This window comes from Mucilaginibacter pedocola, assembly GCF_002013915.1.
In the GTDB taxonomy this organism is placed as follows: Bacteria; Bacteroidota; Bacteroidia; order Sphingobacteriales; family Sphingobacteriaceae; genus Mucilaginibacter; species Mucilaginibacter pedocola.
In genome coordinates, this window is record NZ_MBTF01000023.1 from 343,654 (window position 1) to 458,996 (window position 115,343).

Here is a 115,343-nt window from a genome sequence, read left to right on the forward strand (position 1 = left end):
ATTGAGCAAAAAACGAAAAATATCCCTAACCGAAGACGAGCTGGTATCGGCATTGCGTAACCGTGAGAAAATTGCGGTAGAAGCTTTGTACGATATGTACTCGGCTTCTTTGTTCGGTGTTATCTCCCGTATCATCCCTGATACTACGGCTGCCGAAGATGTTTTGCAGGAAACTTTTGTAAAAATTTGGAATTCTTTTTCGGGCTATAGTTCAGAAAAAGGGCGGTTATTTACCTGGATGGTGAATATTGCCCGCAACTTGGCCATTGATAAAGTACGTTCGAAAGATTTTAAGAATCAGGCCAAAAACCATGAGCTCGAAAATAACGTAACTTTCATTGACGAACAAAGGAATACAGTTTACAAACCTGAGCTGCTCGGAATAAAGGAGTTAGTGTCTACCCTAAAGCCCGATCAAAAGTCGATTCTTGATCTGGTGTATTTTAAAGGTTATACCCATGTGGAAGCCGCCGAAGAACTTGGCGTTCCGTTGGGCACCATAAAAACAAGGTTAAGGATGGCCATTCTGCAGCTCAGAAAACATTTTAATTGAAAGTGGAAAACATCGAGGAGTATATTGAATCGGGGATATTGGAACTTTATGTTCTTGGGCAATTAAGCCCGGAAGAAAAGTTGCAGGTGGAGGAGATGGCCGCTAAACACACTGCCGTGAGGGCTGAAATCACCGAAATTGAGCAGGCGATGGAGTTTTACGCCGCAGCACACGCTGTAGAACCCGCAGCATTGCTGGAGCAAAAAATTAACGGCACACTGGTAACTAACCTGGCCGACGACCGTATTTTTACTAACGGGCATACCCGTACCGAAGAAATATTTGAAGATGATGAGCTGGTAACCGATAACGTGGTGCAAATGAATGCTAAATCATCGGGCTTTTATAAGTATGCCTTTGCAGCTTGCCTGGCTTTGCTGCTTGTAAGTATATACGCTTTGGTAAACCTTTATAACAAACTGCAGGAAAGCAATACACAGTTAACCGCAATGCAGTTGGATAAGCAGAAAATTGCCAACCAGGTTATACTGAAAGATAACGAGCTGGATATTTACCGCGACCCAAGCTATAAAGTATTTAAACTGAAAGGCACTACCAAATCGCCGGAGGCATTGTTAACCCTTGCATGGAGCGCCGATAAACAACGCGTGGTGCTTGATATGAAGAGCATGAAGTTGCCGGAGCATGATAAACAGCACCAATACCAGCTTTGGGCCATTGTAGGCGGCAAACCTGTAGATTTGGGTGTGTTCGATAAACCGGGCGAAGCAGATACCGCCGGCGTTAAAGAAATGAAATCGGTAGCCAATGCAGAGATGTTTGCGGTAACCGTAGAGCCGATGGGTGGTAGCGTTAACCCAACTCTTACCGAAATGGTTGTTGCAGGCGCAACAAAATAATAGTAAGGCTTTTATGAAAAACAGCAAAGCCCCGGTTCGTGAAAACGGACCGGGGCTTTTTTTATACTTATTAAAAACTAAAAATAATTTATGCTGTTAGAGTAACTATTATATATCTCATACGTCATATATATACAAAACAACATAGAAGTATTTAGTTCTTTATAAGATCAGTTAATAGTTAATAAGAAAAAAGGGGATGTTTGATACTTACGTCCCCTTTTTTTATGCCTTTAATTTTGCCATGGTAATAGGTAACTCCTGTATGATCTTGCCAGGGAGGGTAACATTCATGCGGTTAGGTAAAGCCAATTCGTCTCCGGCTTTACCGTGTATATAAATACCTAATATACAGGCATCCTGTGGCGAATATTTTTGCGCTAATAAGGCCGAAATAATACCCGTCAATACATCGCCCATGCCACCGGTTGCCATTGCCGGGTTGCCTGTGCTGTTAAAATACAACTTTCCTTCAGGCGTAGCAGTTATGGTATAGTCGTTTTTCAGTACAATAATAATGTTCAACTCGGCCGCCTTATCCTTTGCAGTTTGTATACGCTGCCACCAACTAGTATGCGTACCAAAAAGCCGGTCGAACTCTTTCATATGCGGCGTAAGAACGCTTCCTGCCGGAAGTTTTTTCAATAGCGTTTTATTTTCCGAGAGCAGATTTAGTGCATCAGCATCAACCACAATTGGCTTCTTATAATTTTTAAGAATAGCTTTTAGTAATTTCAGGGCTTCAGTATCTTTACCCAAGCCGGGGCCAATAGCTATGGTGCTGAATTTATCCCACTCGATATCCGGTAGTTTTCCATCCTTGCGGATAATGGCCATCAGCTCGGGCATGTAGCTGTTCAGCGCTACCAATCCACTTTGCGGAATACAAGCAGTTGTAAGCCCGGCCCCTGCATGCGCGCTGGCGGATGCTGAAAGCAGGGCTGCTCCCATAGTTTCGTCTTTACCGGCCACAACAAGGGCATGCCCGTAGATGCCCTTATTGCTGAAACGGTGGCGGGCCTTAAAGCGCTGGCGGATGTCGGCCTCCTGCACGTGTTGGTAAGGTGTATCAACAGAATTAATAAACTCTTCGCTAAGGCCTATCTTTACTACCTCGCAGCAACCAATGTATGGCCCGGCCTCGGGTAACAGAAAGTTTATCTTAGGCTGCTGAAAGGTTATAGTGATATCTGATCTGAGAATGGTAGCATCCTTGGGTATCTCGCCGTCTGTAAAAAATCCCGTAGGTACGTCCACTGCTACCACAATTTTGTTGAGGCTGTTCAGGTGGTCAACCAGTTTTTTATAGTCGCCCGCCAATGGTTTATTTAACCCGCTGCCCAACACGGCATCTATCAGTATATTTGCTTTTTCTTCGGGGAAATTATCGGTCGGCTTTATCTCTAACTGTTTTATTGTGCCGAGGCGTTTCAGATTTGTATTAAAATCATCGCTTGCCTTGTCGCTGAAACGGATAATCTTAACGTTAATGAAGGTGTACCCATGCTCATCCAGCAAACGCGTAATGGCCAGCCCGTCGCCGCCGTTGTTACCTGTGCCGCAGTACACCGATATACTCTGGCTTTTATCCTGAAAATGGTTAATGAACCAACCCACAAAAGCCTTCGATGCCCGCTCCATCAAATCGATAGACGAGATAGGCTCATGCGCAATGGTATAAGCATCTGCTTCGCGTATTTGGGGGGCAGTTAAAAGAGGTAGCATATAATGCTAAGGTATTAGTTTGGGGAATTGTTTGGTATGCCAAAATCAATAATGATATCTGCATTGCAAAATGACAATAGAGTCATTTTCGATCTTATATACTATTCGATGTTCTAAATTAATTCGCCGGGACCACCAACCCGCGAGATTGTGTTTTAACGGCTCAGGTTTGCCGCTACCTTCAAATGGAGTTCGATCAATTTCCTTTACCAAAGCATTGATCTTTCTCAGGGTTGTCTTATCGGTACTTTGCCAGTATAGATAATCCTCCCACCCTTGGTCAAGAAAGACTATCTTCATTCTTCTATCAGGTTTCTTTCTTTAGCTAAGCCTTTTTCATAATCCTCAATTCCTTGTAGTAAACGAAGTGCGTTTTTCGGGCTTTTTAAGAGGTAGAAAGTTTCCTCCATACTTTCATAATCTGATTTTGAAAGAACGACCACATCTTCACCATTTGCGCTGGTGACAAAAAGCGGCGTATGATTATTCCGAACTTTATCTAAGTACGACTTAAGCTGTTGCCTAAATGAAGTGAAAGTTGTTACCTGCATGTTTTTTGATTTTATATAAAATTAGATATAATTAAATACATGTACAAGTTTGTGTACATGTATTTGGCGGAATGAAATACTCACACGCAAGTTTACTTCCTCGCCACTCCAATCATCACTCCAAACTCACCATCCAATTGCACCCAATTCTTCCCCGGCAAATAAGCGCGTGATACAAAGCCATCCAAATACAAAGCGTTTTTACAGCCTTGCTGCTTAAAGTAATTGGCCAGATCGTAGAAATTAACAGGTTGTTTAGATAGCACGAATAAAACGCTGCCATCGGGTAATATCCCCACACCGTTGCGGATATTCTTGTTGGGAGAGCTCTCTTTTAGCGCCGGATGTATCTCGCCATTAATAACCAGCATGGGCCCCGATTGTGTGGCGTATTTGATTTGCCCGTTATCTTTAAAGTTGGGCGTTGTGCAAACAGCAGCGGTGTTGTTTTTGGTGATATAGAAAACACCGTTCGGTTTGAGGTAAAAGTTACCGTTTGCAGTTCCGGTATCTAATGGTGATAGCGTTTTGCCATTCTCAATATACAAGCCCACCGGCGTGTCATCCGGCTTATACATACCACCATTCATGGCGAATAGTAATTGTTGCTTATTACTTTCTACTGCTGTTTTCAGGTTTTGAAGGCTGCCGAAGTTTTGCCCCTTTGTATTGCGCCAATAGAGCTTTAACTCTTGTTTCTTCGGATCAACGCGGTAAGTGAGTAAGGTATCATTATCTTGCGCGAATGCAGAAGAGCTGTACGCTACGAGGAGTGATATAATTGCGGATAGAAAAACTCTGCTGTGCTTCATTTCTATCCGCAATATACTTTATTGTTTATTTGATGTTCATCTCCTTTTTCAGGAAACGGCCGGTAAAGCTGTCTTTCACTTTGCACAAACCTTCGGGTGTGCCGCTGTACAATATCTTACCACCGCCCGATCCGCCTTCGGGCCCAAGGTCTATCACGTGGTCAACTACTTTTATTACATCCAGGTTATGCTCAATCACTAATACGGTATTGCCTTTATCAACCAATTGGTTTATTACGCCCAGCAATACGTTAATATCCTCGAAGTGCAAGCCTGTTGTAGGCTCATCCAGTATGTAGAAGGTGTTACCCGTGTCTTTTTTAGAAAGCTCGGTAGCCAGTTTTACGCGTTGCGCTTCCCCGCCCGATAGGGTGGTTGATGCCTGCCCGAGGGTGATATAACCCAAACCTACATCGTTTAGGGTTTTTACTTTACGGTAGATAGCCGGGATATGCTCAAAGAATGGCGTAGCATCTTCGATACTCATATCCAGCACATCGCTTATGGATTTGCCACGATAGCGTACTTCCAGCGTTTCGCGGTTGTAGCGGCGGCCTCCGCATTCTTCGCAAGGCACTTGCACATCGGGCAGGAAGTTCATTTCAATTACCTTTTGCCCTGCGCCCTGGCAGGTTTCGCAACGCCCGCCTTTTACGTTGAACGAGAAACGCCCCGGCTTGTAACCGCGTATGCGCGACTCGGGCAACGCCACGAATAGGTTACGAATATCCGAGAAAACACCGGTGTAAGTAGCCGGATTACTCCTTGGCGTACGGCCAATAGGTGTTTGGTCTATCTCGATAACTTTATCAATATTATCCAACCCTTCTATCGCCTCATAAGGCAGCGGATGCTTTTTGGCGCGGAAGAAATGGTGGTTAAGGATAGGGTAAAGCGTCTCGGTTATCAAGCTTGATTTGCCACTACCCGACACCCCGGTAATACCAATGAGTTTCCCCAACGGAAAATCTACCGATACCTTCTTCAGGTTATGCCCAGTTGCTTTCTTCAGGCTCAGTGTTTTGCCATTGCCTTCGCGGCGTTTTTGGGGGATGGCTATTTCCTTTTCGCCATTGATGTATGATGTAGTAAGCGTATGCTTGGCCATCAGCTGTGCGGGAGTGCCTTCGGCTACTACAGTGCCCCCGTGTACACCGGCTGCCGGTCCCATGTCTATCACGTGGTCGGCCTCCAGTATCATATCTTTATCGTGCTCTACCACCAACACGGTATTGCCCAGGTCGCGCAGGTTTTTGAGGGCATTTATCAGTCGCTCGTTATCGCGCTGGTGCAGGCCTATGCTTGGCTCATCCAAAATGTACATCACATTCATCAGTTGAGAGCCTATTTGTGTAGCCAGCCTGATACGCTGCGCCTCGCCACCTGATAATGTTTTGGCGGTACGGTCGAGTGTTAAATAACTCAAGCCCACATCCAGTAAAAAGCCAATGCGGGCGCGTATCTCTTTCAGTATTTCTTTGGCAATTACATTCTGGCGTTCGGTGAGGCGGTCTTCCAAACCATCGTACCACTTGCTCAGCGTGGTAATATCCATAGTAGCCAGTTCGAAGATGTTCTTCTCGTCAACCTTAAAGTGCAGCGATTCCTTTTTCAATCTTGCGCCTTCGCAGGTAGGGCAGGTGCGGAGTACGCGGTAATTCTCCATATCATCCATCCCTTCGTCGCTGCGGCGTTCCTGCTGCTCTTCCAGCATGCGCACTATACCGTCGAAAGTTATCTGGTAGTTCTGCACGTTCCATTTATTGTACTCCACCGCTACCGATATCATATCCGGCGAACCATTCAGTATGATATCCAATTGCTCGCGGGTAAGTTTTTCTATAGGTGTGCTCAGGCTGAACTCGTATTTTTTGGCAAGGGCCTTTAGTACCTGGAATATCCAGGTTTCGCGGTATTCGCCAATGGGTGCAAGCCCGCCGTTCATGATGCTCAATTTGGGGTTCGGTACTACCGAAGCTTCATCCACCTCGAAAATATACCCTAAACCATTACACTTTTCGCAGGCGCCATAGGGTGAGTTGAACGAGAAGGTATTGGGTTGCGGCTCATCATACGAGATGCCCGAAACCGGGTCCATCAAATACTTGCTGAAGTAAGCTACATTATTGTCCCTATCGGCGATGCGGATGATGCCCTTAGCGATCTTTAATGCTTGCTGCACGCTTTGGTAAAGGCGCTTGCTGTCGGCTTCGCTGATCACCAAACGATCCACAACAATATCAATATCGTGAATTTTGTAGCGGTCTACCTGCATTTTGGGCTCTACGTCCATTATTTCGCCGTCTACATACACCTTTAAAAAGCCCTGCTTGCGTATACTCTCAAACAGTTCGCGGTAGTGGCCTTTACGCGCTTTTACTACAGGTGCCAGGATGTTCACCGGTTGCCCGTCGAATTTTTCGGCAATGGTACGCAGTATCTGGTCTTCGCTCATGCGCTCCATTTTTTCGCCGGTGGTGTAGCTGTAGGCATCACCTGCGCGGGCAAAAAGCAGGCGCATAAAATCGTATATCTCGGTAATGGTACCCACGGTACTGCGCGGGTTTTTGCTGGTAGTTTTTTGCTCGATGGCAATAACAGGGCTTAAGCCTGAAACTTTATCCACATCGGGCCGCTCCATACCGCCCATAAACTGGCGCGAGTAGGCCGAAAATGTTTCCATATAACGTCGCTGCCCCTCGGCATAAATAGTATCAAATGCCAGCGACGATTTACCGCTACCGCTCAACCCGGTAATAACCACCAGCTTGTTTCGCGGGAACGATACATCAATATTTTTAAGGTTATGCACCCGGGCACCATACACTTCCACTTCGCTTTGTTCGCCCAGGTCTATAGTTTGTTCGCTCATATATGCTTTGGAAAACGTATAAAGCACAGGCTGGTTTGCATATCGGTACTCTATACTAAAAATTTTGGCAAATATACTTAAAAACAGCGGTGTTTCATAGGGTTAGCTATGAAGCGAATGGTGGTTTAATGTAAAATTTTGGCAGGAAAATGCTACTAAAAGGTTTATGCGCCTTTGGGAGGTACCGGGATAGATTTGGCAACTATCAAAAAGTTGTCAAATCTTAGCAAGGTGTTAAACCTTTCCTATTGTCCTTAGTCAAAACTCCGAAAACCACAACGCCCTCACATGAAAAACATCTACTCGCTTTGGCAATTGCCGCTTTGCCCTGCATGGCACTTGCCCAAACCGATTCTACAAAAACAAACATCATCGCCCCTGCATCTGCCCATAACCTTGCCACCGAAGAATACGCCTCCATTTCGCCGGTAACTAAATTCATGAGTGATAATATTACCTTGCTTATTGAAGGTATGCCCGATCTTTACACATACGATAAAGAATTGCTGAACGAAAAACGCAAACCTATGGTATTTGCCAATATGGTAGAAGCTCTTAACTATATGGCCCGGCTGGGCGGCTGGCAATTTGTTAACACCTATAACGACGGTAAAGGCTTGCATTATTTGCTGAAAAGGCCTGTCGCTAAATAACAAAATATTATTTTCTGAACCCGGGCTTAATTGAAACCAAGGAGAGGCAGGATATTACCTAAACCTTATCCAATAAATTCTGCTTGTCCGGTGGTACTTTTAACGTTCGGGTTCAGAAAATTTCCTCTTTCTTGATCGCTGCCGCGAGTTTAGCGAAGCGTAACTCGTGGTTGGGCACAAAGCAAGCATCCTGCTTGCGAATAGCGCTTTCTTCTGGACTCGAATTAAACGAATTTTTAGAATGGGTAGAATAAAGGCTGCCGGAATCGTTCTGCTAAAATTCGATCAATTCCCCAAATTCGAGTTCAGACAAAAAAAATCTTCATCCTTTCGCCGACGCATTTTCGCCGTTCACCGACATATTCCCGCCATACGTCTAATACAGCCAAAACTGCTGTAACGTTTCTTTCTGCCACTCGTCATATTGATGTATTTAAAAACGAAAGAAAATAACAATAACACTCACTATCAAAATATTATAACCATGAAAACTCAAATATTAACCATCGCCACCATAGTTACTTTAGCCTTAGGTACCGTAACGACTACTTTCGCTAAAACACAAAATAACAACGAAGAAGTAGCCACCGTTTTAAACAACGTGAGCCAGATAAACAAGATCGAAGTTCGCGGTAACGTGGAGTTGTTCGTAAGCGATGGCAGCGCCGACCAGGTAAAAGTTTACAACCGCTACTATGCCGAAAGCGCCATGGTGCAAAATGAGAACGGCGTATTACGCATTGCATCATACACCAACAAACCATTGGTAGTTTGGGTAACCGCTGCCGACTTGCGCAACATTGCTGCTTATGATAATGCTCAAGTAAAATCATTCGGTAACCTGTCAAAGATCGACCTGAATGTTGCCTTGTACAACAACGCTTCAGCTAAACTTGACTTAGATGCCTACAAAGCCAGCATCACTGTGAACGACCGCGCTAAAGCCGATGTTGCCGGTACCGTAACCGAGTACAGCGTAACCCGCGACCAAAGCGCCACCATCAACAGTAGCAACGTGGTAGCCACAAACAAAACCGATAACGTTACTAACAAATTCGCGGTAGCAAAAACAGATGTAGCCGTATTGTAAGCACTACTTTTGCAAAAGTTCAACATATATTCCAACGGAGAGCCATCGTGTAAACGGTGGCTTTTTTTGTGCCCCCATGTCATCCCGAACGAGCTGTGTTGGGTTGGCGCGTAAGAGCGAGGAGGGAACTTAGACGCTACGCAAATCCACAATGCAAATACGCTCATGCAAAGATTTCATGCTTTTCGTCAAAGATCTCTCACCCTCTCTCGCTCGAGCCCCGCGCTTCAGGGATTCGAGATGACATCGGGGACAGGGCGACGCAAAGAGAAATCCTGCTTAAATCCTTCCATCCCTTAATCCTGTTCTTTTTGCTAGCTTAGGCATTTAACCCAACCCACCGAATCATGTTTAAACCACGCCCCATTCTCGCGTTTGCGTTTGCCGCATTATCCGTAACTACCGCCAAGGCCCAAATGGCTCCTGCCAAAATAGACAGCCTGGCTCAATTGGCACTAAAAACATTTGATGTACCGGGCATTGCCGTGGCTGTGGTAAAGGACGGAAAACTGGTGTACTCCAATGGCTACGGTGTGGCATCGCTGCGCACACAGAAGAAGGTAGACGGCAACACCCTGTTTGGCATTGCATCTAACAGTAAAGCTTTTACTACAGCTGCCATAGGTATGCTGGTTGATGAGGGCAAACTGCAACTGGATGATAAGGTTACCGACTACATCCCCGAGTTTAAAATGTTCGACCCGTATGTTACCGCGGAGTTTACCATTCGCGACTTGCTTACCCACCGCAGCGGGCTTGGCTTAGGTGCGGGCGACTTAATGATATTCCCGGATTCGACGGACTTTACGATTAAAGACATTATCCATAACCTGCGTTACCTGAAACCCGTGAGCAGTTTCCGCAGCAAGTTCGATTACGATAACCAGCTTTATATTGTAGCCGGCGAAGTTATTAAACGCGTAAGCGGCATGAGCTGGGAGGATTTTATAGAGAACCGCATCATGAAGCCCCTTCAAATGACGGGCAGCTTTGCATCATACAGTCGCATGAAGAATACAAAGAATTATATTGATGCTCATGCTCCTGTGGATGGCAAAGTAGTGGTAATTCCGCGCAACACCAGCGAACCCACCAACGCAGCCGGCGGCATTTACAGCAGCGTAAACGACTTGGCCAAGTGGGCTATTATGCAAATGAACGACGGTAAATATGGCGACGGGCTAAGCAAAACTTTATTCAGCAGCGCCATACACCGCCAGATGTGGACAGTACAAACACCGTTGCCCGTGGGTGGCCCCGGCCCTTACAACGCTCATTTTGCGGGCTACGGGTTGGGTTGGTTTTTGAACGATGCTAAGGGCTACCTGAGGGCAAGCCATACTGGCGGGCTGGATGGTATGGTAACGCAGGTCACGCTGTTCCCCGAAATAAAGCTGGGTATTATTGTGCTTACCAACCAGCAGTCGGGCGGGGCGTTCAGCGCGGTTACCAACGAGATATTGGATACTTACATTGGCCATACCGGTAAAGACTGGGTGAAACTATACAGCGATAGGGAAAAAGAAGCATCGGCAGGAGCAGGTACGGTGGTGGCCGACGTTTGGAAACAAGTAGAAAGCCAAAAGAAAACTGCAATTGTGGATAGCTTATACATCGGAACCTACCATGATAACTGGCTTGGCGATGCCACCATAAGCCAAAAGAATGGCCAGCTTTGGTTCGCGGCCAAACGCTCGCCGCATTTAACCGGGCAAATGTTCTTTTACAAAGGCAACACGTTTGTAGTAAAATGGAACAAACGAAGCATGGATGCAGACGCCTTTGCCATGTTCACAACCGACGAGAACGGCAAACCAACAGGCTTAAAAATGAAAGCCATAAGCCCCGCTACAGATTTTAGCTATGATTTTCAGGATTTGGATTTCACCAAAACGAAGTAATATACTGACGATGAAAAAGCTGCTTTTCGGTATTCTATTTTTACTCGTATTTTCAAACACCTACGCCCAACCAGAGATAGCAAGGAAAGATTGGAGCCGCCTTGTGGACATGATTGTTGCGGAAGACTGGGTGCCCGCCAATAAATTATCTTTATCTTTTTTAAGCAGTATTCCTTTCACAGAAGTAAACAGCCGGGAGGCGTCGAAGTTGCGGTATATGTACATACTTTCCGAAGCTGGCCTGCTAAGTACCGGTAAGGTTACCAAATCTGAAGTATTAAGTAGCGTAACGGGTTTTGTTGGTAAGCCTGTTTGGCTTCCCGCGTATCCGATATCCCAAAAACGCGAGTCAGACTCGTATACAGCAGACCTAAATGCCCCCGATACTTTAACGCTGACGGAGGGCAATACAGAGGACGATGTGGTGTTTACGTTATATCGCATAGTATTGAAAAACAAGTGGACCGTTGCGGACGTACAAGCAAATACCGGTAAAACATGGCGATTTGGCGGGAATGTTAAGTCTGTTGCTGTAAAAAGCAAACGATTAGAAATCATTATTGAAGATGCCATAGCAGAAGAGCCGCGGAAATAAATTCATTTAGGAATGGCTTTTTCTTCCGGAGTTAAGTCAGCTTAATTCTACACATTTAATGATGTGGTGCTTCACCAACCCCTGCATCAGCGCCTCGGTATCAAAACCTTTCCCAAAGTCGAAACAAATGCTGCCATTACAAGTGCTCACATTGCAAACACCCATTTCAAAAGCAAAAGTAAGGCCGTTAAACTCTCCTGATGTTACCGCAAGGGTTTCATCATCGCGCAGCTCAACCGTATTGCTTAAGCTGTTGAAGAAACGGCATAACACTTTAATGTGCGGGTAGTTGTTTATCGATCGTACTATCATCAGCTTTTTAGTATGAGTTTTAAACGGTTCCTGATAATGCTCTCTTTAACAACGCCCGGGAGCATGCTGTTTAGTAAAACCAAAAAGCGATTAGCCAGCCCGGGGATGATCTCTTTTTTACCCTTCAGCAGCCCGTCGATAGCTATGCGCGCTACGTCTTCCGCTTCCATAATGGTGGCTTTGCCTATGCCTTTCAGCTTGTTGTTCATCACCAGCAATTCGGGCTTGGTGTTGATGCCGCCGGGGCTGAGCAGGCTGATGCGCACCTTACTGCCCGACAGTTCCAGTTGCAGGCACTTGGTAAAATAACGGATGAACGATTTGGTGGCACCATAAACCTGTTTCTTGGGTACCACAAACAAGCCGCCCAGGCTGCCTACATTCAGGATGTATGATGTTTCTGCCTTATCGCATTGCTCTAAAAACAACCGCGTGAGCAAAACAGGCGTTATTACGTTCAGCTCTATCTGTTTTTTGTAGAAGAGGATGTTCTTATCCTCGAACCAGGCCCAGTTGCCCAGCCCGGCATTGTTAATAAGCATGTGCGCGGTAATGCCCGTTAGGTGCAGGTAATTGAAGATGCCGGGGTAGGCATCGGCATCAGTAAGGTCCATTTCCAGTTCGTCTACCCGGATGTTGAAGTTTTTGCGGATGTAAGAAGCCAGTTGCGGCAAACTCGAACCGGGGAGGGCAACCAGTACTAAATTAAAATTGCGCTGCGCCAGTTCAATGGCGAACGATTTACCAAGCCCCTCGCTGGCACCGGTAATAATGGCAGTTAATTGTGGCATATATTTCAGGCTTGTTTCAGGTAATTAACGGTGCGTTGCATGGCATCTGCAAACGGGGTAATGCGGTAGCCCAATTGCGTGGTGGCTTTTTGACTGCTGTATTTTTGATCGAATTTGAGGCGGTCGGCAAACTCGGGCAGAAAGAAAGGCGGTAGGCCGGTTAGCTGTGTTTTAACACGCTCGATATGGCTATAAAATTTAATAACCTTTTGCGGTACACGCACGAGGTTATGTTTAATTCCCGAAACATTCTTTACAGTATCGAAAAACTGGTTGAAACTAATATCCTCTCCGCCCAGAATATAGCGGTTGCCTTTTATGCCCTTGTCCATAGCGGCTATGTGGCCAGCAACCACATCGGGCAGGTAGGCGTAATTAGCCACCTGTTCGCCGCTGCCCGGTATTACGCGCCATTTGCCTTTTAAATAGCCGCCAACCATTTTGCTTACAGTATTGCTATCGGTAACAGGTCCCTCGCCAAAAACGCGCGACGGATTTACGGTAACTGCATCCAGTCCACGGTTTACAAATTGTTGCACCTCCAGCTCGGCCAGGTATTTGGTGCGCTCGTACGCAATGGGGAAACCCACAATGCGCGGTTCATCCTCGCTTAGCGGGAAGTTGAGGGTTGGCCCCCAAACGCCGCAGGTACTGGTGTAAACCACGCGCTTTACATCCGCATCGGCTGCGGCTTGCAGCACATTGCGTGTGCCGGTAACATTGGTCTCGTAAAAGTCATCCGGGTTTCGGCACCACATTTTGGCAAGTGCGGCCGTGTGGTAAACTTCGGTAACGCCCTGCATAGCTTTCTTCAGGCTTGCCGGATAAAGAATATCGCCCTGAACGGGAGTAATATTAGGGTGTTTAATAAGCAGGGGATGCCCGGTATTGCGGCAAAGCGCCTTTACACGGTTACCTTGTTCGGCCAAAGCGAGGCAAAGTTGGCGGCCAATGAAGCCCGTTGCGCCGGTTACTAAAATTGTTCTCATAGATAGATTACAAGACAGGATGGGTTTACCCCTATGCAACACGAATTTATTTGCGGAGTTAGTTAACAGGATTAAGGGAAGGATACGATTAGGCAGGATTTTTTTGGGCACCGATTCCAACGATTAGATTTGATTTCACTGATTTGTCTGAACCTTGATTCGCTTGATTTTGGGATTCTCTGATTAGTTGGTTTTGTAATCTGCCATATTGGATCATGATCGGCATCCATCGGATAATCCTTAAATCAAGCGAATCAGGGTTCAGAACATTAGCGATCAAAAGATGTTCCTATTTCATGAACGCCATCACCCTCATCTTTCCGCACCAGTTATTCGAAAAGCATCCGGCGGTGCATGCCTCACGGGCGATTTATTTGGTGGAAGAGTGGTTGTTTTTTAATCAGTATAGCTTCCACAAAAAGAAACTTATACTACACCGCGCATCTATGAAGTGTTATGCGGACTATTTACTCGGTAAGGGTTTAGATATTACTTACATAGAAGCCACCGATCCGCTTGCCGATGTGTGCGAATTAGTGCCGCATTTAGCGGGGTTGGGCGTTAAAACCATCCACTACGCCCATGTGGCGGATGATTGGCTGGAGAAACGCCTCGATAGTTGTTGTGCCGGGCACGGTATACAACTTGCCGAATACCGCAGCCCCAACTGGCTCAATAGTACAGATGATGTTGCGGAGTTCTTCGACGGGCGTAAAACTTATTTTCAAACCGATTTTTACATAGCGCAGCGTAAACAGCGGAATATTTTGCTCGAGATAAACGGCACTCCCATTGGCGGCAAGTGGACCTACGATACAGAGAACCGCCTCAAATTCCCGAAGAACGAGGTAGTTCCTTTGCTGAATGTACCTTCGCCAAATAAGTATATTGATGAGGCCGCTGTCTGGGTAGATAAAAATTACCCCGATAATTACGGCAGCACCGCATCGCCTTTTGGTAACCTCGGTGGCTTTTACCCCATTAATTTTAAAGAGGCCGAACGATGGCTGGATGATTTTTTGAAACAGCGCTTTGGCAATTTTGGTGTTTATGAAGATGCCATGGTGGCAGGCGAAAGTTTCCTGTACCATTCGGTGCTAACGCCTATGCTGAATATCGGGCTGCTTAACCCTCAGCAAATTATTGATAGGGTATTGGAGTTTGCAGGTGAAAACGATGTGCCGCTAAATTCGCTCGAGGGTTTCATCAGGCAGGTAATGGGCTGGCGCGAATTTATCCATATCGTTTACGAGCGCGAGCATGTGAAGCAGCGAACCAAAAACTATTGGGGCTTTAAGCGTAAAATACCCGCATCTTTTTGGAAGGGCGAAACGGGGATATTGCCCGTTGATACCGTTATTAGAAAAGTACTGCGGACAGGCTATTCGCACCATATCGAACGGCTGATGGTGATGGGGAACTTCATGCTGCTCTGCGAATTTGACCCTCACCAGGTTTACCGCTGGTTTATGGAGATGTATGTAGATGCCTATGATTGGGTGATGGTACCCAACACCTACGGCATGACGCAGTTTGCCGACGGCGGGCTGATGATGACCAAACCCTACATCAGCAGCAGCAATTACTTAATGAAAATGGGCGACTGGCAAAAAGGACCCTGGCAGGAAATATGGGACGGCTTGTTTTGGCGCTTTATGCACGTGCACCGCAACTTCTTCCTCCAAAACCCAAGGCTGGGCATGCTGATAAAAACTTTCGATAAAATGCCGGGGGAGAAAAGGAAGGGGCATTTGGAGGTTGCGGAGAGGTTTTTATCTTCATTGGGTAAGTAGTCGAATTTAACCACAGAGTTCTACACAGAGGTTCGCAGAGAGCTTTGCAAGAACACTAAGAGTTTTACGCGCTTTGTAAATATTTTTTTCTTTACGGCTTTGCGGCTTGGCGCCTTTGCGTGAAAAAAGTAGCGACGAAACAGGCTCTGTGAACCTCTGCGTTTTTTCCCTCCGTGACCTCCGTGGTTAAATAGCCATCATTTATTAAAAATAAACTTTCAAATTATTTTGAAAGTTAGAAAACTTATTTATATTTGTACATGCAATTACCTGAAGCAAAGAGTAAGTTTATTGAGGCCTGGGGCAAGTTGGGATCGGAGTGGGGGATAAACCGCACCATGGCGCAGGTGCATGCTTTGCTGATGGTGAGCCCAGAGGCGCTTACCACAGAGGAGATAATGGAGGAGTTGAAAATATCGCGCGGTAACGCTAATATGACTCTGCGCGACCTCATCAGCTGGGGCCTGGTAGAAAAACAACACAAGGCCGGAGAACGCAAAGAATACTTTTTTGCCGATAAAGATACCTGGAACATTGCCCGCCAGGTGGCCAAAGAACGCCGCAAACGCGAGCTGGACCCCATCATTAAAATATTGGATGAACTGAGCAAAGTAGAGGGCGATAAAAAAGACGAAGCCTTTAAAACCTTCAATAAATCGGTAAACGATATTAATAAGCTGGCTAAAAACGTGGATAAAACTTTGGAGACCATGCTGAAGGCAGAAGAGAACTGGTTTTGGGGCTCTATTTTTAAAATGTTCAAGTAACATTTTTTTGTGACTATAAATTTCAAATTATACTGAAAATACGATATTAACTAAACCTTATCACAATTATGAAAAAAGTGCTCACTCCTTTATTCAACGGGTATTTGGTATCAAACCTGGTTGGCTTACTTATTATAGGCCTCACTAAATACCTTACCGCGAAAACCTATGATTTTTTAGGCGGAACGTATACGCTCGCTGAGTTTTTGATAGTGCCTTTTTTGATGGGCATTATTGCTGTATGGTTTTGGAGGCACGAGCCTTTGCCGGGTAGCAGGTTAGTAAGCCGGGCATGGTATAACTCATTTATAGCCATTGCGCTTAGTTTTGGTTTTTTGCGCGAAGGGGTTATCTGCCTGGTGATATTGTCGCCATTGTTATGGTCGTTTATGCTGGCAGGTTGTTACGCGGGCCGCTATATGTTCAAAAGGGATAACCAAACATTGAACGTGAGTGTAGTAGCGCTACTGGCCATATTCTTCTTCGTAGATGTGATGTCGGAACATCATTACGAAAATATGGTGGCCGACGAAATGGTGGTCAATGCCCCGGTAAGCACCGTTTGGAAGAACGTGGTGGCCTATAAACGCAACACCTCGCCCGATAAATACTGGCTTTTCAAAATTGGGATGCCCAGCCCGGTGGAATCTACCGCCGAAGGTTATTATTTAGGTGCCAAGCGCAAGTGTATTTTTAGTAATGGTTACGTGTTCGATGAAAAGATAACCACCTATGAAGAAAATAAAAACCTCATTTTCGATATCACCAACCAACCGCGCGACCCGGAGATAATGGGGCACATCGATATCCTGCGCGGGCAATTCCTTTTGAAGGATAACGGTAACGGCACCACAACCGTAACCGGCAACAGCTGGTACCGCCTTTACGTTTTCCCGGCCTGGTATTACGGTATTTGGGCCAAAAGCATTACCCGTAATGTACATATCCGCGTAATGGAACATATTAAAGAGATAAGCGAGGCGCGGTAAATGTTCTTGTTCGTTATTAAATATCTCGGCTTCCTAAAATTCATTCCCGGGCTGGGGGTGGTGTTTGATGCATGGTTAAAAATATGGGAGGTGATTAATGGCAGAAAAACGCTTGACTATATCGATAATATTGAAGCCGAAGTTGAGAAATGGACAGGAATTACTACAAGCATTCATAAATATGGTGGGCTTCAATTTAACCTCGGCCGGCGTGAATTAGGGCACATTCATAGCAACGGACTTTTAGATATGTTGCTGAGCCGGAAAATAAAACAACAGTTGATGGAAGAGGACGGACGGGTGCAACATCATCATAGCTTTAAAAACTCGGGCTGGATAAGTTTTTATATTAAAGATGAGGCGGATATGGATTTTGCTATCAGCTTATTGCGGATGGCCTACGAGCATCACAAAAAATAATTTGCAACATTTTATGTAAACATAACGTTAATTGTATGTAAATTTAAAGCACCAATTATAAACTTAAATTGTTTCGTGTTGTAAGGATAGGTGTGGCCTGCTTGTTTGGGCTTGTTTTTGCGTTCACCAGTGCCAGGGCCGATGAGCAAAGGATATGCTTTGAGTTTTACAACGGAACTTTCAACAGCAAAATAGATAAGGCACTCATCCTTAGTGTGCCGCTAAAACTATCGCAAACCACCGTTAAAGATTTTTACAGGCAAATGAATGCGGGCAATTATGCGCCTGTAGTTGATTCGCTTACGGCCTACAAAGACCGCTACCAGCTTAATGATTGGCTCTATTACCAACTCATCCGTAAGACCGCGCAGCAGATAAGCCCCAAAGCAGATAACTACGGTCGCTATACTTTATACAAATGGTTTTTGCTGGCCAAAAGCGGTTACGATGCCCGGCTGGCCATTACCGGCGATGATAAGGTAATATTTTATGTGCTGAACGATGAGGACATTACGGATATCCCGTCTTTTAATGTGGAAGGGCAGAAGTACATGTGCCTCAATTACCACGATTATGCCAGGGCAAACCTCAACCAAAACCCGCCCATACCGGTAAACATCAACATAGCCGAAGCTACAAAGGCATTCTCTTACAAAGTGACCCGCATGCCCAATTTTAAGGCATCCGATTACCAGGAGAAGGAACTACAGTTCACCTATCATCATAAAGCCTATTACTTCAACATCAAATTAAACCCCGAGGTAGAAACCATTTTTATGAACTATCCCGGCGTTGATTTTGAAAGTTATTTCAACATCCCGTTGAGTAAAGAAACATACAGCTCGCTGATACCTTTGCTGAAGCAGAACATGAAAGGCATGAGCCAAAAGAAAGGGGTTGATTACCTGATGCACTTTACCCGTTATGCCTTTTTGTACGAGAACGATGAAGAAAACTACGGCAAAGAAAAACGCCTTTCGCCCGAAGAAACCCTCTTTGCCAAATACAGCGATTGCGACGACCGCGCGGCTTTGTTCTTTTACCTGGTAAAGGAAATTTACAACCTGCCTATGATAGCACTGCTGTACCCAACCCATATTACCATGGCAGTACAATTCAGCAAACCGGCAGGCGGCAAACCCATTATGTACAAAGGGCAGCCCTACACCGTTTGCGAACCCACCCCGCAACGCGAAGACCTGCGCATCGGCGAGCTATCGTCGAAACTGAAGAATGTGCCTTATGAGGTGGTTTATCAATATGTACCTGAGGGGAGGTAATTAGCTGATTTGGCTCAATAGCCTAAGGCTTGCTTGAACTGATGTATGTCCATTATTGGAATACGTGGAAATTCAACATTTTTCACAACATTGAAATGGTGGTCCTGGGTGACGATATAGTCTGCGTTTGCTGCAAATGCACAGTCAACAAATTTATTATCATCTAAATCAGCGGTGATTAAATTTAAGTTATAATAGACGTTTATAAGTAAAACGTTATGAAGTTCAGTAAGTGAGCGGCTGACATTCAACGCAACATCGTTATTCCAATGCTCACTGATTTTCTCCTCATACTCCAATAAAATCTCCGGGCTAATAGCTATTTGAAATTCGTTATTTAACAAGGCTTGGTAAAGCCAATGATACTTTGAACGACTTGAAATAGAAACTAATAAAATGTTCGTGTCGAGAACAACGATCAGCTTATTAACTTTCTGCATTTAACAACTTATCCATGTCGTCATCGGTTAACCCTTTTTTATCCCATATGGCGTCAGCGGTTACTATGGCGCGTTCCGCAAAAAAGCGAGCCAGTAGGTTCTTCAAATCATAAAGATCACTGTCAGACAAATTGGTACCATAGAGCTTCATCAACTCTATCTGTATGTTGCTTAAAGGATAATTTAATGTAGTCATCGTTTTGATTCCCTGTCTTAAACAAATTTACAATTTATTTATCAATACAAAAGTGATGCACGCCTCCTTACTCATCCAAAAACTCTTCCACAAGCGCCGCGGCCAACTCCGGCACCTTGCTGCCTTTTTTGCCCGCTACCAATTCACCCAAGTATTCGCCGTGCCCGCCGGGGAAAACGGCCAATTTGGAGCCTTTTATCAATTGGGTAATTTCTACGGCGTGGGCTGTCGGGGCTACGTCGGCATCTCCGGTCATAATAAGGGCGGGGACTTTTATTTGCGCTATTTCGCTATCGGCCCAGCCGGTAAAATGCTGCATACGGTGGAGCGATTTATCGTGCATGGCCTGTAGCGCTTTCGGGTCGGGGTTAATGGAGCGGAATTCGTCCTTGTATTGCTGCGGCATATCTTTAAAACTTGCCTTGCTCATAAAATCCCAAAACCAGGGCTGCGCACCTTCCTTTTTGGTGAACGATGATGCAACCACAATTTTACGTGTAAGCTGCGGATAGCTCATGGCTATCTGTAAGGTAGTTTGCCCGCCGTTACTGAAGCCCATAAAATCGGCTTTTTGAATATTTAACTGTTTAAGCAATTCGGCAACATCGTCGGCATCCTGTTTGAACGAGTAGGGGGCATCGCGGTCGCTGGTGTGGCCGTTACCCTGTAGGTCTACCGCTATTACCTTGCGATGCTGTGCAAACAGGGGCAGCGTGCGGCCAAAACTGGTGCGTATGGTGGAGCCTCCGCCGTGTATCAATACCAGTGGCATACCATCGCCATACATTTCGTAGTACATTTTTATACCGTTCACATTTTTGTACCCGGTGTTGCTGTCGGTTTTCATATTGGTATTGTTTTGCATGGTTTTTTTATGAGCCGAGTGGGCGCAGGCAGCCGCGAGGACCGCCATACAAACAAGGCAAAGCGCCTGCCATATTTTTTTATTCATATCAATAATGTTATGCAATTATCTTATCCAAATTACCGAACATTTGCAGCCAGCTTTGGTAAGCGCCGGTTTGCCTGGCCAATTCTTCGGCTACGGTTTGGTGCAGGGTAAAGCTGCATTGGTTACCTATAGCTTTAAACGTAACGGTGGTGATGATAGTGCCCGGCCATTTTTCGTCTTTGCCGCTATCTTCCAATCGGTTACCCTTAGGATCCGTAATGTAAATAGAGAACATCAATTTCTCCGGCTCCGCAACCTCCAAATACTCGCCCTTGCACCAGCAATCGCCATAAACGGGGTTGTGTATGCAAGTTTGGAAGGTGCCGCCCGGGCGTACGTCCATGTGCAATATATCAATAGTGCAGCCATCTGGCGCGTACCATTGTTTCAGTTGTTCGGGATTAGTCCATGCTTTAAATACTACCTCGCGCGGCGCATCGCACAGGTGGCTTATCCAAACCTCTTTTGTAGCAGTTGCTTTATTTTGTTCCATCGTCTGTGGGTTTTGCTTGTATCTGTACTAAAAATTTATCCAAAGCATTAAAACGGCCGGCCCATAGTTTTTTCGATTCTTCTACCCAATCGGCCACTTCGTTCAGTTGTTCCAGCCGCGCTTCACAAAAACGTTCGCGGCCTTGTTGGCGAATGGTCACCAAGCCGCACTCGGTTAAAATTTTAATATGGTTTGATACCGCCTGCCTGCTGATATCAAAAGCATCGGCCACGGCATTTAAATTCATGCTTTCGGCAGCAATGCGGCTGATGATTTGGCGGCGGGTAGGGTCGGCTATGGCCTGGAAAACGTCTCTGCGAACTATCATTATGCAAACATATGATTGCAGAATTAAATACGCAAGTATTTAATTGCATATTTTTATTTTTTTAATACATCGTAATAGCGCTGGTTCAAAAAATACCCTGAAGCGGGTATATGGCAGTCGGGATGCCTTTGCTAAATTGGCAAATGATATATACCCTTCCTATATGAAAAACGTAGCCTTCTTTTTAGCCGCCTTGTTTATTTCCGCAAGCCTGTTAGCACAAAACAAAGGCAAAGCCGAATTTGACAAAGGGCTGGCCGCCTACACTAAGCAGGATTATGCCGCAGCCCAGGAACCCTTCAAGCAGGCGGCCGCTAAGGGCGATAGCGCTGCAATGGGATACCTGGGCTTTATGTACGAGTATGGGCAGGGTGTGGCTAAAGATTACCAAACGGCTGTTAGTTGGTATCAAAAAAGTTCGGCAAAGGAAGAACGAAGAGCGCAATTTCAATTAGCAGGGCTTTATGCTAAAGGGTTGGGTGTTGATATTGATACCGTTAAGGCGCTTGAACTTTATAAACGTGCAGCCAATAATGGTGCCCAGGGGGCAATGATGATTGTTGGTAACGCTTACGAAACGGGTTTGGGTGCACCGCAGAACTACGCAGAAGCAAGGTTATGGTACAATAAAATTGGTGCCGAATATGCCGAAAGGGCAGATAAACGCATAGGGTTTATGCAGGCTGCAAAAGCCTCGGGCAAGCCTTTAAAGTTTAGTTCGGTACATAATTTTAAGGCGGCCTTTCTGCCGGGCTATAACCAGGTGGTGTTGCACGCAGCGCAGTCATACGAGGCTTATGCAAACAGAGTGTATTATACAGATGTAGATTATCGTATCATCGACCTTAAAACAATGGCGTATCGTTCCATTATCAAAAAACCATATAGCTGGATAACCGATTATAATGCCATTACCCGCAGCAAAATAGCGTTTAGCGATATGGTTTATCGCGCAGCCTTTGAAGTGGGGGCGGCCCCAGATTCGTTACGGGCGCGGCAATATGCTTTGGTAAAGCCTTACTTAATGCTCAACAATAGTAAGTACATGAAACCAGAGTGGGATTTTCTGTCGAGGTTGAACGATGGCAGCCTGATATACGCTGTTGTGAATAAAAAATGGAGTTCGCGCAAGGCGGATATTATATTGTACCGGCAGCAAAATGCGATGAGCGATGTGCTGGAAAAATATTTTGTTATACCCGGTATCGAATATCCGGAATTGAACCTCATCATCAGTGAGAACGGTAAGCGTTTAGTTTATCGCGATGATATCCACACCAGCAAATGCCCGGTTTATGATATCCCGTCGGGAAAGAAGGTTGGCACTGTAGACCTGCGTTCTGATTGGGTGTATATGTACAATGGTATTGTGAAATTTACCCCGGGCGGCGATTCGTTGGTTACCGTTAGCCACAGGGATCTGATGAGTATTGCGGTGGTTGATATCAAAACGGGCAAAGCCACAGTTGATATAAAGGTACCCACCAACGAGCTTGATGAGAACAGCGAAGAATACGGCTTTGAGGAGCACGAGAAGTACGCCAACATTTTGCGCGATAAGGCACCTTATATAATGGATATTACCGCCGATGGCAAGCAGGTGCTGGTAGCTACTACCAACAAATTGGCCATTATAAATATGGATGGAAGCCCTGCTAAATTCATCACATCGCCGGGCCTTTCGCTTTACGATGCCATTGTGCAACGTGTGTATGAAGATAGGGCGCATAAAAAATTGTCGGCCGACCGTACAGCTATGTTCTCCAAGATCGATGCAGAGGTAGAGCGCCGGTACTCGCGCGAATATGCCGAACGTAACGCCGCAGGCGCTGCCCGTCGTGAAGCAAATGAAGCAGCTATTGCCGAGTACCGGCGCACACATCCTTACGGCAACACCACCGATAGCAAGCCGGCGGGTAGCTCTAATGCATCTGCACAGACAGAAGCCGAGCGCCACCGCAAAGCCATGGATCAAATATACCGCGACACCGAAAAAATGAACAAACGCTTTGCGCAATGGAAGGATTAACGCTATCAGGCAAATAAAAAAAGCAAACCCCGCTAAGCATACGCTTAACGGGGTTTTAAATGGCTACCCCATACCCGGGGAGCAGCCGGCGGTTTTTTATTTATTGCGATATGCCCCCTTTAACCACAATGCCGCCAATTGGCTGTCCCGGGCTTGTAACTGCGGCATCAGGTGTTCTTTTGATGCCTTTTTCGCTGATGCTTTTATCTGATCTGATGATGGATATGTTTTGGTTTGTTGCGCTCTCCTCGTTACGGCGGCCGCCGGTGTAGGTGCGGTGCTCGTCGGCTGCGGTAACTGCTGGCGTAGCCGGGTTACCGGGCGCAGCATTAAGCGAAGCACCGCTGGCCAATGCAGAAGCGCCGCTTTGTAAGCCCTGCGCTACCTTTTCGCCAAAGTTGCTGCCTTGTGTTTGTTTGGCGGTAGTAACATTCATGGAGATGCGGTTGGGCATGCTGTTATTTATATTATTGATGCCTCTTTCGGCAGGTGCCTGGGCAAATGTTGCTGCTGTGATGATAACTAATGCGAGGGTGATGATGTGCTTTTTCATGACGTTTATGTTTTGGTTTTTATACCTCTATATAAAGCCCGCTGAATATTTGTTACCCCCTGTTTTCAATATTTTTTATTTTTAATGCAAAATGGTGCATTTAGGCACCTCAATATGTCGCATTTGTACCTTGGCGATGTGGTTTTATGCAGGTAATTTTATACCAACAAAAATTAAAACTCATGACTCAAACGCAATCACCATCAAAAGCAGCCAAAATTACCGGCTGGGTTTTCACCGGCTTAATGATCGCCTTTTACCTTTTCGATGCCGGCGGCAAGATCGCTATGGAACAGCACCACGTAGCCGGCAGCACAGCATTGGGTTGGCCGGCCGATAAAATACAAACCATTGGTTATATATTACTGGTTTGCACCATTCTGTATGCCATCCCCCGTACAACGGTGCTTGGCGCAGTTTTAATTACCGGTTATTTGGGCGGTGCCGTAGCGGTGATGATGCGCACTCCGGGTCAGCAGTTCTACTTCCCTTTCATATTTGGAGCGTTAACCTGGGCCGGCGTTTATTTCCGTAATACTAAATTGCAGGCATTAGTGAAAGGTTTATAAGATACTCTTAGCTCACAGCTAAAAAATACAAAGCCGCGAATGATGAGTTCGCGGCTTTTTTGTGATAGAAAATTTGGGTTGGTAAGTTCGTATGTGTTACTTCATAAATGCTGCTTTAGATTCATTTTCCTCCAGATCAACAGCCTTAACGGTCAGCTTTCCTTTTGGCCAGAATGTGCTTGTTAATGGCTGCCAATGCGTTAGCGGTGTGTAAGCAAAGCGTTGCCCGTTGAGGTAAATATTGTAACCTGCCAGTACGATGTTATCGCGCGATGCTTTCCAGCTTAGCTGCTTTTGCATGCCTTTGCCTGTTAGCTTTAATTGCAGAGGTGCTGATGGTGGCTGCTTATCGGGATGCAGGCGGTTGGTGCAATTGATAAAGGCGCGCAGGGTGTGGTAGGTGCCTTTCCAAATTTGCCCTTTAAGCGCCAGTTTATATTTGGGCTGTTTATCAATGCCGCCCTGGTACCAATCGCCATGCTCGTGGTCTATCAGGTAAGTTTGCACGTAGTCCCAAAGTTTATAAAACTTTTGCCCGTACTGCAGGCTGTCCTTGGGGAACATATCATCAAACATTAGCAGTGTGTTCAAGCCTTCCGCCTGCGCCCACCAGTTTTTGGTATCGGCAATAATGGTAATGCCGGGCTTATCTTTAAAGTAATAGCCTTCATCATAAAAGCCGCCGGTATTGGCGTCCCAACCGTTCTTCAGGGCATGGTCTACCATGCGTTTGGCGATGGTTAGGGTGGTAGTATCGTGTTTCAGGCCCAGCAGGTGCGATGCTTCCAGCATCAGGTAGGCGGTTTCCACATCGTGCCCGAAAGACACATGGTCCAATCCGCGGTGGCTTAGGATGTAGGCCTCGGTAGAGTCGCGATGGTCTACGGCCGTCCAGTCGGGTTGGAAGAATAGCGTGAGGTTGCCTTTGGGTGTTACAATTTTATCGCGGATGAGAAACAGCATCTCCTGCAGGCGTTCTTTCAATAGTTTATCGGGCCAAACGCGGTAAAGCTCGGTAAAGGCTTCCAGCAAGTGTATGGAAGTGTTTTGGTCCTTATATCCCGTTTCGGCTTTGGAGGGTGTTTCGGCGGTGCGTTTTATCGGCGTGCCGTCCAGTTCCATGTGCTGATAGTAGCCTTTGTAGATCGGATCGTGCGCATGTTTTTCCAGCCAGCCGAATTGTTTTATGGCGAGGCTTAGCGCAGCGGTATCTCCGGTTTGGTGGTAATACGCCGCCATAGCGTATAGCGCAAAGGAATTACCGTAGGCCTCCTTTGGTGCAAAGCCACCCGGTTTGGGTTTTCCGCTTTGGTCGGTATAGGTATAAAAGCCGCCGTTCTGCTTATCCCACAACACGTCTTTCAGGAATCGGAAGCCCTGCGCTGCACCTTCCGCATAATATTTTACAGAAGGGTAAAGCTCTGCCGCACGCGCATTGCTCCATACATGCCTGCTTTGAGTAACGATCATTTTATCCTGCGAGCCGGTGGGTTTAAAATCGTAACTGAACGAACTTAAGAAACCACCATAAACGGTATCGATAGCCGCCGGGTACCAGGGTTTCAGCAATTCATCTACCATCGATCTTTTCATTTCGGCATACACCTGCGGACGGGTATTTGCGGTTGTTTGTGCATTGCTGTTACTGCTTACAGCCAACAGCGCCGGTATAGCGAAGCAAAACTTTTTTAAAATAGATGCCATGCTACCGGTTATTTCTTGTTCAACAAACGATCTGCCGCCAATACCAGGAACAGGTAATCAGATGTGCCCCCGCCTAAAACATATTCCCCTTGTTGCCATAGGTAGGGCCATTTCAGTAACTCCGGGAAATCGGGCCTGATCAATGCCGTACCAGATGCGCTGCCTCCCGGTATGTACGACCAGTCGGCCCTGTTGGCGCCATAAGCCGTCGTCATGGACTTGGCGCCCACGCCCGATACGAATGACGAAGTATTAGATCCCGGGTGGCAGCCCAAAATAAAGTTGATGGAGTTGAGCATGTACTTATCGCTGAATATCTGCGGGAATTTGGCGCACAGGAAGTATTGCTTATACCCAAAGTTTTGAATGCCCCAACCTGCGCCCCAAATGTTGGGTTCGTAAGGCACACCGTAAGGTGTTTTTAAACCTTGTTTTTGAATATCGGAATAAACTCCTTTTACGGCTGTGGTAACAGCTTCTGTAAATGCTGCATTGTTCACGGCTTTCAAAGCACGACCCACCATCCAGCCGGTGTTTTGAATTTGCTGAACAATGAGTGCCTGGTTCTTCACTAAAAAGTCGGCGTATTTTTTATCATCGGTAGTGATTAACAATTCAACCGCCAGCGGGACAAAACGGCCAATGTTCTTGTCCTCGGTTTTATTCCAAACCTCGGTAGCTATTTGCAGGCATTGTTTAGATAAGGTATCGTTATAACCCTTCATCACCCTGCTGGCGGCAGCTAATGCCACGGCGGTATGCAGCGTGCGGCCGGTATTTTCTTCGGTGAATAGCCAACGGTCATCCGGCGGGGCGGGTTTATTTAAAATGGGGTCGATGGTGCTGCCATCGGTTTTATAAGGTAGGTTGTCGGTAAGGTTAGCGGCATCGCCTAATAGAACATACTGGCGCAAAGTAGGCTCAATGATGCCTCGATAGAACCTGCCCATGGCCTGGTAGCCGCCGGTAATGGTAAGCAAACCATGCTCTATCTGTTGCAGCATATCTGGTTTGCCATCAGGCTGTTGTATCTCTACGATGTGGTTTTGCTGATCGATGGTGGTGTTATCGTATTTCACATCAAAAGCTTCGTAAGCTAATGTTAACCCGTGCACGGTTTCCGCCTGCGATTCAACACGGATGTCGAAATCGCCTGCATCGTGCCAGGCGCCGCGGTTAAGGTAGGGTACATTATCGCCGGGCTTAAACTTCGTGAGGGTAGAGTGCCCCTGTATATAGCCGTCGAAATGGTTAGAGTCGATAGGCGCCATGCGGGCATCATCCATGTGGCACAGCCCGTGCCAAACGCGGTATTTATCGTTCACGCGCATGTGGCACATTTGCGCAGGCAGAAAGTATTCCAACGTGGGCTGCCAAACGTCATTGCTGAAAACCTTATCGCTTATCTGGAAAGTTTCGGTTTGCGAGTTGCCGTATTTCACTATATACATCCCAGGTTTTTTTACCGAAGAGAAATCGAAATGCAGGTAGTGGTAGCGCAGAAAGTTGCCCCAATCGGCAGGTGTTTGTTTCAGTACCGCTTCCAGTCCGCCCGTCTCTTTTACGCGGTAAAGCGTGGCGGGGAGTTTTTGTTTATCGTGTTTGTCCAACTCGATCACCGCAATTTTTTGCTGCGACGGATGATACCCCACCTGCGACACCTGCACCACCGGCGCCGACCGCCAGCCCGGTATGGCGTTTGGCGTAACCAACCACTCAATAGCACCTTTTGCTGCGCCTTTAGCAATAAGCGACCGAACCACAAACCAGCCGTTATTGTGTTTGCTACGGCCATCCAATAGTTGCAATTTATCGCCCTTTAGGTTCTCTATCACCAGGCGCTGCTCGGGCAGTTCGGGTGCTACGGTAATTTTTTTGCCTGCGGCGATAGGGATAGTTTGGTACTCGTTCTCCTTGTCTGCAACCATCTGGCTATTGCTTTGCAGCGGGAAAATGCCGAACTGCTCATCCGCATAAAACGACTTGCCGAACAATATGCCCGGGAAGAGCTCAATGTTAAAACCCACTTTGCCTATCCATGCATCGGGTAGGGGTTTATCCAGGTCTACAATTATTTTGAAGGCTTTACCCACCGGCAACACGCGGATGTTGTAAGCAAAATTGAGGTCAGGGTAAATAATGGGGTTAAAGCCCTTGCGGTTTATTTCGGGATTAGGGTATTCCATGCGCACGCTTATTTCGTGCGTGGCTTTATTGATAACCCGCTTGCCCACCTTGGGTATGGGCGACCATTGCCCCGGCGTAGGCTCCAGCCTTAGATCGCCATTGGTTGCCGTACGCAAGCCGTTCTGAATAATACCTACACCGCCCTGGTGCCCTTCGGGGTAAAAATCGTGTGCCAGCATTACGTTCACGCTGCCGTATTCCAGGTATTCGAGGTTGTTGAGCACCATGCCTGGTTTGGGACTGGCGGTTTTGGTTTGCGCCTGAAGATTGTTAATGCCTGCAAAGCACAGCATACCCGCAGCAATAAGGCTAAATTTTATACTCATAGTAATTTTAGGTGGGCCGTGGTTAGATGTTTTGTGGCCGATGGTAAAATTACCCCGCAGCAAAAAGGGGCAGCAACACTATTGGTGTATTTAATACAAATTATGTTAACGTGCACGGTGCATCGTGCCGTGGGTTTCAATCCACGGCTATAATACGCCACGAGGCTACGCCTCTCAGGGAATTATCAGATTCAATATACAGTCGTTGTTGTTTCTAAAGTCGCGTAGCGACGATCTATGTCGTAGCCGTGGGTTTCAACCCACGGGGAGTTACGGAAGAACAATGAGAGAGGCGTAGCCTCGGCAAATGTTGTAGCCGTGGGTTTCAACCCACGGCGGATTTGGTTCCCGGTTGAAACCCACGACGGTTTGATAATCTCCCGCCAATTTCCAATTTTTGAAAGATAATAGCCCCTTTATGAAAATTGCCGTTTTAATATCCCGCATCATCCTTGGCCTGCTGTACCTTATTTTCGGGCTGGATTATTTTTTGCATTTCATCCCTTACCAACCGGCGCACACCGGGGTTACCGGCGCTTTTGTAGCAGGGTTAAAGGGCGTGGGCTACTTTTACCCCATGATAAAAACCATACAAATATTGGCGGGGCTGTCGTTACTGTTCAACCGCTATGCACCTTTAGCTGCCGTGGCAGTTTTCCCTATCAGTTTAAATGTACTGCTGTTCCATACTATTTTGGTGCCTTCGGGATGGTTGATGGGCGTATTTTTATTTGTGCCGAATGTACTGCTGGGTTTCGGCTGGAAGAAATATTATGCGGGTTTGTTTACCGCAAAGGCGGTTGTTGATTAGCTAGGTTTTCCCAGCAAACTGCCCGGCGTAGCACCGAATAGTTTTTTGAAAGCGAAAGAGAAATGCGACAGGTCCTCAAAACCTATGTCCAAATAAATATCAGACGGTTTTTTGCCTTTTTTGCTGATGAGGAAATAAGCTTCGCGCAGGCGTTTTTGGATAAGCCAACGGCTCGGTGTATCATTAAATATCTGCCTGAAATCGCGCTTAAAGCTGGAAATGCTGCGCCCGGTAAGGTAGGCAAAACGCTCGATGCTTACGTTGAACTTATAGTTCTTGTTCATAAAGGCCTCCAGGTCTATCTTCTCGGGGATACCGAAATCGAATAGTATGCCGGCCCAGTCGGGGTGTATCTGTAATAATATCAACAGCAATTCTTCGCGCTTCAAATCGGCAAAAGGTTCGTCGAGTTGTCCGTTGCCGCGGTAATAAGGTTCCAGCGATTGCACAAAGTTTTGCACCCGTCCGCTTTTTTCACCCGGTAAAAACGAGCCACCTATCGTGGGCGATGCTGCCGCGATTTTATGCCGCTGTTGAAACCCCTTCAAAAAAGCCTCATCAAAAATTACTACCACTTTGGCAAATTCGCCTGCATCGGGTTGTTTGCTGTAGCGGGCCAAATGGTTTTTACGGGCAATGCAGTACTCGCCCGGGCGCATTACGGAGTTTCGGTGCCCGTCGTACCCTACAATGCTGCCACGCAAAAGGTATATAAAAAAGTGCTCGGGGATGAATTGCTCCGGCGAAATGGCCGGGCCAATGTAGCACGATGTTATGCCCTCTATCTTCATGGCTTAAATTTTGGCGAGCGCTTTAATGTCTTTTATCTCTAATACCTGTTTGCTGTAGCCTTTGGTTGCTGCGTTCACCATGGCGTTGGCCAGTTCGGCTAAAGTAACCACTGCTTTGGGGAAAAGAAAACCTATAATGCTCACAAGTGCCTTATAAAGCGCTTTGGTATTCCGCTGACCTTCAACTGCCTTCATGCCGCCCGGGCGGAAATTGTACTGCGCTTTAAAAGGCATGCGCATCAAAGCGTTCTCGGTTTTACCCTTTACCCGCGCCCACATCACCTTACCCTTTTCGCTACTATCGGTATGGCTGCCTGAGATGAAGTTGAACACGATCTCAGGATTCAGCGATAGCACTTTATTGGCAAATACCAGCGTAGTATCATAGGTGATATGCGTATACTTTTCCTCATTCATGCCTACCGAGCTTATGCCTGCGCAATAAAAGCAGGCATCGTAACCGCTTAGTTGCGCCTCGTAACCATCTAATGCCATAAAAGCGGGCACTATCAATTCCTTCAGTTTGGGGTGCTGCAAGGGGTAGGGGCGGCGGTTCACCATCAGCACCTCTGTAACCTGCGGGTGTTGCAGGCAGCTAAGCATAACACCTTCACCAACAAAACCCGTGGCGCCGGTTATCATTATTTTTATTCCCTTACTCATCTTTTATCATATTATACTTAAACAAACTTTCGGCGGTTGCCAGCACGGCTTCCTCGTTGCTGCGGGGCCGCCAGCCTAATAACGTTTTTGCCTTTGCATTGCTTGCATTACGGGTGCGCCCCAGCAAAGGTACAATGGTTTTTGCCTGTTTGCTGAACAATGCAGCAAGGCGTATTTGCCAGTCGGGTAATTCTTTGTGGGTAACCTGCTTTGCCCTATCGCCAAATTTTTCACGGAAAAGCATAGCGATCTGGTGCAACGACATTACCCCGCCGGATAAAGCCAGGAACCTTTCGCCTGCTGCGGCAGGGTTTACCATGGCCAGCAGGTGCAGCTCGGCAAGGTCGCGCACGTCAACAATTCCCAATTCAATTTTGGGCGTGCCTTTCATGCTGCCATCCAATATTTTCTTCAGCAGTTCGAACCCGCTCGACATATCCGGCCCTAACGATGTCCCTAAAATAGCCATCGGGTTTATCACGGCCAGTTCTAATTCGCTGCCCTCACGCGCCATAAAATCCCAGGCAGCGCGCTCGGCCAATGTTTTCGACTTTAGATATGCAGAGAGCGTTTTGTCGTTCGGGTTGGTCCATTCCTCCTCGGTGATGAGTGTATTGGGGTCGGTATGGCTGTAGCCTACTGCACCAAAGGATGAGGTGACAACTACGCGTTTTACGCCTGCATCGCGCGCTGCCTTCAGCACACGGATGGTGCCGTCAACCGCGGGGCGTATCATTTCATCCTCGTTTTTGGGCAGCCTCAAAAATATCGGCGAAGCCACATGCAACACATAAGTGCAACCGGTCACGGCCTCTGCCCAGTTTTTATCGTCGCCAAGGTCGGCCTCTATAAATTGCAGGTTATCAAAGTTGGTAAGCCCGCCTGTTTTTAGCGAGGCCAATACTTTATTCTTTTTGCTTAGCGAGCGCAGGGTGGTTTTTACCCGATAGCCGTTTTGCAGCAATTGCAAAATGCAATGCCCGCCAACAAAGCCGCTGCCGCCGGTTACCAGTACAGTTATATCGTTATTTGCGGTTTCCATTTTCTTTAAATTGACGGGGCAAATTTCGGAAGGAAAACGCGCGCGCGTTTTGTTGTAAGGTCCAAGTTTTATTTGTTGGGAGGTTCAAATACCGTTATTGCCGGGTGTCAATATCCGTAAGCGGTTTTCACGGCAGAAAATTTTACCTTTAACACCATCATGAAAAAGTTTTCTGCCTCTTTTTTAATACTGTTAGCAACAGTATGGTTAAACGCATCTGCCCAAACCACCCAACCCGCTCCCGGCGTGCAAAAGCTGAGCAAGGGCCAGCCCGATAAGTTTACGCCCTACACTTTTTGCAACGAGCAGCCTATGGTTACCGCAATGGCCGCATTACCTGCGGGCAAGTTGCCATTTGATGTAAACGACATCGGCATCAGCATTAACGACCGTGGCGTAATAGTAGAAGTGCCTTTGGCCGATAAAGAGCAGTTGTATGGCTTTGGCTTGCAGATAGGCTCGTTCAACCAAACAGGGTTGAAGAAGCAGCCTATTGTGAACGATAACCCGCTTAACAATTTAGGGTACACGCATGGCCCGGCTACATTTTATGTTTCCAGCAAGGGTTACGGAATCCTCATCAACACCGCCCGCTATACTACCTTTTACTGCGGCAATATTGCCAAATTGAATAAACAACAGGTATCTGCCGATAGTAAAAAGCCCGCCGATTCGGTAGAAGGGCTATACCAAACCAATGGTAAGGCATCCAACGTGGTAACTGTCGATATAAAAGGGGCAAAGGGAATAGAGGTTTTTGTTTTTAGCGGGCCAAGCCTGATGAACGCCTTGCAGCGTTACAACCTTTTTTCGGGCGGGGGCGCGTTGCCTGCTATTTGGGGGCTTGGCGTAAAGTACCGCGTAAAAGCCGATTTTAGCGAACACCAGGTAGGGCAAATGGCGGCGTACTTCCGCAATAACCATATACCCTGCGATGTATTGGGATTGGAACCTCGATGGCAAACCGCCGCTTATTCCTGCTCTTATGTGTGGAACAAAAGTTTATTCCCAACCCCCGAGGCCTTTACCGATACCATGATGCGCAAGGGCTTTCACCTCAATTTATGGGAACATGCTTTTACGCACCCGAGCTCTCCCATTTACGAGGCGCTGAAAACCAAAGCAGGCAATTACCAGGTTTGGGGCGGTTTGGTGCCCGATTTTGCCGATACTACCGCTGCCAATATTTTTGCCAATTACCATAACGAAACCTTTGTGAAGAAGGGCATCTCGGGTTTTAAAATGGACGAGTGCGATAACTCCAACATCGCCTACGGCAGCGGCGTTTGGAGCTTCCCGGAGTTAAGTACTTTCCCTTCGGGGATGGATGGCGAGCAGGTGCACCAGCTTTTCGGTTTACTGTATCAGAAGACCATCTACAGCATCTACAAGAAAAGCAACCTGCGTACCTACCTGGATGTGCGTGCTTCAAACGCCTTCGCCTCATCGTACCCGGCTGCCTTGTATAGCGATACCTACGAGCACGATGAGTATATCCGCATGATACCTAATTCGGGTTTTTCGGGAATGATATGGTCGCCCGAGGTGCGGGAATCTAATACCATAAAAGATCTTATGCGCCGCAGCCAAACGGCTGTACTATCGGCCCAAACTTTATACAATAGCTGGTACCTGCAAAGCCCGCCATGGTTGCAGATAAACAAAGAGAAGAACAACAAGGTCGAGCTGATGGATAATGCAAAAGAGGTTGAGGCGGATATCCGTAAGCTACTCAACTTCCGAATGAGCCTTATCCCGTACCTATATAGCGCCTTTGCCGATTATCATTTCAAGGGCATCCCGCCATTCCGTGCGTTAGTAACCGATTACCCCGAAGATGTTAACGTTTGGGATATATCCGACGAATACATGATAGGCAGCGGCATCCTTGCGGCACCGCTCACCGAGAAAGCCGACGAACGCAGCGTGTACCTACCCGCCGGTACCTGGTACGATTTTAATACCAACCAAAAATACGAGGGCGGTAAAAAGTACACCATTAAACCAAGCCTCAACCAACTACCCATCTTCATAAAAGCCGGCACTATTTTACCATTGGCCGCGCCTGTGGAGTATGTATCGCCTTCTACTAAATTCGATATCACCTGCTACGTTTACGGCGAGGGCGATGCACAGACCGCCTTGTTTGAAGATGATGGCATCACCTTTAACTACGATAAAGGCGGCTACAATAACATCGTCCTGAATTGGAATAAAGGTAAAGGGAGTGTAAAGCGGAGCGGCGGGTTTAAAGGTGTACGTTTTACAATAAAAAAATGGCAGCTGATAAAGTAACTCGATACACGATGCCTGTTTTTTGATATTGATAACTAAAATGGGTATCTGTAAGAAATGTTGATTTGCTAAATCGATATTTTGAGTCAAAATGTATACATATTGGCACAATTAGGCAAATAAAATGTCGCTTACGTTCAATATCTTCGCGCTGCTGAATATTGAAAAATTATATTAAACAATTACACTAAAGCATAATGGATCTAAACTTATCAAAAGCGGGGCTTACGGCCACGCTTTGGCTTTGCGGGAGCCTGCTGGCCTTTGGGCAGCGAATTGACCTGAAGGACCTGTCCGCCTTTAAAAATCCGGGCAGCTCGTGGTCGATAGCCGGGAATGTGGTGGCCGACCTGAACACCCCCAACGCATTTAAAACAAGCAAAGGCGAAGGCATTTTGGTAAACCAAAGCACCGAGAAAAAAGCCGGTACCGACCTGTATACCACCCAAGAGTACGGCAACGCCATTGTAGAGATGGATTACCTAACCTCTAAAGGCACCAACTCAGGCATTTACCTGCAAGGCAATTACGAAATTCAGATAGATGATGCATGGGGTTTACGTAACGCCACATCGCATAACAACGGCGGTATTTACCAGCGCTGGGACGATAGCAAACCTGAAGCCGAAAAAGGCTACGGTGGTGTTGCCCCACGCCAGAATGCCAGCAAAGCACCGGGACTTTGGCAGCACATTAAGATCGTTTTCCAGGCACCAAAATTTGATGCTTCTGGTGCTAAAACGGCTAACGCGAAAATTGTAAGAATTGAACTGAACGGCGTAAGCATCCACGAAAAAGTAGAGCTGTTTGGCCCAACCCGTGGTGCTGCAGGTGCCGAAAAAGCAACAGGCCCGCTTCGTCTGCAAGGCGACCATGGCTCGGTAGCGTTCAGGAATATCTCAATAACTCCTTACACCGAAACACCTCAATTGAAAGAGGAGGACGAGTCGGACCCGATCTACATTAATGCCAACAGCAATAATATGCTACGTAGCTTTGTTGATGTAATGCCGGGGGTACGTTCGGTGCATGCTATATCGGTAGGCGGACCTGAGAAAACAGCCTATAGCTACGATCTGGATAATGGCACCCTACTGCAGGGCTGGCACGGCGGCTTTGTTAATGCTACCCCGATGTTCGATGGCCGCGGCAACGGTACCTCGCTTCCGCTGGGCAGCGTAACCCGCTTTACCGCTAAACCTGTTTTGGCTATTGCCAAACTGGCCAAGGCCGATGATAAATGGGTTGCCGATACTGCCGGCACAGGCTTCTTCACCAAAGGTTATGTGCTGGATGCACAAGAGCGCCCTGCGTTTAAATACCTTATTTACGGCGCTACTGTTACCGATGATGTAAAAATAATGGAGAACGGGCAAGGCATTAGCCGTACGGTATCTGTTGATGGCACTGCTAAAGATCTGTACTTCCTGCTGGCTAACGCATCAACTATAGAAGAAGTGAGCAAAGGCCTGTACCTTGTAAATGATAAAGGCTACTACATTCAACTTGCCGAAGGTACGCCTGCACCAACCATACGCGATGTTGACGGTAAAAAGCAAATGATCGTTCCGGTTGGCAACAAGTTAAGTTACACCCTTTTATTTTAAGCAGAAGCCATGAAATATACATTTAAAACATTATTGACACTGGCGATCAGCTTAAGTTTTTCAGCTGCATTTGCACAGGAAACCCCTAAAGAAGAAGATTTCTTCAAGGTAAATAAAGTACGCGTACCCGAAGGCCCCATTTTAGAAGTGGGTGGTTTGGTTACCTTGCCGAACGGTAACCTTGCCCTGAGCACCCGCCGCGGTGAAGTATACATTGTAGAAAACCCTACAAGCGCAACGCCCTACTGGCGCAGGTTTGCTTACGGTTTGCACGAGATATTAGGTGTTGCCTATAAAGATGGCGCCCTGTACGTAGCACAACGCGGCGAGCTAACCAAACTGATAGACAATGACCAGGACGGCAAAGCCGAAATTTACCAAACCATTTACGCCTGGCCATTGAGCGGGCACTACCACGAATATAGCTTCGGCCCTAAAATTATGAAGGATGGTACCTTTATGGTTACCGGCAACGTTGCCTTTGGCGATGAAGAATGGTGGCGTGCCGAAAGCCGCGTGCCTATGCGTGGTTGGGCCATGAACATTACCGAAAGCGGTAAAATGACCCCTTACGCAGCTGGTTTCCGTTCGCCTGCAGGTATCAGCGCTATCGACAGCGAATTGTACTACACCGAAAACCAGGGCGACTGGGTAGGCTCGGGCGGTTTATGGAAAGTGAACAAAGGCGATTTTATGGGCCACCCCGCCAGCTTAAGGTGGACAAGCCTGCCAAACTCGCCGGTTAAACTACAGTCGGATTTCTTTTACTCGCAGATGGACGAGCGCCGCATCAAAAATGAGCAGGGCCGTTACATAAAACCGGAGAACAGGGTGAACGAAACCTTCAAAACCTTGTTCGAGATGAAGAAGACCTTCCCCGAATTGAAATTGCCATCAGTTTGGTTGCCTTACGGTATTTTGGGTATATCATCATCAGAAGCTGTTAAAATTCCTGCTAATACTTTCGGCCCGTTCGCAGGGCAAATATTGGCCGGCGACCAGGGTATGAGCATTATCTCGAGGATATTCCTGGAAACTGTTAAAGGCCAGGAGCAGGGTGCTGCATTCTTGTTCCGCAAAGGTTTCCGCTCGGGCGTGCTGCGTTTAGAGTGGGGTACCGATGGTAGCCTGTTCGTAGGCGAAACCAACCGTGGCTGGGGGTCGGCAGGTGATGCCAACGAAGGTTTAGAGCGTGTGGTTTACAACGGCAAAACACCTTTCGAGATGAAAGCTGTAAGGGCAATGCCTGATGGTTTTGAGGCTGAGTTTACTATGCCTGTTGACCGTAAGTCGGCCGAAGACCTGGCATCGTACAGTGCCGAAAGCTTTATTTACAAATACCACCCTGTTTATGGGTCGCCGGCGGTAAATACCGAAAAGTTGAAAATTACCGGTGTTAAAGTTTCGGCAGACGGTTTAAAAGCAAGGTTTATTGTTAACGGGCTTCGCCAGTATTACATCCATACCTTAACACTGGATGGTATACGCTCGGCAGAGGGTTTCTACTCGCTGATACATCCAACAGCTTATTACACGCTGAACCAAATACCTGATGGCGCTAAATTATCAATGAGCGAAGTAAGCACCAAAAACTCGGCCGCTGCCCCTGCTGCAGCTCCTGCAAAAAAAGGTGCAGCCCCGGCAAAAGCTACCGCTACACCGGCTAAGGCCGCAGCCAGTACAAAAGCACCAACTTTTAAAGAGATAGAGCCGTTGTTGACCAAAAACACATGCTTATCGTGCCATAACCCAACCAAAAGGCAAATAGGCCCTCCGTTCGCTGAGGTTGCTAAACGCAAGTATTCGCCGGAGAAGATATTGTCGCTGATACATAACCCGCAGCCGCAAAACTGGCCGGGCTACTCAACCGAGATGCCGCCAATGCCGCAGGTTACCAAAGCAGAAGCATTTAGAATAGCTGCCTATATTAACTCGTTACGTTAATAGATTTTTTCTATACAAAAAAGGGTTGGCAATTTTGCCAACCCTTTTTTGTTGAATTTGAACGGTGTTACTTGATTACCGTCCCTTCCTGTATATCATCGCTGGCTTTGGTTAGGATATGGTCTTTGTTAGATAGCGCGCCGAATATCTCGGTAGAATCGCGCCCCGCCATGCCTTCTTTTATATCGATGATCTTGGCCTTACCATCGCGCACGGCCACCACGTATTCGCGCTCGGTAGAGCGAACGATAGCCGTATTGGGCACCAGCAGCGATTTTGCTCCAGAGCGCATCGGTATCTTCACTTCCGCATACATGCCCGGCTTAAATTTACTATCGGGGTTGGTAACATCTATCTCAATAGCTTCAGATCGCATGCTGCCCAATGCATTGGCCGATCGGCTTATTTTTGCTGTATGGCTGTCGCCGGGCATAGCGTTAAAGGTAAAGTTTACCGCTTTGTTCAGGTCCACCTTGTCTACATAATCTTCAGGGATAGATACCTCGAGGCGTAGTTTTTTGGTATCCTGTAAGATGAGCATGGGCTGGTCGGTTGCCTTCCCCGGCGATACCAATGCCCCCGGCGAAATATTACGCTGGATGATCATGCCATCGAAGGGGGCGTAAATGCTGAGGTAGCCCTGCATGGTTTTTACCGATGCCATGTTCGAGCGTTCCGACGCAGCCACGGCTTCATCGGCCTTCATTTTTGATACGGCGTTATCCAGCTCCAACGGCGATACCGAACCCGGCTCTGCGGCGGCTTGTTTTAAGCGGTTGTATTTATCTTTACTGGCCAACGCAGTTTCTTGTGCCTGCAGGTAGCGCGAGTTAGCGGCCTGCAACTGCGATTCCATTTCAGGCGCTTCCAGGGTTATCAGCAATTGCCCTTTTTTAACCATGGTGCCACGGTCGGCAAACACTTCTTTTACAAAGCCATTCACCTTGGGAAACAGGTTCACTTCGTTATAGGCTTTTAACTGCCCGGGCAGGCGTACGTAGTTTGATAAGGCCCGCTCGGTAATGGGGCCGGTTTCGTAAACCTTGTCGGATTTCTTTGCGTCGGTGGTAAGGTCTACCGGTTTTTCGCCTCCCGAGCAGGCGGCGAACAGGCTGGTTATGGCGGCAAGCGTTATTAATTTCGTTTTCATGGTTTTAAATAGTTGAGGGTGATAAGGATGTGTTTTCTTCGGGCATTAATGATGGCGATATATAGCTGCTTTTGCGCTGCACCCATGCAAATACCAACGGTAAGATGAATAAGGCAGCCAGCGTAGAGGCAAACAAGCCGCCAATTACGGCGCGGCCCAGCGGTGCGGTTTGTTCGCCCGCCTCGCCCATGCCCGATGCCATAGGTATCATACCCGCCATCATGGCAAAGCTGGTCATCAGGATCGGTCGCAAGCGGATGGCCGCGCTGGTTATGGAAGCGCGCTCCGCATCCCGATACTCCAGCCGCAGCTTTTCGGCATTAGTAACAATTAGGATAGCGTTGGCCACCGATACCCCGGTAGACATGATCATGCCCATGTACGATTGCAGGTTGAGCGTTGAACCCGTAAGCAGCAATGCCGCCAGCGAGCCCAAGATTACCGCAGGCACGGTGGATAACACCGTAAGCGATAACTTGAACGATTGGTAATTAGCCGCCAGCAACAGCAGGATAACCAAAATGGCAAAAGCCAAACCACTCTGCAGGCTGCCCATGGTTTCGGTAAGCAGGCTGCTCATACCTTTCAGTTCGGCTATCAGCCCTTTAGGTGGCGCGCTTATTTCTGCCATGGCTTTTTGTATATCGGTAGTGGCGGTGCCCAGGTCCTGTTTGTAGATATTGGCGCTCACGGTTAAAAAGCGGCGCGGGCCGGTGCGGTCGTACTCGCCGGGCAAGTATTTAATGCTAAAGTCGGCCACATCGGCAAGGGTCGGTGTGTTTTGCCCTTTCAGCAGCGGTATCTCTTTCAACTCATCCATCGAATTCATTACATATTCGGGTATCTGCACCTGTACCTGGTAGGTGTACGCTGCCTTCTCGTCAAGCCACTGGTTCTTCTCCGTAAATCGGCTCGACGAGGTACTTGCTGTTACAGAGCGCGCTATATCGGTAACATTCAAACCAAATTGTGCCACTTTAAGGCGGTTGAGCGCAATGGATATTACCGGCACTTTTAACGGTTGTGCAATTTGTACATCGCGCAGGTAGGGGATGCGTTTCAGTTTACCCACCACCTTGTTGGCGTAGGTTTCTATTTGCCCCATATCCTTACCCGCCACACGTACTTCAATAGGCGTTGCGGCACCCTGGCTCATGATCTTCTCGGTCATATCAATCGGTTCGAAGGTGATGCGCAGGTCGGGCAGTTGGTAGGCAATGTTTTTGCGCAGGGCATCCTTTAATTCATCCATATTCACCTTGTATTCTTTATCAAGGTTTACCTGCAGCACGGCCTCATGCGTACCGGTATTAAAAATGTAAAGATTACTGGTGCCGTAGCTGCTGGGTACTATACCCACGTAGCCCGAAGATATGGCTACTTTGTTATCCACCGTTTTGTTGATGATAGATAACACCTGCTTAAATTTATCTTCGGTACGCTCCAGCCGGGTACCATCGGGCGCTTTGATGCGGATGAGGAATTGCCCGTTGTTCAGCTTTGGCATCATATCCTTACCAATGATCACGAAGCCTACACCTGCAAGTACAATTACGGCGACAAGGTAAATGGGTACAATGAGTTTCTTCCCCGGCATCATGCGGGTAATAATGTTCATGAAACGCATCTTCACCCGCTCAAAAAAGTCGTTCTTTTCGGGTTCGTGATTTTCGGCGGCGAGGTGTTTATCTACCTGCTCTTTTTCAGGGTTGTCCAATGCTTCGCCGGCATGGGCATGCACCTCGCCATGGGTATAGTGCTGGTAGCGCTCGGCTTTTATCATCCAGTTGCTGAGGATAGGTACCAGGGTTTGCGCCAGGATGTACGATACGATCATAGTTAACCCGATCGACATCGACAGCGGCAGGAACATCGCTTTAGGCACACCATTCATCAAAAATGATGGGGCGAATACCGCGAGGATACAAAGCAATATCAGCAGCAAGGGGAAAGCTATCTCCTCACAGGCATCATAAATGGCCAGCTTTTTGGGTTTGCCCATCTCCAAATGCTGGTGTATATTTTCGATAGTTACGGTGGCTTGGTCAACCAAAATACCTATAGCAAGTGCAAGCCCGCTCAGCGTCATGATATTAATGGTTTGGCCGAACATACCCAGCAGCATTACGCCTAAAAGGATAGATACCGGGATGGTTATCACCACAATTAAGCTACTCCTCAGGTCGCGCAGGAAGAGGAGTACCATCAGCCCTGTAAGTATTGCGCCAAGGCCGCCTTCGGTTATCAGACTCTCTACGGCATTTATCACGAAAACCGATTGATCGAACTCATAGGATATCTTTACATCATCGGGCAGCAGGCTTTGCATTTCGGGTAGTTTGCTTTTCAGGGTTTGTACCACCGCCCAGGTAGATGCATCGGCCGTTTTTACCACGGGGATATAAACCGAACGTTTGCCGTTTATCAAAGCATAATCAACCGTTACGTCGGCAGCATCGGCCACGCGGGCCACATCCTTCACCATTACCGAAACGCCATCTTTTGTTTTGATGGGGATATCGGCAAACTCTTCCGATTTCTTCACCAGCGAGTTGATGGTGGTGGTGTACATGGTATTATTCAATCGCAAGTTACCCGAGGGCGACATGGCATTGAACTTGGCCAGTGCCTCTACCACCTGGTCGGGCGTGAGGTCGTAACTGCGGAGTTTTGCCGGGTCGATATTTACGGTGATGGAGCGCGAGTTGGCACCAAATGGCGGCGGGGCCGATAACCCGGGCACCGAGGCGAACATGGGCCTGATGCGTGTGGCGGCCATATCGTATATCTCCTTAAGGCTTCGCCCCGGTGCCGATAGTACTAACTGCCCTACGGGCAGCGAGGAAGCATCGTACCGTACCACTTGCGGCGGTAGGGCACCGGGTGGGAAAAACTTCATGGCGCGGTTTACCTGCAGGGCTACTTGTGCCTGCGCTTCGGCCATGTTCACGTTTTCGTAAAAGCTCAGCTTTATCATGGTGAGCCCCTGTATATTTTTACTGGTGATGGTTTTTACGCCGTTAACGTACAGAAACTGGTCTTGCAAACGGGTACTGAAAAAGCCCTCCATTTGCTGGGGCGACATACCGCCGTACGATTCTATCACATAAATAGTAGGCAGGTTAAGCTGCGGGAAAATATCTACAGGTATTTTTATTGCACTAAGTACCGCGAATATTAAAAGGCTGAGCGTGATAACCACGGTGGTTATGGGCCTTTTTAGCGCGGATGTTACCATTGACATATTGTTTAGTTTAAAAGGTTTAAAACAGTATTTACCCGGTTGCCCGTAACCGCTTTTTGGAATAGCGCGCTGGTGTAGGCGTATTTTGCCTGGGCGTAATCGGTTTCGGCGCGGTAGAGGATGTTGAGGGCAGCATTCAGTTCAATGATATCGGTAAGCCCGCTTTTGTAGAGCGATAACTTTTGCCGGTAACCCGCAGTTGCCGCTTTGAGCTGATTGGGTATCTCCTGCAAGCGGCGGCGGGCGGTATTCAACTCTACATCGGCCTGGCTTAAGCCGAGAGCTACCAAATTTTTTTCCTCGTCCAACTTTTTGCGGGCATAGGTGGTGGCCGCCCTTTGCGTGTTTCGTTTGAGGTTTTTGCGGCGGATATCGAACAGGTTGTAGGATATGCCTACGCCCACCAAATAGTTGCCGCGGCTAAAACCCCAACCGGTAGATAGTGCGTTGAAATTATCATTAGCATCAACACTGCTGCCGCGCCCCCAGTAAGCACCTTCGAGGAATATTTTGGGGTTATACTGCTTTTTTACCAGTGCTTCCTTCTGCAGGCTGGCATTCAATAACGACTGGTAATAGCCAATTGCAGGGTGCCCGGCCGTATCGGCATCAAGCTGCGCCGGTGCGGCCATTTGGGCAATAAGCGCCTGCTCAACGGTAGTATCGGGCACAATGCCTTCATAAGCCAAACCGCTAATAGCAGATAACTTTAGCTGTACTTGTTTTAGTTGATTATCCAGTTCGATGTAGTTGAGCCTCGATTTAGATAGCTCGGCTTCGGCAAGGCTGGTATCAACCCCGGGGCGTACACCGCTTTTGGCCAGCGACTGGATAGACCGCCGTATTTGCTCGTTGCGCTTGATGTTGTGTGCTTGAATATCAAGGTAATCCTGCAAACGCAGCAGTTGCAGGTAGTAACCAATAGTATAGGCCTGCAAATTGTATTTGGCCTGCGCGAATTTCTTTTCTTCGGAATCTACCTCGGCCGTTGCTACGCGGTTTTGGGCAGCATATGCGCCGAAGTTATATACCTCCCACTCCAGCGCAGCAATGCCCAGGTTGGTTAATACAGCACTGTTGTTGCTTTGGGTACGTACCCCGCGCGAGTTGGAGGGCACAATACCAAAACCAAAGTAGGGACCGGCGGTATTGTTATTGGTACCCACATCGGCCTGGTAATTAAGGCGCAGGTTGGGCAGCCAGTTGTTATGCGTTTCGGTGGACTGGGCTTGCTTAATGCCTATCAGTGCCGAATCGGCGACGAGGGAGGGGGCGTTTTGGTTTACTTTTTCAAGAAGGGTTTTTAAAGAAATAGCCGGTGGTGCCTGTTGTGCATATACGCCGGTAACGCTGAGCAGCATAAAGCATAGGCAACACCATCTTTTGAGAGCGTGCATCTGATGATGTATTTAAGAATGAACGGGAAATAGTTGACAGAGCCTACCCTGAACGGGCGGCCTTAGGCTGCTTATGCAGCAGGAAAGAGAAATATCAAATGCTTAGTTTACCACCAAGGAGGTAAAGTTGTTCGGGCGGTACAAGGCCGTAGCGGATATCGCTGAGCACCCTGCCGGTAATGGCTTTTACGGGAGCGAAAACGCGGGCAAAAAAGCCGCTTAAAAAGAATGATAATGCAAGAAAAGCAGCGAACAGAGGTTCGGCAATGCGTTTTTGAACGGCAATAACGTCGAAGTCGCTGTCTTCAACAAATTCTTGTTTGCGTTTGGTGAATGCTTTTGCCAGTATGGTGGCTTGTGTATCGTTCGCTGCCCAATAGCTTGTGCTAAAGCCAATAAACGGCTTAGCGGCAAACATTGCCACAGCAAAAAATAGTAAAACCTGTATCCGGATGGCTTGCATTAGATTATATAACGCAATAATCGTGACAAATTTTATAAGAAATTGAAAATGGCGGCTTTGTAACTATAATGTTTCAAAGCCCGCCATTTCGGTCCGCACTCACAATCCCTGGCTCATATCAAAACCTTACTAAACCCATCAGGCAGCACCATTAGCGGTATTTTTGTTTTAACGGCCAGTTTTTGTGTATAACTGGCATCGAAAATTCCGTGGGGGCGGTGTATCATCACCAGCATATCTATCTGCCCATTTTCGGTTAACCATTTAAGGCCCGCTGTAACGCCTTCATTTTGCATTCCGCGGTAATAAATGTGCGGATAGTTTATTTTGCAGCCAACCTCGCTTAAAAAGTCTTCGGCACGGCGATGTTCTTCCGGCGATTCCATAACATGGCTCACCACTATTTCGGCATTAAAATAGCGGGCAAAATTGGCAACCGAATTTAATGCGTCGATATCGGCACTGCTTAGGTCGGTAGCAAAACCTATACGCTTTATAGACTGGTACTCGTGTTGTTTCGGGATCAGCAATAAGGGGAAGTCAGCCTTGTCTATAAGGCTTCGGCTATTGCTGCCCAATAAGAATTTTGAGAACATATTAGCGCCCGACATACCCATCACCACCAGGTTCACGTCATCGTCTTCTACCAGGTTCCTTACATAATCGGTAACATTGCCTACGCCCGTAGAGTAGCACACGCGCGGATGATAACCCTCACCAATACTGTCTTCCAGCAGGCCTGCCTGGTATATAAGTTCCGAGTCGGCGCTTTCTTTAAGAGCGGTGTAGTCGTCCATTGGCCAGGCAACCTGCGCAGCGTATACCGATTCGGCCGGTACCGTTACAGCATTACACAGCTTAATTTCGGCTTTTACGTTAATAGCAATATTTAGCGCGTATTTGGCAGCATTTGTGGCCGCGGGCGAAAAATCTGTAGGCACAAGTATGGTTTTCATGTTCTTATTGTTTTGCTATACAAAGGTTATTTAATAAGGGGGCTTAAATAATGACGGCTGCGAGCGGTTAAAACTGATCTTCGTCACATTCGCGTTCAGTTTTGGCCAATGTTAAGTGTAGGGTCGTCTTTTTTATACATCAGCATATCCAGGTTTTTATCCAGGCCGTACGGGTCGGGGTAATTTATAACAGCACCACCAACAACCTCGCAGGTAATGTAGGTAACCGCAATTGGCACAGGTGTTTTTAGCCTGAAGTCTTTTTTGATGCCTTTTGCTATATCGCGTTCCATTACGGTGATCGCGTTTTCGGCCTTGTCGTTTTTCAGTAACAGCCCGGCCAATACCGCAGCGTGTTGTACGCGGAGGCAGCCGTGGCTAAACACCCTGTTGTTTTTAAAGAATAAGCTCTGATCAGGCGTGTCATGTATATAAATTTCGTAAAGGTTAGGGAACTTGAATATCAACTGCCCCAACGCATTATCGCACCCGGAGGTTTGTGTTGCATAATACCTTTTTGGCGTTTTAAGTATAGCTTTAAGGTAATCCCTGTCGGGCGTTATAAGCATGCCGGCATTATTGTAAATGTTGTAGCGGTTGCTTCTTAAGTAGCCCGTATCGCGGATAGCTTTCGGCAGCAGTTCTTTTGTAAAGATGCTTTGCGGCACCCGCCATTCGGGCGAGCTTGTAAAATGTGTAATAGCGCTATTTAAGGTAGGGGTTGGTGTGCCCGGCTTGCCAATTATTACCCTAAAGCTATCAACAGCACCGTTGTGGTAGAAGCTCAGCATGGCCGATGGAATGTTAACGTGTATAAAGTTATCGGTATCTAACGCAGCCCACCGCAGCCTTTCCATATTAAGGGCTATTTTGCGCACCTCGGCCTCCGGGAATTCATAGCAATCGCCGGTTTGCACACCTGCTATCACATGCAGGCGTGCCTGCATGTTTTGATACGCCTTGCTGCGGGGTTGCACATTCAGCACGGCACGCATCAGGTCCTTACTTTGCATAGCGTTATTTATTACATCAATGGCGTTAAAGGCCAAATTACCTTTATCGATCTTGGCGCCGGCGAATAATGGGTTGTATTTTCCATAATGCAGGTTGTTGGTAAAAGATAGCATGGCATCGGTAAGCATGATATCGAAGCGTGCCTGCTCTGCCAGGGGTACCTGGTTGGGGCGCTCCAAAATATCGTGAAGCTTGCTGTACAGTAATTCTGTGGGGTGGTAATCGGCATGGTTTAAGCCGAATTGCAAAACACAATCTATCATAAGCATAGCTGACCATGTTTTGTCGGCATCGGCCGGGTTGGCTACCCAATTGGCATTGTATTGCCTTTGTGCATAAAAGCGGCGCACGCTTAGCGGAAAGTTCAAAGGCAGCTTGCTTTGGCTAATTTGCTTGCTTATCTCGGCACTTAGTGCATTGTCGAGCTTCGACGGTTGGTATGTCATCGCCGAACTCGCTTTTAGGAAGGCAAGTATTAAAGTAATTATAAGCAGGGCCGTTAGTAGTATATTACCCGCTTTGCCGGCATAGCCGTAACTTAGCGGTTGTGGTTGCTTTTTCATGTGGTTGCGTTTAATACTGTAAAGGTGAGTGGTTTACAGCGGCGAAATAATGACGGTGGTCAGTAAAAGAACTGATGCACAGCAGGACTACGGCATGCGGTCGAGTTTATCGGTGCTCGAACAGCCAACGGAATGGCCGGTATGCGCGCCTTGGTTTTAGCCCGAATTGTTTAATGCTTTTTTCTTTGATGAGCGCTACAGCTTCCTCAATATCATCTGTTACCAGGAAGTATTGTTCATCGGTTGCGCCAATGGTGCCGTTTTGCTTCATTACAGTTATGTGCTCCATCAGTTCCTCATGGTATTCCCGGCCGAATATCACAATAGGGAAATCCTTTATTTTATGCGTTTGTATCAGCGTAAGGGCCTCGAAGTACTCGTCGAGCGTACCATAGCCACCGGGCATTACTACAAAAGCAAAAGAGTATTTTACCAGCAATACTTTACGCAGAAAGAAATGGCGCATATAAACCCATTTATCCAGATAGGGGTTGGGCCTCTGTTCAACCGGCAACTGGATATTGCAGCCCACCGAGTATCCTCCGGCATCTTTGGCGCCGCGGTTGGCCGCTTCCATCAAGCCGGGGCCTCCTCCGGTTATAATGGTTAAGCCTAATTTTGCCATGGCGGCCGCTGCGCTACGGGTTTGCTGATAATAAGGGTGCTCTTCGGTAAACCGTGCGGAGCCAAAGAAAGTAATACATGGGCCAATAAAATGCAAAGCGCGCAGCCCTCTAATAAGGTCGGTAATGGTTTGTATGGCAAATTTCAGTTCTTTTAACCGCGAATGCGGCCCATCCAGAAATTGTATTTCGGTGTTAATACTTGCCATAGTAAAGTTAATTGGGGGCAGGCAGCACCTGCCTTGGTTTACAAACTGCCGCCGGGATCTTTATAATAATGGCGGCGATCAAAAATATGCATGGCCCTTTGGCATAAAAGTGACACGCGTCATTATCGGGGCTGAATGTCATTACATTTTTTGCCTCCCGGAGTCACGATATTTGCGCCATGTTGCTTTAAGGGCTAACTTAGTTTTATGGAAAGTGCTGCTTTATTAAATGCTATTATTCAAAACGCCATTGATGGTATTATTACCATTGATGAGCGCGGGTCGATAGAAACCATCAATCCGGCAGCATGTGCATTGTTCAGGTATAGCCCTGAAGAAGTTATAGGTAAAAATGTATCTTTTTTAATGCCCCCGCCCGACCGCAACCAGCACGACGAGTATATTAAACGTTACCAGCATACCCGCGTACCCCACATTATTGGTATAGGCCGCGAAGTTACCGGCCTGCGTAAGGATGGAACGGTATTCCCTTTCAGGCTGGCGGTGAGCGAAGTGGCTTATTCGGGCCGCAAAATATACACCGGTTTTATCCACGACCTGAGCAAGCAAAAAGAAGCCGAAGAACAACTGAGGGAATACGCCGCAGGATTGGAGGGGTTGGTTGAGGAGCGCACCCAATCGTTAAAAGAAACTGTGCTGGCCCTGCAGAACGCTAAAGAGGAAGTAAGCATTTCCCTCGAAAAAGAAAAAGAACTGGGGCAGTTGAAAAGCCGCTTCGTGTCTATGGCCTCGCACGAGTTCCGTACGCCCTTGAGTGCTATACAGCTTTCCGCTTCGCTGATAGATAAATATGCCCAACAGTTCGATAGTGAGCATATTAACAAGCACGTAGGTAAAATAAAGAATGCGGTGGGCAATCTTACCGGTATATTGAACGATTTTCTGTCGCTGGAAAAATTGGAGGCGGGTAAAGTAGAGCCCAATTTCAGCAGCTTCGACCTGGTGAAACTGTCCGAAGAAATTACCGAAGAAATGCAGTTGGTGGCCAAACAAAACCAGCATATTATTTACCAGCATACGGGGAAAGAGAGCATGGTTAGCCTTGATCAAAATCTGTTGAAGAATTGCATTTTTAACCTGATAGCTAACGCCATCAAATACTCGGGCGAGAATACTTTTATTGAATACAATACCGAAATAAACGAGCAGGGCTGCACCGTTATCATTAAAGACAATGGCATCGGCATCCCGGAGAAAGACCAGAAGCATTTGTTCGAACCTTTCTTTAGGGCGCACAATACCGGGAATATCCCGGGCACGGGCCTTGGGCTTAACATTGTTGCGCGCTATACTTATTTAATGAACGGACGAGTTGATTTTACCAGCATCGTTAACCAGGGCACATCATTCACCATCACCTTTACCAAAGCATGAGCAAGCAGGTTTTAATTATTGAAGATAACGACGATATACGCGAGAATGTAGTTGAGATACTGGAACTGGCAGACTTTAAAGTGCTGCAGGCCGCCAACGGCAAAATTGGTGTCGACCTGGCGCTGAAAAATAAGCCCGACATTATCCTCTGCGATATTATGATGCCCGACCTTGATGGTTATGGTGTGCTTTATATGTTGAATAAAAACCCCGAAACTGCCACCATCCCCTTTATTTTCCTGACGGCCAAAGCCGAGCGGGTAGACCTGCGCAAAGGCATGGATATGGGGGCGGATGATTACCTTACGAAGCCCTTTGATGATATAGAGCTGCTGAACGCGATAGAAACCCGGCTGAAAAAGAAAACCGCACAGGAAGAGTTTTACAGCAAGCCGCTGGATAAGATAGGCGGCTTACTGGCACGCAACAACGGCCTTGCTGAACTAAAAAACATTATTGCCGAGCGCAAAACCCGCCAGTTTAAAAAGAACCAGGTGGTGTATTACGAGGGCGATAAAGGCAACGGCTTATACATTGTATTGAGCGGTAAAGTAAAGGCCATGAAACTGGCCGAAGACGGCCGCGAGTTGATGACCGGTATCTTCGGCCCCGAGGAATACCTCGGCGTTAACGCATCATTATCGGGCGAGGCCTATGCCGATACCGCTACCGCGCTGGAAGATTCGCAGCTTTGCCTCATCCCCAAAGAACAGCTTGACGAACTGATAAACCATTACCCCGATGTGGCACGCAGCTTTATTGCCATACTGGCCAACGATGTGCGCGATAAGGAAGAACAACTGCTGCATTTGGCCTATAACTCGGTGCGCAAACGCATGGCGGGTTCGCTGCTGCGTTTGTATAAACAGAATGAAGCTGCCGAAAGCTTTAAGATAAGCAGGGAGGACCTTGCCGCCCTTGCCGGCATGGCAACGGAAACGGTGAGCCGCACCCTTACCGATTTTAAGGACGAAGGGCTGATAGAGAAAAAAGGCAGCCTGATCACCATCCTCGACGAAAAACGCCTCGCTAAAATGAAAAACTGACGAAGATCACTTTTCGGGCTGACGGCGCGCAACTACCAAAATACCTGTCCGCGATATTTTTGAATAAATATTTATTGCGGATGAAAGTAGTAGCGTACAGCATAAAACCCTTCGAAAAGGAATTTTTATCAAAAGCCAATCAAAAAAAGCACGATATAACCCTGATATCTAACCCCCTGAGCGTGGAAACTGCGGTTTTTGCCGAGGGGAAGGATGCCGTGGTGGTGTTCACCAATGATGATGTATCGGCCCCGGTAATAGCCAGGCTCGGCGCATTGGGCATTAAATACATTGCAACCCGCTCGGCCGGCACCGACCATATCGACCGCGATGCTGCCGCCATCTACGGCATCAAAATAGCCAATGTACCACACTACTCGCCAGAAGCCATTGCCGAACACGCTGTTGCTATGGCCTTTGCCCTCAACCGCAAATTAATAAAAGCCGACGGGCACAGCCACCACTTTAATTTTAGTAACGATGGGCTGATGGGTTTCAACTTTAATGGCAAAACCGTAGGGCTGATAGGTTTGGGTAATACAGGCTTAGCCGTAGCGGCTATTTTCAAAGGGCTCGGCTGCAGAGTTATTGGTTACGACCTGAAGTTCCCTGAAGATAGCATGGGTATTGAGCAGGTAACCCTGCCATACCTGTATGCCAATGCCGATATTATTTCGCTGCATGCGCCGCTTACGCCGGCTACCAAACACCTCATCAATAGCAACACTATACAGCAAATGAAAGATGGGGTAATGCTCATCAATACTTCACGCGGTGCTTTGCTCAATACTGCTGACGCGATACAGGGTTTGCGTAACGGAAAGATAGGTTACTTAGGGTTGGATGTTTATGAGTTTGAAAAAGGGCTATTTTTTGAAGACCACCACGGCGATGCTGTTAAAGATAACCTGTTGGAGCAATTGATGCAATTCGATAATGTGTTGGTAACGCCGCACCAGGCTTATTTAACGCGCGAGGCCATGCAAGGCATCGCTACCCAAACTATTAAAAACCTCGACCAGTGGCAGGAAAACAAATGCGTAGGCAACGCCTGTGTATGCGCCAAAGCCTGCCGCGCAACCCAAACGGCTAACCTAATTATACAGCAAAATGGACAAGCACCTCACAGCCAAATATAATGTAGCCGCACCACGGTACACCAGCTACCCTACTATGCCCTATTGGGATACCGATGCGTTTACTGCGGGGAAGTGGCTGCGGTCGGTACAATTATCATTCAACCAAACTAACTATGCCGATGGGCTGAGCCTTTACGTGCACTTGCCCTTTTGCGAAAGCCTGTGCACTTATTGTGGCTGCAATACGCGCATCACCAAAAACCATAGCGTAGAGATACCCTACATTAACGCTGTATTGAAAGAGTGGGAGATGTATAAGAATATGCTTGGAGGCCGGCCAGTTGTGCGCGAGCTGCATTTAGGCGGCGGTACGCCCACCTTCTTCAGTGCCGATAATTTGCATAAGCTAATAGCGGGCTTATTAGATAATGTAGATATACACCCCAACGCCGAATTTAGCTTCGAAGCGCATCCCGGTAATACTACCGAGGCGCATTTGCAAACTTTGTTCGATCTGGGTTTCCGCAGGTTGAGCTTGGGTATACAGGATTTTGACCCTGCGGTGCAGCTTATCATCAACCGGCACCAAACGGTAGAGCAGGTGCGCGAGGTAACTAACAACGCCCGCCGAATAGGTTACACCTCTATTAATTACGACCTGATATACGGGCTGCCCCTGCAAACCTTGAACAGCCTGGTAAGCACCATGCATTTGGTGAGCGAGCTGGTGCCAGATAGAATAGCCTTTTACAGCTACGCCCACGTACCCTGGATAAAACCCGGCCAACGTAAATTCACCGAGGCCGACCTGCCCGACGCACCCACCAAGGCAAAACTATACGAGATAGGCCGCAGCCTACTCAAAAATTATGGCTATGTAGAGGTTGGCATGGACCACTTTGCCCTCCCTGCCGATGAACTGGTAAAGGCAGGTGAAGAAGGTACGCTGCACCGCAACTTTATGGGCTATACCCATCAGCATACCCAACTGATGATAGGGCTGGGCGTATCATCTATCAGCGATAGCTGGTATGCCTTTGCGCAGAATAAAAAGACGGTAGAGGATTACCTGTATGACGTTGAGCACGGCATATTACCGGTATTCAAAGGGCATAATCTAACGCCCGACGACCTGGTTATACGTAAGCATATCCTCAACATCATGTGCACCGGCCAAACCACCTGGAACCACCATGCCGAGCCCTGCGAGGCCCTGCTGGAAGGCATAGAACGCCTGGAACCCTTAGCCGAAGACGGATTGATAGAACTATTTTCCTTCGGACTGAAGGTTACCCAATCGGGCACGCGCTACCTGCGTAACATATGCATGGCGCTTGATGCCAGGCTGTATGCCGATAAGCCGGCTACGCAATTGTTTAGTATGGCGATATAAACCATGTTGGCAATTTAACCGCAAAGGCCGCAGAGGGAAAACGCAAAGAAGCGCAAAGCCTGTTGAGTTAACACGAATTAAGAATAATTTTCACAAATCTTATCAGTAGTTTTAATTAGTGAAATTCGATTCAATTCGAATAATTAGTGTTCACTCTTTTTCTTTGCGTCTCTGCGCCTTTGCGTGAAATTTTGAAAACTTGACCACAAAGCCTTTTGAGTTAACACGAATTTCACTAATTAAGAATAATTTTCACAAATCTTATCGGCAGTTTTAATTAGTGAAATTCGATTCAATTCGAAAAATTAGTGTTCACTCTTTTTCTTTGCGTTTCTGCGTGAAATTATTGCAGCTTAATCTTTGCGCTTCTTTGCGTTAACCATTATGCAAATTCTCTGTGTCCTTTGCGGTAAAAATAGCCACAAGGTATATTCCCGCAAATCATAAACAACAAAGCCATCCGCTAAACAACGGATGGCTTACCATTTATAAGTAGGGGGGCTGTTAGATGATGAATGCAATTACCATTAGGATGTGCACTAACACGCTGGCGGCAAAAATGCCCAGCATAGTACGTATACCCGCGCCGCCCATACCGGCTATGATGTTAGCAAAGAACAAGCTTAAGGTTACTGCTAAAACGGCTATTGGTGCACTGAAGTAAAAGAGCAATACCGCAGGTACAGGCAGAAACAATACGCCCTGTGCAATTAAAGATACCATGAACCATAAGGTGCGGTTGGGTGCTTGTTTATCGGCCCAGGCGGTAAGGTTGGCCAATGCATTAGTATTTGTATTGTTGGTAGTGGTTGCCTGTTTCCAGGTGGTGGTGTTATTTGTTAGCGTTGCCATGATGTGTTTAATTTTATACCACAAAGATGCTGCGCATACACCACCCCGCGAATGACGGCAGGCCTATAGAAAAATGACGGTAGTCACATTTGCGAAAGGCTACCGGCAGATGCTGGTACCTACTGTTTTGGTAACAGGGCTGAGGTAAGGGATATTCAACCCCGAGCCGCGCAGGATGAACCAGCAGCCAAGGCATACCATGAGGTAAGGCACAGCTTTATTGATGCGGCGGCGGACCGGTGCCGATAAAAAGCCCACGCTTAGTGTAGCGGCAAACATTAACGGAAATGTACCCATGCCGAACCAAAACATAAATTGTGCAGCCTGCAAAGGCGTGGAAGTATTAAGCGCGCCGAACAAAGCGGCATACACAAAACCACAAGGCAAAAATCCGTTGAGCATACCCAGCGCCAAATGCCCGGCCTTGTGTTTAACGGCCAGGTTAACCAATTTGTAAAACCACGGAAAGGATGGCAGCCCCGTACTGTTTTTGAATTTGAACAGCCTGTTAAGCGCCATGGTGATAATAAATATGCCACTGGCAATACTTACCCATTGCTGCAGCCCGGCCAGCCAAAATAATTTGCCGGCATAACCAAGCAGTAGACCCAATACCGAGTAGGTGATAATACGCCCCAAATTATACAGCAGTTTATCGGCAGCTATGGCCCAGCGGTATTGACGCACTGAGGGCACGCTGAAAGCCAGCGGGCCGCACATGCCTACGCAATGCACACTGCCCAGCAAGCCGATGAAAAACGCTGCCTGGTTATTTTCCATTTACGAAAAGCCCCTTTTGGTAGAGGTAGTTTTTGGCATTGCTGCTCCATTCTATCTTCACATCCCAGCGGCCGGCGCTTAGTTTATCGGCAGGTATATTAATGGCATTACTTGCGCCGGTGTTCACAGGGAAGGTAAGATCTTTGTTTTTGCCAAGCGGGTTTACAAATTTGATGACACCAACGGCCGGCTCCTTAAAGGCAACGCCTATAGCTGTTTGGTTTTGTGTGATAAGGGGTTGGGCATTATCTGCTATTACCAGCCGTTCTCGGTCGTAGTCGCGGTTATAGTTTAAGCCCTTTTCGTAGTACTGATGATCGTAATCATCGGCAGGGAGATTGAACATATACACGCTCATACTCATGATGAAACCCATAAAAAGTATCATCCCTATTATTAGTTTTTTTCCCCAGTTCATATTATTAATTATTAGCGGGCCCTATAAACGAAGTGCTTTCGATAGCAGCTACTTTTTGCCCGTTGATCAGTTGCAGTTTTACAGTAGTTTTTGGCGAATGGATATCACCGGCGGGCACCATCACAAAAAATACCACCTTAGCCGAGCCCCCCTTTTCTATAGGCCCCGGCGCCTGTATGTATTTTATTTTAATGCTTTTATCTTCCGGCGCAATGGCCACGGTTTTTGTTTCGTTGGATTTGTTGATTATCTCGGCATTATACACATTGCTGATGTAGTTGCCCGGCTGTTCCTGGTACAGCATGCCCGCGCTGCGCATCACCGTCATATCTAACTCGCTCCTGCTGAAAATGAAGTAAGCCAATACCCCAAGCAGTAGCGCCATTACCGCGCTGTAACCACGCATGCGCCAGGTAAAAGTGGGGCGCTGGTCCTTTTCTATCATGTTCTCTGAGTAAAAGCCCACAAGATTCAGCTCCCGGTTTATTTTGGCCATTACATCGTTGCAGGCATCAATGCAGGCGGTACAGTTGGTACACTCCAATTGGGTGCCGTTGCGGATATCTATCCCGGTAGGGCAAACCGCAACGCAAAGCCCGCAGTCAACGCAATCACCTAACTTCGACTGGTCAGCTGCCTTTTTCAGTTTGCCGCGTGGTTCGCCGCGTTTATCGTTATAGGCCACCACCATGGTGTCTTTATCTATCAATACTCCCTGCAGGCGGCCATAGGGGCATATTACGGTGCAAACCAGTTCGCGCACCTGGCTATAAACCAAATAGAAAACAGCCGTAAATACCCAAATGCTGATAAAGCCAACGGTGTGCGATGATACCGGCTCTGTAATGATCTTCAAAAGGTTTTCGCTGCCTATTACGTAACCTAAAAAGGTATTGGCGATAAGGAAGGATAACAGGATAAAGATGCCGTGCTTGCTGCCTTTTTTCAATAGTTTTTCGCTGGTCCATTCGCTTGCATCCAGTTTACGGCGCTTATTGGCATCGCCCTCTATCCAAATCTCTATCCGGCGGAAAACCATCTCCATAAAAATGGTTTGGGGGCATATCCATCCGCAAAATACCCGCCCGAAAGCAATAGTGAACAGCAGCACAAATACCATAAACACAAGCGTTGCCAGCGCGAACAGGAAGATATCTTGCGGCCAAAACACCTGCCCCAGCAGCACAAATTTGCGCTCCATAAAGTTGAGCAGTAATAGCGGCTGCCCGCCTATCCGCAGAAACGGCCCTGCAAAAAAGAAGATGAGGTATACATAACTGATTGCTGCGCGCCATTGGTATAGTTTGCCCTTGCGCAAAGCAGGATACAGCCAACGCCTTTTCCCTTTATCTGTAAACACTGCGGCTGTATCCATTTTGCACTTAATTGAGGGCTAATTTTTCTACGGTTTCCTTTTCGCCCTGCGGCTCTTTAGCACCGGCGGGCTTTGTGCCTTGTATCGAAATAATGTAGTTGGCCACATCGGCTATCTGTTTTGGCGATAGCTGTTTCTCCCAGGTGGGCATCCCTTTGGCTTGTACGCCGTATTTAATGGTTTTAAATATGTCGGTTATTTTGGCACCGTGCAGCCAGTACTCGTCGGTAAGGTTGGGGCCAACTACGCCCTGGCCGTTCTCGCCGTGGCAGGGGGCGCAGCTTGCTTTAAAAACTGCTTTGCCTTCGGCGATGGCGGCCGGGTCGTTAACTGCCTTTACGGTGTTCTCGTCCACCAGGTTGGCGGCTTTGCTCAGATAAATCTTCTTTGCGGCATCAGCTTGTGCTATCTCGGTTTTATATTCAGCATCCTGCAATTGGCCGGTGCCGAATACGTGGTATACCATCAGGTAGCCCAGACCGAATATAATAGTGCCGTAAAACAGCACCATAAACCAAGAGGGCGTTGGGTTGTCCAACTCGTGTATGCCATCGTAAGCGTGTGGTATCAGGATGTCTTTCTCCTCCGATAGTGGTTTGAGCGATAACAGCTTTTGCCATACCTCGCTTTTTGGTTTCTTTTCTTTTTTAGCCGGTTTTAGTTCGGCCTCTATTTGCTGTTTGGTATAGCCCTGCAGTTTTAAAACGGCTTTGGTAAGTACCTTAAAGGTGCGCAACAGTACCAGCAGCGTAGCCAGAAAAAGCAGGAGCATGCCAATGATAGCACCAAAGCCTATATAGTTTTTTGTTTCGGCAGATAGCAGGCTGTCTTCTGCAAAGCTTTGTTGTGCCAGCAGTAAAACAGTTAAGGTGGTTAATAGGCGCTGCTTCATGGTATCAGGGTGTTAGGTGTTGGGGTGTCGCCGTCGGCGAGTGGAAGTGCACTCATATGGTCGATATGGGTTTTCCTTAAACGGAACAGCATAACGGCAACTACAATAAAAAATACAAGGAATATACCCAGCGAACTAAGCAGGTAAACCTGGTGCCCGTTTATGTTCTCGGTGAATTGTTTAAACATGGTTATACTTATTTGCTTGCTGTTTTATTTGCTTTAATATCTACCCCCAGCCTTTGCAGGTAGGCAATAAGGGCTATGATCTCTTTATCACTTTTTACCTTTATTTTATCCTTACCCAGGTTGTCGGCTATTTGCTGTGCCTGTGCGTTCAGGTCGGCATTGGCCTGGTTTTCGTAACCCACTGCATAGGGCACGCCCAGCTTGCGCATGGCGTTTATTTTGGCGCGGGTGGTAGTAGTATCCAAAGTTTGACTGATCAGCCAGTCGTAATTCGGCATAATGCTACCCGGCGACATCAGTCTCGGGTCAAGCATGTGATTGTAATGCCAGGCGTTACCATACTTCTGCCCTTCGCGCGCCAGATCCGGCCCGGTGCGTTTAGATCCCCACAGGAAGGGGTGATCGTACACGAACTCGCCTGCTTTACTGTATTCGCCATAGCGCTCTGTCTCCGAGCGGAAAGGCCGCACCGTTTGCGAGTGGCAGTTAGAGCAACCCTCACGGATATACACATCGCGGCCCTGCAACTCCAGCGGGGTGTAAGGCTTCACGCTGGCAATGGTGGGTACGTTGGAGGAGATGGTCATGGTAGGCATCAGCTCAATGATACTGCCAATGAGGATAACGATGAGCGCGCCCACCATCAGCGGTATAGGGCGGCGCTCCAGTTTACGGTGCCAACTGCCGCCATCTGTTGTTGCGGTAACAGGTTCTAAAGGCATGGCTTCGGCAGCTTCGTTGGCCACCAATTTGCCCTGCGCCATAGTGCGTGCCAGGTTGTAGGCCATTACAATTACCCCAAGCAGGTATAAAGTACCACCTACCGAACGCATCATGTGCATTGGGATAATGCGCAGCGTTGTCTCCAAAAAACTTGGGTACTTCAGCATGCCTTCGGGAGTAAATTCCTTTAGCATTAAGCCCTGGGTGAAGCCCGCCCAATACATGGGGATGGCGTAAAACAATATCCCCAAAGTGCCTATCCAGAAATGGAAGGAAGCCATCTTTTTAGAGTACAGTTCGGTTTTGTAAATGCGCGGTATCAGCCAGTATAAAATAGCGAAGGTTAAGAAACCGTTCCAACCCAGTGCGCCAACGTGTACGTGGGCTACTATCCAGTCGGTAAAGTGCGCCAGCCCGTTTATTTGTTTTAGCGAAAGCATGGGGCCTTCGAAGGTGGCCATACCATAGGCGGTTAGGCCCACTACCATAAATTTAAGCACTACATCATCGCGCACTTTATCCCATGCACCGCGCAGGGTAAGCAGGCCGTTTATCATACCTCCCCAACTTGGCGCTATCAGCATAATAGAAAAGGCAACCCCTAATGATTGTGCCCAGCCCGGAAGCGTGGTATACAGCAAATGGTGCGGGCCTGCCCATATGTAAATAAATATCAGCGCCCAAAAGTGTAGTATACTCAGCTTATAAGAATAAACCGGGCGGTTGGCCATTTTGGGCAGAAAGTAGTACATCATGCCCAGGTATGGCGTGGTTAAAAAGAAAGCCACAGCATTGTGCCCGTACCACCATTGCACCAGGGCATCCTGCACACCGGCATATACCATGTAGCTTTTGAAGGCAGATATAGGCAGCTCGAAAGAGTTTACAATATGCAGCACCGCAATGGTAACAAAGGTGGCTATGTAGAACCAGATGGCCACGTACAAATGCCTTTCGCGGCGTTTAAAAATGGTACCGAACATGTTGATACCAAACACCACCCATATCAGCGTAATGGCAATATCAATGGGCCACTCCAGCTCAGCATATTCGTGCGAAGTGGTAAGCCCCAGCGGCAGGGTAATTACTGCAGATACAATGATAAGCTGCCAACCCCAGAAGTGTACCTGGCTGAGGATGTTGCTGAACATGCGTGCCTTGAGCAGGCGCTGCAGCGAGTAATAAACACCCATAAAAATGGCATTGCCCACAAAGGCGAATATCACTGCATTGGTATGCAGCGGGCGTATACGGCCAAAAGTGGTGTACTGGTTGCCCATGTTCATGCCGGGCTTAAATAACTGAATGGCGACGATAAGGCCCACCGTCATCCCGATAATGCCCCAAACAATGGTGGCTATACCGAAATTCCGGACGATCTTATTGTCGTAGTAAAATTTTTCGGGCTGCATAAAATTGTTGTTTTATTGTGGTGTAAAATTATTGAGCGTGCTATTGGCGGGGAATGACGGTAGGGGTAGGGAAAGGTGACGGAGGTCATTTTTTTAGGGATGTTGGCTTGGTGATACTCGCGCCCCTATTTACCTCACCCCGGGTTCGCTTCGCTGCCGACCCTCTCTTCATGCGGAAAAGAGGGTGAGCTACATTTTGTTTTTTACGCCCTCTTTGCGAAGCAGAGAGGGCCGACGCTCGCGCATGCGAGCCGTCGGGGTGAGTCAACTCGCCGAGCGGACATACCCCCCCATCACTTTTCAGGCGATTCCTCATCATCAAAAAGTATCCTCACCGATGGCGTATACAGGTCATCGTTCTGCCCGCTGCGTTGCGCCCAGAAGAATGCACCAAGGAAGCATAGGGCCAGCAGCACGCTGCACCCTATCAAAAAATAAATAATGCTCATGCCAGGTTCCTCCTTTTTGCTGCAAAATGCGTGGCTATGGTAGTGAATGATATAATGGTTGCCGTACTCAGTGGCATCAGTATGGCCGCCGTAAGAGGCGATAGGTTGCCTGTGACGGCATAGCTTAAACCGATGAGGTTATAGGTAAGCGAGATAAAGAATGAGCAGTGAATAATGGTGACCGTGTTTTTAGAGAAGTGCAGGAAAGCCGGCAGTTTGCTGAACGAGCGCCCATCCAGTATGGCATCGCAGCCGGGGGAGAAGTTGTTGATGTTATCGGTAACGGCTACACCCAGGTCGCTTTGTTTGAGCGCTCCGGCGTCGTTTAGCCCGTCGCCTATCATCATGGCTTTTGCTTTTAAATATTGCAGGCTGCGGATAAACTCCAGCTTGTTTTGCGGGCTTTGGTTAAAGCGCATTTGGTCGGTATGTTTAAAAACTGGCAGCAGTCCGCCCTGCTCATGGTCGCTATCGCCCGAGATGAGGAAGAGTTTGTAATCGGCCAATGCTTCCGCCGTTTGCTGCAAACCCTCGCGGTAGTTTTGCCTGAAGGCGAAGTAGCCCAGGTAAGTGCCGTTTATCATGAGGTGTACTTTGGTGGCATTATTATCATCATCGTACTGCCCGAACATGAACCTGCCGCTGCCTATCTTCACCTCATCATCGCCTGCAAAAGCGGTTATACCTTTTCCCGGTGCTTCTTTGTAATGGCTTACGGGCAGTTTTTCTGCCGCGCCAAAGTAATGGCATATCATGCGCGAAAGCGGGTGGGTGGAGTTGCTGCACGCGCTATAAATCACCTGTGCCTGCTTGGGTGTTAATTGCCCAACAAGGCTTACATGATTATCCGCCGCGGTAGTAATAGTGCCTGTTTTATCGAACACGATGGTGTTGATGCGCGCCAGTTGCTCTACCACCGCCGTGTTTTTGAGGTAGAACAGGTTTTTATCAAAAATGCTAAGCGCGGCCGACATGGTGAAGGGCGTGCTCAACGCCAAAGCGCAGGGGCAGGCTACTATCAGTACAGCTGTAAAAGCTGCCAGCCCGCGGTTGATGTCGTTAGGCAGCCAAAACAGCAGCGAACCAAAAGCGATGATGAGCAGCACAATGGTAAAGTGTTTACTCACCCGCTCATTAAAAGTAGCCATGCGGTTATCCTGCTGGCGGGTAAAGGCTTCGTTGTTCCACAATTGAGTGAGGTAGCTTTGCGATACGGGTTTCACCACTTCCAGCTCAATGGCTTCGCTGGTTTGCCTGCCGCCTGCATAAATAATTTCGCCAAGGGTTTTGTTGACGGGGACAGATTCGCCGGTCACGAAGCTGAAATCTATCAGCGCATCGCCTTTCAGCAGGATAGCATCGGCAGGAATAATTTCATTATGTCGTAATACAATGCGTTGCCCAACTTTCAATTCGGCAAGGGGGATGGGTTTCTCCACGCCGTCGGTTATCACCTGTACCGCTACGGGGAAGAACGAACGGTAATCGCGCTCGAAAGAGATATGGTGATAGGTTTTGCGCTGCACGAATTTGCCAACGAGCAGGAAGAATACCAGCCCGCAAAGCGTATCGGCAAAGCCTGCGCCCGTGTTGGTAGCCACTTCTATCAACGTGCGCAGAAACAAAACGGCAATACCCAGCGCCAACGGGAAATCGATATTCAATACCTTGTTCTTCAGGTTATGCCAGGCCGAACTGAAGTATTCGGCACCGCTATAGAACACTACAGGCAAGCCGAACAGTACATTCAGCCATCCGAAAAAATGTTTAAAGTTTTGCTCGAATGCCGATAGCCCTAAATACTCAGGGAAGCTAAGCAGCATTACGTTGCCCAAGCAAAATCCCGCTACGGCAATGCGCTGCACCAGGTTATCTTTTATGGTGTTTTGTTTTTTAATAACATCCTGCAAGTTAATGGCAGGTTCGTAACCAATGTCGAAAAGCAGCTCTACCAGTTGGCGCAGGCTAAGGTGTTTGCTATCGTATTTAACACTGAGTTGTTTTTTCAGGAAATCTATCCGGCTGTGGAATATAGCTGGGTTAAACTTGTTCAGTTTCTCCAGCAGCCAAATGCACGAACTGCAATGGATATGCGGAATATACAGCGTAACCATAGTAAGGCTACCGTCGGTATAATCTATAAGCTCTTTCACAATGCTTGGCTCGTTCAGGTACTCAAAACGTTTATCGGTACGCGTGCGGGTGAGGCCGGGGTGGTCGTTAAAATTGTAATAGCTGCAAAGGTTGTTGGCAGCCAGTATGCCGTAAACGCTTTGGCAACCCTGGCAGCAAAACTGTTTTCCGTCCTTTTGGTAGGCGGTGGTATTGCATTCGTCGCCGCAATGGTAACACAGGGTTAATTGGGAAAAAGTGCTCTCCGTCATTTCTTAAATTTTATGTTCCAAAACTGCCGTTTAGCTGGCGATAAAATAATGATGATGCCGGGGCCGAAATGTGACGGTGGTCAGTTTTTGAGCGGCGGGCTAAGCCTACTTTTGGCGGCATGAGCCATACATTCCATATCCCCGTTTTAGGTTTAGGTTTTTCTGTTGATACCCCGCTGAAGGTTGCCCGCTACGGCATCTCGTCGGTAATGTCGGTTGTTGATGATGTGTTGATAGAACGCATGCGCGAGTACCACGCCGTGCAAAACAACCGCCCGTATACCCTCATTAAAAAAGGTGATGACGACTACCGCGCCAAACGGATAACCGCTTATTTGAACCTGGTAGATGAATTGGTGAACGAGCAGTTCGAAGCACTGAAACAGCAGCAATTCGGCACAGGCAGCGATTTGGATAGGTACTTTCAGCTATTACCCGAAAGCTCGCAATTGCGGCAAGGGTACGACCTGATGATGGAATACCCCGAGGGCGAACGCAAACAACTTTTTCAAGCCATCCTGAAAAGAAATATGGTGAAAGGCTCTGCCGATGTAAACATTATGGCCAAGGTGGATAAAATGAACTTCACCGAAGACGGCCAATACACCGGCGACGAAAATACCGATGCCCTTGCCGCCCTGCGCGGTTTTGTCAACAGCACGCTTTGCTCGGCGGTTACACTATCTGCCGGCATGAATCCGCGTTTATATAGCTACCTCGAAGCTTTCCCCTGTTTCTTCCCCGATGAGCGGGGCGAGTTTCAGAAGAAGGTTATCCTGAAAGTAAGCGATTTCCGATCGGCATTTATACAGGCAAAATTTTTAGCCAAGAAAGGTGTTTGGGTATCCGAGTTCAGGATAGAATCGGGCTTGAACTGTGGCGGGCATGCTTTTGCTACCGAAGGCTTTTTATTAGGCCCCATACTGGAAGAGTTTAAAACCCGCCGCACCGAAATGCAGGAAGAACTATACCGTTTGTTCGATGCTGCACTGTTGCAAAAAGGTATGTTGGTTAACAACATGCCCACCCAGCGTATCACCGTACAGGGCGGCATAGGCACTGCCGAAGAAAATGAGTTTCTGCAAAGGTATTACAACCTTGATGGTACCGGCTGGGGCAGCCCCTTTTTGCTGGTTCCCGAGGCTACTAATGTGGATGATGATACCCTTGCCCAACTGGTAATGGCTAATGAAGATGATTACTACCTGAGCAATGCCTCGCCCCTGGGCATCTTGTTCAATAATTTTAAACAAAGCAGCATTGAGCAGCAAAGGCTGATGCGCATAGAATTTAACCGCCCCGGCAGCCCCTGCACTAAAAAGTTTTTGTGCAGCAATACCGAGTTTACCGAGCAACCCATATGCACTGCATCGCGCCAGTACCAAAACCTCAAATTGAAACAAATTGAGGAAGAACAACTGGCACCTGAAGCGCACCAAAAAGCAGTAAACGCTATAACCGAAAAGATATGCCTTTGCGAAGGCCTTTGTTCATCGGCATACCTTAAATACAACATCAGCAAACCGCGCGAGAATACCGCCGTTGCTATTTGCCCGGGGCCGAACCTGGCGTATTTTAAAAACGCATTTTCGTTAGATGATATGGTGGCCCACATCTACGGCAAAATAGACCTGCTGAAGAATGCCGCCCGCCCGCATGTGTTTTTAAAGGAAATGGAATTGTACGTAGATTATCTGCAGAAAGACATACAGCAAAACCTTGCCGAACTTACTGCCAAAAAGAAACTACAGCTGACTAAATTTAAGGAGCAGATGCTGGTAGGCATAAGTTACTATAAAACGCTTTTTAACGAGGTACTAACGCTACCAACTGCCGCAATGGAGCAGTTGCATGCGTTTGAAAGTAGAGTAGATGCATTGCTAATGGGGGAAATGCAGACAGTGTAAACTGGTGTAGGGCCGGGTATTTTGTAATCGAAATTCTTCTACTATTTATCGCCATTAAGTAAGCAGAGTTGATCTATTACTAAAATAAAGCGGCAGTCTCTATAGGTAGTGCCGCTTTATTTTCAGATCGCTTAACCGGTTTCTTCAAGCCAAATCAAATTGCATAAGGTTCGTTTAATTTTCCAGCTCTTTAGCATCCTTTAAAAACTCTTCTTTTTGTTCAGCTGTAAAAATAGAAGATGCTGCAACATTAGCTTTGAACTGTTTGATCGTTTCAGTTATAGGTTGATGCAATGCCTTTTGACATTCCGCAATTTTTAAATATGCCTGGATAAAATTGGGGTACTGTTCAACTAATTGGCGCCAGGCTAATATGGCGTTAGCATAGTCCTTATTGTTGTAAAAAGCGTAGCCCTTTCCGTTCAATTTACCTAATGAAAACGGCAGTTGCGTACCGTAGTTATCTGCTAATTTTTGTTTTATGTGGGTTATGGTACTCACATCCTTATTATTCTCACTAAAATACTCTTGCTGGCACTTAGACCAATAGGCAAATACTTCGTACAGTGCCCTTGTTATGGCAAGCCCGGGCATGGTCATATGATCAGCCTCCGGGAACCACCAACCATCTGCGTTGAAATTATTTATTTTAAGGCCGGGCTCTTTTAATGTAGCGGTTAGTGTTTTGTAATCCAGCGGATAATCATTTCCCATTGCGTACCGGTAATAGAGCGTGTGTTTAAGCTTGTTACTCTTTAGGCTCTTTCTTAAAACATCCGAAAGATCGAAGTTGTCCTGTTTTAAGAAAGGGCTGATAGATATCACGGCGTTCAGCTCATTTATATGCCTGGCCATTAAGTAGGTGGTTAAAAAGCCGTAACGAGAATGGCCTACCAGCATTGTAAAGTCACTGGCTTTGTATTTATCGCGCAGCATCGGAATGAGTTCCTTAAAAATGTAGTCTTCGTTTTTTTCTGCAATGCCCGTGGAATCACTAACAGGTAATTGCGTTTCCCGGTAACGATTGCCACCGCTACCCGCCTCCACGCCAACAACTACGGCAGATGGCATTTGTTCATTGGCCGTCAGAAAATCAATTGATTTTAGAATATATTGATACTGCCTTTTATTCTGCGTATCAAACACAATGATCAGAGGGAATTTGTTAGGTAGGTTACTTTGGTATTCTATCGGAACAGTAATTTGTATATGTTTTTTAAAGCCAAGGTTTTGTGAGAGGTAGGTGGTGTCCTTTAGTGTTCGATACCTTTCCAGGGCTTGCCCATTGGTGTTAATTGTAATAAAAAGGCAAAATATTGCCAATAAAGCAATTTTAAAATGAGTAGAGATAAGCATGAGTAGATGTTATAAATTACTGTACAAAGATTCTAATTTATAGGCAATGTTACAGTTTCGCAATAATTTTATAAAAAGCTTGGGGTAACCCTTTGTGCAGGCTATTATAAACTCAGCTTTGATAACTTGAGTTGAAACAAAGTGGCGCGGGTGGTATAAAACATTAGAAGCTGATTAGCCGGCTGGTTTTTGATGCCGAACTGAATTATCAATAGCGTCGTGCGTCCGCTACTCCTTCGGCCCCGCCTTTATCTTTTTGCGGTACTCATTCGGCGATGTCCCCATCAGCTTGGTGAACATGCGGGTAAAATAATACTGGTCGTCTATCCCCAGGCTCGAGGCGATGTTTTTTATGGACATGGTGGTGAACGAGATATACTGGCAAGCCTTCTGCACCTTCAGCTGGTTGAAATATTCGATAGGCGAATACCCAGTTTTTGCCCGGAAGATGGCCGAGTAATGCGAAGTAGAAAGCCGGGCGTAGCTGCTCAGGTCATCCAGCCGTATCATGGTGTTCAGGTGCTCCTGCATATAGCGGATGGTTTTTTCTACCGTGTCGTCGTCGTTGGGCTGGTCCTCGGCGTGGTTAAATTTATCCTCATATATCAACGACGATAGAAAGTGCGAGAATATCATGTTTACATAGCGTAAAGCATCGCTGCTGTACCCTTTTTCGAGGTTAAAGCATATATCCTCGAATAGCTTGATGCGGTTTTCGTTATAGGAGAGGTATGGTTTATAGTTTTCCGAATTTTTCAGGATAAGCTCCAATATGAATGAGGCTATTTCGCCTTTAAAGTGTATCCAGTATATAGTCCATGGTTTATCCATGTTGGCGGCATAGCGATGCGGCGTATTGGCGGGTATGGCTATAAACTGCGAGGGCGATACCTCCACCTTCTTTTTGTTTATCTCCAGCCAGCCGTAACCATCGGTACAATAAATAATAATGTGCTGGTTAATGCCGTGGGGGCGCTCGGCATAGTGGTGCATGGCCTTGGGGTAATAACCAATATCGGTAATATATATTTGTTTAGTAACTAAGTCCTTACTCAAAAAGTTGGTGATTATCTTTTTGGGCAATACAATAAGTTTTTGCCCTTCAAAGCCGTCTCTGCGCCGTATAACAGTGCTTTTTGCCATGTTTGTAAAAGGTTGTAAGGAAGAAATTGCGCGGGCTGATTGGTAAAACCCCGCCATGCAAACATTGCGAAAAAATATCAATAATTTATTGGCCGGCGTAAAAAAATAAAAAACTACTCACCGTAAAAAAGTCCATCAAATCCATAACATTACCTATTTTTTTATCGGTGCCGATGCGTGAGATTTGCTTTATAACCAATTAGTACTTCCGCTCTGCCATATCGTTTAATTGACCGCCATGCAAGTGGCGGTAACGAGATACTCGTGTAAAAATGGGTCCGAATGTTGGCGGATGAAACTAAGCGGTTCGCAAATTATTAAAAGCCGAATGCCGTATTACCCTACATCCCTAATTAATTTAAAGTCGAGACGTTCCCTGCTCTGTGGCGTTGTTACCCTGTCTGTTTTGTTTTGCAGTACACTGAAGGCGCAAGAGGTACAAAAAAATGCGGATAACACCGCCATTAGCATACCGCAACTCAGCATCAGTGCCGATAAAAGCAGTGGTGCTATCAACTACACTTTCAGCAACGGCACACGCATCAATAATGCAGTGGCTTATGTAGAAGATATCAATTCGGGATATCTCTCTACAGCAAATTTGGCCAACCACCAATGCATCGTTGAGCAGGTGAACGACAAAATAGGCAAGGGGCTTTGCCTCACCGTAAAACACAGCGATTCTAAACGCAACATCAGCATTACCCAGCAATTTAAACTTTACAACGGCAAGCAATATGCGTTGGTGAACGTAAGCGCCACTTCCGCAGGTAAGCCGATCGAAACCCGTAACATCAGTGCTTTAGCGCTATCGCCTGCTGGGAAAGGCAAATTATTTATCCCCGGCACCGAGCCGCGCATACTGGATGTACCCTTTGATAACGACGACTGGACGCCCACCCTGCAACGCCATTGGTCAAAGGCAGGAGAGGATAAAACCAAAGGCATCAGCTACGAGTTTTTGGCCGTTTACGACCAGCTGAAAAACTCGGGCCTTATTATCGGCAGTATCAACCACGATTTTTGGAAGACGGGTTTAAGCTATCAGACCGCCGCAGAGGCGGGCTATGTAGATTCGCTGAATGTATTTGGCGGCGTAGCTACGGCTGATAACCCGGCGCTTAAATCGGCCTATGGCGGTTTAGATGGTACGCACGACCATACGCTTCATGGTACCATGTTAGGGCAAACAGTTAATTCGGCTACTATTTACCTCTGCGCATCAGATAACCTGCACGAAGCTTTTAAAGATTATGGCCGGGTAAACTCTATCATCAACGGCGCACGCACCTGGCAGGCACCCGCCCCCGTGTACTGGAATAGCTTCGGAGTAGAAGGTGTATTAGGTTATGAGAAAGTAATGATGCCGCCTGCTGTATATCAAATATCCGATTTTATCAAATCGATGCCCAACTTTAGCGCTTACGCTAAACCTGTGCTGAGTGTTGATTCATATGATCAAGGTTTATATACCACCGAGGTGCTGAAAGCGATAGGTGAATACGGCGCCAAAAACGGCCAGCAAATAGGCTTTTATTTTAGTCCCTTTGCCATGTGGAGTTGGAAGAACAATACCAAAAACGCAAAGATACCGGGCACCAACCAACCTTTGGAAAGTGCGCTGTTGCACGGTAAAGATGGCAAGCCTATTTTGTACAAAGACGGCGATTGGGGTGCCTACGCTTTAGACCCTACCCACCCGGGTGTGCGTTTGTCTATTATCCAGCAGCTAAAAAAGGCAAAGGCTATCAACGCAAAATTCCTGAAAATAGACTTCCTGACAGCCGGCGCATTGGAATCTACCACGCGCTATAATGCCAAAGTACGCACCGGTATGCAGGCTTACAATTACGGTATGCAGATGCTGAGGCAGCTCTGCGACTCTATTATGGGGAAAGGCATTTTCATCACCCAAGCCATATCGCCGCTATTCCCGCATCAATACGCGCACACGCGTTTTGTATCAACCGATGTATACTCGCACCTGCGCGACGACCAAAAAGGTTTCCCCGGATGGGGCAGTACCGAATCGTCATTAGCTGCCGGTTCGCATTTGGGTTGGATGCAGGGCACGCTGTTCCCCTACACCAATTTGGATGTGGCGATAATGAAGAACTTTCAGCGCAACCCCGACCTGAACGAGCAGGAAATAAAGGTGCGCCTTTATGCCATGATGGTGATGGGCAGCATTTTGGGCGATGGCTCCGACTACCGCAACCCCATTGCCGCTTTCCGCGCGCAGGAGTTTTTGAATAATAAAAACATCGCCAAATACTTCAGCAACCCTAAAGCATTTATCCCCATCAAAATGGCCGACGGCGAAAGCTTCGACCAGCAAATGGCTTTTTACCTGCCGGGAGATAATACACTGGCCGCGGCCTTCAACTTCGATTTGAAAAACGAATACAAGCAGGTCTTCAGCCGTAGCGTCCTGAAGCTTCCCGCCGGAAAAGGCTACCAACTGCTGGACTTTATGAGCGATAGACCGCTTGGCGAGTTAAAAGCAGATGCAGCAGAGTTTACCATAGTTACCAACCCCGGCGATGCTGTACTGGTGAAATTAGTGCCCCTGAAATAATGGACGAAATAAATAGTAATATTATGCCACCAGTTAAATTTTTACAACCTACAACATGAGCAATCAAAAAAGCTTCAACAGCGGCTACATTATTGGCATATCTTTTATTTCGGCATTGGGCGGGTACCTTTTCGGGTTCGATTTTGCTGTGATATCCGGCGCATTGCCTTTCCTGCGCACGCAGTTCGCCCTCACGCCAGCCTGGGAAGGTTTCCTTACCGGTTCGCTGGCTTTAGGCTGTATAGTAGGCTGTTTGTTTGCCGGTAACATTGCCGATAAATATGGCCGTAAACCCGGGCTGGTTATTGCTGCGTTGATTTTTGCGGTATCGTCTATAGGCATCGCTTTATCACAATCGCTAACTTATTTTTTGGTATTACGCTTTGCCGCAGGTATTGGTGTAGGTATGGCATCTATGCTTTGCCCCATGTACATCGCCGAAATTTCGCCTGCCGAAGTGCGCGGCCGAAATGTGGCCATAAACCAGCTTACTGTGGTAATAGGCATACTGGTAACCAATTTGGTGAATTACTTTTTAGCTGATAAAAACCTGGATGCCGTACACTGGATGCGTAATATCGGGTTGTCACAGTCGGCGTACGAGCATTTGCGGAATATAGATGCCTGGCGCTGGATGTTCGGGCTGGGTGCAGTACCCTCAACCATTTTTTTAATAGGCGTTACCTGGCTACCCGAAAGCCCGCGCTGGCTGCTAAAAGCCGGACAGGCAGATAAAGCAAAACTCATCCTGAATAAATTAGGCTCGCCCGATTTTGCTGAAAGCACCTTCAGGGCGGTCGAAAAATCACTCACGGGTTCTGCCAAACAGTCGTACGCTATGGTGTTCGAGAAGGCTGTTCGCCCTGCCGTTGTGGTCGGTATTGCCCTGGCGGTTTTCCAGCAGTTTTGCGGCATTAACGTGGTGTTCAATTATACCTCTACCATCTTCGAATCGGTAGGTGCCAACCTCGACAGGCAATTGTTCGAGACCGTAGCTATCGGTATAGTAAACTTGGTATTTACCCTGCTGGCTATGTGGCAGGTTGATAAACTGGGCCGCCGCCCGCTAATGCTTTGGGGCGCTTTAGGGCTATCCATATTGTATATTTTGCTGGCCTTGTTCCTCCAAAATAAATTCCCCGCCGGCTTGGTATCTGTGGTGGTGTTGTTGGCCATCAGCACCTACGCCATTTCGCTTGCCCCGGTTACCTGGGTGCTTATTTCGGAGATATTCCCCAATAAAATACGCGGCGTGGCCTCCTCTGTGGCTATTGTATCGCTTTGGTTAGCCTATTTTATACTGGTGTTTACCTTCCCCTTACTGGCAGACAGCCTGGGCACTTATGGCCCCTTTTACCTGTACGCGGGTATCTGCTTCGCGGGATTCCTGTTTGTGAAGGCAAAGGTGAAAGAAACCAAAGGTCAAACGCTGGAGGAGCTGGAAGACAATTTAATACGACATTAAAAATATTTACATCATAACATGCAAAATTCATCTGTTTCCGTTTGGGAAGAGCAAGTAATTATCCCTACCTACGGCGTGGGCAAGCCCGATAAAAACCCTATGTTTTTTGAAAAAAGGGTTTACCAGGGCAGCAGCGGCGTGGTTTACCCCAATCCGGTTATCGAAAAAATAGCTGACGAAAAGGAAGATAAGGCCTACACGGGTTTATTTTTAGAGAACAAGTATATCAAAGTGATGATATTGCCGCAATTGGGCGGCCGTATACAAACCGCGTATGATAAAATTAAGCAGCGTCATTTTATATACCACAACCAGGTAATTAAACCCGCGTTGGTGGGCTTAACCGGGCCCTGGATATCGGGCGGAATAGAGTTTAACTGGCCCCAGCACCATCGCCCCAGCACCTTTGAGCCGGTTGATTATAAATTGGAAGAGCATGCTGATGGCAGCAAAACCGTTTGGGTGAACGAGTTGGAGCGTATGTTCCATACCAAATGCCTGGCGGGTTTTACCCTGCACCCCGATACGGCTTACATCGAAATTAAAGCCAAACTGCTTAACCGCTCGCCGTTGCCGCAAACTTTTTTGTGGTGGGCAAACCCGGCCGTTAAGGTGAACGATCATTACCAATCGGTATTCCCGCCGGATGTGAATGCTGTTTTTGACCATGGCAAGCGCGATGTGTCTGATTTCCCAATAGCGACAGGTACTTATTATAAAGTAGATTACTCGCCGGGTACCGATATTTCGATGTATAAAAACATCCCGGTGCCCACATCGTACATGGCCATTAATTCCGACTATGATTTTGTGGGTGGCTACGAGCACGATAGCGAGGCGGGGCTGCTGCATGTAGCCAACCACCACGTATCGCCGGGCAAAAAACAATGGACCTGGGGGCACAGCGATTTCGGCCAGGCCTGGGACAGGAACCTGACCGATGAGGATGGTCCGTATATCGAATTAATGACCGGCGTGTTCACCGATAACCAGCCCGATTTTAGCTGGCTGATGCCGAACGAAGAGAAAACCTTCACCCAATATTTTCTGCCTTATCGCGAGTTAGGGATGGTGAAAAATGCCTCGAAAGATATTTTATTAGCATTGAGCAAGGCAGATGATAGAGTAACGCTGAAGGTGCAGGTGACCTCTTTACAAGAAAACCTGCATATTAGCCTTAGCTACAAAGGAGAGGAACTTTTATCCCTTACCGAAACCCTCAGCCCCGAGGCTGTTTTGGTAAAGGAAATTGCTGTTGATGCCGGTTTGAACGAGCAGGAGCTATTGCTCATAATCACCCAAAACAACCTCGAAGTACTGCGCTACGAACCTGCCAAAAACAAGCAGAACGAAATGCCGGTACCCGCCAAACCCGCTTTAGACCCTGCGGATGTAGAAAGCGTAGAGCAACTGTTTTTAACCGCGCAGCATTTGGAGCAATACCGCCATGCTACTTTTTCGCCGGTGCCATATTACGAGGAAGCCCTGCGCCGCGAACCGGGCGATATCCGCAATAACAATGCATTGGGCAAATGGTATTTCCGCAAAGGGCAGTTCGCCAAAGCGGAGCCGTTTTTAAGGAGGGCGGTTGAAACCAGCATTCAGCGCAACCCCAACCCCTACGACAGCGAACCCTACTATAACCTGGGCCTTTGCCTAAAATACCAGGGCAAAACCGACGAGGCCTACACCGTTTTCTATAAAGCCACCTGGAGCAATGCCTGGAAAGATACCGGCTTTTTTGAGGTAGCTAAAATAGACACAGCTCGCGACCACTTTGCATTAGCGCTGGAACATATTAACCAATCGTTGGATAGGAACGCCAATAACAGTAAAGCTTACGTGGTAAAAATGGCAGCGTTGCGTATCCTTGGGCAATTGGACAAGGCATTTGCCGTAGCTGACGCTGCTTTAGAGCGCGATGGCTTTAACCTTGGCGTATTTTTCGAAAAAGCGGCATTGTATAAATTACAACGTAACGAAGCGAAAGCCAATGAAAACATCGCGGAACTGGTTACCCTTAGCCGCGGCGACGACCATAACTTTTTAGAGTACGCGCTGGATTATGCTTCGGCAGGTTTATATACCGAGGCGGGCGAATTATTGCAATTGGCCTTGAAAGAGAATGGTAACAGCCCGATGGTTTATTACGCTTTGGGTTACATTGCTCATGAAAATGGTCGGGCAGTGGATGCAAAAGCATGGTTAGACAAAGCCGCCGCGGCTGATTCATACTTGTGTTTCCCTAACCGTTTAGATGAGGTGAACATATTGCAACTGGCCATAGTGCTAAACCCTGCTGATGCGCGCGCGCCTTATTACCTGGGTAACCTTTTTTACGATAAGCGCCAGTATGCCGATGCTGTTGCCTGTTGGGAAAAGTCCGCTCAACTGGATGGTCAATTCCCGACGGTATTCCGTAACCTGGCCATTGCTTACTTCAATAAACAAAACGATGCCGAAAAAGCATTGAAGTATTTTGAAAAGGCCTTTGCGCTGGATGCATCAGATGCACGTGTGCTGATGGAACTCGACCAATTGTACAAACGCCTTAATTATCCGGCAGCCGTTCGCCTGAAGTTTTTAGAAGATAACCTATCCGTAGCCGAGCAACGCGACGATGTTTATTTGGAACGCGTAACCCTTTACAATCTGTTGGGTCAACATGAAAAAGCGCTCGAACTGTTGATGCAGCGCCAGTTTCACCCATGGGAGGGCGGCGAAGGTAAGGCATCGGGCCAGTATGTATACAGTTTGATAAAGATTGCGAGGCAACAAATAGAAGATGGTGAATTTGAAAAAGCCATCGATTCGCTCAACAACGCTAAAAGCTATCCGCATAACCTGGGCGAGGGCAAACTATACGGCACGCAGGAAAACGATATCGACTACTGGCTGGGCTGCGCTTACGAAGGTTTGGAGCAAGCCGATGAAGCAAAGGCATACTTTGGGCAGTCGACCGTTGGTTTGGACGAGCCCTCTGCCGCCGTGTTTTATAACGACCAGCAACCCGATAAAATATTTTACCAGGGCCTAAGCTGGGCCAAACTTGGCGATAAGGAACGCGCCGACAGCATCTTTAACAAACTGCTGGCCTACGGTAAAGCGCATGCCCATGATGAAGTGAAGATAGATTACTTCGCTGTATCGCTGCCCAACCTGCTCATTTTTGATGACGACCTTAACCTGCGCAACACCTGCCACACCTGTTTCCTGCAAGGGCTGGGGCTGCTTGGCCTTGGCGATTTGGGGGGCGCAGCAGAAATGTTCAACAAAGTATTATTGCTTGATGCTGCACATGCCGGCGCTAAGCTGCATTTAGAAATGGCAAAAAAGCAAAGCAACGTTGCCAGTTATTAACCCGAAGCTTCAATAATAAATATCAAAACTACCCGGCCGCAAAGCTCCTAAACTTTGTGCGCTCGGGGTGTTTTGTGCCGGTTTTACTCCAATAGTTAAAATATGAAACGTTTTTACGCTTATAAAAAAGTCGCCCTTATGCTTAGTGCTGCATGTATTTTCAGCTTGGGCGGGGCAGCCAACGCACAAGTAATTACCATCCCGGTAGAAACAGCGCACCATGTAGTTGTATTGCAGGTTGATGGGGAGAAGAACCTGAAAACCGTTTACTTTGGCAAAAAGCTGGCAGATACAAAGGAGTATGGCGAGGTAGCGGCATTGCAAAAGATAGGCACCGATTACAGCGGCCAACTTAATTCGGCTTATACCACTGCCGGCTCCCGCAACCTGGCCGAGCCTGCAATTGCGGTAACCCATGCCGATGGCAATATGGGTTTGCATTTGGAGTACGTAAGCCATAAGGTTACCAAAGAAAGCGCTGATGTTTCGCTCACTACCGTGATATTGAAGGACCCGGTTTACAATTTAGAAGTTGCGCTGCACTACAAAACCTATTTTAACCAGGATGTAGTGGAGCAATGGAGCACTATTAAAAACTTCGAGAAGGGTAGCATTATCCTGCAAAAGTTTGCCTCGGCCAACTTATACCTGCAAGCCAAAAGCTTTTGGCTGCGCCAGTACCATGGCGATTGGGCCAAAGAGATGCAGCCCGAAGAGCAGCAGCTTACCCACGGCATAAAAGTATTGGATAGCAAGCTGGGTACCCGCGCCAATTTGTTCCAGCCATCGTGCTTTATGGTTTCGCTGGACAAGCCAGCCACGGAGGATGAAGGTACTGTGATGTACGGCTCGCTGGAATGGAGTGGCAATTTCCGTGTAGATCTGGAGGTTGACCCGCAGGATAACTTGCGAATAATTGCCGGTATCAATAACTACGCCTCGCCATATGTGCTTAAAGCCGGCGACGAATTGAATACCCCGCCATTTTTGTACACCATTTCGGATAAAGGCAAGGGCGATGCAAGCCGCAAATTACAGCGCTGGGCACGTGAATATAAACTGGCCGATGGCAAAGGCACGCGCCTTACCCTTCTGAACAACTGGGAGGCTACCGGTTTCGATTTTAATGAAAGCAAGCTGAAAGGGCTTTTAAAAGATACCAAGGCGCTGGGCGTAGATATGTTTTTGCTGGACGATGGCTGGTTCGCTAATAAATTCCCCCGCGATGATGACCATGCCGGCTTGGGCGACTGGCAGGAAAATAGGAAGAAACTCCCTAACGGTTTAGGCTCTTTAGTAAAGGAGTCCACTAATACCGGCGTAAAATTCGGCATTTGGATAGAGCCTGAAATGGTGAACCCCAAAAGCGGGCTTTACAGTAAACATCCTGATTGGGTAGTAAAACAAGCCGGTCGCCCCGAATATTATTTCCGTAACCAATTGGTGCTCGATCTGGCGAACCCAAAGGTGCAGGATTTTGTGTTCGGCGTGGTGGATTCGCTGTTCATCAAAAGCCCCGACCTGGCTTACATCAAGTGGGATTGCAACGCAGTCATCTACAATGCTTACTCGGCATACCTCAAAAAGAGCCAGTCGCAATTTTATGTGGATTATGTGCGGGGATTGTACCAAGTATTAAAACGCATCCGCGATAAATACCCAACCGTACCCATGATGCTTTGCAGTGGCGGTGGTGGCCGGGTGGATTATGGCGCGCTACAAGCTTTCACCGAATTTTGGCCCAGCGACAATACCGACCCGCTCGAACGCATTTTTATGCAATGGGAGTACTCGTATTTCTATCCTGCTATGGCAACCGCCAACCACGTTACCGATTGGGGTAAGCAGCCGCTGAAATTCAGGGTAGATGTGGCCATGATGGGGCGCTTAGGCTTCGATATCGTGATCAGCAAACTATCGGCGAACGACCTAACTTTTGCCAAAGATGCCGTGAAAGCCTACGACAGGCTAAAACCTATAATTTTCCAGGGCGATCAATACCGCCTGTCGGATCCGGTTACCGAAAGCGTTGCCGCGGTTATGTATGTAGATACCACCAAAACCTCGGGCGTGATATTCAACTACCTCGTAAATAACCGCTACGGGCAGGGCAACCGCTTACCTATAAAGCTGAAAGGCTTAGATGCCGCAAAACGGTACAGCCTGAAGGAAGTGAACCTTTATCCCGGTACTTCATCATCCATCGATGGCTCGAAAGCCTATTCGGGCGATTTCCTGATGACGGCAGGTTTCGACCCGGGCATTAATACAGGTAAAACCAGCGCAGTTATACAGGTAACGGAGGTGAAATAAATAACTAAACACGATACACCTAACGGTACGTCGATTTGCGTGTATTGACACCCCAGCGGGGTATCGTGTTTATAGAAAACAACAAAACATACAGAAGGCTCCATAGGAGCCGCCTAAAAAACAGGACTGTCCACACCATTTGCCAACCTAAATATTAAAACCTAAATTGGACTTTATAACAAACACTTCCATGATAAAAAGCCCCGCCGCCATCACGTTCCAAAAATGGGGCGAAGTTGCCGGCAGCCCGGTTTTCCTGTTTCGGCTAAGCAATAGCACGGGTGCTTATGCTGAGCTGACCAACTATGGCGCTACGCTGGTTTCGGCCGTGGTGCCTGATAAGGATGGCCATTTACAGAACGTGGTTTTGGGTTATAATTCTTTGGAGGCATACCTGAATGATGCCTGTTATTTAGGCTCAACCGTAGGCCGTTTTGCCAACCGCATTGGCGGCGCCAAGTTTAGCCTGGACGGCGAAACCTACCATTTACAGGCTAATGATAGCCTTAACACCAATCATGGCGGCTTCAATGCCTTCAACACCCGCGTATTTAGTTTCGAAGTTGGTGAAGACAGTGTTTCGTTTACCCTGCAAAGCCCCGATGGCGATGGCGGTTTTCCGGGCAACCTTACCTTAACGGTGGCTTATAGTTTTACCGAAGCGAACGAACTTATTATCGACTTTAAAGCAATAACCGATAAGCCAACCATTGCTAATTTTACCAACCATGCCTATTTCAACCTGTCGGGAAAAGCGGATGGTATTTTTGAGCACAAGCTTAAAGTTTATGCCGATACTTTGCTTGATGTGGATAACGCTTACATCCCCAGCGGGCTATTGAAACCTGTAGGCAAACGCAGTTTGAATGGCGATACGCTGCGCAGCAAAATACTAAACAGGGGAGGTGAGCAGGAGGGATTGAACTATTGCTATGTGTTGAATAACAAAACCCGGGATTTAAAACTTGCTGCTGAATTATCGGAAAATTTATCGGCCAGGAGCCTGCAAATACAAACCACCTACCCAGCGGCCATGGTGTACACGGGCGATCACCTCCACAGCCTTACCGACGGCAACTTTGCACAGCCTTACCAACCTTTTGACGGCGTGGCCATAGAATGCCAGTATTATCCCGATAGCCCTAACCATGCGCATTTTCCTTCAACTACGCTTCGCCCGGGCGAGGAATATAATCACACCATCGTTTATAAATTCGGCTTGATGGCCTAATCCACCTCATGTGTTTTTTGCTCGCTTATCTACATCATTTTTGCAGATAATTATGGCATTGGTAAGGCTTCGTTTCAAAAATTGAAATGTTCGTAATATTGTCTATCAGCCTGCGGGCCTGAAAGTAAACTTACACACCCGCTTTTAGGCGTATACTTTCACCTGCAACTCCGTCAACTCAACTCCCGATAAGCCGGGAACGGATCGCCAAATACAGCTTTGCTCTAAGAACTTTTGGTTAGGCTGAAACACCCCATTATTCAGAATTGCGGACACTTAAAATAATAAGTTGATAGCTAAATCATCAGCTGCTACCGTGAAATTGTAAGCTTTTTCCGATCGGTAATTTATGGTTTTCACTAACAATTTTTGCGTTGCCGTCCACGCCACTGAACATTGCCCGGGTGTATCCGTAGAAGGCAATTGTGGTAAATGTTTTTGGTCCGCAGCCATGAAACATGCCGGTGCAGAATAATGGATAATTTGCCGAAAGAAAATAGAAAATCAGAATATTGTCTATCTATTTTGAAAATTAATCCATTTTTTAAAAGCCCCCGGTGTTATACATTTACAAAACCAATTATTCACTAAACCAATTTATTATGTAAAAATTTCGACTCAACAACCTTGAGGGGAAAGGCCCGGCGTACGCACAACCAATGGATTTATAACCCATGCGGGCGGGCCTCACAAAGCTGAAATTTATATCGTTTACACAACGTGGTTTTGCCGCGTAAGGGCTTTTTATTGCCCGATGTGATGTTTACAAAGCATGTCCCCGCAAACCTTGTGCGCGAAGCAAAAGACCGATTTAAACCCAATTGATTAAAAAAGAATTTATGAGCAAAATTTTATGAACCTATCTTATACAATAAGTAAAATACCATCAACAGGGCATAAAAGGCCGGCAACAGCGTACATACGGCGTTGTTTAATGCTTTTGGCGCTTACACTGTTTTGCGGTGCCGCCTTTGCCCAAACGGCAAAAATTACCGTAACCGGTAAGGTAACCGATACTACCGGCGTTAGCCTGCCCGGTGTTACTGTAGGCGTTGTAAATAATAGCAAAGTAGGCACGCTTACCGATGCCAACGGCCGCTTTATTTTGGATGTGGAAGACGGCGCCAGCCTGCGGATCTCTTTCGTGGGTTTTAAACCGCAAACCTTTGTGGTATCGCCTACCAACAAAACTTTTAACGTGAGCCTGTCTGAAACCAAGGGGCAGATAGATGAGGTAGTAGTAACCGCCTTTGGTAAAAAGGAGCGCAAGGAAGCCATAGTTGGTTCGGTAACCAGCATAAAACCCAGCGAACTGAAGATACCCGCCAGTAACTTAACTGCTGCATTGGCGGGGCAGGCGGCAGGTATAGTAGCCTATCAGCGCAGCGGCCAGCCCGGGCAGGATAACGCTTCGTTTTTTGTGCGTGGCGTAACCACCTTCGGCTACAAGCAAGATCCGCTTATTTTGATAGATAACGTAGAGCTAACCACATCAGACCTGGCGCGCCTGCAGGTTGATGATATTGCCAGCTTTACCATATTAAAAGATGCCAGTGCAACTGCATTATACGGCGCACGTGGTGCAAACGGTGTAATATTGGTAAGCACCAAAGAGGGTAAAGAAGGCCCGGCTAAGATCAACTTCCGTTCGGAGTACTCCTCATCGCAGGCTACACAAACACCTGAGATAGTTGGCCCCATCGAGTACATGAATTTGTATAACGAGGCCTCGCTCACCCGCGACCCTACACTGCCCTTACCTTTCCCCCAAAGCAAAATTGTAAATACGCAGAATACTATTAACGGTGGCCCGGGCGCTAACCCTTATGTTTACCCTGCGGTAGATTGGCTGGGCATGCTCTTTAAAAAACGTGCAACAACGCAGCGCAATAACCTTAGCGTAAGCGGCGGTACCGGTTTAGCGCGCTACTACATTACCGGTACTTATAACCAGGATAACGGCGTGCTGAAAACTGATGTGCGTAACAATAACGATAACAACGTAAAGTTTAAAAACTACCAGCTACGCTCTAACGTAAACCTTAGCCTAACCAAAACTACCGAGGTTATTGTAAGGCTATCGGGCACGTTTAACGAGTATAGTGGCCCTATCACCACCGATGGTTCTTTTGCTTCCGACTTGTATAACATAGCCATCCACACCAGCCCTGTGCTGTTCCCGGCTTATTACCCTGCCGATGCGGCAAACGCCAATGCCCAGCACATCCTGTTTGGTAATATAGGCCAGGCAGATGGTACCAGCAGCAACAGCATATTATATAACAACCCATACGCAGCACTTTTACGCGGGCACAAAAACTTTTCCGAATCGCGTATGTCGGCACAATTGGAGCTGAACCAAAATTTGAATTTTGTTACCGATGGTTTAAAGTTCCGCACGTTGTTCAACACCAACAGGCACTCGTATTTCGATTCGCAATTGGCGTACAGCCCTTTCTATTACAACATTGGCTCGTATGACAAGGTTACCGACCAATACACCCTTACCTGGCTTAACCCCCAGCCAACAGGTTACAATGTAGCGCAGGAGTACCTTTCATACTCCAAGAACGAGCCTAATGCTGATACCTTTTTGTATCTGCAAAGTGCAATGGATTATAATAAGGCATTTGGTAACCATAACATCAGCGCTACCTTAATTGGTACTGTGCAGCAAACGGTTTATTCGAGCCAAAAAGACCCTAAAACCAATACTACCACATTGCAGTACTCGCTGCCGTTCCGTAACCTTGGTTTGGCCGGCCGCTTAACTTACAGCTACAAAAGCAAGTACTTTTTAGAAGGTAACTTTGGTTATAATGGTTCCGAGCGTTTTAATGCTGCGCACCGCTATGGTTTCTTCCCAACTATTGGTGCATCGTGGGTAGTATCAAACGAGAGCTTCTGGAACCCCGATATCATTCAGCGTTTAAAGATCCGAGCCAGCCACGGTTTGGTGGGTAACGATGCTATTGGCCAGCAAAGGTTCTTCTACCTATCGGATGTGAACTTTATTAACGGCCCTAACTATGCACAGTTTGGTTTCAATAACTCTTATGAGCGTAAAGGTGTCTTCATTAACAGTTACGAGAATAACAACATCACCTGGGAAACATCGAGGCAAACCAACTTAGCGGTTGAGTTTACCGTGCTGAAGAACTTGAACGTAATTGCCGAGGTATACAAAAACCACCGTTACGATATCCTTCGCCAGCGTTTGGTGCCTTCAAGCGAGGGTTTCGAATCGGCCATCAGTTCTAACCTGGGTGTGGTTGATTCTAAAGGTTTGGATATGTCTGCCGATTATAAACAAAGTTTCAGCAATGGTTTATGGGCATCTTTCAGGGGTAACTTTACTTACTCTACCAACAAGTACACTTATATAGAGGAGCCTAATTACAAAGAACAATGGAGGCACTTTATTGGCCAGCCCATAAGCCGCGGTTACGGTTATGTTGCCGAACGTTTGTTTGTTGACGACCAGGAGGCCCGCAACTCACCATCGCAAATATTCAGCGGTACAGGCATTCCCCCTAAAGGTGGCGACATCAAATACCGTGACCTGAACGGCGACGGCAAAATTGATAACCTCGACCTTACCTTTATGGGCTACCCGCAAACGCCCGAGATCGTTTATGGTTTCGGTTTCTCAACAGGCTACAAAGGGTTTGATCTTTCGGCCTTCTTCCAGGGGCAGGCAAGGGTATCTTTCTTTGTTGACCCTACACGCGTTAGCCCGTTCATCCCAAGCCCCGATGCTTACGTTTATGGTAATACGCAGGTATTGCGCGAGTTTGCCGATAGCCACTGGAGCGAAGAGAACCAGGACCTGTATGCCGCTTACCCAAGGCTGGGCGTAACAAGAGCAGGTATCGAAAACAACTTGCAACCCAGCACCTGGTGGCTGCGCGATGCCAGCTTTATCAGGCTAAAATCGTTGGAGATAGGTTACACACTGCCAAAAAACCTTACCAAATCGCTTAGGCTTACCAACCTGCGTATTTATTTCAATGGGTTGAATTTGGTTACCTGGAGCCCCTTCAAAATGTGGGACCCTGAGCAAGGCGGCAACGGTTTTGCCTACCCCATACAAAAAGTGTTTAACGTTGGCTTAAACGTGAATTTATAACCCTAAAACAGAGAAGACATGAGATCTTACTATAAATATATCCTGCTGGCGGTTTTTTGTATGACAGGCGTGTCGTGCAAAAAATACCTCGACGTTGCCCCCGATAATGTGGGTACGCTGGAGTATGCCTTCCGCAACCGTAACGAGGCAGAGAGTTACCTGTTTAGCTGCTACTCCACCATGCAGCAACTGAACAACGTAATTTACAACGCCGGCTTTGTTACCTCGGCCGAAGTAATTTACCCCAATAACCTTACCGCCAACTTTTTCGATCAAAGCGGCTTCAACCTCATCAGGGGTGTGCAAAGTACCGGTGCGCCGGTGTTGAACTACTGGGGCGGTGGTGTTGGTAACGTAAATATTTTCCAGGGTTTGCGCCGCTGCAACACCATGCTGGAGAATATTGATAAACCTATTGACCTTACCGAACCTGAAAAAAAACGCTGGATAGCCGAGGTGAAATTCCTGAAGGCCTTTTACCACTACTACCTCATCAGGATGTACGGGCCGGTTATCATCATCGATAAAAGCTTCCCGATAGACGCACCTACCGATTCGCTGAAACGCAAGCGCGCTTCAACCGACGAATCTTTTGCTTACGTGGTATCGCAATTAGATCAGGCAATTCCCGATCTGCCCGAGACTATCGAAAACCAAACCAAGGAGTTCGGACGTATCACCAAATTCATTGCTATGTCGGTTAAAGCGGAGGTTTTAGCTACTGCTGCCAGTCCGCTATTCAATGGCAACCCCGATTATGCCGGTATTACAGATAAAAGCGGTAAAGCCCTGTTTTCGGCAACTTACGATGCCACCAAATGGAAGGCTGCTGCCGATGCCGCAAAAGCCGCCATTACCGAATGCGAAGCGCGCGGGCTGCACCTGAATAACACCCCGCCAATTACCGGCGTAAGCACTGCATCAGATGAGATGAAAAAAGTACTTACCCTGCAAAGCGCGGTTACAGGCCGTTGGGAGCAAAACCCCGAGCTGATATGGGCACTTAATTACGGCTTTAACTACCAGGGCTTTGTTATACCCAAACTAACCAGTGCTGCTGTGGGCATGGCCAATACTTATCCATCTAACTGGGCGGTGCCTATATCAGAAACTGAACTGTTTTATACTAAGCAGGGCGTGCCTATTAACGAGGATAAAACCTTTGATTATAACGGCCGCTTTACACCAAAGGCCGGCGACGATGCCAATAAGCATTACATTAAACAAGGTTACGAAACCGCCCAGGGCAACTTCGATCGCGAGGCAAGGTTTTACGCCAGCTTCGGTTTCGACGGTGGTATTTGGTTCGGCAATGGCAAGGTTAACGAGTCTGATGCGCTTTATGTGCAAGCCAAAGGTATTTTTGCTACAGCCGGGCCTAAAAGCTTTAACTCTACCAATATCACAGGCATTTGGCCCAAAAAACTGGCTAACTACCTAACCGTGATGGATCAAACCTTTGATGTGAATAACTACCAGTTGCCTATTATCCGCCTTTCTGGCTTATATCTGCTATACGCCGAATGCCTTAACGAGGCCGAGGGCCCATCGGGTGAGGTATACCGCTATATCGACTTAGTGAGAACAAGGGCAGGGCTACCCGGCGTGCAGTCTGCCTGGGCAAGCTATTCTACCAATCCTAACAAGCCGGCAAGTAAAGATGGCTTGCGCCAGATCATTCACCAGGAGCGCCGTATAGAGCTTGCCTTTGAAGGCCAGATAGGTTGGGACCTGCGCCGCTGGAAAGAGCTGCAGGAAGTATTGAGCAAACCGTTACAGGGCTGGAATATAAACGAGGGTAACTCGGCCGCATACTATCGCCCCAATACGGTGCTGATACCTGTTTTTGGTGTAAAGGATTATTTGTTCCCGATATCTACACAGGATATCATCATCAACGAAAATCTTACGCAAAACCCGTATTGGTAGGATATATGAACGTGTTTGGCAATCACTAATTTTAAAATACAAATGATGAAGAAGATATATAAACGCAGATACCTTGCATGCTTTATGCTTGCAGCGGTATTGGTAAGCATGCTGGTGGTATCAGCATGTAAAAAGGCCGAATCGAACATTCAGATCGTATCGACCGACAAAACCAAGCCCGGCCCGGTAACTAACGTGAAGGTAGAGAACCTGAACGGCTCGGCACGCCTTACTTATACCCTGCCTAACGACAAAAATTTGTTGTACGTTTTGGCACAATACAACATTAACGATAGCCGCAGCCGCGAAACCAAGGCAAGCTATTATACCGATACCATTGTGGTAGATGGTTTTGCAAGGGCCAAGGAATATGAGGTAACGCTGTATGCCGTAAGCCGCGCCAACGTAAAATCAGACCCGGTGACGGTGAAGGTAAACCCGGCCACACCAAATTACCTGCTGATAAATAACAACCTGGCTATTACGCCCGATTTTGGTGGCGCCAATTTCTTTGGCTTTAACCCCAATAAGGTACCTGTGGCCGTGCATGTGATAAATTTTAACGAGGCTACCGGTAAGTACGATGAGCAGGAGCCAACCTACTTAACCGGCGATACGGTGAATGTATCATCGTTAGGTTTCCCGGCAACGCCCAGGAAGTTTGGTGTGTTTATTACAGACAGGTTCGGTAACGTATCAGACACGATTTTCAAAACCTTAACGCCGCTATTTGAGGTGGCGCTGGATAAAAAGAAATTCTTCACCTACCGTTTAGGTACCGATAGCCCTATAGGCTATGGCTGGGAGTTTAGGTATTTCTTCGACGATAACCTTGGCGACCCCGGATGGCATACCTTAAGCAATCCACTAAAAATAGGGACCTTTGGGATGGGTGTTAGTGCTAAAATAAGCCGTGTGCGCCTGTACAACAGGCTACCCGAAATTTATGGTTACCAAAATACTCAGCAGTTTACCATGTGGGGATCTACCAAAGATGCCCCGGCAGATTATACGGCATGGCCGGCTACTGTTACGCCTGTGGGTACCGTACTGGGCGACTGGGTAAACATGGGCAACTTTGTGTACCCGCAGCCGCCATCGGGTTTGCCGGCAGGGCAGGCCAATGCCGCCGATATTGCTTATGGTGCCGCGGGGGTAGATTTCAAGATGCCTAATACCGCCCCTAAAGTGAAATTCATCCGTTTTCAGTGTACACGCACCTGGGGCGGGCTCGATTATATCAACGCAAAAGAAATTACACTGTTTGGCGATCCTACACAGTAAGGTTTAACTCATTAAATTCTTAAGAAATGAAAAATATTTTCCGTGTGATCGTTTTCTTAATGCTGTTTGCAGCCGTGGCCGGCTGCCGAAAGTATAATGATGATTACAAAACTTTTTTAGACGGGCATGAGATAACTTACCCCGGGCTGGCAGGTGGGTTTGGGTACCGCGCCGGTAATTTGCGGGCCGTGCTGGTATGGCACCCCAGCCCCGACCCCAGTATAAAAAACTATGTGATAGCCTGGAACAATGGCAAAGATTCGCTTACTGTTGAGGCTACCAGCCACAGCCCGGCAGATTCTATGGTGGTATCTATCCCTAACCTCAAAGAGTATGTTTATGGCTTCCGGATGGTTGCGCATGATAATAGCGGCGGCACATCGGTAGGGCAGGAACTAAACAATGTGCGTGTATACGGACCAGTATACCAATCAACCCTGCTTAACCGAGGCTATGATCTTGCGCACCCCTATACGCTGAAGGCTGATGGTTCGGTCGACCTGAATTTTGTGAAACCCGACTCGGGCAACGTATCAACCACTATTGAGTACACCACCAATGCAAGCGGAGCTAAAACCGTGGTGTTGCCGGCTGCATCAAATACGGCCAACCTGCCCGATTTTAAGTTTGGTACCGAAGTAAAGTACCAATCGGCGTACAAGCCTACACGCAATGCTGCCGACCAGTTTAATACATTAACTAAGGCTACATACCCAACGGTGAAATTAATAGGCGATATCACCATCCTTTTTATTAAGAATGCCGGCCGCCCAATTTATCGCAAGGATAGTGGCACCGGAAAGTGGGGTCTACTGCGCGATTGGTTGTATAACGATGCCGTAGTAAACCAAAATGGCAACACCGGCGGCGGCTTCTCTACTGATGATGGTGGCGTAGTACACATGGAATCGAAAGATTGGGGGGCAGCGGTACTTGATAATGGTAAAGTATGGCAGACCTTCGACTTGCCTGCCGGTAAGTACGAGGTAGAGTACGAAACAGGTTATAACGGCGGTACCTTTAAAGCTAACGAGTTAGTAGCAAAAGGTAGTACACTCCCCGATATTAATAACCTCGACGGCGCGCTGGCCATCTTCCGTGGCGATCAGGGTAATACCGGTGGTAACCATACCATCAGCTTTACGCTTACCGAAACCACCACGGTATCGGTAGGTTGGGTAGTACACCTCGAATTATACACCTATCTGCAATTCCGCAGCATTAAACTACGGAAGACCGAGTAATATTATAAAAGTTCATAAAGTTGGTTAAATGCCGGGGAGCAGCAATGTTCTTCGGCTTTTTTGTCGAGGGGGTATTTACGCCAGCACCTTTTTCCACTCCCACTGCAAATACTCCAATTTGGCTTTAAAGATGTAGTGCCTTACTACGTCGGTGGCGATGGTGTAGTCGTCTACATTGGCGTAAAAAATGCGGTAATTGAGGTTGAGTGCCTGCCCGTTTAGTTGGCAGATGATAATGGCGTTAAGGGTTTGTTCGAAAGACGGGGCGTGTATTGCCTCGGTGTTATCTATTAAGAATTGGCAGGCGCGTTCTAAAAAATGCCAATCTATTTCTGCAGAGTTGAAAGCCAGTATACCGGCATTTATTTTTTCTTGCAGTGCTATACCCAAGCCTTCCCTTATTCTTTCCCCCGGCATAGCGTAAAAAGAGGGAATGGTATCCTGCATATAGTAGTAGGTTTTGGTATTGTAGGAATCTACCAGTTCTTTAGGCGGGGCAAAAAACAGCATGTCGCTATCCAATTGCACCAGGTAGCGGTTGTTAAGGCGCACATCAACCAGCTTTCGTACCATGGGGTTATTGTCGCGCAAGGCCCGTAGCGCCGGGAACTTTGATGGAGGCAGCAGCTCCTCTAATTGCTGTTTAATATATTCGGGGCTAACTATGTTAATATTAACAAGCGCCCGTTTTAACAGGTTAATGTGCTGTTGCGACAATGTGCCATCCGAAAATACATTGATAGCAACCCTGCCATGTAATTGTTTGGCTAAAGAGTAAGCACAGAAGATAGTTTGATGCCAGTATTTTTCGCCGGTGAGGTAGCTTACCTCCAGCAAAATATCGCTTGTTAATGTAATGGGCGTCAGGGTGGCGGCATGCCTTTTCATGGCCCGTTCGCCCATCTGCATTTTAAGATAACCCTTTAGCCCGAAATGAGAAATATTGTACCTGATATTGGCCGTCGGCTTAAAAAAAAGCTGATAAACTAACTTGCCTAAACGCATAGGTGCTTTACAAATACTACCATACGGCTAAAGTAAATGTTTTTGCGGTTTAATTGTGTTGCGCAGGTGGTGTTTTAGTTGATGAGAGTACATATACCCCAGGCACTTTTAAGCTTCCTTTTCTTCACAACCACAATGGCTAAGAAGTAATGGCTGCAGGTAAAACAAACAGGCATCATCCGCTTGTTGGTATTGATATTATTTACCTCATGCCAATTAACTTTACTAAAAAAATATCCGGGGCATTAGCTTTATGCTTCGCAACAAATATGCTCAGTTATGGGCAAACTAAAATCTCGCTTGCACAGGCTATCGATAGCGCACTTTCCCGAAACATTGAAGTGCGGCAGGCACAATTTAACCAGTCCATTTCCGACGAGAATTTAAAACTTGCCAAGGGGGCCCAATTGCCAACATTAAATGGTAGCGTGGCTACCTACCGTTTGTTTGGGCGGGCGGTAGACCCAACAACTTACCAGTATGCAGGCACACGCGCCACCGTAGCACAGGGCAACTTGTTTGCCGATGTTACCTTATTCCAGGGTTTTGCCAAAATGAACGAGGTGAAGCAAAACAAATACCTGTTAGAGGCCAATAAGAGTAACGTAGCAAAGGTGAAGAACGACCTTACGCTCGCCGTGCTTTACACCTACCTGCGTGCTTTAACCAATCGCGATTTGCTTACGGCATCTAAGCAGCAGCTGGCCATTGCCAAAGAAGAATTGGAGCGGCAGCAAAAGTTTTTCAAGGTAGGGCAAAAAACATTGGCCGATCTGTCGCAAGCCAAATCGCAGGTGGCTAACGCGGAGGCTAACCAAACCAATGCGCAAAATGAATTGGAGCGCGCCTACCTCACGCTTGCCCATTTTATGGAACGCAGCGATAACACACCCTTTGTGTTGATAGACCCGCCCAAGAGCGAACTCGATAAACTAAATACCGCCAACACAGTGCCCCAGGTATATGAGCGCGCGCTGCAAACCAACCCCGATATTTTGATAGCGGTAAACAGGCGCATGGCTTACGAGAAAGGCGTAATGGTGGCGCAGGGCAGGAGGTCGCCAACGCTGTCGTTCGGTGCGGGGCTTAGCACCAGTTATTCCAGCAACCAAAGCACGTTGGTAGCTACGCAGGTTACCGGTACGGTGCCTATAGGTGTAGTTTCTAACACCAACGCAACGGTAGTGGCCCCGGTATATCAAACCCAAGCTATCCCCTTCGCCGACCAGTTGAGCAATAACTTTAACCAGATAGTAGGCCTCTCGCTATACATCCCCATCTCTAACGGCAATCGCACCAATATCAATGTACGGAAGGCCAAGCTCGATTACCAGAATGCTTTGGCCAACGAAGAACTCACTAAAAATAATTTGAATAAAACCATTGCCGAGGCCGTGTGGGATGTGCACGCTACGCAAAAGAAATATTCTGCCGCACAGGTAACCTTTAAATCGGCGGTGGATGCTTTCAGGGTGATAAGAGACCGGTATTCGGTAGGGCTGGTAAACAGCCTGGATATCAATATAGCAGAAACCGACCGTAATGTAGCCGAGTTCGCACTCATCCAAACCAAATATGACCTGATACTGAAAAGCAAACTGATAGATTATTACTTAGGTAATAAGATCAGTTTCGAGTAATGAAACATAATAAATTATCTTCCTAACGAAACAGCCGCTCTTACTAAGCGGCTGTTTCGTTATTCTTTAATTTTTACGGCTCGTGCCTTGGGTTTGCTTTCGGTAAGCACCGTTTCTGGTGGTGGGGTTTTAGCTTTGATGCTGCGGCCGATAATGGTTTCTTCCGACGGGAACTGCTTTTGCCACATTTTGTGATACTGGCCTTTAGCTTTCATCAGCGTGTTATGGTCCCCTTCTTCCACCAGTTTACCGGTTTGCAGCACCACAATTTTATCAGCATTCATAATAGTGCTTAGGCGGTGGGCAATCACTATAATGGTTTTCTCTCTTTCACGGAGCAAATTAATAGCGTTTTGCACATGCGATTCCGATTCTGAATCTAAGGACGAAGTAGCTTCGTCCAATATCAGTATCTCCGGGTCGCGGTACAGGGCGCGGGCTATGGCAAGGCGCTGGCGCTGTCCGCCGGAAAGATTGGTGCCATTCTCGCCCAAAAAGGTGTTGAAACCATTTGGCAACCGCTCTATAAAATCGGTTATTTCCAGCTGCTGGCAAATGTGCATCACCCGCTTAATGTCAGGTTCCAGATCGCCAACGGCTATGTTTTCGGTAACGTTGCCGGCAAACAGGTGCACATCCTGCGGTACTACAGCCACCATGCGGCGCAGGCTTTCGTTGGTGATGTATTTAATATCGTAATCGCCTATCATGATAGAGCCCGACTGCAGCTCATAAATATTCTGCATCAACGATAATAACGTAGTTTTCCCCGAGCCGCTTTCGCCAACAATAGCAGTAATTTGCCCCTTCGGGATGGCAAGATCTAATCCCTCGAATACCTGGTTGCGGGTGCCATACCTGAAGTGTACATTTTTAAATTGGATATTGCCCACCATATCCGGCGTAAGATCGGCACGGTTTTCGGCGGGTTCCTGCTCCATGTCCATTATCTCGAACAACCTATCGGCAGCAATGCGGGCATCCTGCAAAGTTTTGTTCATGCCGATAAGCCCGGCAACAGGGCCCATAAAGTAACCAATGATGGAATAGAACGATAGCAATTCGCCGGGGGTAATAATTTTATCCAGCACAAACGCCGAACCCGCCCAAAGCAGCACTACCGTAAAAAATGTAGAAACAAAACTGCTGAAGTTACCCACCCAAAGCGAATTAGTCGCCGATGTGAATACCGTTTTAAGCATATTGATAAACCGTGTTTCGGTTTTAAAATTTGCAAAGTCTTCCAGCCCGAAACGTTTGATGGTAGGGATGGCATTTACCGATTCTACCAGTTGCGTTTGCAGGTCTGCTGCGTTCTCCATCAGTTTACGCTGAGTAGTGCGGTTAAGGGTATCCGATAATTTATATATCAACGCGAACAAGGGCACTATCAGCAGCATAATCAGCGCCAGTTTCCAGTAATAGGTAAACATTAGCGCGAAAGAGAAGATGAGGATGAATACATTCACGGCGAACATCACCAGCACTTCATTAATGAACGAGCGGATCTTCACGGCATCGTTTATCCTGGAGATGATCTCGCCCACGCGCATGCTGTCGAAAAAGCTTTGCGGCAGCCGAAGCAGGTGTTTGTAATAACCCAGTATCAGCCGCGCATCTATCTGCTGGCCGGTTTTTAAGGTGATAAGCGTTCGCGCATGGTTGATGAACACCTGCAGGAAGATGATCACCACCATAACCACACCCATCAGGTTAAGCAGGTTGCGGTTATCCTCGGGCAATACGTTATCAACTATTTTTTGCAGGAAGATGGAGGTAGAAAGCCCGAGCACCGTGTAAACAACAGCACCCAAAAGCACCTGCAACAGCATGGACTTGTGGGGCTTCAGCAACTGCCAAAAACGTTTTTCTACCGATACCTTTTTATCGCCGGTAATAAATTTTTCGGTAGGGGCCAGCAGCAATAATACGCCCGTCCATATTTTTTTAAACTCATCGTGAGGCACCTCGTGCAAATACCCGTCGCCGGGGTCCATCACTTCAATAAATTTATCGGTTACTTTATAAATTACTACATAATGCTGCAAATGGTTACCCAAAACCACATGGGCTATGGTAGGCGTGGGTATTTCAAAAAGGTTATCAAAATCGCCTTTTACGCCCTTAGCCGAAAAGCCCATTTGGCCCGATGCTTCTATCAAACCCAGTAAATTGGTACCCTTTTTATCGGTAGAGGCCATTTGCCTGATGCGGGCAATAGGCATGTTTAGGTTGTAGAACGCAGTGATGGATGCAAGGCAGGCTGCGCCGCAGTCCATAATATCGTGCTGCTTTACCTGTATTCGCTGCTTCAGGCGTTTATCGGCGGTAGCGGCTTCCCATTTTTTATAAATGGAAGATGCTTCTATCCGTTTAACTAAGCTGGTGTACCAGGCATCGGCATTTTTCAGGAACTTTTCAAACTTTGCCATAGCCTATAATTGTGCGGTTTCGTTTTCTTTTTTAGGGAGTTGGCCCGGGTTGAGCCAATCGCTGGTTTTATCGTACAGTAATTGAAAAAGCGTGCGGCGGGTAACATAAAAGTTGGCTTGTAGTGTCATGCCCTTTTTAATATTGCCGCGGTAGCCATTTTTCAGTTGCAGGTAGCTTTTATCTAATAGGCAGCGCACTTTAAAATAAGGCTGCTGGCCCTTGTCAGTAAAAATATCGTTGGATACGGTGAGCACCTTGCCGGTAAGCAGCCCCCACTGGTTAAAGTTAAAAGCATCCACCTGGAAATTCACTTTTGTGTGCGGGCGTATCAGCCCTATATCTTTGGGCAGTACATACACCTCCGCTATCATTCCTGTTTCCGGCGATATTTCTGCTATGATCTCATTAGCCGCAATTAAGCTTCCCGCTTGCACACCTTTTAAATTTTGCACAGTGCCGCTTACCGGGGCGCGCAGGGTATAGTAATCTTTTTCCTGCTCAATGGTTTTCCCTTCGGATTGCAAACTGCGCATCTGGCTTTTCAGGTTGGTTAGCTCTGCCTGCCATTTGCTACTTTGCTCATCGTATATCAGCTGCAAAGCGCTTTTGGCGTTTTGATAAATAAGATGGTTAGCATCGTACTCCGCTGCCGATATAGCTTTTGTGCGGTACAGATAGGCGTATCGGTTTTCGTTACGCTCTGCGGCCGAGAGGGTTGCTTTGGCATCGCGCGCACGCTGCTGCAACAACACATACTGTTGGCCATACATAGCCGACTTCAGCTGCAACTTCTTATTCCAATTTTGTGTTTTTATCACTTGTGCCAGCGTATCAAGGTCAGCAAGCTGTGCTTCAAATTCGGTTTGCTGGCTGCGTGCCGCCACATCCTGCTGGCTAATGGCTGCATCTTTAAGGGTTACTAATAACTCTCCTTTTTTTACGTGCATGTTCTCTTTCAGCAGCATGGTATCTATCCGGCCGGATACCAGCGCTTTTATTTCATTATGCTCTGTGGTAGATTTTATAGTGCCCAGGCTTTTTACATTGATGTTTACCTTCAGGAAAAAAATGGAAAATAAAGCCAGCAACACAAAGCCCAGCACCAGTTTATAAATGATGTTAGTTTTGGGGTCGTATTTGCGGAAATGGTACTCGGCCGTGAGTGATAAAAACTCCGCCGGGAAAACTTTTTCTTTATCGTCCATTATTGGTTAGTTCTCGGTAAGTATTAAAGCAAAAAACACTCAAACTGTTTCGGTGCCGGCCGAAATGCCTTACGCAAAGAAGGGATAGCTTTGCCATCCCTTTTTAAAGCTATCGGTAGATAGCTATGAATTACTGCTTACACCATTGCCCCATGCACTCAGGTTAAAGTCGATATCTTTGCCGGCTTCCACCTTATACATGCGGTAATGGTCGCCTTGTTGCCATTCCATCTGGATAGACAGTAACGAATCTGCACTACTGCTCATGCTGATACTCGCGCTGCCGGTTTGGCTGCTGCCCCCATTAGTTTCCATTAACTCCGCTGCATTTAGCGGGCGCAGGTTTTTGTGTTTGGTTGTAGCTTTCATAATGTTTTGCTTTTATATGTAAAAAAACTACGAAGATGGCAATCCCATCCTCGTAGCTTGTTTAGTATCGCCTTTGCAGGCTTTACTTATGAATTTTGCGATTTGCCGCTAAGGATGCCGCCCAGATCGCCGGTAATACCATTACCTAACGAGAAGTGAGAAGCGCTGGCTTCATCGCCGTCCTGGCTGGCAGTGCCGCCTGAAGCCAGGTTGCCTATGCCGATATTGCCTAATAAACCGCTGTTGGTTGATGATGCGCTATCGCTACCACCGTTAGTTTGTTCTAACTCTTCTTTTGATAATTCTTGTGGAGATTTCATGATGTTTATTTTTATAGGTAGATAATTGTGCCTACTCTGTTAAGGGTTTTCGGCTTGTCCCTTTATTGAAGTTCTTTTAGGCTTACGACCTGCTGAAAGCTTTATCCAACGCGCCGCCAAGGCTGCCGGTAATATCGTTACCTACCGATAAGCTTGATGAACTGCTTTCGTCGCCATCCTGGCTGCTGCTGCTGAACGAGGCAAGGTTACCAATGCCTATGTTACCCAGTATGCCGCTGTTTGATGCTGATGAACTGTCGCTACCGCCGTTAACGGCTGCCAACTCCTCTTTTGATAATTCCTGTGGAGATCTCATGATGTTTGTTTTTATAGGTTAGAAATTGTATTGATTAGTAGTGTTTTATCATGAAGGTTTTTAAATAAAGCGCGGGCGGTTTAGCGCCCGCGCTTTGGTGTCAATTTTAAATTACGACTGCTGTGAACTGTTGCTGAACAGGCCGCCCAGGCTCGAAGTAATGCCGTTGCCTATTGATAAGGCAGAGGCGCTGCTTTCGTCGCCATCCTGGCTTGCTGTTTGGAACGATAACAAGTTACCGATACCTAAATTGCCTAATAAGCCACTGTTACTTGATGAAGTAGAATCATTACCTCCAAAAAGTGATCCACCGTTTACTTCCAGTAATTCGGTGTTGTTCAATTCTTGCATTTTCATGGTTTCTGTATTTAAAATTTTGCCTACTCTGTTAAAAGGTTTTCGGCAGTCCCTTTTTAATTTTACAGAACAGCTTTCGCCATTCTATCAGTCGGCAACAGCTTAGTAGCTGCTTGAAGTTTGGCCGAAGATGCCGCCTAAGCTTGAAGTGATACCGTTACCGATAGATAAAGATGATGCACTGCTTTCGTCGCCGTCCTGGCTTGCGGTTTGGAATGATAATAGGTTACCTATTCCAAGGTTTCCAAGTAGTCCGCTGTTGCTTGTTGATGAAGAATCATTACCTCCAAAGATCGACCCGCCATTTACTTCCAGTAATTCGGCATTGTTCAATTCTTGCATTTTCATGGTTTCTGTATATTAAATGTTGCTTACTCTGTTAAAGGTTTTCAGCGTTCCCTTGTGCTGAGTATGCACCATCAACCATGCCATGGGGTTTAATTCATGGTTAAAAAAGAACAACCAAAACGAATGACATATAACTAAAAGTAGTGGATGGTAGAAAACCGTAGCGAATCGTTTTTCGTTGGTACGCGTACGATCGCAACCATCTCAGTATAAATGCAGGATCGGGCGCGCGCTTTTCGGGACGGTTGAAAAAATCCTTTTTATCTTTTTTTTGATCAAATAATTAAGCGATTCGGTTTTTGAGGGCTAAATGAGCTTTATGATCAGCAAATAGAAATGCTGTATATGAGGAATTAGTGTATAGTTTTTACAACTTTTTGCCTGAAATATTGATAATAGTTTAAAAATTAGGACAAAATTGCCCTGTATTTTAACAAAATTTCAGTGATTGCTATCGAAGGCACTTATTATCGTTCCGGGATTCTGCCTGTGGTACAATTTGAAGAGGATACAACAAAAACGCCCCGAAGGTGTCTTCGAGGCGTTCGTTTTATTTTGGATGAAGGGTGTTTACTTCCAGCCCAGGCCTGGTGCCACATGCTTCAAAATAGAATCGAGCACATGCACATTATATTCAACCCCTAAAGTATTGGGGATGGTGAGCAATATAGTGTCTGCTTCCTGCAGGGCTTCATCGTTGGCGAGTTCTTTTATTAACTGGTCGGGTTCGGCAGCGTAACTGCGGCCAAATATGGCGCGCTTGTCAGCTTCAATGTAGCCGCGTTTGTCGGTACGGCTATTTTCCTGGCCGAAGTAAAACTTGTCCTGGTCGTTCACCAGCGCAAATATCGAGCGGCTAACCGATACCCTTGGCTCGCGGGTGTGGCCGGCTTTTTTCCAGGCTTCTTTATAAAGCCTTATCTGCTCGGCTTGTTGCACATGGAAAGGTTTACCACTTTCGTCGAATTTCAGGGTGCTGCTCTGCAGGTTCATGCCGTTCTCTGCTGCCCAAACGGCAGTAGCGTTAGAAGCTGCCCCCCACCAAATACGTTCGCGCAGGCCTTCTGCATGTGGCTCCAGCCTTAGCAAGCCCGGCGGGTTTGGGAACATAGGGTAGGGGTTTGGCTGTGCAAAGCCTTCACCTTTCAGTTTATCCAAAAATAGCAAAGCTTTGTTGCGGCCCATTTCGGCGTCGGTTTCACCTTCGGCAGGTTCGTAGCCAAAGTAGCGCCAGCCATCTATCACCTGCTCCGGCGAACCGCGGCTGATACCCAGTTGCAATCGCCCGCCCGAAATAATGTCGGCAGCGCCGGCATCTTCAATCATATATAGCGGGTTTTCGTAGCGCATGTCTATAACGCCGGTGCCTATCTCTATCTTGCTGGTTTTAGCGCCAATGGCTGATAGCAAAGGGAATGGCGATGCCAGCTGTGCAGCAAAGTGGTGCACGCGAAAATAAGCACCATCTACACCTATCTCCTCGGCCGCTACAGCAAGGTCGATAGATTGCAGCAAGGTGTCGCTTGCGGTACGGGCCTTGTACGATGGGTGGTTGGCCCAATGCCCGAACGATAAAAATCCTATCTTTTTCATAAACCTTTTAACCGGTCCTTCCGGTTGTTTTTATATGCCGCAAAATAAGCAAGCCATTCCGCAACACCGTTTAATGATAATGTTGTACAAATATAAATAGATGTTGCAACATGCAAGTCGTGGTATTGTAAAAAGTTGCTTAAAAAGTCGTGTCCCCGTATTGCACTAATATGCTTTGTATGAAGCTGCTGTATTCATCGCGCATAGGCAGTTCCATATCAACATATAACTCTCGTTTATCAACCAGTACATGCGCCTTAGTTTTGGGATTAAATCCTTCCTTTTTTACGGTTTTCCAATATAGCCCCGTGCCCCGTTTCTGCCAGTTTGGAAGGTTGTTAAAATTAATGCCGTATTGAAACAGTAATTCGTTTTTGGCTGCAATACTTGCTCCCTCAATTTTTTTTGTTGCCTGTGCAACTGTATGGTTATCCTGCCTTAGGCGCCAATAGCAATGCGCATTTAGGGCGTTGCGGTGCGCATCTTCATTACGCCAGCGGAAATAATCCTCCACCAGGTTTTTGTTAGGTAGCTCACAGAGGCGGCAGTCAAAAGCACCCACAGCGCCCAATCCTGCTGAAAATTTAGCACTGGCCTCGCCGGCCAATACGGATATGTACTTTCTTGTTTTTCGCCCAAAAAGGTTTTCATTGGGATGAAAAAGCAGCGATATCTCATCGCTTTGGGTATAGCCATATATGACGTTAAAGCCGCAGTTCATCAAATGCTTTACTGTGTATATCATCAGGTCGCGAAAGCGTTCATCAAAGGGGGCTTCGAATGGATGCACCTCTTTAGTGAGCCGGGTAAAGCCCCTTCCATCAATACGGGCGACTATATACATGCCGGGCACTACGCATCGGTCCTGAGCGGTTTCATAAACCCTCATCTTAACATCCAGGTCATCAAATTTCATCTGCCCATTCTTTTATCGTGAAAGTATTGTTTTCTGTAGTAACGTAATAAAGTTCGTCGAAACCCTCATCGTGTGAGGGCAGGCTCAGCTTTTTATAAGTGCCCATTATACCAACATCCGGTACTTTCTCTTTGCCTGTGCGTTGGCTATTGCGGCTTAAAGCGTCAGTGAGTTTCGACTGAAAGTAGTAGCCAACAACTTTAAACTTATTTGTTTTTGCGATGGCTATGTATTTCGCACGGTCTTCGCGCGAGGGGTTGGTGTTATCAACAACAAAAGGATGCGAAGTTGCAATGCAGGTTTCAATAAAACGCTGCTCTTTGTTTCGGGTGTTCAATTGGTCCATTGAAATGCGGATGTGGGTTTTGAAAAACCGCTCTTTAAAAAAGGTGGTTTTTCCGGTTGCCTGTATACCGCAAAATATTACTGCTTCCATTTTAATAAGGTTGGGCACCTAAGTTACTAAAAGCAATTGAAGCTGATGTGCCGCGTTCAATACTATAAAATTTGCTTCTTTGCGACGTAGTTTAGTGTCCCGAATACACCATTCTGTTGGAAAATATTTGCGGAATACGTATTTCGGCTGTAATTGCTAAGCGAAACCATTGAAAGCCTCGTAAAAAACTACCTGCTTTGAGCTAAGTTTTTGAAATTAAGATAGTTTTATAATGTGTTTTGTAACGTTATTGATAAAAAATTACAAAATCGGCATCGTTTTGTTTGTATGGTTTAAAATAATTTAACAATAGCCATTTTTTTGCTATTTTGCCCCCGCTGATGAAATGGTTATTTAGGATATTTTTACCCGCTCTTCTGTTGTTCCTTTTCGGGAGCAATTTTACGGGTGCACATGCCTTTTCAAAAGCTCATTTAGCCATACGAGGGCTCTTTACTGAGCACGTAAAACCCGAATATACAGGGTTAAACACGTCGTCAAAGTTTACCCACATTCCTTCAAAAAACCGCCTGTCCAAATTATCGGCAGCCGAGTTCGAGGATGAGAATGTACGGTCGGGCGGCAGCAAAAAACAAATAGCAAAAACCAATCCGGCAGATGTTTTCTTAAACGCCTGGAGTTTTGCAAACCTCTCAAACATTGTTAACCATAACTTACTACCCCGTAAGTTAACCGCCGTTGCTGCGGTAAGCAAAATTTACCTGGCTATCCGGGTATTCCGCCTGTAAGCGCTTTTGCTGATACATGCCCTGCTATGGCAGGCCGGCTCTCTTTTTTAATAGTATCCTTTTTTTGATGCCATTGTAATGGCCCTGGGATAGTATTGCCTGTATCAGCCCTCCTCCCGAACTCCAAACATCCACAAATTAATTATCGAAACTTATCATGAAAACATCATCATTGGTATTGATGGGCCTTTGCGCCGTGTTGAGCTATACCAGCTGTAAGCAAAAGTCGGAAGAAAAAGAAGCAGAGGAAAAGTTGCTGGTTAGCAGCCCCCTGCAAACCGACACCACCATTACAAAATCATACGTAGGGCAGGTGCGCTCTATTAAACACATCGAACTAAGGGCACAGGAAAAAGGCTACTTAGAGAAAAGTTATGTAGACGAGGGCGCGTTCGTACACAAAGGGCAATTGCTTTTCCGCATTATGCCTGCACTTTACAACGCCGAAACCCAAAAAGCACAGGCCGAAGTTGACCTGGAAGAAATAGAATACCAAAACACCAAAAAACTCCGCGACAGCAACATTGTAGCGCCTAACGAACTGGCTATGGCCAAAGCCAAGCTGAACAAAGCTAAGGCCGAACTAAACCTGATGAAGGTGCACTACCAGTTTACCGAGATACGCGCACCTTTCGACGGTATTATGGACCGCCTGCAAGTACGCCCCGGTAGCCTGGTTGACGAAGGCGACTTGCTAACCACCCTTGCCGATAACAGCGAGATGTGGGTTTACTACAACGTGCCCGAAGCCGAGTACCTTGATTTTAAAACCAAAAAACAAACCGAGGCCACCCAGGTGAACCTGATAATGGCCAACCACGAGAAATTTGAATACCCCGGTAAGGTAGAAGCTATTGAAGCTGATTTTGATAACGAAACCGGTAATATCCCTTTCCGCGCTACTTTCCCTAACCCTAAAGGTTTATTACGCTTTGGCGAGACCGGTAACGTGGAAATGACAGTGCCGCTTAAAGGTGCGTTGCTTATCCCGCAGAAGGCAACCTTTGAGGTGCTGGAGAAAAAATACGTTTACGTAGTAGGCAAAGACGATAGGGTAGAGGCCCGCGAAGTAACCATTGGCGCCGAAATGAACGACCTGTACCAGGTTACCGAAGGCTTAACCGCCAATGATAAAATACTGTTGGAAGGCTTGCGTAAAGTAAAAAACAACGACAAGATAGCCTACAACGTGAAAGATATGCACGATGTGCTGCCTACACTGAAATTGCACGCAGAATAGTTGTACACCAAAATTTTCAAAAATGTTTAACAAGTTTATGAAAAGGCCGGTGTTAGCTATTGTGCTATCATTGACCATCATTTTCCTGGGCGTGCTCTCTATCGAGACGCTGCCCGTTTCGCAGTTCCCATCCATTGCGCCGCCAATGGTTGTGGTGAACGTAGCCTACCCGGGTGCCAGTGCCGATGTATTGGTAAACTCGGTTTTGATACCGATGGAGAAAGCCATCAACGGTGCGCCGGGCATGAAATACATGACATCTGACGCAACCAGCGCCGGCGAGGCCACCATACAGATCGTATTCGACCTGGGTACCGACCCTAACCAGGCGGTGGTAAACGTAAAGAACCGTATTGAACAGGTAACCAATCGCCTGCCCGAACTGGTACAGCGCGAAGGTTTGGTGGTGAGCTATACCTCGCCAAACATGCTAATGTATGTGAACCTTTACAGTACCGACCCTAAAGCCAACGAGAACTTCCTGTACAACTTTGCCGGGGTAAACATCATACCCGAGCTAAGCCGTTTGAAGGGTGTGGGTAGCGCCAAAATTTTGGGTAGCCGCCAATACGCTATGCGTGTTTGGTTAAAGCCCGACAGGATGCGCGCCTACAACGTATCTACCGAAGAGGTGATGAAGGCCATGAGCGACCAAAGCATCATCGGTTCGCCGGGCAGGCTGGGGCAAAGTACGGGTAAGCGTTCGCAATCGTTAGAGTATGTACTTACCTATCAGGGGCGCTACAACACTGCTGAACAGTACCAAAACATCATAGTCCGCGCTAATAAAGACGGGCAGCTGCTGCACCTGAAAGATATTGCCGATGTGGAGCTGGGCAGCGAGTTCTACGATATTTATTCGAATATGGATGGGCACCCTTCGGCGGCCATCACCCTGAAACAAACATACGGCAGTAACGCCAGCGATGTAATTAAAGAGGTGAAAGAGAAGCTGGAAGAGATAAAGGCCCGCTCTTTTGCGCCGGGGATGGATTACCAGATCAGCTACGACGTTTCCAGCTTCCTGGATGCATCGATGGAGAAGGTAATACACACACTGGTAGAAGCCTTTATACTGGTGGCTATTGTGGTGTTCATCTTCCTGGGCGATTGGCGCTCAACGCTGATACCTACGCTGGCGGTGCCGGTTTCGCTTATAGGTGCATTCTTCTTTATGCAGCTGTTCGGCTTAACTATTAACCTCATTACGCTATTTGCCCTGGTACTGGCCATTGGTATTGTGGTGGATAATGCCATTGTGGTGGTAGAGGCCGTGCACGCCAAAATGCACGAGGATCATCGATCGCCCTATAAGGCAACCAAAGAAGTATTGCAGGAGATAAGCGGCGCTATTATCGCCATCACCTTCCTCATGACGGCGGTATTTATCCCGGTTGCATTCATGACGGGGCCGGTAGGTATCTTCTACAGGCAGTTTTCTATCACCATGGCAACCTCCATTGTAATATCGGGTTTTGTGGCGCTAACGCTTACACCGGTATTGTGCGCCATGATATTGAAAGATACCCATGGCCAGCCAAGGAAGAAAACCATCATGAACCGCGGGCTTGATGCCTTCAATGCCTGGTTTGATAGGTTTACCGGCCGTTATGCGGGCTTTCTGCGTATAATAGTAAACCGCCGCGTGGTTACTTTTGGTATGCTGATAGCATTTTGCGTTGGTATTTGGTATACTTCAGATACCTTGCCAACGGGCTTTATCCCTAACGAAGACCAGGGGCAGATATACGCCATCATCCAAACGCCTCCGGGTTCTACCCTCGAGCGTACCAATGATATTGCGCACCAACTGCAAAAGATAGCCTCGCATGTTGAGGGTGTGCAGTCGGTATCGGCATTGGCAGGTTACGAGGTATTAACAGAAGGCCGCGGCTCTAACGCTGGTACCTGTCTGATCAACTTAAAAGATTGGGGCGAGCGCAAGCATAACGCCCGCGAGATAGTAGAAGAACTGGAGAAAGAAGCCAAAGTAATACCGGGTGCTACCATCGAGTTTTTTGAACCGCCCGCAGTGCCGGGCTATGGTGCGGCCGGTGGTTTCTCGCTGCGCTTGCTTGACCAAACCAACTCCGGTGATTACGAAAGCTTCGGCAAAGTGAACGACGAGTTTATGGCCGCTCTACGTAAACGTAAAGAGCTTACCGGTTTGTTCACCTTCTTTGCGGCCAACTACCCGCAATACGAATTGGAGGTAGATAATAATGCAGCCATGCAAAAAGGCGTATCTATTAAAACCGCAATGGATAACCTATCTATACTGATAGGTAGTACTTACGAGCAGGGCTTCATCCGTTTCGGTAACTTCTTTAAGGTGTACGTGCAATCGTCGCCCGAGTACCGTGCCTTACCCGAGGATGTGCTGAAACTTTATGTGAAAAACAACCGCGACGAGATGGTGCCTTATTCGGCCTTCATGAAAATTAAAAAGAAGCAAGGCTTGAACGAGATAACCCGCTTTAATATGTACACTGCATCGGCCATTAACGGTTCGCCGGCGGTAGGGTACAGCAGCGGCGAGGCCATTAAAGTGATACAGGAAGTTGCCAAGAAAACCCTGCCACGCGGTTACGATATCGACTGGTTGGGGCTATCAAAAGATGAGGTGGGCCGCGGTAACGAGGCTATCTATATCTTCCTGGTGGTACTGGTATTCGTATACTTTGTATTGGCCGCCCAGTACGAGAGCTTTATTATCCCGCTATCGGTTATCCTATCATTACCTGCGGGTGTATTCGGCGCATTTATGCTGCTGAAAATAATGGGCCTATCTAACGATATCTACGCCCAGGTGGGCTTGGTGATGCTGGTGGGCTTGCTGGGTAAGAACGCGGTACTGATAGTAGAGTTTGCCGTGCAGAAGAACCAGCAGGGCGCAACTATACTCGAGGCTGCTATTGAGGGTGCTAAGGTGCGTTTCCGTCCTATCCTCATGACGTCGTTCGCCTTTATTGCGGGCCTTATCCCAATGCTTTTTGCAACAGGCCCAGGTGCTTTGGGTAACCGTACCATTGGTGCGGCATCTGCCGGGGGTATGTTGCTGGGTACCGTGTTCGGGGTGATCATCGTTCCGGGGCTGTACTACATCTTTGGTAGCCTTGCCGAGGGCCGCAGGCTGATAAGCGATGAGGACGAAATGCCACTATCGGAAGATTTTACCCACGCTAAAAAGAAAGCAAGGAAAGCCTGGTTCAACAAAGCAAAAACACAGGAATTGCCAACCGAAAACCAACAAGCACATGAATAGAAATAAGATATATGCGAGCCTGGCCATGGCAGGGCTGTTGTTGAGCTACCAGGCCTGCAAAATGCCCGCCGTTGTGCAGCGTGCCGAAAACAAGAGCACGCCCACGGCCTACGCAAACGGCGGCCAGGATACTACCAATGCCGCTGCCATTAGCTGGCGCGAATTGTTTAAAGACCAATACCTTGCCGCGCTGATAGATACCGCCCTGAAGAATAACCAGGAGCTGAACATCACCCTGCAGGAGATAGAGGTAACCAAAAATGAGATACAGGGCCGCAAAGGCGAGTACCTGCCCTTTGTAGGCGTAAAGGCCGGCGCAGGTTTAGATAAAGTTGCGCGCTACACCAGCCGCGGCGCTATGGAAGCCAATACCGAGATAAAACCCGGTAAAGAAATGCCCGACCCGCTGCCCGATTTTGTGGTATCGGCCTATGCATCATGGGAAGTAGATATTTGGCATAAACTGCATAACGCCAAGAAAGCTGCGGTAATGAAATACCTGGCCACGCAGGAAGGGCGTAATTTTATGGTAACACACGTAGTTGCCGAAATTGCTGACTCGTACTACGAATTGCTGGCTTTAGATAACCAGCTGCAGATACTGAGGCAGAATATCGATATCCAAAACAACGCTTTGAAAATAGTACGCATCCAAAAGGAAGCCACCAAGGTTACCGAGCTGGCCGTGAAACGTTTTGAAGCGCAGGTTTACAAAACCCGCAGCCTGGAATTTGACATACAGCAGCAGATAACCGAAACCGAGAACCGCATTAACCTGTTATTGGGCCGTTTCCCGCAGCCTATAGCACGCGATGCGCAGGCCTTCGAGAATCTGGACCTTACGCCGCTGCAGGCCGGTATCCCGTCGCAATTGCTGGCCAACAGGCCCGATATACGCCAGGCGGAGTTTGAGCTGGCAGCATCAAAACTGGATGTGAAGGTAGCCAAAGCCAAGTTCTACCCATCGTTGGGTATATCGGCAGCGGTAGGTTACCAGGCCTTTAACCCTTCGTACTTGTTTACCACGCCCGAGTCGGTTTTGTATTCGTTATCGGGCGAATTGGTGCAGCCTTTAATTAACCGTAATGCTATTAAGGCCGAATACCGCAGCGCCAATTCGAGGCAGTTGCAGGCCGTTTACGAGTACGAGCGTAAAATACTTACCGCTTATGTAGAGGTGGCCAATCAACTATCAAAGGTTGGTAACCTCGAGAAAAGCTACAGCTTGCGTAAAGGGCAGGTAGATGCTTTAGCACGGTCGGTGGGTATATCTAATACCTTGTTTACCTCAACCCGTGCTGATTACGTGGAAGTATTGTTAACGCAGCGCGAGGCTTTGGAAGCTAAATTCGACCTGATAGATACCAAGAAGGAGCAGATAAACGCACGCATAAACGTTTACCAGGCTCTGGGCGGTGGCTGGAAATAATAATTACCCCTACTAAAACAGCCCCCTTTAGGGTCGTCCTGCGGAAGCGGGATGGCCCTTGTTTTTTATAAACCCTTTCTATTATTTGCAGCGCAAAATCTGAAACATTTATATCAAAAGCTGCAAGCCTCATCATTACTGCACGTGTAACTTCGCCTATTGCGTGGCTTAAAAACAGCCCGCGCTAAAACCAATTATTATGCTGCTTTCTTAGTTCAAAACAGCAGCTATTTTGTTTTTTCTTATGGGTAATAGTTTACTACGTTTCTTGTTGGTTTATTTAACGGTTGCAGTTACGTCGGCTTATGGGCAGTCGCATGTTTATAAGCCCGTATCTGCAAAAAAAAGCGCCGCGGTAAACCCCTTATCGCCCGACCCTATTTTTAGTTACCGTTGGGATAACCCAAAAGCTTCAGACGAACTGGAAGCGTATACCTTAAAACCGGTATTGTGGCACAACCCGGCGGGTAATTTCAAAATGGATGCTTATAAGTCTAAAGGTGAAATTACCGTTATCGGTGCTGGCGATATCCGATTTGATTTTGGGCAGGAGAACGCCGGCTGGCTCGAATTTGAATCGGACGACGTCTCGGGCGATGTAGAGATGAGCATCAGCGAGTATAACGAGCCTGCTGTATTAAACGCTGGTGCTGAGCATCCGGTAAAAACACTGGGGCCGGTTAAGCACGGCAATATTTACAGACTGGAATTAAACCGCGAACTTTATGAAGGCGTCCGTTTTGGTTGGATACACGTGCGTAAGTTTGTTAGCCCATGGCATATACGCAACCTGCGCCTGGTATGCCAAACCAAACCGGTAAACTACAGGGGCAGCTTTGCCAGCAGCGATGCCGAACTCACGCGTATTTGGTACACCGGGGCCTACACCGTAAAACTTAACCTGCAGAAAGACTACTTCGGCGCCATATTGATGGAACGCAGCGACCGCCACTCGTGGACGGGCGATGCCTACCCATCGCAGGCAGCATCTATGGTGGCTTTCGGTAATTACGATTTTGTGAAGCTCAATCTCACCAATACCTCGGGATTGAACAACGGTATACTCAGCTACTCGCTTTATTGGGTGCTCAGCCTTATCGATTACGCAAATTATACCGGAGATACCGCCTTTGTGCGTAAATACATCAGCAATGCCTGCAGTAAGTTAGATACCGCTTACAACCACTTTGGCAAACAGAACCACCTCGGTTTTTATGGCTGGGACGAACGGTTGGGTGCCGGTTTTGAGAACCCGGATAACCCCGAATCGCAGCGGGCCTATCAAATGCTCAGCATCCGAAGCTGGGCAGAGTTTGGCGGGTTGATGAACCAGTTAGGGGAAACCGCTTTGGCCAAAAAATACACCGGGTATGCAGAACAGAAAATGGCATCGATACGAGAGAATAGAGGCTGGGTCTCTGCGTATGGCCTGCATGCTTCTGCTGATGCGGTGAATACCCGTCTTACTACACCACAGGAAGATTCGTTGTTCTTTAAAGCGAATTATACTGATAGGGTTAACCGCTTATCTTACTCGCCTTTCAACCAATACTTCGTGATTGCTGCCATGGCCAAAATGAACCGTTATGATGATGCAATAAGTGCTGTGAAAGATAGCTGGGGCGGGCAACTAAAATACGGGGGTACAACTTTCTTCGAAGTTTTCAGGCCCGATTGGAATAATATACTGAAGCCAAACGATGCGCCCATTAACAACCAGTGCGGCTACACCAGCCTGTGCCACCCATGGAGTGCAGGCGTTACCAAGTGGCTTTCGGAAGAAGTGTTGGGCATAAAGCCACTGGCTCCCGGTTTCAGGGTTTTTGAAATATGGCCGCATTTGGGCAGCTCATTAAGTTGGGTAAAAGGCCGCACGCCACTCGCATCAGGTATTATCAGTGTGGATATTAATGTTGCATCAGGCAAATCCTCATTCTCGGTACCGGCGAACACCATGGCCAGCCGCGTTGCCATTCCATTCGCGCAAAATGTGCCGGAAGCCTTTTATATAAACAATAAGCTTGTTTACAAGGCAGGGCAACGTGCTGATACCACGCTTTGTGCAGTACGTGATGGTTATTTTATTTTGAAAAATGTGGCCCCGGGGAATTATCAATGTAAGGCAGTTTACAAGATTAAGCGGGCACAAGTGAAACCTTCTCAACAGAACTGGGCTTACGCCATCCCTACTATGGAGCAGGATTCGCTCACGCGTGGCAACTGGACGAATAAGTACGGTAAGAGCGGATATATGCTTTTTAATGATGAGCAAACAGGCGCTCATTTACAAAAACTTCCATCGTACGTAAAAGGAGTTACCATAAAAATGGCTGGCGATGTGCATAAGCCGGGCATAATTGGCTCGCTGGCAGATACCCTTGGCCACCCCGGCGCTTTTGGTGCGCTTGTTACAAAAGACCCGCAGCCGACAGCCCAGTGTATTACGATGGATATTATATCGAAGGATAAAGCCCGGCATCAACTCGCCCTATATTTTTTAGATGACGAAGGCGATACCCGCCGCACTGCCGTAGAGGTGTTCGATGCTGATTCGTTGAAAATATTATCGCCCGTACAGCTTATCAAAAACTACGAAAAAGGGAAGTACCTCAAATTTAACTATACCGGCAATATCCGCATCCGTGTTTGCCAGGTGCGTGGTAAAAATGCAGCAGTTAGCGGCTTGTTTTTCGATTAAGAATTTACGCGACCTTGTGCCTGCGGTAGCTATTTAAAAAGATATAAAACCAATTTAAACTTAACACGATATGCGTTTCGTCTCAATTTTCGGCCTTTTATTGTTGCTTATGGTTAGCAGCGCAAGCAACGTGTTTAGCCAGCCCGAATGGAAAAAAAAGTATAACAGCCCGGCAACGGTACAAAAGATGTTTGCTGAGCCGCCTATGTTTTATGCCCCGCATGCATTTTGGTTTTGGGACGATACCTTGCGGAATAACCAACTACCGGTTAGCATGGTGAAAGAAATGGCCAAACAGAGGCTAAACCCCGGCTATGCGCATCCCCGTAGCTCTATGGATCGGCTGAATCCTAAATTCCCGTCGTTGCCTTACAGCCAATATTTAGAGAAGCCCTGGTTCGATAATTTTGGAGAGGCAATGCAATCGGCAAAAGCAGCCGGGTTAACATTGGGTTATTGCGATGAATACGATTGGCCAAGCGGGCAGGCGGCAGACCGCGTGCTTAAACAACACCCCGACTTAGAGGCAAAATACCTGGTTTGGAAACGCTACGAAGTAAAGGGCGGGTCTGCTGTAAATTATCCGGCGGTAGACTTTGCAGTAGCAGCTAAACTATCTAACGGCAAAATAGATGCATCATCCTTAAAGGTAATTGAAGGCAGCGCAGGCATAAATTGGACCGCCCCCGCCGGGGATTGGGTGATATACACCTATGCTAAACAATTTCATGCCGGTATAGATGGGGGCAAGGTTAACTACCTCGATCCGGGCTTAATGAAAGCATTTATGCCATTAGTGCACGATCAATACAACGCAAACTTTCAGGGCGAGATGGGTAAAACCATACCGGGTGTATTTGTTGACAACGAGGGCGATTATGGCTGGCACATGGCATGGTCAGATCATTTGGCGGAGGCGTATCTAAAGCAGAAGGGGCGCGACATTCGTCTGTGGCTCCCGTTATTAACCGAAAAAGATAATAAAGGCTTATATGTTAAAGCCCGTTTCGACTGGTTCGACACCGTGACCGATGTATATAACGAATGTTATTTTAAGCCCATTGCCGGCTGGCTTAGCAGCAAAAATATGTACTACATCAGTAACCTGTGGGAAGAATCGTTGCAGTTGCAGGCGGGTGCCGTTGGCGATTTTATGCGCATTACCCGCACGGCTACAATGCCGGGTACCGATTGCCTGCTGATGAAATCGCAGGATGTGCATGATTTTAAGGAGACACAAACCGTGGCTGAGTTTGAGGACCGCCCTTTTATGAGCGAAATAATGGGTGTGGCCGGGTGGGGGCAAAGCCCGCAAACCATGAAGATGACACTAAATTCGGTCACCTCTTTCGGCGTTAACCACATTGTGCCCCATGGCATATATCTTAACCGCAAACCAGAAACCTACCCTTTCCCGGCCGACTGGTACACCGAGAACCCCTACTGGCCGTACCTGCACCAATGGACCGATTTTGCGCGCCGCGCTTCTTTTGTTACCCGGCAAAGTAAATTAGTTGCCGATGTTCTTTTGGTAAACCCGCAGGAAAGTATCTGGGCAAATTCCGAAAAGTTATTTGATTATAACCACCCTGAAGATGATGGTGCCTGGAACGAATTTGCAGGTAGGGTAGAGGCTCAATACTCGGGCGCTATGCGGCGCATGAACGAAAATAATTTAGATTTTTTAATAGGCGATACCTATTATCTAAACAAAGCAACGCTTAAAGTTGCCGGGAAGCAAATCAGCCTGCTTATAAACGGGCACCAATTTAGTAGCATTGTTTTGCCGCCTATGTCGGTTGTTTCGCGCCCGGTGGCCAATAAGTTGCTGGAGTTTGCTAAAAAAGGTGGTAGTGTGGTGCTGCTCGGCGAGTTACCCACGGGCTCGCCGGAAGTTGGCGAGCAGGACCCTGTAATTATAGCGGCTATGCAGGGTCTTAAAAATTGCACGAACGTTACTGATCTTTCTGCTGCGCAAAATCCGTCTGCGCAATTGCCGGCGGCCCTTAAAAGCAAGCTGCCGCACATCAGCTTGAAAAATGCGGGCCGCTTGTATACCGCGCACAGGCAATTAGGCAATATCCATTTATACTGGTTCGCCAACAATGAGAGTGTAGAGAAAACTTTTGTGGCTTCGGTACCACAAGGCACCGGCGGTGCTGAAATATGGAATTGCGAAAACGGAACTGTAAGCCCAGTTGAAGCAACAACTGCAAATGGCTATCGTAACGTTAAGTTAACGCTGCATCCCTACGAAGGGTATTGGTTAGCCTTTAACCCTAATAGTGCCATTAAGGTTGCCCCCCGCACCGTAAAAACTTTGACCCGCCAATTAGAAGGCGACTGGGCCATAAGCTATCCCGGTGTAGATACTATTTTCAGAACTTCCGCAAGTGCATTCTTTTCTGATGATAGCGCAGTCAAGCCCGCGCTGTTAACAAATAGGACCGTCGACCCGTCATGGAAAAGGTCTTCTTTTATAAAAGGATCGCTTACCCGGGTAGTTAGTACAGATGGAAAGGATAAACGACAGGAGCTGAAATCCCTCGGCGGAAAGTATGCTTATTGGCAACTCACCATTCCGGCCGGTGCCCGCGAGGTAATCTTGCCATCAGCAATGCAAAACGCACCGATATACCTTGACGGAGAGTTACTAAGCAAAACCGCAGGAGCTGTAGCCTTAAAGAACGATGCCCGAACATTAGCTTTCGCCATAAATACCGACGAGCAGTTGCCTGCGCAACCCATAAAGTTTTTGATGGGAAATAAGGTTTCGCGCCCATTACAAAGCTGGTTCGCCTATGGGCTTGACGAATATACCGGCTATGTAGACTACGAAAAGGAAGTGGTGATAAACAAATCGAGCCAAAAGCTATGCCTCGATATTGCCGGTGTGGATTACATGGCCGAAGTTTTTGTGAACGGTAAATCGGTTGGTAGTCGGTTATGGCCGCCTTACAAGTTTAACGTGCCCAATGAATTGGTTAAGGATGGGAAAAATACCATACGCATTCGTGTTGGCAACCTCATGCTAAACAGCATGTCGATGAAAAACGACTTGCACCAACTCAGAACCTGGTCGTGGGGTATGTCTCCCGCTCCCGAACTGGACGACTATAATACAGAAATAAAAGGCCCTGTATCACTGGTGTTTTCTAAGTAGATCAATAAAACGAGAACTTTAAATAAACGAAATGCTGAAAGGCGATATGATCTGGCAAAAAGATCGTAACGCCTTTTTTTGTAAGCAAAAAAATTAAGGCAAGTTTTTAATAAAATCTATAATGTCTATAGAATTAGTATTAATTATTTTTTACTTTTGATTCGATGCACCTGTTCGAGGTTAAGTTTGTTCATAACATGTTGAGCAGAGCTCTTTTTGGGGTAGCAATTAACGATATAGTGTTTAATAATTAAGTATTTATTTGCAATAGAATAATGGCAACATCAGGGTATGCACAATTAAAAACTCTTATTGAAGAAGGAGAGGCTGACGCCGAAAAGTTTTATAACAAAGGTAACCAGGCGGCGGGCGTTAGGCTGCGGATAAAGCTGCAGCAGGTACGAAAACTCGCGCAGGAGATAAGGCAGGAAATAACTGCAATAAAACGACAGAAATAATATCAACAACATGGCCAGGTGGCCGAGAGGTGAGGCAAGGGTCTGCAAAACCTTCTACAGCGGTTCAAATCCGCTTCTGGCCTCCTATTAATTAAAAGAATATCGGGCGATCGGTTTAGCCGTTACCCGGCATCAATTAGCATCGTTACATGAAGAAAACCTTATCCCCAATGCTGTTCAAGTTCTTCAGCATTGCCGAGCCACATTTGTTTTCAACCGATTCGCCCTTTAGTTTTAAAACCGTTACTTACTATAAAGTAAAGCCGGGGCGTTTAAATGAGTTTGTTGCCCTCTGGAAGAAAAGTGCGCAGCCTATTTATAAAGAATTGGTAGCGCAGGGGCATTTACTAAGTTTTAAAGCACGGTCGCCTTTATACCAAAGTACCGGGAGCAACCGTTGGGATATGAAAGTAGAGCTTACCTATAAAACAGAGGAAGCCGCTTTTGATGAGGTGGCCCGCACGCAAGCCGTAAACAAAGTATTTAGGGATGCCGATGCTTACCGCCGTACGCAAGCGCATTTGGCCGAAGTGGTTTTGGCGCAATGGGCCGTAAAGGCCACTAATTTTATTTTAAACTAACGTATATGGCACTTACCATAACCGACGACAATTTTGAAGAGCTGGTACTACACGCTAACAAACCCGTGCTGCTTGATATTTGCGCCGAGTGGTGCGGCGCCAGCAATATGGTTAACCCGGTGATAGAACAAATTTACCAGGAGTACCAGGGCAAAGCCATTGTTGCAAAACTGGATGCCGACTGTAACCCTATAACACCCAAAAGGTATGGCGTGCGCAATATACCCGCCTTATTGTTCTTCAAAAATGGAGAAGTAGTTGATAAGCAGATAGGTGCTGCGCCCAAAGCAGTAGTTGCTGCATTGTTGGATAAACAGTTTTAACTGCATTGCCTAAACTAATAACGCCACCATCGCTCTACCGGGCTGTCCTCTCAAAGAGCCCCATATCTACGCGGTAAACTTCTCGCAAAAATATTTGTGACACTCCGTTAACATCTTTTTTAGCTCGTATATAAATTCTATAGTATTAATATACTATTATTGTGCGCCTTACTTGTAGTAGTAGGGTGCTATTTATCAAGGATATACCACAAAGTGTTTTATGAAAACGTGTTGAAGCTGAATTTTTCCGGGCTCGCCCCGGTTTGTTAACATGCATAATATGCGTAGCACGCGCATAATTATTACCCTATCAACAGTTAAAAAACATCATGAAAGATATACAGCTCAATGGCTTTATTGAATTGCTTTTTCAAACGCATAAGGCAGAGTGGGAAGCCACACCATCTAACCAACAGGCCATTCATTGGCTAAACGACCTGCTGGAGTTTTTGTTCCCCAACAGCCGCCTCAATAAAAAAATAATTTACGAAGGCCAGCTGAAAAAGAGCCAGATAGAACTGGAGAATATCCTGCTCAGCTACCTCGACCCCGAACAAATAAATATTACTGATGCCGTTGAACGCTTTTACGAGGCTTTGGCCGGCATATACCAGGACCTGCGTGCCGATGCCGCCCGCATGTACGAGCAAGACCCCGCCGCAGGCAGCGTGCACGAGGTCATCGTATCGTATCCCGGTTTTTATGCCATAGCGGTGCATCGTATAGCCCATCAGCTTTCGCAATTGGCGGTGCCTATATTGCCACGCATACTAAACGAGCATGCCCATGGTAAAACGGGGGTTGATATACACCCCAGCGCACGTATAGGTGTTCCGTTTTGTATAGACCATGGTACGGGTATTGTAATAGGCGCAACGGCCATCATCGGTAAAAACGTAACCATATACCAGGGCGTAACTATTGGCGCAGCGCAGGTAAGCAAAGGGCTTAAAGACACAAAACGCCATCCAACGGTTGAAGATAACGTGACCATATACGCCCGTAGCACCATCTTGGGCGGTAAAACCATTATTGGGCACGATAGCATTATTGGCGGCAGCGTTTTTTTAACCAAAAGCGTGGAGCCTTATTCCAGCGTGTTCAACACGCACCAATTACGAATAGAAGTTAAAACTGATATACAATAATTATGGCCGGTATTATTGACCTTATTGGCAACACGCCGCTTGTTGAGCTTACCAAGCTTAACCCAAACCCCAATGTAAAAGTATTTGCCAAGCTGGAGGGTAACAACCCCGGCGGCAGCGTTAAAGACAGGGCAGCGTTCAATATGATAAGCAGCGCCTTAGAGCGCGGCGAAATAAACAAGGGCACACGGTTGGTTGAGGCTACCAGCGGAAACACCGGCATTGCCCTGGCCATGATAGCAAACTTATTCGGGCTGGATATTGAACTGGTAATGCCTGCAAACTCCACCCGCGAGCGTACGCTTACTATGGAGGCTTTTGGTGCAACGGTTACCCTGCTCGAAAATATTGAGGCCTGCCGCGATTACGCCGAAGCCAAAGGCGTTACCGAAGGGCATTTTCTGCTGAACCAATTTGCCAACAGCGATAATTATATGGCCCATTACAAAGCAACCGGGCCCGAAATTTGGCGCGATACCAACGGCGGCATCACGCATTTTGTAAGCGCTATGGGTACCACGGGCACCATAATGGGCTGCTCGCGCTACCTTAAAGAAAAGAATGCCGATGTACAAATAGTGGGTTGCCAGCCGACTGAAAACTCATCTATCCCCGGCATTCGCCGTTGGGAACCTGCTTACCTGCCAAAAATATTCGAAGCAAGCAGAGTTGACCGCACCATAGATGTTTCGGAAGCTGATGCCACACAAATGGCGCGCAAGCTGGCCCGCGAAGAAGGTATTTTTGCCGGCATGAGCACTGGCGGCGCCTGTGTGGCTGCCTTACAAGTTGCGGCAGAACTATCGGAAGGAACCGTCGTATTCATAGCCTGCGACAGGGGCGACCGTTATTTGAGCAGCCCGCTGTTCGGGTAGCCGAAGGAAAAATCTTCGCTTATATTGCAGCTGCCTGACCAGGCATAATAATCAAATTATGCGCTATTGCGGTCAAAAGCGACAAACCACTTTGTAGCATTAGTTTTAATTTTGGATAGATGATGCTCGTCATCTAACCAAAACAGAACCTATATGCAACAGAATGTAAAAATCGGATTGTTCGGCATCGGGCTGCAGGCTTATTGGGAACAATTCCCCGGGCTTGAGGAACGCTTAAAAGGCTATGTAGGCCAGGTTGCCGGTAAAATGCAGCAATTCTCGGCCGAGATCGTAAACCTCGGTTTGGTAGATACTCCCGCCGCTGCCTTTGAAGCCGGCGACCGCTTTAAGGTAGAAGATGTAGACCTTATTTTTCTGTACGTAACTACCTATGCTTTATCATCAACGGTGCTGCCTGCTGTGCGCAAAGCTAAAGTGCCTGTGGTTATACTCAACCTTACGCCGCTGAAAAGCATCGATTATGCATCCTTCAATAATTTGAACGACCGCACAACCATGACGGGCGAGTGGCTTGCGCATTGCTCTGCCTGCCCCGTGCCCGAGATAGCCAACGTTTTTAAACGCAGCGGTATTCCTTTTTACCAAATTACGGGTATGCTGGAGAACGATCCGCATGTTTGGGCCGAGGTAGAGGAGTGGATAGATGCCGCCCGGGTAAAACGAACCATGTACTACAACCGCTTGGGGGTTATGGGTAACTATTACAACGGCATGCTGGATATTTACACCGACCTAACGCTGCAATGCGCCGTTTTTGGCGGGCATATAGAAATTGTAGAGGTTGACGAATTATCGGGCATAAGGGAAGCCGTAACGGATGGGCAGATCGCCGAAAAGCTCGAAGAGATAAACAACAGGTTTGATGTGCAGCCCGATTGTTCGGCAGAAGAACTGGAGCGCGCGGCGAAAACGGCCGTAGCGTTAGATGTAATGGTAGCTAAATATCAATTGGGGTCGTTAGCCTATTACCACCGCGGAGCAGGCAACCCGGCCAATGCAAATACCATGTCCTCGGTTATTCTCGGTAATTCCTTACTTACGGGCCACAATGTACCGGTAGCGGGCGAGTACGAGATCAAAAACGTGCAGGCCATGAAAATTATCGATACCCTTGGTGCAGGCGGCTCCTTCACCGAGTATTATGCGATGGACTATGAGGATGATGTGGTACTGATGGGGCACGACGGGCCCTGCCATCCGCGCATAGCCGAAGGCAAAATAAAAGTGAAGCCGCTGTTGGTATACCACGGCAAAATAGGTAACGGGCTTTCGGTAGAGATGTCGGTGCTGCATGGGCCGGTAACCTTGTTATCCGTTGTGGAAACAGGTAAGGGCTCATTGTGCTTTTTAGTGGCCGAAGGCGAATCGGTGCCGGGGCCTATATTGGAAATTGGCAACACAAACAGCCGTTACAAGTTTTCGATAGGTGCCCGCAATTTTGTAGAGAACTGGAATCAGCACGGGCCGGCGCATCATTGTGCTATCGGGAAAGGCAATTTAGCCTCGCGGATAAAAAAGCTGGGATCGATGCTGGGGATAGAAACCATACAAGTTTGTTAAGCCGGTGCAAAGCCTGTTCTGTTTGTTACGAAAGAGGCTTTGCCATTTTACTGCAGGCCCGATAGCAATGCCAGCAGTATAGATATTTTGTGGAAGTTGGTTTTAACGTGTTTTACAGCTACCGATAGCTGGTTCTCTACGGTGTGTTTGCTGATGTTCAGTTGTTCGGCAATTTCGGTGTTGCTCAGGTCCCTAAACTTGCTCAGGTAAAATATCTCTGTGCAGCGTTTAGGTAAACTCTTCAGGCAGGCTTCTAAAATGCTCTGGTTATCGCTTACCGCTAATTTTTCGTAACCGAGGTTATTTACCGAGCCATATTCGGCATATTCGTGACCATCATTATCAATACTTTCTAACAGGAGTAGCTTAGCCGCTTTAGCGCGCCTGTAAACCTCGTAACGCGTGCACGAGTTTAAGTAGTGCCCAAAATTGCGTATATCAAGGCTTTCGCGCTTCTTCCAAATACATACAAAAACTTCCTGAACTACCTCTTCGCACAGGCCTTGGTCTTTTATATAATGCGCCGCGGCTTTATATAGCCGTAACCAATACCTATCGTACAATAAGCCAAAGGCCCTATGGTCATCGGCTTGCACCTGTTGCCACAACTCTTCGTCGGTTAGTAATATTTTACACATACGCTCTCAAATACCGGCATACACATTTGGGGGATACGCCATGGTTTACAATAGTTACAGGGTGGCATTTGCCTTAGCGGAAAGCATTTGCCAATTGGTTAAAATAATTAGTATAGCCCGGTTAAATAGCCCCGGAAAATAGGTTTATGGTGCCAATATAGTACGGGCATTTGTAAACACCATCCTGTACCGTAGGGTGCCCGGGCGTATTTTTCTATCAGAAGCGATCAATAAAAAAAATGTAAAAAAGTATGGGAGTTTATGTGGTAGCGGATACTCTATACAGTAAAGCACCCACAATTATATTTATGACCAGGAAAGAATACGTTGCGCTTTACAAGAAACATTTGTCGGGCAGGGCCACGCCGCAGGAGGAAGAACTGCTGAACCAATACGCCGACGATTTTGATATAAACCTGTTCGATAATGA

94 protein-coding genes and 1 tRNA gene (1 of these 95 running past the window's edge) are annotated in these 115,343 nt (G+C 47.2%); 46 read left to right on the forward strand and 49 right to left on the reverse strand.

Annotated elements, in window-relative coordinates; translation table 11 throughout:
• The first annotated feature begins 1 nt into the window (after position 1).
• Together BC343_RS19120 and BC343_RS19125 are read left to right on the forward strand one after the other, a co-directional pair.
• Positions 2-553, forward strand: coding sequence for an RNA polymerase sigma factor (locus BC343_RS19120; protein WP_078349403.1), 552 nt, complete (start codon positions 2-4; stop codon positions 551-553).
• A 2-nt stretch (positions 554-555) separates the two neighbouring features.
• Positions 556-1,413, forward strand: coding sequence for an anti-sigma factor (locus BC343_RS19125; RefSeq protein ID WP_143822267.1), 858 nt, complete (start codon positions 556-558; stop codon positions 1,411-1,413).
• 225 nt (positions 1,414-1,638) lie between these two features.
• Here BC343_RS19125 and BC343_RS19130 read toward each other — a convergent pair whose 3' ends face one another.
• The 5 genes from BC343_RS19130 to uvrA form a co-directional block, all read right to left on the reverse strand.
• Positions 1,639-3,138, reverse strand: coding sequence for an NAD(P)H-hydrate dehydratase (locus BC343_RS19130; RefSeq protein ID WP_078349405.1), 1,500 nt, complete (start codon positions 3,136-3,138; stop codon positions 1,639-1,641).
• A 45-nt stretch (positions 3,139-3,183) separates the two neighbouring features.
• Positions 3,184-3,438, reverse strand: a complete 255-nt coding sequence (locus BC343_RS19135; RefSeq protein WP_078349406.1) for a Txe/YoeB family addiction module toxin — start codon at positions 3,436-3,438, stop codon at positions 3,184-3,186.
• Positions 3,435-3,689 carry a type II toxin-antitoxin system Phd/YefM family antitoxin gene (locus BC343_RS19140; RefSeq protein WP_078349407.1) on the reverse strand — a complete coding sequence of 85 codons (255 nt, stop codon included), beginning with the start codon at positions 3,687-3,689 and terminating at the stop codon, positions 3,435-3,437. Before BC343_RS19140 ends, BC343_RS19135 begins: the two co-directional genes overlap by 4 nt.
• 92 nt (positions 3,690-3,781) lie before the next feature.
• Entirely contained in the window at positions 3,782-4,501 is a 720-nt protein-coding gene (locus tag BC343_RS19145) for a phosphodiester glycosidase family protein (protein WP_078349408.1), read from the reverse strand.
• Between the two features lie 25 nt (positions 4,502-4,526).
• A complete protein-coding gene (gene uvrA / locus BC343_RS19150) occupies positions 4,527-7,373 on the reverse strand; it encodes an excinuclease ABC subunit UvrA (protein WP_078349409.1) in 2,847 nt (948 codons plus the stop codon).
• 332 nt (positions 7,374-7,705) lie between these two features.
• Here uvrA and BC343_RS19155 point away from each other — a divergent pair, with 332 nt between their 5' ends.
• From BC343_RS19155 to BC343_RS19170, 4 genes are all read left to right on the forward strand, one after another.
• The gene (locus tag BC343_RS19155; RefSeq protein ID WP_078349410.1) at positions 7,706-8,026 is read left to right on the forward strand and encodes a hypothetical protein; all 321 of its coding nucleotides are present in this window, start codon (positions 7,706-7,708) and stop codon (positions 8,024-8,026) included.
• A gap of 484 nt (positions 8,027-8,510) precedes the next feature.
• Positions 8,511-9,116 (forward strand): GIN domain-containing protein, encoded by a 606-nt coding sequence (locus BC343_RS19160; protein WP_143822268.1) that lies wholly within the window; start codon positions 8,511-8,513, stop codon positions 9,114-9,116.
• Positions 9,117-9,463: 347 nt separating this feature from the next.
• Positions 9,464-11,017, forward strand: a complete 1,554-nt coding sequence (locus BC343_RS19165) for a serine hydrolase (RefSeq protein WP_078349412.1) — start codon at positions 9,464-9,466, stop codon at positions 11,015-11,017.
• 10 nt (positions 11,018-11,027) lie between these two features.
• Positions 11,028-11,612 (forward strand): hypothetical protein, encoded by a 585-nt coding sequence (locus BC343_RS19170; RefSeq protein ID WP_078349413.1) that lies wholly within the window; start codon positions 11,028-11,030, stop codon positions 11,610-11,612.
• A 36-nt stretch (positions 11,613-11,648) separates the two neighbouring features.
• Here the strand turns inward: BC343_RS19170 and BC343_RS19175 are convergent, their stop codons facing one another.
• Genes BC343_RS19175 through BC343_RS19185 form a run of 3 tightly spaced genes read right to left on the reverse strand, consistent with a single transcriptional unit; the run spans position 11,649 to position 13,704 of the window.
• Entirely contained in the window at positions 11,649-11,924 is a 276-nt protein-coding gene (locus tag BC343_RS19175) for a hypothetical protein (RefSeq protein ID WP_078349414.1), read from the reverse strand.
• The gene (locus tag BC343_RS19180) at positions 11,924-12,715 is read right to left on the reverse strand and encodes an SDR family NAD(P)-dependent oxidoreductase (RefSeq protein WP_078349415.1); all 792 of its coding nucleotides are present in this window, start codon (positions 12,713-12,715) and stop codon (positions 11,924-11,926) included. The genes BC343_RS19175 and BC343_RS19180 overlap by 1 nt, the downstream gene beginning before the upstream one ends.
• Positions 12,716-12,720: 5 nt before the next feature.
• The gene (locus BC343_RS19185) at positions 12,721-13,704 is read right to left on the reverse strand and encodes an NAD-dependent epimerase/dehydratase family protein (RefSeq protein ID WP_078349416.1); all 984 of its coding nucleotides are present in this window, start codon (positions 13,702-13,704) and stop codon (positions 12,721-12,723) included.
• Between the two features lie 296 nt (positions 13,705-14,000).
• Between BC343_RS19185 and BC343_RS19190 the strand changes: the two genes are divergently transcribed.
• From BC343_RS19190 to BC343_RS19210, 5 genes are all read left to right on the forward strand, one after another.
• Positions 14,001-15,497: a cryptochrome/photolyase family protein gene (locus BC343_RS19190; RefSeq protein WP_078349417.1), complete on the forward strand. Its 1,497-nt coding sequence runs from the start codon at positions 14,001-14,003 to the stop codon at positions 15,495-15,497.
• 260 nt (positions 15,498-15,757) lie between these two features.
• Positions 15,758-16,264, forward strand: a complete 507-nt coding sequence (locus tag BC343_RS19195; protein WP_078349418.1) for a GbsR/MarR family transcriptional regulator — start codon at positions 15,758-15,760, stop codon at positions 16,262-16,264.
• 68 nt (positions 16,265-16,332) lie between these two features.
• On the forward strand, positions 16,333-17,253 hold the full coding sequence (locus BC343_RS19200) for an SRPBCC family protein (RefSeq protein WP_078349419.1): 921 nt from the start codon (positions 16,333-16,335) through the stop codon (positions 17,251-17,253).
• Between the two features lie 6 nt (positions 17,254-17,259).
• On the forward strand, positions 17,260-17,673 hold the full coding sequence (locus BC343_RS19205) for a luciferase domain-containing protein (RefSeq protein WP_238381808.1): 414 nt from the start codon (positions 17,260-17,262) through the stop codon (positions 17,671-17,673).
• Between the two features lie 68 nt (positions 17,674-17,741).
• Positions 17,742-18,953 (forward strand): hypothetical protein, encoded by a 1,212-nt coding sequence (locus BC343_RS19210; protein WP_238381809.1) that lies wholly within the window; start codon positions 17,742-17,744, stop codon positions 18,951-18,953.
• Positions 18,954-18,967: 14 nt separating this feature from the next.
• Here the strand turns inward: BC343_RS19210 and BC343_RS19215 are convergent, their stop codons facing one another.
• The 5 genes from BC343_RS19215 to BC343_RS19235 all read right to left on the reverse strand — a co-directional run bounded on the left by BC343_RS19215 (position 18,968) and on the right by BC343_RS19235 (position 21,362).
• On the reverse strand, positions 18,968-19,393 hold the full coding sequence (locus tag BC343_RS19215; RefSeq protein ID WP_078349421.1) for a putative toxin-antitoxin system toxin component, PIN family: 426 nt from the start codon (positions 19,391-19,393) through the stop codon (positions 18,968-18,970).
• Complete coding sequence (locus BC343_RS19220; RefSeq protein ID WP_078349422.1) at positions 19,380-19,589, reverse strand: hypothetical protein; 210 nt, start codon at positions 19,587-19,589, stop codon at positions 19,380-19,382. Before BC343_RS19220 ends, BC343_RS19215 begins: the two co-directional genes overlap by 14 nt.
• Before the next feature lie 67 nt (positions 19,590-19,656).
• Positions 19,657-20,541: an alpha/beta fold hydrolase gene (locus BC343_RS19225; protein WP_202909822.1), complete on the reverse strand. Its 885-nt coding sequence runs from the start codon at positions 20,539-20,541 to the stop codon at positions 19,657-19,659.
• 10 nt (positions 20,542-20,551) lie between these two features.
• Complete coding sequence (locus BC343_RS19230) at positions 20,552-21,034, reverse strand: SRPBCC family protein (protein ID WP_078349423.1); 483 nt, start codon at positions 21,032-21,034, stop codon at positions 20,552-20,554.
• Positions 21,021-21,362: an ArsR/SmtB family transcription factor gene (locus BC343_RS19235; RefSeq protein ID WP_078349424.1), complete on the reverse strand. Its 342-nt coding sequence runs from the start codon at positions 21,360-21,362 to the stop codon at positions 21,021-21,023. The genes BC343_RS19230 and BC343_RS19235 overlap by 14 nt, the downstream gene beginning before the upstream one ends.
• A gap of 163 nt (positions 21,363-21,525) precedes the next feature.
• Between BC343_RS19235 and BC343_RS19240 the strand changes: the two genes are divergently transcribed.
• Positions 21,526-23,391, forward strand: a complete 1,866-nt coding sequence (locus BC343_RS19240; protein ID WP_078349425.1) for a tetratricopeptide repeat protein — start codon at positions 21,526-21,528, stop codon at positions 23,389-23,391.
• 100 nt (positions 23,392-23,491) lie between these two features.
• On the opposite strand, the gene BC343_RS19245 is transcribed toward BC343_RS19240, so the two are convergent.
• Positions 23,492-23,944 (reverse strand): hypothetical protein, encoded by a 453-nt coding sequence (locus BC343_RS19245; RefSeq protein WP_078349426.1) that lies wholly within the window; start codon positions 23,942-23,944, stop codon positions 23,492-23,494.
• Positions 23,945-24,126: 182 nt separating this feature from the next.
• Here BC343_RS19245 and BC343_RS19250 point away from each other — a divergent pair, with 182 nt between their 5' ends.
• Entirely contained in the window at positions 24,127-24,513 is a 387-nt protein-coding gene (locus BC343_RS19250) for a DoxX family protein (protein ID WP_078349631.1), read from the forward strand.
• 96 nt (positions 24,514-24,609) lie between these two features.
• Here the strand turns inward: BC343_RS19250 and BC343_RS19255 are convergent, their stop codons facing one another.
• Positions 24,610-26,217: an AGE family epimerase/isomerase gene (locus tag BC343_RS19255; protein WP_078349427.1), complete on the reverse strand. Its 1,608-nt coding sequence runs from the start codon at positions 26,215-26,217 to the stop codon at positions 24,610-24,612.
• An 8-nt stretch (positions 26,218-26,225) separates the two neighbouring features.
• Positions 26,226-28,730, reverse strand: coding sequence for a glycoside hydrolase family 9 protein (locus BC343_RS19260; RefSeq protein WP_143822269.1), 2,505 nt, complete (start codon positions 28,728-28,730; stop codon positions 26,226-26,228).
• A gap of 418 nt (positions 28,731-29,148) precedes the next feature.
• Between BC343_RS19260 and BC343_RS19265 the strand changes: the two genes are divergently transcribed.
• Entirely contained in the window at positions 29,149-29,541 is a 393-nt protein-coding gene (locus BC343_RS19265; protein WP_078349428.1) for a hypothetical protein, read from the forward strand.
• Here the strand turns inward: BC343_RS19265 and BC343_RS19270 are convergent.
• From BC343_RS19270 to BC343_RS19280, 3 genes are read right to left on the reverse strand one after another with little or no spacing between them, the layout of a single operon-like run.
• A complete protein-coding gene (locus BC343_RS19270) occupies positions 29,538-30,332 on the reverse strand; it encodes a helix-turn-helix domain-containing protein (RefSeq protein WP_078349429.1) in 795 nt (264 codons plus the stop codon). The genes BC343_RS19265 and BC343_RS19270 overlap by 4 nt on opposite strands.
• Before the next feature lie 3 nt (positions 30,333-30,335).
• Positions 30,336-30,995: an NAD-dependent epimerase/dehydratase family protein gene (locus tag BC343_RS19275; RefSeq protein WP_238381810.1), complete on the reverse strand. Its 660-nt coding sequence runs from the start codon at positions 30,993-30,995 to the stop codon at positions 30,336-30,338.
• Positions 30,988-32,037 (reverse strand): SDR family oxidoreductase, encoded by a 1,050-nt coding sequence (locus BC343_RS19280; protein WP_078349430.1) that lies wholly within the window; start codon positions 32,035-32,037, stop codon positions 30,988-30,990. The genes BC343_RS19275 and BC343_RS19280 overlap by 8 nt, the downstream gene beginning before the upstream one ends.
• A 159-nt stretch (positions 32,038-32,196) precedes the next feature.
• On the opposite strand from BC343_RS19280, the gene BC343_RS19285 reads away from it, so the two are divergent.
• From BC343_RS19285 to BC343_RS30815, 3 genes are all read left to right on the forward strand, one after another.
• Positions 32,197-34,332, forward strand: coding sequence for a glycoside hydrolase family 31 protein (locus BC343_RS19285; RefSeq protein WP_078349431.1), 2,136 nt, complete (start codon positions 32,197-32,199; stop codon positions 34,330-34,332).
• Positions 34,333-34,529: 197 nt separating this feature from the next.
• On the forward strand, positions 34,530-35,939 hold the full coding sequence (locus BC343_RS30810; RefSeq protein WP_143822270.1) for a 3-keto-disaccharide hydrolase: 1,410 nt from the start codon (positions 34,530-34,532) through the stop codon (positions 35,937-35,939).
• A 9-nt stretch (positions 35,940-35,948) separates the two neighbouring features.
• Entirely contained in the window at positions 35,949-37,883 is a 1,935-nt protein-coding gene (locus tag BC343_RS30815; protein WP_143822271.1) for a c-type cytochrome, read from the forward strand.
• A gap of 67 nt (positions 37,884-37,950) precedes the next feature.
• Here the strand turns inward: BC343_RS30815 and BC343_RS19295 are convergent, their stop codons facing one another.
• From BC343_RS19295 to BC343_RS19325, 7 genes are all read right to left on the reverse strand, one after another.
• Positions 37,951-39,033 (reverse strand): efflux RND transporter periplasmic adaptor subunit, encoded by a 1,083-nt coding sequence (locus BC343_RS19295; RefSeq protein ID WP_078349432.1) that lies wholly within the window; start codon positions 39,031-39,033, stop codon positions 37,951-37,953.
• Between the two features lie 4 nt (positions 39,034-39,037).
• The gene (locus BC343_RS19300; RefSeq protein ID WP_078349433.1) at positions 39,038-42,277 is read right to left on the reverse strand and encodes an efflux RND transporter permease subunit; all 3,240 of its coding nucleotides are present in this window, start codon (positions 42,275-42,277) and stop codon (positions 39,038-39,040) included.
• Positions 42,278-42,282: 5 nt separating this feature from the next.
• Positions 42,283-43,674 carry a TolC family protein gene (locus tag BC343_RS19305; RefSeq protein ID WP_078349434.1) on the reverse strand — a complete coding sequence of 464 codons (1,392 nt, stop codon included), beginning with the start codon at positions 43,672-43,674 and terminating at the stop codon, positions 42,283-42,285.
• A gap of 94 nt (positions 43,675-43,768) precedes the next feature.
• Complete coding sequence (locus BC343_RS19310) at positions 43,769-44,137, reverse strand: hypothetical protein (protein ID WP_078349435.1); 369 nt, start codon at positions 44,135-44,137, stop codon at positions 43,769-43,771.
• A 113-nt stretch (positions 44,138-44,250) separates the two neighbouring features.
• Entirely contained in the window at positions 44,251-45,093 is an 843-nt protein-coding gene (locus tag BC343_RS19315) for a universal stress protein (RefSeq protein ID WP_078349436.1), read from the reverse strand.
• Between the two features lie 95 nt (positions 45,094-45,188).
• The gene (locus BC343_RS19320) at positions 45,189-46,670 is read right to left on the reverse strand and encodes a L,D-transpeptidase scaffold domain-containing protein (protein WP_078349437.1); all 1,482 of its coding nucleotides are present in this window, start codon (positions 46,668-46,670) and stop codon (positions 45,189-45,191) included.
• A gap of 106 nt (positions 46,671-46,776) precedes the next feature.
• Positions 46,777-47,502, reverse strand: coding sequence for an LOG family protein (locus tag BC343_RS19325; protein WP_078349438.1), 726 nt, complete (start codon positions 47,500-47,502; stop codon positions 46,777-46,779).
• Positions 47,503-47,709: 207 nt separating this feature from the next.
• On the opposite strand from BC343_RS19325, the gene BC343_RS19330 reads away from it, so the two are divergent.
• From BC343_RS19330 to hemN, 4 genes are all read left to right on the forward strand, one after another.
• Positions 47,710-48,897 (forward strand): PAS domain-containing sensor histidine kinase, encoded by a 1,188-nt coding sequence (locus tag BC343_RS19330; protein WP_078349439.1) that lies wholly within the window; start codon positions 47,710-47,712, stop codon positions 48,895-48,897.
• The gene (locus tag BC343_RS19335) at positions 48,894-49,943 is read left to right on the forward strand and encodes a response regulator (protein WP_078349440.1); all 1,050 of its coding nucleotides are present in this window, start codon (positions 48,894-48,896) and stop codon (positions 49,941-49,943) included. The genes BC343_RS19330 and BC343_RS19335 overlap by 4 nt, the downstream gene beginning before the upstream one ends.
• An 80-nt stretch (positions 49,944-50,023) precedes the next feature.
• Positions 50,024-51,082 (forward strand): 2-hydroxyacid dehydrogenase, encoded by a 1,059-nt coding sequence (locus tag BC343_RS19340; protein WP_078349441.1) that lies wholly within the window; start codon positions 50,024-50,026, stop codon positions 51,080-51,082.
• Positions 51,054-52,415, forward strand: a complete 1,362-nt coding sequence (gene hemN / locus BC343_RS19345; RefSeq protein ID WP_078349442.1) for an oxygen-independent coproporphyrinogen III oxidase — start codon at positions 51,054-51,056, stop codon at positions 52,413-52,415. Before BC343_RS19340 ends, hemN begins: the two co-directional genes overlap by 29 nt.
• A 504-nt stretch (positions 52,416-52,919) precedes the next feature.
• Here the strand turns inward: hemN and BC343_RS19350 are convergent.
• From BC343_RS19350 to BC343_RS19390, 9 genes are all read right to left on the reverse strand, one after another.
• Positions 52,920-53,267: a hypothetical protein gene (locus BC343_RS19350; RefSeq protein ID WP_078349443.1), complete on the reverse strand. Its 348-nt coding sequence runs from the start codon at positions 53,265-53,267 to the stop codon at positions 52,920-52,922.
• 99 nt (positions 53,268-53,366) lie between these two features.
• Positions 53,367-54,047 (reverse strand): sulfite exporter TauE/SafE family protein, encoded by a 681-nt coding sequence (locus BC343_RS19355; protein WP_078349444.1) that lies wholly within the window; start codon positions 54,045-54,047, stop codon positions 53,367-53,369.
• Positions 54,037-54,465: a FixH family protein gene (locus BC343_RS19360; RefSeq protein WP_078349445.1), complete on the reverse strand. Its 429-nt coding sequence runs from the start codon at positions 54,463-54,465 to the stop codon at positions 54,037-54,039. The genes BC343_RS19355 and BC343_RS19360 overlap by 11 nt, the downstream gene beginning before the upstream one ends.
• 4 nt (positions 54,466-54,469) lie before the next feature.
• A complete protein-coding gene (ccoG, locus tag BC343_RS19365) occupies positions 54,470-55,840 on the reverse strand; it encodes a cytochrome c oxidase accessory protein CcoG (RefSeq protein WP_078349446.1) in 1,371 nt (456 codons plus the stop codon).
• Positions 55,841-55,847: 7 nt separating this feature from the next.
• The gene (locus BC343_RS19370) at positions 55,848-56,732 is read right to left on the reverse strand and encodes a cbb3-type cytochrome c oxidase N-terminal domain-containing protein (protein WP_078349447.1); all 885 of its coding nucleotides are present in this window, start codon (positions 56,730-56,732) and stop codon (positions 55,848-55,850) included.
• The gene (locus BC343_RS19375; protein WP_078349448.1) at positions 56,729-56,920 is read right to left on the reverse strand and encodes a hypothetical protein; all 192 of its coding nucleotides are present in this window, start codon (positions 56,918-56,920) and stop codon (positions 56,729-56,731) included. Before BC343_RS19375 ends, BC343_RS19370 begins: the two co-directional genes overlap by 4 nt.
• Positions 56,921-56,928: 8 nt before the next feature.
• Positions 56,929-59,055, reverse strand: a complete 2,127-nt coding sequence (gene ccoN, locus BC343_RS19380) for a cytochrome-c oxidase, cbb3-type subunit I (protein WP_078349449.1) — start codon at positions 59,053-59,055, stop codon at positions 56,929-56,931.
• Between the two features lie 293 nt (positions 59,056-59,348).
• Positions 59,349-59,504: a cbb3-type cytochrome oxidase assembly protein CcoS gene (gene ccoS, locus BC343_RS19385; protein WP_078349450.1), complete on the reverse strand. Its 156-nt coding sequence runs from the start codon at positions 59,502-59,504 to the stop codon at positions 59,349-59,351.
• Entirely contained in the window at positions 59,501-61,888 is a 2,388-nt protein-coding gene (locus BC343_RS19390; RefSeq protein ID WP_078349451.1) for a heavy metal translocating P-type ATPase, read from the reverse strand. The genes ccoS and BC343_RS19390 overlap by 4 nt, the downstream gene beginning before the upstream one ends.
• 119 nt (positions 61,889-62,007) lie before the next feature.
• On the opposite strand from BC343_RS19390, the gene BC343_RS19395 reads away from it, so the two are divergent.
• On the forward strand, positions 62,008-63,795 hold the full coding sequence (locus BC343_RS19395) for a hypothetical protein (protein WP_078349452.1): 1,788 nt from the start codon (positions 62,008-62,010) through the stop codon (positions 63,793-63,795).
• A gap of 174 nt (positions 63,796-63,969) precedes the next feature.
• Here the strand turns inward: BC343_RS19395 and BC343_RS19400 are convergent, their stop codons facing one another.
• Both BC343_RS19400 and BC343_RS19405 read right to left on the reverse strand, forming a co-directional pair.
• A complete protein-coding gene (locus BC343_RS19400) occupies positions 63,970-65,151 on the reverse strand; it encodes an alpha/beta hydrolase-fold protein (protein WP_078349453.1) in 1,182 nt (393 codons plus the stop codon).
• 228 nt (positions 65,152-65,379) lie between these two features.
• The gene (locus BC343_RS19405; RefSeq protein WP_078349454.1) at positions 65,380-66,294 is read right to left on the reverse strand and encodes an AraC family transcriptional regulator; all 915 of its coding nucleotides are present in this window, start codon (positions 66,292-66,294) and stop codon (positions 65,380-65,382) included.
• A gap of 406 nt (positions 66,295-66,700) precedes the next feature.
• Here BC343_RS19405 and BC343_RS19410 point away from each other — a divergent pair, with 406 nt between their 5' ends.
• The 9 genes from BC343_RS19410 to BC343_RS19450 all read left to right on the forward strand — a co-directional run bounded on the left by BC343_RS19410 (position 66,701) and on the right by BC343_RS19450 (position 85,827).
• Positions 66,701-68,872: an alpha-amylase family protein gene (locus BC343_RS19410; protein WP_202909823.1), complete on the forward strand. Its 2,172-nt coding sequence runs from the start codon at positions 66,701-66,703 to the stop codon at positions 68,870-68,872.
• A 55-nt stretch (positions 68,873-68,927) separates the two neighbouring features.
• The gene (locus BC343_RS19415; protein WP_078349455.1) at positions 68,928-70,337 is read left to right on the forward strand and encodes a sugar porter family MFS transporter; all 1,410 of its coding nucleotides are present in this window, start codon (positions 68,928-68,930) and stop codon (positions 70,335-70,337) included.
• An 18-nt stretch (positions 70,338-70,355) separates the two neighbouring features.
• Positions 70,356-73,697, forward strand: a complete 3,342-nt coding sequence (locus tag BC343_RS19420; RefSeq protein WP_078349456.1) for a tetratricopeptide repeat protein — start codon at positions 70,356-70,358, stop codon at positions 73,695-73,697.
• Between the two features lie 102 nt (positions 73,698-73,799).
• On the forward strand, positions 73,800-76,010 hold the full coding sequence (locus tag BC343_RS19425) for an alpha-galactosidase (protein ID WP_078349457.1): 2,211 nt from the start codon (positions 73,800-73,802) through the stop codon (positions 76,008-76,010).
• A gap of 190 nt (positions 76,011-76,200) precedes the next feature.
• Complete coding sequence (locus tag BC343_RS19430) at positions 76,201-77,241, forward strand: aldose epimerase family protein (RefSeq protein WP_078349458.1); 1,041 nt, start codon at positions 76,201-76,203, stop codon at positions 77,239-77,241.
• Positions 77,242-78,175: 934 nt separating this feature from the next.
• The gene (locus tag BC343_RS19435; protein WP_078349635.1) at positions 78,176-81,370 is read left to right on the forward strand and encodes a SusC/RagA family TonB-linked outer membrane protein; all 3,195 of its coding nucleotides are present in this window, start codon (positions 78,176-78,178) and stop codon (positions 81,368-81,370) included.
• Between the two features lie 18 nt (positions 81,371-81,388).
• Positions 81,389-83,299 (forward strand): RagB/SusD family nutrient uptake outer membrane protein, encoded by a 1,911-nt coding sequence (locus tag BC343_RS19440; RefSeq protein ID WP_078349459.1) that lies wholly within the window; start codon positions 81,389-81,391, stop codon positions 83,297-83,299.
• 42 nt (positions 83,300-83,341) lie between these two features.
• Positions 83,342-84,583, forward strand: a complete 1,242-nt coding sequence (locus tag BC343_RS19445) for a DUF4959 domain-containing protein (RefSeq protein WP_238381811.1) — start codon at positions 83,342-83,344, stop codon at positions 84,581-84,583.
• Between the two features lie 26 nt (positions 84,584-84,609).
• On the forward strand, positions 84,610-85,827 hold the full coding sequence (locus BC343_RS19450) for a DUF4998 domain-containing protein (RefSeq protein ID WP_078349461.1): 1,218 nt from the start codon (positions 84,610-84,612) through the stop codon (positions 85,825-85,827).
• A 75-nt stretch (positions 85,828-85,902) separates the two neighbouring features.
• On the opposite strand, the gene BC343_RS19455 is transcribed toward BC343_RS19450, so the two are convergent.
• Positions 85,903-86,832, reverse strand: a complete 930-nt coding sequence (locus BC343_RS19455) for a hypothetical protein (RefSeq protein WP_078349462.1) — start codon at positions 86,830-86,832, stop codon at positions 85,903-85,905.
• A gap of 149 nt (positions 86,833-86,981) precedes the next feature.
• On the opposite strand from BC343_RS19455, the gene BC343_RS19460 reads away from it, so the two are divergent.
• Entirely contained in the window at positions 86,982-88,472 is a 1,491-nt protein-coding gene (locus BC343_RS19460; RefSeq protein WP_078349463.1) for a TolC family protein, read from the forward strand.
• 59 nt (positions 88,473-88,531) lie between these two features.
• Here the strand turns inward: BC343_RS19460 and BC343_RS19465 are convergent, their stop codons facing one another.
• The 10 genes from BC343_RS19465 to BC343_RS19510 form a co-directional block, all read right to left on the reverse strand.
• On the reverse strand, positions 88,532-90,904 hold the full coding sequence (locus tag BC343_RS19465; protein WP_078349464.1) for a peptidase domain-containing ABC transporter: 2,373 nt from the start codon (positions 90,902-90,904) through the stop codon (positions 88,532-88,534).
• Positions 90,905-90,907: 3 nt separating this feature from the next.
• Positions 90,908-92,110: an HlyD family secretion protein gene (locus BC343_RS19470; protein WP_078349465.1), complete on the reverse strand. Its 1,203-nt coding sequence runs from the start codon at positions 92,108-92,110 to the stop codon at positions 90,908-90,910.
• 123 nt (positions 92,111-92,233) lie between these two features.
• Positions 92,234-92,479 (reverse strand): hypothetical protein, encoded by a 246-nt coding sequence (locus tag BC343_RS19475; protein WP_078349466.1) that lies wholly within the window; start codon positions 92,477-92,479, stop codon positions 92,234-92,236.
• An 86-nt stretch (positions 92,480-92,565) separates the two neighbouring features.
• Positions 92,566-92,799, reverse strand: a complete 234-nt coding sequence (locus BC343_RS19480) for a hypothetical protein (protein WP_078349467.1) — start codon at positions 92,797-92,799, stop codon at positions 92,566-92,568.
• 82 nt (positions 92,800-92,881) lie between these two features.
• A complete protein-coding gene (locus BC343_RS19485; RefSeq protein WP_078349468.1) occupies positions 92,882-93,115 on the reverse strand; it encodes a bacteriocin in 234 nt (77 codons plus the stop codon).
• 111 nt (positions 93,116-93,226) lie between these two features.
• On the reverse strand, positions 93,227-93,472 hold the full coding sequence (locus BC343_RS19490; RefSeq protein ID WP_078349469.1) for a hypothetical protein: 246 nt from the start codon (positions 93,470-93,472) through the stop codon (positions 93,227-93,229).
• A 102-nt stretch (positions 93,473-93,574) separates the two neighbouring features.
• A complete protein-coding gene (locus BC343_RS19495; RefSeq protein WP_078349470.1) occupies positions 93,575-93,820 on the reverse strand; it encodes a hypothetical protein in 246 nt (81 codons plus the stop codon).
• A gap of 570 nt (positions 93,821-94,390) precedes the next feature.
• Positions 94,391-95,413: an LLM class flavin-dependent oxidoreductase gene (locus tag BC343_RS19500; protein WP_078349471.1), complete on the reverse strand. Its 1,023-nt coding sequence runs from the start codon at positions 95,411-95,413 to the stop codon at positions 94,391-94,393.
• A 139-nt stretch (positions 95,414-95,552) separates the two neighbouring features.
• Positions 95,553-96,329, reverse strand: coding sequence for a tRNA(His) guanylyltransferase Thg1 family protein (locus BC343_RS19505; RefSeq protein ID WP_078349472.1), 777 nt, complete (start codon positions 96,327-96,329; stop codon positions 95,553-95,555).
• On the reverse strand, positions 96,319-96,765 hold the full coding sequence (locus BC343_RS19510; RefSeq protein WP_078349473.1) for an AAA family ATPase: 447 nt from the start codon (positions 96,763-96,765) through the stop codon (positions 96,319-96,321). Before BC343_RS19510 ends, BC343_RS19505 begins: the two co-directional genes overlap by 11 nt.
• Positions 96,766-97,106: 341 nt before the next feature.
• Between BC343_RS19510 and BC343_RS19515 the strand changes: the two genes are divergently transcribed.
• The 13 genes from BC343_RS19515 (at position 97,107) to BC343_RS19575 (ending at position 114,275) form a co-directional block, all read left to right on the forward strand.
• Positions 97,107-97,514 carry a hypothetical protein gene (locus BC343_RS19515; RefSeq protein ID WP_143822272.1) on the forward strand — a complete coding sequence of 136 codons (408 nt, stop codon included), beginning with the start codon at positions 97,107-97,109 and terminating at the stop codon, positions 97,512-97,514.
• A 157-nt stretch (positions 97,515-97,671) separates the two neighbouring features.
• A complete protein-coding gene (locus BC343_RS19520; RefSeq protein WP_078349475.1) occupies positions 97,672-98,754 on the forward strand; it encodes an efflux RND transporter periplasmic adaptor subunit in 1,083 nt (360 codons plus the stop codon).
• A 22-nt stretch (positions 98,755-98,776) separates the two neighbouring features.
• Positions 98,777-102,019: an efflux RND transporter permease subunit gene (locus BC343_RS19525; RefSeq protein ID WP_078349476.1), complete on the forward strand. Its 3,243-nt coding sequence runs from the start codon at positions 98,777-98,779 to the stop codon at positions 102,017-102,019.
• Positions 102,012-103,448, forward strand: coding sequence for a TolC family protein (locus BC343_RS19530; RefSeq protein ID WP_078349477.1), 1,437 nt, complete (start codon positions 102,012-102,014; stop codon positions 103,446-103,448). The genes BC343_RS19525 and BC343_RS19530 overlap by 8 nt, the downstream gene beginning before the upstream one ends.
• 244 nt (positions 103,449-103,692) lie before the next feature.
• A complete protein-coding gene (locus BC343_RS19535) occupies positions 103,693-106,146 on the forward strand; it encodes an alpha-L-rhamnosidase C-terminal domain-containing protein (RefSeq protein ID WP_078349478.1) in 2,454 nt (817 codons plus the stop codon).
• Between the two features lie 70 nt (positions 106,147-106,216).
• Complete coding sequence (locus BC343_RS19540) at positions 106,217-109,309, forward strand: glycosyl hydrolase (protein ID WP_078349479.1); 3,093 nt, start codon at positions 106,217-106,219, stop codon at positions 109,307-109,309.
• A 275-nt stretch (positions 109,310-109,584) separates the two neighbouring features.
• Entirely contained in the window at positions 109,585-109,767 is a 183-nt protein-coding gene (locus tag BC343_RS19545) for a histone H1 (protein WP_078349480.1), read from the forward strand.
• A gap of 12 nt (positions 109,768-109,779) precedes the next feature.
• Positions 109,780-109,850, forward strand: a tRNA-Cys gene (locus tag BC343_RS19550).
• A 66-nt stretch (positions 109,851-109,916) separates the two neighbouring features.
• The gene (locus BC343_RS19555; protein ID WP_078349481.1) at positions 109,917-110,348 is read left to right on the forward strand and encodes a hypothetical protein; all 432 of its coding nucleotides are present in this window, start codon (positions 109,917-109,919) and stop codon (positions 110,346-110,348) included.
• A 5-nt stretch (positions 110,349-110,353) separates the two neighbouring features.
• Positions 110,354-110,671, forward strand: coding sequence for a thioredoxin family protein (locus tag BC343_RS19560; RefSeq protein WP_078349482.1), 318 nt, complete (start codon positions 110,354-110,356; stop codon positions 110,669-110,671).
• A 329-nt stretch (positions 110,672-111,000) separates the two neighbouring features.
• Positions 111,001-111,819 carry a serine O-acetyltransferase gene (locus BC343_RS19565; protein ID WP_078349483.1) on the forward strand — a complete coding sequence of 273 codons (819 nt, stop codon included), beginning with the start codon at positions 111,001-111,003 and terminating at the stop codon, positions 111,817-111,819.
• 2 nt (positions 111,820-111,821) lie between these two features.
• Positions 111,822-112,694, forward strand: coding sequence for a cysteine synthase CysM (gene cysM / locus BC343_RS19570; RefSeq protein ID WP_078349484.1), 873 nt, complete (start codon positions 111,822-111,824; stop codon positions 112,692-112,694).
• Between the two features lie 153 nt (positions 112,695-112,847).
• On the forward strand, positions 112,848-114,275 hold the full coding sequence (locus BC343_RS19575; RefSeq protein ID WP_078349485.1) for an arabinose isomerase: 1,428 nt from the start codon (positions 112,848-112,850) through the stop codon (positions 114,273-114,275).
• A gap of 47 nt (positions 114,276-114,322) precedes the next feature.
• Here BC343_RS19575 and BC343_RS19580 read toward each other — a convergent pair whose 3' ends face one another.
• Positions 114,323-114,913, reverse strand: coding sequence for an RNA polymerase sigma factor (locus tag BC343_RS19580; RefSeq protein ID WP_078349486.1), 591 nt, complete (start codon positions 114,911-114,913; stop codon positions 114,323-114,325).
• Between the two features lie 308 nt (positions 114,914-115,221).
• Between BC343_RS19580 and BC343_RS19585 the strand changes: the two genes are divergently transcribed.
• Positions 115,222-115,343: the start of a FecR family protein gene (locus BC343_RS19585; RefSeq protein ID WP_162276899.1), read on the forward strand. Its footprint extends 1,036 nt past the window's final position; 122 of the gene's 1,158 nt are visible here — the first part of the coding sequence; the start codon lies at positions 115,222-115,224; the stop codon falls past the right edge of the window.

Bases quoted from the DNA above. Each gene is read 5' to 3' on its own strand.
- BC343_RS19130 (WP_078349405.1), bottom strand. From the start codon at position 3,138: ATGCTACCTCTTTTAACTGCCCCCCAAATACGCGAAGCAGATGCTTAT.
- BC343_RS19135 (WP_078349406.1), bottom strand. From the start codon at position 3,438: ATGAAGATAGTCTTTCTTGACCAAGGGTGGGAGGATTATCTATACTGG.
- BC343_RS19140 (WP_078349407.1), bottom strand. From the start codon at position 3,689: ATGCAGGTAACAACTTTCACTTCATTTAGGCAACAGCTTAAGTCGTAC.
- BC343_RS19145 (WP_078349408.1), bottom strand. From the start codon at position 4,501: ATGAAGCACAGCAGAGTTTTTCTATCCGCAATTATATCACTCCTCGTA.
- uvrA (WP_078349409.1), bottom strand. From the start codon at position 7,373: ATGAGCGAACAAACTATAGACCTGGGCGAACAAAGCGAAGTGGAAGTG.
- BC343_RS19155 (WP_078349410.1), top strand. From the start codon at position 7,706: ATGGCACTTGCCCAAACCGATTCTACAAAAACAAACATCATCGCCCCT.
- BC343_RS19160 (WP_143822268.1), top strand. From the start codon at position 8,511: ATGAAAACTCAAATATTAACCATCGCCACCATAGTTACTTTAGCCTTA.
- BC343_RS19165 (WP_078349412.1), top strand. From the start codon at position 9,464: ATGTTTAAACCACGCCCCATTCTCGCGTTTGCGTTTGCCGCATTATCC.
- BC343_RS19170 (WP_078349413.1), top strand. From the start codon at position 11,028: ATGAAAAAGCTGCTTTTCGGTATTCTATTTTTACTCGTATTTTCAAAC.
- BC343_RS19175 (WP_078349414.1), bottom strand. From the start codon at position 11,924: ATGATAGTACGATCGATAAACAACTACCCGCACATTAAAGTGTTATGC.
- BC343_RS19180 (WP_078349415.1), bottom strand. From the start codon at position 12,715: ATGCCACAATTAACTGCCATTATTACCGGTGCCAGCGAGGGGCTTGGT.
- BC343_RS19185 (WP_078349416.1), bottom strand. From the start codon at position 13,704: ATGAGAACAATTTTAGTAACCGGCGCAACGGGCTTCATTGGCCGCCAA.
- BC343_RS19190 (WP_078349417.1), top strand. From the start codon at position 14,001: ATGAACGCCATCACCCTCATCTTTCCGCACCAGTTATTCGAAAAGCAT.
- BC343_RS19195 (WP_078349418.1), top strand. From the start codon at position 15,758: ATGCAATTACCTGAAGCAAAGAGTAAGTTTATTGAGGCCTGGGGCAAG.
- BC343_RS19200 (WP_078349419.1), top strand. From the start codon at position 16,333: ATGAAAAAAGTGCTCACTCCTTTATTCAACGGGTATTTGGTATCAAAC.
- BC343_RS19215 (WP_078349421.1), bottom strand. From the start codon at position 19,393: ATGCAGAAAGTTAATAAGCTGATCGTTGTTCTCGACACGAACATTTTA.
- BC343_RS19220 (WP_078349422.1), bottom strand. From the start codon at position 19,589: ATGACTACATTAAATTATCCTTTAAGCAACATACAGATAGAGTTGATG.
- BC343_RS19225 (WP_202909822.1), bottom strand. From the start codon at position 20,541: ATGAATAAAAAAATATGGCAGGCGCTTTGCCTTGTTTGTATGGCGGTC.
- BC343_RS19230 (WP_078349423.1), bottom strand. From the start codon at position 21,034: ATGGAACAAAATAAAGCAACTGCTACAAAAGAGGTTTGGATAAGCCAC.
- BC343_RS19235 (WP_078349424.1), bottom strand. From the start codon at position 21,362: ATGATAGTTCGCAGAGACGTTTTCCAGGCCATAGCCGACCCTACCCGC.
- BC343_RS19240 (WP_078349425.1), top strand. From the start codon at position 21,526: ATGAAAAACGTAGCCTTCTTTTTAGCCGCCTTGTTTATTTCCGCAAGC.
- BC343_RS19245 (WP_078349426.1), bottom strand. From the start codon at position 23,944: ATGAAAAAGCACATCATCACCCTCGCATTAGTTATCATCACAGCAGCA.
- BC343_RS19250 (WP_078349631.1), top strand. From the start codon at position 24,127: ATGACTCAAACGCAATCACCATCAAAAGCAGCCAAAATTACCGGCTGG.
- BC343_RS19255 (WP_078349427.1), bottom strand. From the start codon at position 26,217: ATGGCATCTATTTTAAAAAAGTTTTGCTTCGCTATACCGGCGCTGTTG.
- BC343_RS19260 (WP_143822269.1), bottom strand. From the start codon at position 28,730: ATGAGTATAAAATTTAGCCTTATTGCTGCGGGTATGCTGTGCTTTGCA.
- BC343_RS19265 (WP_078349428.1), top strand. From the start codon at position 29,149: ATGAAAATTGCCGTTTTAATATCCCGCATCATCCTTGGCCTGCTGTAC.
- BC343_RS19270 (WP_078349429.1), bottom strand. From the start codon at position 30,332: ATGAAGATAGAGGGCATAACATCGTGCTACATTGGCCCGGCCATTTCG.
- BC343_RS19275 (WP_238381810.1), bottom strand. From the start codon at position 30,995: ATGAGTAAGGGAATAAAAATAATGATAACCGGCGCCACGGGTTTTGTT.
- BC343_RS19280 (WP_078349430.1), bottom strand. From the start codon at position 32,037: ATGGAAACCGCAAATAACGATATAACTGTACTGGTAACCGGCGGCAGC.
- BC343_RS19285 (WP_078349431.1), top strand. From the start codon at position 32,197: ATGAAAAAGTTTTCTGCCTCTTTTTTAATACTGTTAGCAACAGTATGG.
- BC343_RS30810 (WP_143822270.1), top strand. From the start codon at position 34,530: ATGGATCTAAACTTATCAAAAGCGGGGCTTACGGCCACGCTTTGGCTT.
- BC343_RS30815 (WP_143822271.1), top strand. From the start codon at position 35,949: ATGAAATATACATTTAAAACATTATTGACACTGGCGATCAGCTTAAGT.
- BC343_RS19295 (WP_078349432.1), bottom strand. From the start codon at position 39,033: ATGAAAACGAAATTAATAACGCTTGCCGCCATAACCAGCCTGTTCGCC.
- BC343_RS19300 (WP_078349433.1), bottom strand. From the start codon at position 42,277: ATGTCAATGGTAACATCCGCGCTAAAAAGGCCCATAACCACCGTGGTT.
- BC343_RS19305 (WP_078349434.1), bottom strand. From the start codon at position 43,674: ATGCACGCTCTCAAAAGATGGTGTTGCCTATGCTTTATGCTGCTCAGC.
- BC343_RS19310 (WP_078349435.1), bottom strand. From the start codon at position 44,137: ATGCAAGCCATCCGGATACAGGTTTTACTATTTTTTGCTGTGGCAATG.
- BC343_RS19315 (WP_078349436.1), bottom strand. From the start codon at position 45,093: ATGAAAACCATACTTGTGCCTACAGATTTTTCGCCCGCGGCCACAAAT.
- BC343_RS19320 (WP_078349437.1), bottom strand. From the start codon at position 46,670: ATGAAAAAGCAACCACAACCGCTAAGTTACGGCTATGCCGGCAAAGCG.
- BC343_RS19325 (WP_078349438.1), bottom strand. From the start codon at position 47,502: ATGGCAAGTATTAACACCGAAATACAATTTCTGGATGGGCCGCATTCG.
- BC343_RS19330 (WP_078349439.1), top strand. From the start codon at position 47,710: ATGGAAAGTGCTGCTTTATTAAATGCTATTATTCAAAACGCCATTGAT.
- BC343_RS19335 (WP_078349440.1), top strand. From the start codon at position 48,894: ATGAGCAAGCAGGTTTTAATTATTGAAGATAACGACGATATACGCGAG.
- BC343_RS19340 (WP_078349441.1), top strand. From the start codon at position 50,024: ATGAAAGTAGTAGCGTACAGCATAAAACCCTTCGAAAAGGAATTTTTA.
- hemN (WP_078349442.1), top strand. From the start codon at position 51,054: ATGGACAAGCACCTCACAGCCAAATATAATGTAGCCGCACCACGGTAC.
- BC343_RS19350 (WP_078349443.1), bottom strand. From the start codon at position 53,267: ATGGCAACGCTAACAAATAACACCACCACCTGGAAACAGGCAACCACT.
- BC343_RS19355 (WP_078349444.1), bottom strand. From the start codon at position 54,047: ATGGAAAATAACCAGGCAGCGTTTTTCATCGGCTTGCTGGGCAGTGTG.
- BC343_RS19360 (WP_078349445.1), bottom strand. From the start codon at position 54,465: ATGAACTGGGGAAAAAAACTAATAATAGGGATGATACTTTTTATGGGT.
- ccoG (WP_078349446.1), bottom strand. From the start codon at position 55,840: ATGGATACAGCCGCAGTGTTTACAGATAAAGGGAAAAGGCGTTGGCTG.
- BC343_RS19370 (WP_078349447.1), bottom strand. From the start codon at position 56,732: ATGAAGCAGCGCCTATTAACCACCTTAACTGTTTTACTGCTGGCACAA.
- BC343_RS19375 (WP_078349448.1), bottom strand. From the start codon at position 56,920: ATGTTTAAACAATTCACCGAGAACATAAACGGGCACCAGGTTTACCTG.
- ccoN (WP_078349449.1), bottom strand. From the start codon at position 59,055: ATGCAGCCCGAAAAATTTTACTACGACAATAAGATCGTCCGGAATTTC.
- ccoS (WP_078349450.1), bottom strand. From the start codon at position 59,504: ATGAGCATTATTTATTTTTTGATAGGGTGCAGCGTGCTGCTGGCCCTA.
- BC343_RS19390 (WP_078349451.1), bottom strand. From the start codon at position 61,888: ATGACGGAGAGCACTTTTTCCCAATTAACCCTGTGTTACCATTGCGGC.
- BC343_RS19395 (WP_078349452.1), top strand. From the start codon at position 62,008: ATGAGCCATACATTCCATATCCCCGTTTTAGGTTTAGGTTTTTCTGTT.
- BC343_RS19400 (WP_078349453.1), bottom strand. From the start codon at position 65,151: ATGCTTATCTCTACTCATTTTAAAATTGCTTTATTGGCAATATTTTGC.
- BC343_RS19405 (WP_078349454.1), bottom strand. From the start codon at position 66,294: ATGGCAAAAAGCACTGTTATACGGCGCAGAGACGGCTTTGAAGGGCAA.
- BC343_RS19415 (WP_078349455.1), top strand. From the start codon at position 68,928: ATGAGCAATCAAAAAAGCTTCAACAGCGGCTACATTATTGGCATATCT.
- BC343_RS19420 (WP_078349456.1), top strand. From the start codon at position 70,356: ATGCAAAATTCATCTGTTTCCGTTTGGGAAGAGCAAGTAATTATCCCT.
- BC343_RS19425 (WP_078349457.1), top strand. From the start codon at position 73,800: ATGAAACGTTTTTACGCTTATAAAAAAGTCGCCCTTATGCTTAGTGCT.
- BC343_RS19430 (WP_078349458.1), top strand. From the start codon at position 76,201: ATGATAAAAAGCCCCGCCGCCATCACGTTCCAAAAATGGGGCGAAGTT.
- BC343_RS19435 (WP_078349635.1), top strand. From the start codon at position 78,176: ATGCTTTTGGCGCTTACACTGTTTTGCGGTGCCGCCTTTGCCCAAACG.
- BC343_RS19440 (WP_078349459.1), top strand. From the start codon at position 81,389: ATGAGATCTTACTATAAATATATCCTGCTGGCGGTTTTTTGTATGACA.
- BC343_RS19445 (WP_238381811.1), top strand. From the start codon at position 83,342: ATGATGAAGAAGATATATAAACGCAGATACCTTGCATGCTTTATGCTT.
- BC343_RS19450 (WP_078349461.1), top strand. From the start codon at position 84,610: ATGAAAAATATTTTCCGTGTGATCGTTTTCTTAATGCTGTTTGCAGCC.
- BC343_RS19455 (WP_078349462.1), bottom strand. From the start codon at position 86,832: ATGCGTTTAGGCAAGTTAGTTTATCAGCTTTTTTTTAAGCCGACGGCC.
- BC343_RS19460 (WP_078349463.1), top strand. From the start codon at position 86,982: ATGGCTGCAGGTAAAACAAACAGGCATCATCCGCTTGTTGGTATTGAT.
- BC343_RS19465 (WP_078349464.1), bottom strand. From the start codon at position 90,904: ATGGCAAAGTTTGAAAAGTTCCTGAAAAATGCCGATGCCTGGTACACC.
- BC343_RS19470 (WP_078349465.1), bottom strand. From the start codon at position 92,110: ATGGACGATAAAGAAAAAGTTTTCCCGGCGGAGTTTTTATCACTCACG.
- BC343_RS19475 (WP_078349466.1), bottom strand. From the start codon at position 92,479: ATGAAAGCTACAACCAAACACAAAAACCTGCGCCCGCTAAATGCAGCG.
- BC343_RS19480 (WP_078349467.1), bottom strand. From the start codon at position 92,799: ATGAAATCTCCACAAGAATTATCAAAAGAAGAGTTAGAACAAACTAAC.
- BC343_RS19485 (WP_078349468.1), bottom strand. From the start codon at position 93,115: ATGAGATCTCCACAGGAATTATCAAAAGAGGAGTTGGCAGCCGTTAAC.
- BC343_RS19490 (WP_078349469.1), bottom strand. From the start codon at position 93,472: ATGAAAATGCAAGAATTGAACAACACCGAATTACTGGAAGTAAACGGT.
- BC343_RS19495 (WP_078349470.1), bottom strand. From the start codon at position 93,820: ATGAAAATGCAAGAATTGAACAATGCCGAATTACTGGAAGTAAATGGC.
- BC343_RS19500 (WP_078349471.1), bottom strand. From the start codon at position 95,413: ATGAAAAAGATAGGATTTTTATCGTTCGGGCATTGGGCCAACCACCCA.
- BC343_RS19505 (WP_078349472.1), bottom strand. From the start codon at position 96,329: ATGAAATTTGATGACCTGGATGTTAAGATGAGGGTTTATGAAACCGCT.
- BC343_RS19510 (WP_078349473.1), bottom strand. From the start codon at position 96,765: ATGGAAGCAGTAATATTTTGCGGTATACAGGCAACCGGAAAAACCACC.
- BC343_RS19515 (WP_143822272.1), top strand. From the start codon at position 97,107: ATGAAATGGTTATTTAGGATATTTTTACCCGCTCTTCTGTTGTTCCTT.
- BC343_RS19520 (WP_078349475.1), top strand. From the start codon at position 97,672: ATGAAAACATCATCATTGGTATTGATGGGCCTTTGCGCCGTGTTGAGC.
- BC343_RS19525 (WP_078349476.1), top strand. From the start codon at position 98,777: ATGTTTAACAAGTTTATGAAAAGGCCGGTGTTAGCTATTGTGCTATCA.
- BC343_RS19530 (WP_078349477.1), top strand. From the start codon at position 102,012: ATGAATAGAAATAAGATATATGCGAGCCTGGCCATGGCAGGGCTGTTG.
- BC343_RS19535 (WP_078349478.1), top strand. From the start codon at position 103,693: ATGGGTAATAGTTTACTACGTTTCTTGTTGGTTTATTTAACGGTTGCA.
- BC343_RS19540 (WP_078349479.1), top strand. From the start codon at position 106,217: ATGCGTTTCGTCTCAATTTTCGGCCTTTTATTGTTGCTTATGGTTAGC.
- BC343_RS19545 (WP_078349480.1), top strand. From the start codon at position 109,585: ATGGCAACATCAGGGTATGCACAATTAAAAACTCTTATTGAAGAAGGA.
- BC343_RS19555 (WP_078349481.1), top strand. From the start codon at position 109,917: ATGAAGAAAACCTTATCCCCAATGCTGTTCAAGTTCTTCAGCATTGCC.
- BC343_RS19560 (WP_078349482.1), top strand. From the start codon at position 110,354: ATGGCACTTACCATAACCGACGACAATTTTGAAGAGCTGGTACTACAC.
- BC343_RS19565 (WP_078349483.1), top strand. From the start codon at position 111,001: ATGAAAGATATACAGCTCAATGGCTTTATTGAATTGCTTTTTCAAACG.
- cysM (WP_078349484.1), top strand. From the start codon at position 111,822: ATGGCCGGTATTATTGACCTTATTGGCAACACGCCGCTTGTTGAGCTT.
- BC343_RS19575 (WP_078349485.1), top strand. From the start codon at position 112,848: ATGCAACAGAATGTAAAAATCGGATTGTTCGGCATCGGGCTGCAGGCT.
- BC343_RS19580 (WP_078349486.1), bottom strand. From the start codon at position 114,913: ATGTGTAAAATATTACTAACCGACGAAGAGTTGTGGCAACAGGTGCAA.